The sequence below is a fragment of the Ruegeria sp. HKCCA4008 genome, assembly GCF_013033125.1.
Lineage (GTDB): Bacteria > Pseudomonadota > Alphaproteobacteria > Rhodobacterales > Rhodobacteraceae > Ruegeria.
On record NZ_WQDM01000008.1, the window covers coordinates 56,533 to 171,213 of the forward strand.

Below are 114,681 nucleotides of genomic sequence, written 5' to 3' on the forward strand. Positions count from 1 at the left end.
CTTATAGCGCACACCCGCTTCGACGGTGGCAAAACGCACACCGTCAATCGCAGGCAGTTCAGGGAAAGACGCCGGCGCCAGCGGCGAAACCTTCGGGATCGTGGCCACTGGTCTTTACTCCTGAATCAGGTCCAGCTGGCGCATGATCTCGGGGCCTGCGCCTTCCAGCGCGGGGCGTTCGATCTGTGCCTGCTGCGTCAACTCGTCGATCCGCGTCTGAATTGCATCTTGCTGGATCGTTTGGGCCAGCTCATCGCGCACCGCGTCCAGTTCGGGGGCTTCGGTTTTGCGCTTGTCGTTCAGCTTAACCAGATGCCAGCCAAACTGAGTTTGCACCGGATCCGACACCTGCCCTTTTTCCAGCGCGATCACTGCTGCCTCAAATTCAGGAACCATCTGGCCTTTTCCGAACCATCCCAGCGCGCCACCATTCGGGCCGGACGGACCGGTCGAGTTCTCGCGGGCAAGTTCCGCAAAGTCGGCGCCATCATCAAGCTGTGCCTTGAGCGCTTTGGCTTCTTCTTCCGATTCCACCAGAATATGGCTGGCGTCGAATTCGTCTTCACCTGCAAAATCGTTGAAACGCGCATCGTAAGCGGCCTGAATGGCTTCCTCTGTGACGAGATCGTTGGTCAGAGCCGCGACCGTCTGAACCGCCTGAAGCGACCGCTTTTCATTGTCGAGTGTCAGCGCGTTTTGCTTGTTCAGGCCATCCTGTTGCTGTCCCAGCAATTGCTGCTGGATCAGCTGTTCCAGAACGAAATCGAACAGCACGTCGTCTTCCGCCTGCTGATATTGCGGTGGCAAAGAAGCGACGGTGGCGATCACGTGACCCAATGTGATCTCATCCCCGTTTACCCGAGCGACAACGGTCGATGCATCCGGCTGGGTTTCGGCGGCCAGCGGCAGGGCCATCACGGCGGCCAGGGCCAGCGATGGCAGAAAAGTGAGACCTTTGGGCATTGAATCATCCTATTTTCTTGCCGCGACAGGGCGCGGCGTTGACACTCTGGAACCTGCCGCTTACATCGCTTTGAAGCCTTGGACAGGGCCGCCTTTCACCCCCCGTATCTATGGGTTGCGCGCAAGGTGGGCAAGCCTGTCGCAACCACGAAAAGAACAGATCCTCTGGAGTGAACATGCTGGGACTCGGAACGCTCGCCAAAAAGGTGTTCGGAACACCGAACGACCGCAAGATCAAGGCGACCCGCCCTCTGGTCGAAAAGATCAATGCGCTGGAGCCAGAGTTTGAAAAACTTTCAGATCAAGGTCTGATCGACAAGACCGAAGACCTGCGCAAGCGGGCACTGGATGGCGAAAGCCTGGACGACCTGCTGCCCGAGGCCTTTGCCAACGTACGCGAGGGCGCCAAGCGCGCACTTGGCCTGCGGGCCTTTGACGTGCAGCTGATGGGCGGCATTTTTCTGCATCAGGGCAACATCTCGGAAATGAAGACGGGCGAAGGCAAGACTCTGGTCGCCACCTTCCCGGCCTATTTGAACGCGCTGACCGGCAAGGGCGTGCATGTCGTCACGGTGAACGAATACCTAGCCAAACGTGACGCGGAATGGATGGGCAAGGTGTTTGCGGCCGTAGGCATGACCACTGGTGTGATCTGGTCCGGCCAGCCCGACGCGGAAAAACTGGCCGCGTATTCCTGTGACATCACGTATGCCACCAACAATGAGCTGGGCTTTGACTATCTGCGCGACAACATGAAGGCGGATCTGGAGCAGGTTTACCAGAAACATCACAACTTTGCGATTGTGGACGAGGTCGACTCGATCCTGATCGATGAAGCGCGGACGCCGCTGATCATCTCGGGTCCCGCGCAGGATCGGTCGGATCTGTACACCGCCATTGATGCCCTGATCCCGACGCTGAGCGATGATCATTACACCCTGGACGAAAAATCGCGCAATGTGACCTTTACCGATGAAGGCAACGAATTCCTTGAGGCACAGTTGCTTCAGGCCGGCCTGATTCCCGAAGGCCATTCCCTGTATGACCCGGAAAGCACCACCGTCGTGCATCACGTCAACCAGGCGCTGCGTGCACACAAGCTGTTCCAGCGCGACAAGGATTACATCGTGCGCGACGGCAATGTCGTTCTGATCGATGAATTCACCGGCCGCATGATGCCGGGCCGTCGCCTGTCCGAAGGTCTGCATCAGGCGATCGAAGCCAAGGAAAAGGTTCAGATCCAGCCGGAAAACGTCACATTGGCCAGCGTGACTTTCCAGAACTATTTCCGCCTGTACGACAAACTGAGCGGCATGACCGGCACCGCGTTGACCGAGGCCGAAGAATTTGCCGAGATCTACGGTCTGGGCGTGGTCGAAGTTCCGACCAACCTGCCGATTGCCCGTATCGACGAAGATGATCAGGTCTATCGTACGGCCGCCGAAAAATACAATGCGATGATCGCCGAGACGAAAAAGGCGCAGGAAAAGGGCCAGCCGGTTCTGCTGGGGACCACGTCGATCGAAAAATCCGAACTGCTCAGCCAGATGCTGACCAAGGAAGGTATCAAGCACAACGTTCTGAACGCCCGCCAGCACGAACAAGAGGCGCAGATCGTTGCTGATGCCGGTCGTCTGGGTGCGGTGACCATCGCCACCAACATGGCCGGTCGCGGCACCGACATTCAGCTTGGCGGCAATGTCGAGATGAAGGTGCTGAAAGCGATTGCCGAGAATCCAGACGCGGATCCGTCCGAGCTGCGGGCCGCCGAAGAAGCACGCCACGCCGAAGAAAAAGAAAAGGTTCTGGCTGCTGGCGGCCTTTACGTCATGGCGTCGGAACGCCACGAAAGCCGCCGCATCGACAACCAGCTGCGCGGCCGTTCCGGCCGTCAGGGCGACCCGGGCCGAACGGTATTTTACCTGAGCCTCGAGGATGACCTGATGCGCATCTTCGGCTCGGAGCGGCTGGACAAAGTATTGACCACGCTGGGCATGAAAGAAGGCGAGGCGATCATTCACCCCTGGGTGAACAAGTCGCTGGAACGCGCGCAGTCCAAGGTAGAAGGCCGCAACTTTGACATGCGCAAGAACGTTCTGAAGTTCGACGACGTGATGAACGACCAGCGGAAGGTGATCTTCAGCCAGCGCCGCGAAATCATGTCTGCGAACGACCTGTCCGAGATCGTCTCGGATATGCGCGAACAGGTGATTGACGACCTGATTGACGAATACATGCCGCCGAAATCCTATGCTGATCAGTGGGATACTGAGGGTCTGCACGAGGCGATAAAGGACAAGCTGAATATGGACGTCCCGGTTCAGGACTGGGCCGCCGAAGAAGGCGTGGATGACGAGCAGGTGCGCGAACGTCTGATCAAGGCCGCGGATGAGATGATGGCCCAGAAGGCCGTCGCCTTTGGCCCTGAAAACATGCGCAACATCGAAAAACAGGTTCTGCTTCAGACCATCGACAGCAAATGGCGCGAGCACCTGCTGACCCTGGAACATCTGCGCTCGGTCGTGGGTTTCCGCGGTTATGCCCAGCGCGATCCTCTGAACGAATACAAGACCGAAAGCTTTCAGCTGTTCGAAACTATGCTGGATTCCCTGCGCGAGACCGTGACACAGCAATTGTCGCGCGTACGCCCGCTGACCGAAGAAGAACAGAAAGAAATGCTGGCTCAGATGGCCGGGCAGCAGGCTCAGGCGCAGGAGGCCGTGGACAAGGCCGCGAAACAGGCCGAAGCCAAGGCCGAGGCTGCGGCCTCGGGTGATGCGCTTCCGGGGTTCAACGAAAGCGACCCATCGACCTGGGGCAACCCGTCGCGAAATGATCCGTGCCCGTGTGGCTCGGGCAAGAAGTTCAAACACTGCCATGGCCGACTGACCTAACGTCACCCGCCGAATCCACAATGTGTTCGTCTCGCGGCCACAAATTGGCCGCGATTCGTGGCGAATGTGCGATTTGCTCCTTCAACTGGGGAGGGTGTCTTGTTTGTAGTTCGAAACTACGTGACCATGTGCGGCACGGTCGCTTGTGCTTTGGGCATAGGCTACCTGATGCAGAACGGACCAACCGCGCAGCCGGCGAACGCGGGGGATAGTGTTGATGTTGCCTCGGCATCTCAACAATCCTCGGTTCTGTCGGGGTTGGATGCTATCGTACTGACTTCGGCTTCGGCGTCTGACGCAGATTCCGGGGCGGCAGCGCCCGAACCTCGCGTAGTTCCGTCAGCCCCGAAAACGACGGATTGCAACATCAGCGCGCGCGCCGTCGCCGTCCCCGGCGCCATGGCACAGCTGTCGCTGCGGGCACCCTGCCACCGAAACGAACGCGTTGAAATTCATCACAGCGGCCTGACGGTCAGCCAGAACACCGACGATTCCGGCGCCTTGGACATGACCATCCCGGCACTGTCGGAATACGCGATTTTCCTGATTTCGTTCGAAGATGAAACGGGTACGGTCGCCACCACTCACGTGACCGACATTGCCGAATATGACCGCGTCGTCCTGCAATGGCAGGGTGAAACCGAGTTGCAGATTCACGCGCTGGAATTCGGGGCAAGCTATGGCAGCAGCGGCCACGTGTGGGATGATTCCTCGGCAAATGGCGCAGGAGAGGTTCTGCACCTGGGCCAGACGGGTCTGGGCCGTGCCAAGAATATCGAAGTATATTCCTTTCCGACGGGCGCGTCGGATCGGTCCGGCAGCATCGACCTGACGGTCGAAGCCGAAGTGACCGAATCCAACTGCGGGCAAACGCTGAATGTGCAGGCGCTGGAACTTGTGTCAGATAGCCGCCTGCGGTCGCGCGACATGTCCCTGACCCTGCCGGATTGTTCACAGGCCGGTGAGTTTCTGGTGTTGAATAATCTGCTCTCAGACCTGACAATTGCGGCAAAGTAATCCGCAGGCAGGCTCGACTCTCTTATGACTTTCTTTCGTGCGGCTGTGACCGCGCTGTTAACCGTTGCAGGTGCGACCTGTGCAGTGGCGCAGGACATCACGCTGACGTCTCATGACGGCAAGGTCGAAGTAACAGGCAACCTGCTGGGCTTTGACGGCGAATTCTACCGCGTCGATACGCAGTTCGGTGAGTTGACCGTTGATGGCTCGGGCGTCACCTGCGACGGACCTGCATGCCCCAGCCTGACGGATTTCGTAGCCGAGTTGCGGTTTTCCGGATCGTCTGTCATGGCCGAAACGGTCCTGCCCGCCCTGATCATCGGGTTTGCGCGGCAGGAAGGCCTGACTGCAACGCCTGCCCGCTTGGATGCGGACACCTTCGTCTATGAGCTTTTTCAGTCAGGCCGTGACGCCTCGTTGGCGCGGTTCTACTTTGACGTAGGGACCACGGATCGCGGCTTCGCCAAGTTGATCGGGGATCAGACAGATATCGTGATGGCCCTGCGCGAAGTACGCGAGGCAGAGCGGGATGCAGCCGATGCCGCGGGGCTGGGTGATTTGAAACGGGCCCGGCGATCCAGGGTTGTTGCATTGGACGCCATGGTTCCGGTGGTGGCACCCGATAGTGTGATGCGTCAGATTTCGCTGGCCGATTTGGCGCGCATTCTGTCAGGTGAAGTGAAGAACTGGGTGGACCTGGGCGGGCCGGATGCTCCGATCGCGTTGCATGTGCCGGATCCGGGATCGGGGCTGGCGCAGGCTGTCGAGGATCAGGTATTGAAGACCGCTGGTGTGGAACTGACCGATACCGCAATCCGTCACATTCGAACGAGCGATCTGACCAAGGCCGTGGCCAAGGACCCGTTTTCCATCGGAATCGCCAGCAAAGCGACAGCTGGCGATGCCCGAGCCCTGCCATTGACCGGAGGGTGTGGGCATCCGCTGGCCGCCACCCGTCAATCGATCAAGACCGAAGATTATCCACTGAATCTGCCGATGTTCCTGTATCTGCCCGAACGCCGCCTGCCGCTGATCGCACGACAGTTTCTGGCCTTTAGCCTAAGCCCCGAAGCCCAGATGGCCATTCGTGGCGCAGGTTACGTGGATCAATCGCCCGAAACCTTGCCGGTTGGCGTACAGGGCGACCGGCTTGCCAACGCCATCGCGACCGGAGGGCCCGAGGTTGGGCTGGACGAGCTTCAGCGCATGATCGACACCCTGCGCCCGCTGTCGCGCCTGTCCCTGTCGGTTCGGTTCGAGCCCGGATCATCCCGTCCGGATGCGCAGTCACGTTCCAATATTCAGCAACTGGCGCATATGCTTGACGCCGGCACATTGAAGGCGCGCAAGCTGGTGTTCGCCGGTTTCAGCGACGGGGATGGCGGGGCCGCTGCCAACGCCCGCATTGCCCTGCGACGTGCACAGACTGTACGAAACGCGGTTCTGGCCGCGGCCGAGACATCGATATCAGACAGTATCGAGGTGGTCGCGGAAGGGTTCGGCGAAGCAATGCCGATGGCCTGTGACGACACCGAATGGGGCCGCAAGGTCAACCGCCGGGTTGAAATCTGGGTGCAGTGAAGCTCACAGATACCCTTCGGACCGAAAGCTCAACTCGGTCGATTTTCCAATGATCAGGTGGTCGTGCAGGGTCAGGCCCAGGGCCGAACAGGCATCCTGAATACGGTTGGTCATGTCGATATCCGACTGCGAAGGCGTCGGATCGCCCGACGGGTGGTTGTGCACCAGAATCAGGGCCGAGGCGTTCAGTTCCAGCGCTCGTTTGGCGACCTCGCGCGGGTAAACCGGCACGTGATCCACGGTGCCTTTGGCCTGTTCCTCATCCGCGATCATTACGTTCTTGCGATCCAGATAGAACACGCGAAACTGTTCGATCTCACGATGCGCCATGGTGGTGTGGCAATAATCCAGCAGCGCATCCCAGCCCGAGATCACATGCCGCTGCATCACCCGGGCGCGGGCCATCCTGTGGGCGCAGGCCTCAAGAATTTTCAGGTCGGTAACCACGGTATCGCCAACGCCCTTGATCTGGCGCAGCCGTTCCTCGGGCGCGGTCAGGACACGATTGAAATCACCAAAAGTATCCATCAGCGCCCGCGCCAGTGGCTTCACATCCTGCCGGGGAATGGACCGGAACAGGACCAGTTCAAGCAGTTCATAATCCGGCATCGCCGCCGATCCGCCGGTCATGAACCGTTCGCGCAGCCGCTTGCGGTGGTCTTTTATGTAGGAGGGTAGCCGACCAGAGGGCAGCGGCTGCGCCGGGGCTTCGTCCGTATCAAACAGCATCGGGGCTTCGGCAAAGGCGTCCTGTGTCATGAGCGCACCCTGACTCAGAATCGGTTTCTGATTGGTTAACGCACCTCACCCGCCATGCGTGCCGTGGCCCGGCGGACAATCATGTGCAGAAGGATCGAGAATAAGCCCAGGGTCAGCATCGCGGCAAACATGAGATCGGTCTTGGCACGTCCATTGGCCAGCAGCATCAGATAACCCAGCCCCTGCGACGAGCCGACCCATTCGCCGATCACCGCTCCGATCGGGGCATAGACCGCCGCCAGCCGCATCCCCGACGCCAGCGACGGCAGAGCGGCCGGAATTCGGATATGCCACAGCACGGCACGCTTGCTGGCCTGCATCGTTCGGGCCAGATCCAGATACCCCGACGGGGTGCGCATAAGCCCGTCAAAAAAGGATGAGGTGATCGGGAAATAGATGATCAAAACCGCCATGGCGACCTTGGACCACAGCCCATAGCCCAGCCATAGCGTCAGCAACGGCGCCAATGCGAATACCGGCAGAGCTTGCGTGAACACGAGCATCGGCTGCACCAGCACCCGCGCCGCCCGCGAATTCGCCAGTTGCAACGCAGTAACGACACCCAGCAGCGTTCCGCATGCCAGACCGATCACCACTTCTACCGCGGTGATCCAGGTATGCTCAGCGATCACCCAGCGGTTCTGCCACCAGGTTTCGGCCACGACGGCGGGTCCAGGCAGGATGAACTTCGGCAACCCGGTCAGGGTCACGATGCCCTGCCAGATCAGCAAGGCAAACAAAGTTGCGGCCAATGCAGAAAAATACTTCATGCCGCGCCCTCGCGGAGAAGACGCAGCAAGGCACCCTGGGTTTCCAATGTCTTCAGATCATCCACGCGGCGCGGGGCCGGGGCCCGGGGCGGTTCGCACGGCGTCAATCCGTGTTCCGTCATCACCACGATGGATTGCCCCAGACGCGCGGCCTCTGCGGGATCATGGGTCACAAGAAGGACGGTTCGACCGTGCAATGCTTCGGCAGCCAAATCCTGCATGTCAGCGCGTGTGCGGGCATCAAGGGCCGAAAAGGGCTCGTCCAGCAAAACAACGGGGCGATCTTCCATCAGTGTCCGGGCCAGGGCGACACGCTGACGTTGCCCGCCGGACAACGCGCTGGGCTTCTTGTTCATGTGATCCTGCAACCGCATACGCTTGATCAGGCGGTCGCGTCGATCAAGATCCACGGTTTCCCCGCGCAGACGCGCGCCCAGCGAGACATTCTGCGCGACGGTTGCCCAAGGCAAAAGAAGATCGTCCTGCGCCATGTATGCGACACGCTCAGCCACAGGCAAGCCATCACTGGCCGTGATCCGCCCAGCGAAGACAGCCCCGGTCTCGAGCCCCGCAATCAACCTCAGAACCGTGGTTTTTCCCACGCCCGAACCACCCAGCAGGCATGTCCACGCCCCGGCCCCTAGGGTCAGGGACAACGGCGCAAACAGGGTCGCGCCGTCGATCGTGGCAGTGCCGTTGATGGTCAGTTCGGGCGCAGGTGTCATGGCGTCAAACCCATCTGCCAGAAGTCGACTTCAAGCTCTGTCGCCTTGCGGAAGGTCTTGCACAGTCGATCCCAGCGTGGTGACCCCTGAAAATCAGCCCCAATACGTCTTGTTAGAGCCTGATCCAGCAACTCGCCAACCGCCACACATGCGCCTTGGTAATCTTCGCCGGCATAAGTGTCGATCCAGCCGCGATATGTCTCGGACGTTGCCTCGGCGGACAGGCGCGTACCGATCTCACCATACCCCATGACGCAAGGAACGAGGGCCGCCAGCAGGTCCAGAAAATCGCCGCTGTAGCCTGCTTCCAGGACAAACCGGGTATAGGCCAGATTCTCGTGCCGCTCTGGCGTGGCAAACAACTCTGCCTGCGAGATACCTTCTGCCGCGCAGATACCGATATGCAGTTTCATCTCTTCGCTGATCAAACCGTTCACGGTTCGCGATGCGGCAAGCATTTCTTCATGCGTTTCTGATTTCACCACGGCCAGCGCCCAGGCACGTGAGAAGTGGATCAGAAACACATAATCCTGCCGCAGATAGTGCAGAAACGCCTCGCGTGGCAGCGTTCCGTCTTTCATGCCCTCTACGAACGCGTGGCGGGTATAATCCCGCCACGGCCCCGCCGCGGCATCGCGCATCAGCGCAAAGGCTTTGCCATAGTTGCTCATTGCGCGGTCACGTCGATGGTGATGTCACTGACCGGAAGGACGCTGTCGATCATCCCGCTTTCGTTTAGGAAGGTTTCGAACCTGGCATAACGACCGGCATCAAAACCTGCCGGACGCAGCGCAAAGCGCGGCAGTGTATCGACCCAGGCGCGGGCATTCAGCTCGTCCTGAAGTTCGGGCGAGGTCGCCGCGAAGATTTCCCAGCTTTTTTCCGGGTTGTTGACGATATATTGGGTCGCTTTTTCAGTCGCGGCGAGGAACCGGGCGATCTTGTCCTTGTCCATCGTTTCCGGATTGGCGACATAGATCAGTTCATCATAAGACGGAACGCCCTCTTCCTCGATATAGAAGCAGGTGCCGGGACGGCCTTCGATATCCATCTGATTCAGTTCGAAGTTGCGATATGCGCCAATCACCGCGTCCACCTGACCGGTCATCAGCGACGGCGAGAGGGAAAAGTTGACATTGATCAGCTCAACATCGCCCAGCGCAACATCGTATTTGCCCAGAACGGTGCCAAGGATGGCTTCTTCGACCCCAGCGACCGAGAAGCCGATTTTTTTATCCTTGAGGTCAGCAGGCGACTTGATCGGCCCGTCTTCCAGCACCAGAAGACAGTTTAGCGGCGTCGCAACCAATGTGCCGACACGCTTCAGCGGCAGGCCCTCGTGAATTTGCAAGTGCAGTTGCGGCTGGTAAGACACCGCCAGATCGGCTTGGCCAGCAGCCACCAAACGGGGCGGGGCGGACGGGTCGGCGGGTGGAACGATCTCGACCTCAAGCCCTTGTTCGGCAAAATAGCCGTTTTCCTGCGCCACGATGATGGGACCATGGTCAGGGTTGATGAACCAGTCCAGCAGGACGGTCATTTTGTCTTCGGCCCATGCCGGCGCGGCGGCCAGAAGGGCGATGGCTGTCATCAGCTTTTTCATGTCTCGCGTTTCCCTTTTCTTCACGAGGTTGAGGCCGCGACGAGGACAATCTCACCCGGCCAATCTGGTTGAATCTGTTCGGCGGCACGCCATGCCCGCAAACCGGTGGCACAGCAAAGAGCCAGCCTTTTTCCTTTGTTAGGGTCTATCCTGCGTAAATTATCCGGTGAAATGCGCGTCGCGTTAGAATGGATGGGAACAGGGGCTTCCTGCGAACTGCGCAGCTCGATGATCTGATCCGTGTCCATCAGCTGGCTTGCGGACAGAAAGCGAAAGCAGTTGCCGGGCTCGGGTGCGTCATCAAAGCGAAACCCGGTGCTGCGCAGGGTTCTTGCATCATATTGAACCAACTGCCCAAGGGGCGAGGGATCAAGTCCAAGGATCAAGCTGAGCGCCATCTGCGCCTGCATCGCCCCGATCACGCCAACCACGGGCCCCAAAACCCCCGCAGTGGCGCAGCTGGCGCCACTGTCCGGTGCATCGGGAAATACAGCGCGCAGCGATGGGCCCCCGCCGCAGAACCCGCCCACATAACCCGAAAGCCCCAGCACCGAGGCGCTGATCAAAGGCTTGCCCTGCGCCAGACACGTGTCCGACAGGATGTAGCTGGCTGCGTAGCTGTCGGCACAATCCAGAATGATATCGGCTTGCGACACCGAGCCAGGCGCATTTTCGCTGGTCAGAGCCTGATTCAGACCGATGACATCGGTTTCATCATTCAGCGCGCGGCAACGGGCGGCGGCGGTTTCCGCCTTGGGTTGCCCGCAATCGGCCTCGGAGAAAAACGTTTGACGGTGCAGGTTCGACAGATCGACGGTATCCCCGTCCATGACCGTGATCCGCCCCACCCCGGCCCCTGTCAAAAGCGGCAGAACCGGTGCAGCCAGACCGCCCGCACCGACGACCAGAACATGGGCCGCTGACAGGCGTGCCTGCCCCTGTGCCCCGACTTCGGGCAAAAGCGTCTGGCGGGCATATCGGCTCATCGTGTGACCTCGATCCACGCGCGCACCCGTGCTTCGGGGTCGGGGTTCAGTGTGATATCCGTGACCGCCGAGACGATGTCCGCCCCGGCCTTCAGCACACCGGCCGCGCGCTCGACACTCATGCCGCCAATACCGACCAAGGGAATATCACCAACCCGCGCCTTCCATTCTGTTACGCGAGGCAGGCCCTGCTGATACCATTTCATCTTTTTCAGAATGGTGGGGTAGACCGGGCCCAATGCCACGTAATCGGGATCCATGGCCAGCACACGCTCAAGCTCATCATCGTCATGGGTGGAAACGCCCAGTTTCAGACCCGCTTTTCGGATGGCTTTCAGGTCGGCGTCGTCCAGATCTTCCTGCCCCAGATGGATCCAGTCGCAGCCCAGATCGATCGCGTGTTGCCAATAGTCATTGATCACAAGAACCGCCCCATGGTCGCGGCACAATTCGCGTGAAACGGCAATCTGGTCGCGCACCGCATCGTCTGGCTGATCCTTGATGCGCAGCTGCACCAGTTCGACACCCAGCGGCAACATCCGCCGCAGCCAGTCCGAGTGATCAATGATCGGATAGAAACGGTCCAGCGTCATGACAGGAAGGCCTTTCCAACAACAGGGGTAGAGGGTTCCGCCATGTCGCGCGGCTCGATCGGGTCGGCCTGATGGGCCAATTGCCCGGCAAGAGTTGCCTGCGCCATCGCCTTGGCCATCAGAACCGGATCTCCGGCACGGGCCACAGCTGTGTTGAGCAGAACCGCGTCAAAGCCCAGCTCCATCGCGCGGGCCGCGTGGCTGGGCAAGCCGATACCGGCGTCCACCACCAGGGGAATGTCAGGAAATTCGGCCCGCATCGCACGCAGAGCGTATTCGTTGTTCAGCCCGCGCCCTGACCCGATCGGTGCGCCCCAGGGCATGAGCACCTCGCATCCCGCTTCCAACAGGCGTTCTCCCACGATCAGGTCATCGGTGGTGTAGGGAAACACCTCGAACCCATCCTCGGTCAGAATGCGGGCGGCTTCGACCAGTTGGAAAACGTCCGGTTGCAGACTGTCCGTGTGTCCGATGAGTTCCAGCTTGATCCATCGGGTCTCGAACACTTCGCGGGCCATATGGGCGGTCGTCACGGCCTCTTTCACCGTATGGCAACCAGCCGTATTGGGCAGGATCAGAACTCCCAGGTCGCGGATCATGTTCCAAAAGGTCTGGCCCGCACCCGCTTCACGCCGCAAGGATACGGTGGCAACGCCTGCACCGCTTTCGCGAAACGCCTGTTCCAGAATGGCCGGGCTTGGATATTGCGCCGTGCCCAGCATCAGCGGGTTGGGCAGTTCAGTGCCGTAAAACGTCTTCATCTTCAGCCCCCCTGCATCGGCGCGACGACCTCGACCCGGTCGCCTTCGGCCAGCTTGTGAGCGATGCGCAGGCTTGAGGGCACGAAATCTTCGTTCACGGCGGTGGCCACACGGCCCGAGAAACCGCATTCGTCCAACAATTCCGACAGGGTTTCGGCGCGCACCTCACGCGTCTCGCCGTTAAGCACGATCTTCATCGACCATCTCCGAATGTGTGTTGTTCAGCGCCAGATCCGCAACACCCCGTGCCAGCGCCGGTGCCAGCAGATATCCGTGGCGATAAAGCCCGTTGGCATAGATCGTCCGGCCCAAACGCCGGATGCGCGGCAAGTTGTCGGGAAAGGCGGGGCGCAGATCGACACCTATCTCCAAAACTTCGGCTTCGCCAAAAGCCGGGTTCACGGCATAGGCCGCGCTGAGCAATTCCAGCATCGAACGGGCGGTAATGCGGCTGCTGTCCTCGGATTCGATCATGGTCGCACCCAACATATAGACGCCGCCGCCGCGCGGAACGATATAAAGCGGCATCCGCGGGTGCAGCAAACGAACCGGGCGCGTCAGTTCCACGTCAGGGCATCGTATGACCAGCATCTCACCCTTCACGCCGCGCAGATCATGCAGGTATTCGCGGGCGTGAAGTCCACGGCAGTCAATTGCATTCTTCAACTGGGCGGGCGCCAGCTTCCGGTGAAACGCGACGCCTTGGCTTTGCAGTTGACGATACAGATCTTGCAGCGCCTGACGCGGATCGACATGGGCTTCGCGTTCGAAGAACAGGCCCTGGCCAAACCCCATCAGATCAGGCTCTAATTCGGATATTTCTGCCCGTTCGACTTTGGTGAACTCTTTTGTTCGACGCGCAAATCGGCGCAGGTCCGGCACATCACGGGCACTTGCGACAACAAGCGTTCCCCGACGGGTCACGTTGGTGCGTTGAGCCCACCATTCGATCGCCGCCTGACCCAGGCGCAGCACCGGTTCTTCTGCGTTTTCATATTCGCACCACGGCGCCAGCATTCCCCCGGCCCACCATGAACACCCATGCGGGCCCGGTGGCCCGCCGGGGTCGTATATCTGCACCTTCGCACCGCGCGACACCAGTTCGCTGGCAACGGCAAGACCGGCAACCCCTGCCCCTATGACAGACCAAAGCGTCACGAGGGCCAAACCCGGTGGAAATGATGCACCGGGCCGTGCCCAGCGCCGACATTCAGCTCATCCGCGCGCGCGATGGCCCCTTGCAGATAGTCATGCGCCTGCGCAACCGCGTCAATCAGGGTCAGCCCATTGGCCAAACCGGCGGTGATGGATGACGACAGGGTGCATCCTGTTCCATGGGTGTTTTTCGTATCCTGACGCGGGGCCTGAAACTCGGCCATGACACCCGACGGATCGATCAGCAAATCGTGGCAGATGTCACCTGACCCGTGTCCGCCCTTCATCACGACTGCTCCCGCACCCAAAGCGCACAATGCCCGGCCCTGTTCAGCCATCTGCTCACGCGTTTCTGCCGCTGGCATGTTCAGCAGGCACGCCGCCTCAGGCAGATTCGGCGTAAGAACCGTCGCCGTTGGCAACAACACATCGTGCAGCGTCCGGACCGCCTCTTGCGCCAACAAAGCGTCGCCGGATTTGGCGATCATGACCGGATCAAGAACCACGGGACCCTCGAAAGCCGCCAGCCCCTTGGCGACCGTATGAATGATCTCAGGTGTGCCAAGCATGCCGATTTTGACGGCCCTGACGTCAAGATCGTTCAGAACCGCGTCGATTTGGGCGGAAATCACATCCAGCGGAATCCCATGCACCGCGGTGACAGCTTGCGTGTTCTGCGCAGTAACGGCGGTGATGACACTTGCGCCAAAAACACCCAGCGCCGACATTGCCTTCAGGTCAGCCTGAATGCCCGCGCCGCCGCCACTGTCGGATCCTGCTATCGTCAGGGCAATTGCCGCCATGTCGTTGCTCCATCTTCTATGGGCAACGGAGTAGAGAAAACGTCTGTGTTCAAGAGACCGTTCCCTACGCCGGAATTGCCCGGATCAGGTTCGATGGGTTAACGCGGTTGCGTCTCTCAGCCCTGTCAAAGGGCACCCCAACGGTTGAGGCGGACAATCTCAGGGTCGAGGGCCGGAATCAAGACTCAATTTTCCAGATATATTGCCACTTTCAGCTTTCTGCTAAGGCCAAAACAGCATGTAAATGACAGAGGCATGCGAGGCTCTGCCTCGCGCTCCGGGATATTATGGGCCCGATGAAGAAAGGGTCCCATACTTCATCTGGCTGCAAATATCCCGGGGGAGTCGCCCGAAGGACGGCGGGGGCAGAGCCCCCGTTCCTAGTCGTTCAGCCTTTCATACCGTCCCAGAAAGACTTGACGGATGAGAAAAAGCTTTTTGATTCCGGATGATTGTCTTCACCCAGATCATCAAACTCACGCAGCAGTTCTTTCTGGCGGCTGGTCAGGTTGACCGGGGTTTCCACAGCCAGTTCAATGAACATGTCACCCACACCACCGCCGCGCAACGCAGGCATGCCTTTGCCGCGCAGGCGCATTTGCCGACCCGACTGACTTCCGGCCGGAATCTGAACGCGGCCGCGACCGCCATCAATGGTCGGAACCTCGATCGATCCGCCCAGCGCCGCCTTGGCCATGCTGACCGGCACGCGGCAGAAGAGGTTCACGCTGTCGCGTTCGAACAGTTTGTGCTCGGCCACTTCGACGAAAATATACAGATCGCCCGGAGGTCCGCCGCGCATTCCCGCCTCACCTTCGCCTGCCAGGCGAATTCGCGTACCGGTTTCGACACCGGCAGGAATGTTCACCGACAAAGCGCGGTCCTTTTCGACCCTGCCGGCCCCCTGACAGGATTTACAGGGGTTCTTGATGATCTGCCCCAATCCCGAACAGGTCGGGCAAGTCCGTTCCACCGTAAAGAAGCCCTGTTGTGCCCGCACTTTCCCCATGCCCGAACAGGTGGGGCAGGATGTGGGTTCAACGCCACCTTCAGCCCCGGTACCTTCGCAGGACGAACACGCCACGGCCGTTGGCACGTTGATGGTTTTTTGCAGGCCCGAGTAGGCTTCTTCCAGCGTCACACGCAGGTTGTAGCGCAGGTCCGAGCCGCGCGCGGCGCGACGCCCGCCGCCGCCCCTTTGACCACCCATGAAATCGCCGAACAGGTCGTCGAATACATCCGAAAATGCGCTGGAGAAGTCGCCTTGACCGCCAAAGCCGCTACCGGGGCGGCCACCGCCGCCCATGCCGTTTTCAAATGCGGCATGGCCAAAGCGATCGTAAGCTGCCTTCTTTTCGGCATCGCGCAGCACGTCGTAAGCCTCATTGGCTTCCTTGAACTGCGCCTCGGCATCCGGGTTGTCCTTGTTGCGGTCAGGGTGCAGCTCTTTGGCTTTCCTGCGAAAGCCCTTCTTGATCTCATCCGCCGAAGCGCCCTTGGACACGCCGAGCACTTCGTAATAGTCGCGCTTTGACATTTGTTATTCCTTCGTGCCGCCGGACGCGGTGCTTTCATTGAGCCTGTACACGCCGTTGGTGTTGTTTGCAAAACTGGCCACGTAACCTGCCTTATTCAAGACCTCGTCCAGCCCGTCGTCCGAATGCTTGATTTCTATCAGCAGCACTTCGGGCCAAATCTCTCGCGGTGCGTCTTCGAAAAAAGCGCGCAATACGCGGGTTTCCTGACCTTCGATATCTATTTTTCATTGCATCAACCTTGGTCAGCCCGGCATCGCGTATCGCGTCCAACAACGGAATCGCCTGAACGCACAGATCGCCCGACTCGGCAACTTTGGCATGACCCCGATCGCCAAGGTTCGCGGATTCGAACCACACCTCACCCGGTTTGTCAGACAAGGCCTTGTCGCAATGGATGACTTCACTGGCTTGATTGGCAACCAGATTGGTACCAAGGCGAGCCTTGTTGACCGGATCCGGTTCAACAACCAGGGCTTTGAGGTTGCGCCCCAACTTCTGCGCAACTGATCTGACCCACAGGGTGTACAGCCCGACATTTGCACCGGCGTCGACAAAGGCATAATCGCCAGAGCCCTGCGACATATGGTTGGCCAGCGATTGACGCTCATCCAGATCAAAGAACTGCGAGCCGGTTATGACGCGACGTTCGGCCCAGTTGTCAGATGGGTACAATCGGCATTTCTGGCCGCCAAACACCTCAACATCGTAAGGCTCTCGCTGAGAGGCCATTACTATCCTGCGAATTCCGGACGACATCCATTGACGCGGCATGCCCTCAGACCACCGGCGCAATATTTCCATCCGATGTGAGAGAGCGTAGGTGCCAAATGAAGGTTTCGGAGACGCGTGCTGCATGGTCAAGACCGTTCCGGCAGGCCCGAACCAGGCCTGCCGGAACCGAGTAACACGTTAGGCGCGCTTGTCGTCGTCGAGGTCTTCGAACTCGGCGTCAACGATGTCATCGTCGCCTGGTGCAGCGTCTGCGGCAGCAGGTTCCTCTTCGCCTTCTTCGGCTTGCGCCTTATAGATGGCTTCGCCCAACTTCATCGCGGCTTCGGTGACGTTCTGGATGCCCGACTTGATCTTGTCGGCATTCTCGGTTTCCAGCTCGTCCTTCAGCGCGGCAATGGCCAGCTCGATGGCTTCGATGGTGGTCGGGTCGACCTTGTCGGAATGCTCTTCCATCGACTTCTCGGTCGAGTGGATGAGGCTCTCCGCCTGGTTCTTGGCGTCGACCAGCTCGCGGCGTTCCTTGTCGGCTTCCGCGTTCTCTTCGGCGTCCTTGACCATCTTTTCGATATCCTCGTCGGACAGTCCGCCCGATGCCTGGATGGTGATCTTCTGTTCTTTGCCAGTGCCTTTGTCTTTGGCCGAAACCGAGACGATGCCGTTGGCGTCGATGTCAAAAGTCACCTCGATCTGAGGCATGCCGCGCGGTGCCGGCGGGATGTCTTCAAGGTTGAACTGACCCAGGATCTTGTTGTCCGCCGCCATTTCACGCTCACCCTGGAACACGCGGATGGTCACGGCGTTCTGGTTGTCCTCGGCGGTCGAGAAGACCTGGGACTTCTTGGTCGGGATCGTGGTGTTGCGGTCGATCAGGCGGGTGAACACGCCACCCAGCGTTTCGATACCCAGCGACAGCGGGGTCACGTCCAGCAGAACCACGTCTTTGACGTCGCCTTGAAGAACACCGGCCTGGATGGCGGCGCCCATGGCAACCACTTCGTCCGGGTTCACGCCCTTGTGCGGCTCTTTGCCGAAGAACTTGGTGACCTCTTCGATCACTTTCGGCATCCGGGTCATACCACCGACCAGAACAACCTCGTCCACGTCAGCAGCCGACAGACCCGCGTCTTTCAGAGCGGCTTGGCAGGGCTTCAGCGACTTCTTGATCAGGTCCGACACCAGCGATTCCAGCTTGGCACGGGTCAGTTTCATGACCATGTGCAGCGGCTGACCGTTGGCGCCCATCGAGATGAAGGGTTGGTTGATCTCGGTCTGCGAGGTCGAAGACAGTTCGATCTTGGCTTTTTCCGCGGCTTCTTTCAGACGCTGCAGGGCCATCTTGTCCTGAGACAGATCGACACCGTGTTCCTTTTTGAACTCATCCGCCAGGTAGTTGACGATGCGCATGTCAAAGTCTTCACCACCCAGGAAGGTGTCACCATTGGTCGATTTGACCTCGAACAGGCCATCGTCGATTTCCAGGATGGTCACGTCGAAGGTACCACCACCAAGGTCATAGACCGCGATGGTTTGGGTTTCTTCCTTGTCCAGACCATAGGCCAGCGCAGCAGCCGTCGGTTCGTTGATGATCCGCAGCACTTCCAGACCGGCGATTTTGCCGGCGTCTTTGGTGGCCTGACGCTGGGCGTCGTTGAAATATGCCGGAACGGTGATGACCGCCTGGGTGACGTCTTCGCCCAGATAGCTCTCGGCGGTTTCCTTCATCTTGCCCAGAATGAAAGCGGAAATCTGGCTGGGGGAGTATTTTTCACCGCGGGCTTCAACCCACGCGTCACCATTGCCGCCATTCACGATGGAATACGGCACCATTTTCTTGTCTTTTTCTACTTCGGCATCATCCACGCGACGACCGATCAGACGTTTGACGCCAAAGATCGTGTTGTCGGGGTTGGTGACCGCCTGACGTTTTGCAGGCTGACCGACCAGTCGCTCATCTTCGGTGAAGGCGACGATCGAAGGCGTGGTCCGCGCCCCTTCGGCGTTTTCGATGACCTTCGGCTGCGAGCCTTCCATGATGGCTACGCAGGAGTTCGTGGTTCCGAGGTCAATCCCGATTACTTTTCCCATTTTTGCAATCCCTTTCTCTTCAAGGCGATGTCCCGAGGGTCGGACCCTTTATGGCATCCCACCCCCGATCTGATGTGCGCGACAGCACTACCATCGCGCGTCCCGGCGTATATAAGGGCGAGGCAAGAGGCCTGCAAGCACCGTAGAGTGCAGGTTTTCGGGAATTTGAGGTCTTTTTTGGCAAGAAATTGGAAAGGTTTGGGGTTTCCGGAATGACGCGGGTGGTCTTGCGAGGGTTCGAAATCAGAAAAGGCTATGTTGACCCTGCTGCCCAGGCACGGCTGATCGCGGCCCTTCGACCGATTCTGAAAGCGGCACCCTTGTTTCGACCCGTCACGCCTTCGGGCAAAGAGATGTCGGTAAGAATGACCTCGGCCGGGGATCTGGGATGGGTGACCGACAAGGCAGGCTATCGCTATCAGGATAAGCACCCGAAAGGCGGGGTCTGGCCTGAAATCCCCCCGGTCATTCTTGATATCTGGAATGATCTGGTCAGCACCGAGCGCGCGCCGGATTGCTGTTTGATCAACTACTACGGGGAAGGCGCCAAAATGGGCCTGCACCAGGACAAGGACGAGGCAGATTTTTCCTGGCCCGTTCTGTCGGTTTCCCTGGGCGATGACGCCCTGTTCCGAATTGGCAACACGACCCGTGGCGGCAAGACCGAGTCGATCTGGCTGGGCTCGGGCGACGTGGTGATCATGGGCGGCCCGGCCCGGCTGGCCTATCACGGGATCGACCGGATCAGATATGGATCATCCCGGCTGTTGCCAAAAGGCGGACGGATCAACTTGACGCTGCGGGTCGCATGTTAGCGGCGCGCGTTCCAGCTTTGCGAAACATGCTGGCGCGTGAAAAACTCAGCCATCAAACCGATCATCAACAAGGCTATCCCGACCCATAGCGCGTATTCCCAACTTGTGTTTCGCGGAAAGTAGTTTCGGAAGATGAAGCCCCGGCACTGGTCGATAATATGAAACAGCGGGTTCCAGGCGAACATCATCAGCAACCCGCCGCCCAGTGTGTTTGCAACGAACATCTTTCCCGAAAACACCATGTTCAGGCGACGGTAGATATTGGTGAGCATTCCCACAGTCGTCGGAAACCATGGTTTCATCGCCATGAACACCAAACCCACCGCGCATCCGGTAAACCAGGCCATTATCAGCATCGCGAAAGCACCGCCGGGATCCTGCACCTCGATCGGGGCGACCGCGACACTGTAGATGAACAGGATCACGAACATGGCCAGCAGTTGCTTGTAAAGAATACCGAGCGCCGCAGACAGGATCGTCACCATCACATTCATCGGCGAATGGAGCATCATCGGATTGTTCGCGGACCCAACCCCTGAAATCGCGCCTATCGACTGGATGTGCAGCATGAAGGGGAACACGCCAGACAGAACATACAACAGAAACTCGCCCCTGATTTTCGGTATTCCACCCCGGCCCATCAGTGACATGAGCAGGTAGAAAGTGGTTCCCATCACCACAAGCTGCAAAACATTTATCAGGATGGCGACTATTGCATTGGGATGTTGCGAGCGCACCTTTCGCACGGTGGCATGGAATACCAGCTCAGCCGTCGTGAAAGCGCCGCCCAGCAGCGTTTGGTTGCGCTTGAAATAGAACATTCAAAGGGTCTTTTCTGCTTCGTCGCCTCTAAACTGGCATGAATATCTTGCCGTTCCGTAACCGCCGCATCATAAGTCGATCGCGAATTTGGATCAACAAACCACAGGAACGGAGCTTTTTTGTGACCTACGATGCGCTTATTCCCGTCATCCGGCGACTGGCTCTGGAGGCGGGCGAAAAGATCATGGAAATCTACGAGGCGGATGATTTCGATGTCAAAGTCAAATCCGACTCCAGCCCTGTGACCGAAGCAGACGAAGCCGCTGATGCATTGATTTCGGCAGGCTTGCGTGCGGCATTCCCGGATATCCTTCTGGTCACCGAAGAACAGGCCGCTTCGCACTCTGAAAAAGGCGATACTTTCCTCATTGTTGATCCGCTGGACGGCACCAAGGAATTCATCAACCGTCGCGGCGACTTTACCGTCAACATCGCGCTTGTCGAAAACGGAGTGCCAACCCGGGGAGTGGTCTATGCCCCGGCGCGGGGTCGTATGTTCTTCACGCTGGCTGATGGCCGCGCGGTCGAGGAAACAGGCGCTTTCGACAAAAACGAGACCGGTCCTTTGACACCCATATCAGTCTCTGAACCGGATAATTCCGGGCTTTTTGTCGTGGCGTCGAAGTCCCACAGGGATCAGGCCACCGAGGACTACATCAACAAATATCATGTGAAGGACAGCAAAAGCGCGGGGTCGTCGCTCAAGTTCTGTCTGGTTGCCACGGGCGAAGCGGATATCTATCCGCGCGTCGGGCGCACGATGGAATGGGATACGGCGGCAGGCCATGCTGTACTGGCCGGGGCCGGTGGTCGGGTTGTGCGTTTTGACGACCATACTCCGTTGGTTTATGGCAAGGATGGCTATGCAAATCCGTTCTTTATTGCTTACGCTCCGGGTGTTGAGTTGAAGGAAGCCTGATGTCTGTTCTGATTGCCATTCCCGCCCGTTACGCTTCGACCCGCTATCCCGGCAAGCCGCTGGTTCCCCTGACCGGCGCAAAAGGCGCATCCATGACACTGATCGAACGGTCCTGGCGTGCAGCCAGGTCAGTCTCGGGTGTCGACCGTGTTGTTGTTGCGACGGATGATGAGCGCATTCGCGACGTGTCCGAGGGCTTTGGGGCCGAGGTCGTGATGACCTCGGAAACCTGTCAGAACGGCACCGAACGATGCGCTGAGGCGCATGAGGTTCTGGGTGGCGGGTATGACATCATCGTCAACCTGCAAGGCGACGCTCCGCTGACCCCGCATTGGTTTGTCGAAGATCTGGTTTCCGGCCTGCGCGCGGCCCCGGATGCCGGTGTTGCGACCCCTGTTTTGCGCTGTGACGGCAGTGCGTTGAACAGTCTTCTGAACGACCGCAAGCATGGCCGTGTTGGGGGCACGACGGCAGTGTTCGGACGCGATCACAGTGCGATGTACTTCTCGAAAGAGGTCGTCCCCTTCACGTCCCAGACATACGCCGGCAATGAAGCGACACCCGTGTTTCATCATGTCGGCGTTTACGCCTATCGGCCCGACGCCCTTGCGGCGTATCCGGGCTGGCCAGCCGGGCCTCTGGAACAGCTGGAAGGCCTGGAACAGCTCCGGTTCATGGAAAACGGGCGCAAGGTTCTGTGCGTCGAGGTCGAGGCAAGGGGCCGTCAGTTCTGGGAACTGAACAACCCGCAGGACGTGCCCAAGATTGAAGAGATGATGGTAGCCATGGGGCTGGAGTGACGTCTTTTCCCCATGACTCTGACGGCGCCTTTGGCGAAACTGTTCCTCAACCAGCCCCAATGGATATGCCATGAAGACAATTCTTGTCACCGGTGGTGCCGGGTATATCGGCTCACATGCCTGCAAGGCGCTTGCGCAGGCAGGTTACCTTCCCGTGACCTACGACAACCTGATCACGGGTTGGCAAGATGCAGTGCAATTTGGCCCTTTTGAACAGGGCGACCTTTTGGACCGGGACCGCCTGGATGAGGTGTTCGCGAAACACAAACCAGATGCGGTTATGCATTTCGCGGCGCTCAGCCAGGTTGGCGATGCCATGCGTCAGCCCGGCGTGTATTGGTCGAACAATGTCACAGGCTCGCTGACTCTGATTGAAGCAGCCGTTGCGGCCGGCTGTCTGGATTTCGTGTTTTCGTCCACATGCGCCACATATGGCGAGCACGACAATGTGGTTCTTGATGAATCCACGGCGCAGCATCCCCTGAACGCCTACGGGGCATCAAAACGCGCGATCGAAGATATCCTCAAGGATTTCGAGGCGGCTCATGGGCTGCGCCATGTCATCTTCCGGTATTTCAACGTTGCAGGTGCAGACCCCGAAGGCGAGGTGGGCGAGTTTCATCGCCCTGAAACCCATCTGATCCCGCTGATGTTGGACGCGATTGACGGCAAGCGGGACGGTCTGACCGTCTTTGGCACGGATTATGATACGCCCGACGGCACCTGTATCCGCGATTATGTACATGTTTGCGATCTGGTTGATGCGCATATTCTGGGGCTGGGCTGGCTGGAACAGGGCAAAGGCAGCCGTGTCTTCAATCTGGGCACCGGGTCCGGGTTTTCCGTTCTTGAGGTGATCGAGCAATCCAGATCCGTCACCAACCGTCCCGTGCCGTATACAGTGGGCCCTCGTCGGGCAGGAGATTGCACCAAGCTGGTATCTGGTTCTGTGCGGGCTGAAAACGAGCTGGGATGGAAGCCAAAAAGATCTACGTTAGAGACGATGATCGCAGATGCCTGGCGCTGGCACCAGAACGGTCACTACGAAAAATGAGGACCCGGTGACATCCAGCACTGCTTTGACACTTCCCCGGATCGGATGGGCACGGAAGTACAGGTTGCGCTGGAAACGTCGGCGGCTGCTCTGGAGGTCGCTGCGCAGTCGACATCAGTTGACCTGCCAGAAGGATCAGACATCCCGAATCCAGCGGGGTGACATATTGGCCTTTGTCACCTTGCGCAATGAAATCATCCGCCTGCCCTGGTTCTTTCGTCACTATCGCGCCTTGGGCGTCGATCATTTTCTGATCGTCGACAACGGCAGCGACGATGGATCATCCGAGTATCTGCAAGATCAACCGGATGTCTCGGTGTGGAGAACCCATTCCAGCTATCGTGGATCGCGGTTTGGCCTGGACTGGTTGACCTGGTTGCAGATGCGCTTTGGCCACCGCCACTGGTGCCTGATGGTGGATGCGGATGAACTGCTGGTCTATACCCACTGCGACACCCGGTCCCTGCATGACCTGACAACCTGGCTGGACCGGCGCGGGAAGATCGGGTTCGGGACGCTGATGCTGGACCTCTATCCCAAGGGCCCCTTGGGTGATGCGGCTTATGACCCGAACACCGACCCCACAAATCTGCTGTGCTGGTTTGATGCAAGACCGTATCGCGCGCAGCGGCAAAGCCCGATGGGCAATCTTTGGGTGCAGGGTGGCGCGCGGGAACGGATGTTCTTTACGCAAACGCGGCAAAGATCACCCACGCTGAACAAGACACCGCTGATGCGCTGGTCGCGGCGCTATGCCTACGTGAACTCATGCCATTCCGCACTGCCGCGCCGTCTGAACGAAACCTATGATGGACCGGGCGGCGATACCCCGTCGGGCGTGTTGCTGCACACGAAGTTCCTGCCGGACGTTATCGAGAAATCCAACACCGAAAAGCAGCGACGCCAACATTTTCATGATCCGGACCAATTCGGGCCATACTACGATGGGATAATCAACCAGCCGGACATGTGGACCCCACAATCGGTGCGCTACACCGGGTGGAGCCAGCTGGAACAGTTGGGTCTGATGAACGGCGGAGGCTGGGATTGAAAACGAAAACAAGGGCATCAACCGCACGTTTACAGTTTGCGGGTTTTAAAGACGTTGCTTCAGAAGATGCAAAGATGGCATAAACCGGTAATGCCATGTCGTGCCAACGGTCACGGCTGGTTCGGGGAAAGCTCGCGTTATAAAAAGGTTGGGCAGTCACGTGAGCCTGTTTGAATCCTACAAAATGAGATTGCGGCGCAAGCGCCGTATTCTGCGCTGCCTCAGACGACGCCGCGAGCTCAAGCCAGTCAGCAACAACACACAGGCCATACGGCGTGATGATATCCTGCTGATGAGCGTTGTGCGGAACGAGAAAATTCGCCTGCCCTTCTTTCTTGAATATTATCGCAAACTGGGCATCAACCATTTTCTGTTTGTCGACAACAACAGCGATGATGGCAGTTTTGAATTCTTGAAAGAACAGGCTGACGTTTCGGTCTGGCGGACGACGACCAGCTACAAACGGGCAAGTTATGGTCTGGACTGGTCGAACTATCTGTTGCGCAAATACGCGCACGATCACTGGGTGCTGAGCGTCGATCCGGACGAATTCTTCATCTATCCGTTCTGCGACACCCGTCCAATCCGAGCCTTGACGGATTGGCTGGATGGCAGTGCCGTGCGCAGTTTTGGCACGATGCTGATCGACATGTACCCTGAAGGTCCGGTGGACGCCGAACCCTATGCCGAAGGTCAGAACCCGTTCGAAATCGCGCGCTGGTTCGATCCCGGGAATTACATGATCACCAAGAATCCCGAGTACAAGAACCTTTGGATTCAAGGGGGTCCACGGGCGCGCGTGTTCTTTCAGGACAACCCCTCCAAAGCACCGGCGCTGAACAAGATTCCGCTGGTAAAATGGAACCGGCGCTATGTCTATGTCAGCTCGACCCATTCGCTTTTGCCACGCGGGCTCAACCAGGTTTACGACGAATGGGGCGGCGAAAAGGCCAGCGGGTCACTGCTTCATGCCAAGTTGATCAATACTCTTGGGGAAAAAGCCCGCGAGGAATTGCTGCGTGGCCAGCATTACCGGGGCTCGGGCGAATACAAGGCCTATGCCACTCAGCTTGAGGACAAGCCTGTTTTCTGGTGCGAGTGGTCCGAGGCCTATATCAACTGGCGACAGCTTGAAATCCTGGGCCTCATGTCGAAAGGAAACTGGGCATGAGCGGTCTAGGTATTGTCATGTTGGTTCATACCTCACTGGACCGTGCCGAGCAGGTCGCGCGCCACTGGACAGCAGCGGGATGCCCGGTGGTCATCCATGTGGATCGCAAGGTGCCAGACACTGTTTATTCCCGGTTTGTTGCGTCCTGTTCGAACAATCCATCGATCGTGTTTTCTGACCGACATCGGTGCGATTGGGGTGGTTGGGGTATCGTTGCTGCCTCGCAAAGCGCGTCCGAGTTGATGCTGGAGCGTTTCCCCGAAGTTCGGCATGTGTTTCTTGCATCGGGGGCCTGCCTGCCATTGCGACCGGTTCAGGAACTGATCGATTACCTGTCAGACCGGCCGCGTGTCGATTTCATCGAAAGCGCAACGACATCCGATGTCAGCTGGACCATCGGCGGGCTGGATCATGAACGGTTCACCCTGCGGTTTCCGTTTTCGTGGCGCAAGCATCGCAAACTATTCGACACATATGTAAAACTTCAACGTCTGATGGGGTTTCGCAGGAAAATCCCCGACGGACTGGTTCCGCATATGGGAAGCCAGTGGTGGTGCCTGACCCGCCAAACGCTGTCGGCAATCCTTCAAGACCCCAGGCGCAAGCTGTATGACAAGTATTTCCGTCATGTCTGGATTCCGGATGAAAGCTATTTCCAGACCCTGGCACGCTTGTATTCCACGCATATTGAAAGCAGGTCCCTGACCCTGTCCAAATTCGATTACCAGGGCCGCCCGCACATCTTCTATGACGATCATCTGCAATTGCTGCGCCGATCGGATTGTTTTGTCGCCCGAAAAATCTGGCCCCGCGCAGAGCGATTGTACCAGGCATTCCTGACAGATCAGGCCGGGGCGATGAAACCGGCAGAACCCAATCCGGGCAAGATCGATCGCGTATTTTCCAAAGCGGTGGAACGGCGAACCCGCGGGCGCGACGGGCTGTATATGCAAAGCCGGTTTCCCCGCCATGGCAGTGAAAACGGTCTGACATCATCACAATATTCCGTATTCCAAGGCTTTTCGGAACTGTTCGAGGATTTCGAACCTTGGTTGGCCGCAACCACCGGAGCCAGAGTCCACGGGCATCTATTCGGGCCGGAACGCGCCGAGTTTTCGCAAGGAGAAGCCATAACAAATGGCGCCCTCAGCGACAGTGCGGCGCTGCGGGACTATAACCCGACCGCCTTTCTGTCGAACCTGATCTGGAATACGCGCGGTGAACGCCAGTGTTTCCAGTTCAGCCCGCGGGACACTCAGGAAATCAACTGGTTTCTGGCGCGGGACAAGAACGCTCAGATTTCGGTCATCACCGGCGCTTGGGCGATCCCATTGTTCCGATCCAATATGAACTTCTCGGAAATCCGGAGTGAAGCGGCGCGCCTGCAACAGATTGAAACCAAGCAGCTGGAGGTGCTGACATCGGTCTGGACCAAGGCGCGGATGCGCAGTTGGACGCTGGCCGACTTCATTGAATCTCCGATGGATGCCTTGCAGGGCATTCTAGAAGAAATCGGAATGCAGCAGACCAGCCATCTGACCGAAGTGCCAACCATGGTCGATCTGTCTGGGTTCGGGAAGTTCCTGCAAAACCTCAAGAATCAGGGAATGCACCCATATCTGATGGGTGATTTCCCGGCGGACGATGTGTTCGGTCGCCAGGAAAAGCCATACCGAAAACCGTATCTGGTGCAGTGATTGCCCATGTCAGCCCATTTTGATTACTTCGTGATTCTGGCCGCCATGCGCACAGGTTCGAACCTGCTTGAGGCCAACCTGAACGCGCTGGAAGGGGTCACCTGTCACGGAGAGGCGTTCAATCCGCATTTTGCGGGCAGCCTGAAATCCGATCATCTGCTTGGCCTGTCGCTGGAAGACCGGGATGCGGACCCCATGCGAATGCTCAAGGCCATCAAATCAGCACCGGGTGACATCAATGGCTTTCGATTTTTCGAAGACCATGACCCACGTATCCTGAAACCTATGCTGAACGACCCGCGTTGTGCCAAGATCATTCTGACCCGCAACCCATTGGACAGTTACCTGTCGCTGAAAATAGCACAGAAAACGCAGCAGTGGCTGCTGAAGAATGTGAAACGCCGCGTCGACGCGCAGGTTGACTTCGACGCCGACGAATTTTCGGATTACCTGAACCAGCTGCAAGACCATCAGCTTATGGTGCAACGGCACCTGCAAAAGACAGGCCAAACCGGGTTCTTCATTCACTATGACGACCTGACCGAGCTGGAGGTCATAAACGGGCTGGCTGCATGGTTGGGGGTTGAGGGTCGGCTGACCCGACTGGATGATACCCTGAAACCGCAAAACCCGGCGCCGGCTTTGTCGAAGGTCACCAATCCTGATGAAATGAAACAAGCCCTGTGCGATCAGGATCGGTTCGGATTGCATCGGTCAACAAGCTTTGAGCCCCAGCGCGGCGCGGCTGTACCGCTTTACGTTGCCGCTGCAAGGTCTCCTTTGATGTATTTGCCCATTCGGGGCGGAATAGAGCCTGTTATCGTGCAATGGCTGGCTGATCTGGACGGATGTCAGACCGACAAGCTGATCACGGATCGAAACCGCAAACAGGTCCGCTCATGGAAACAGGGCCATCCCGGACATCGGCAATTCACTGTTCTGCGTCACCCTCTGGCCCGGGCACATACGGCATTTTGCAGTCATATTCTGAATACGGGGCCGGGCAGCTATAAGATGGTGCGGAATTACCTTCGCAACCGGCTTAAGCTGCCGATCCCGGGGCAAGTGCGGAACAACAATTATTCTGTCGAACAACACCGCGAAGCTTTTTCGGGCTTTCTGGACTTTCTGCGCCTCAACCTCAACGGGCAGACACCGGTCCGTGTGGACGGAACGTGGTGCAGCCAGTCCAGGACGTTGGAGGGAATCGCATCCTTCACGATGCCAGATCTGATTCTGAGAGAAGAGGATGTGATGACGGCCTTGCCGGATCTGGCGCGTAGCATGGGGCATCCAAACCCGCCTCAGCCTGGCTCCTGCGCACCAGATGAACCATACGCTTTGGACCAGATCTACGACAAAAACCTCGAAGCGCTGGCGGTTGAAGCCTATCAGCGCGACTATGAAGCATTCGGATTCAGTGACTGGGCGCCAGGATCGGCCTAAGGGCGCAGGGTTATCAGCGTACCTTTGTTGACCATCGCATAAATCTCTTCGATTTCGTCATTCTTGACCGCGATGCATCCAGCTGTCCAATCCCGCTTCTTTTTTGCGCGTCTCCGCTCTGAGCGCAGATTGGGTTCACCGTGGATGAAGATATCCCCACCCGGATCAACGCCCGCAGCCTTGGCTTTGGCGACATCCTGCGAGTTGGGATAAGAAATGCCCAGAGACAGATGATACCGGCTTCTGGGGTTGCGACGGTCAATCAGATAGGTGCCCTCGGGCGTTCTGCCGTCACCGCGCTGGTTCTTTGTTCCATTCGGCGCAAACCCCAAATCGACGTCATATTCCTTGAGGATCTTTTCGTTGTGCAACAAGTAAAGTTTGCGCGTGCCCTTGTTGACCACCAAAGAGGTCACCTCGGGTCCGTTATAAGTCAGAAATCTTGGGCCGCTAGAGGCACAAGCCGAAAGGCTCAGCGTTGCCAACGCGCCTAAACCGAATACTCGACGATCCATGTTTCACTGCCTGCTCTGCTTTTTTTCGATCATTATGCCAAAAATGGGAAAAACTGAAATCACTTTTTGATGTTCGACTGCTCGGCCAGTCGACGTTCGATGCTTTCCAGCCGTTCCAGAACCTCATCGCGATAGGCATCGGTTTTAACCTCATCCTCGGCATGATGGGCATCCTGCATCGAATTGACAATCAGACCCACCAACAGGTTCACCACCGCAAAGGTCGTGACCATGATGAAGGGAACAAAAAAGACCCAGGCATAGGGATAGACCTCCATCACCGGGCGCACGATGCCCATCGACCAGCTTTCCAACGTCATGATCTGGAACAGCGTATAAGCAGACAGGCCCAGATCGCCGAACCAATCCGGGAACGATGCCGAAAACAGCTTGGTCGAGATAACCGCCCCGATATAGAACAGAATTGCCATCAGCAGAAACACGCTGGCCATGCCCGGAAGGGCCGAGATGAACCCTTCGACCACGCGACGCAGACGAGGCGCCACGGAAATCACGCGCAGCACCCGCAGAATTCGCAGGGCGCGCAGCACCGACAGACCTCCGGCGCTGGGAACCAGGGCAATTCCGACGATCAGGAAATCGAATATGTTCCAGCCATTTGTGAAGAACCTGCGCCCGGTGGCAATCAACTTCATGGAAATTTCAGCCACAAAGATCGCCAGGCAAAGCCTGTCGAGCACCACGATCAAGGGGCCGGCCAGTTCCATCAGGGTCGGCGATGTCTCCATCCCTAAAAGAATGGCATTGAAGATGATCACGGCCGTAATGAACCGCCCGAAAACGGGCGCTTCGATAATATTCAGCAAACGCTGTTTGGACCCCATGTGTCAGTTTCCCCGGTAAGATCAAGATGCTGCGTTCAGAACAAACCGCGCAGCAAGTTCCGTGTGTGTTGACCATCGAAATTGGTCAACGACCTGTACCCATTCAAGGGTGTAACCCGCGTTAACCAGCGTTTTCGCATCACGCGCAAAGGTGACGGGATTGCACGAGACATAGGCGATCACCGGGCGTTGCGCCTGTGCAATCTCATCTACCTGAGCTTCGGCACCGGCACGAGGCGGATCCAGAACAATGGCGTCGAAAGATTTCAGCTCGTCCGGCATCAGCGGGCGGCGGAACAGGTCACGGGCCTCGGTCGTTACGCGTTTCAGCCCTTGTGCCCTGCGCCAGCCCTGATCCAGCGCCTCGATCATGGCGGCTTCGCCTTCAACCGCGTGAACTTCGGCGCTTTCCGCCAACGGCAGAGAGAACGTTCCGCTGCCTGCAAACAGGTCTACGATACGTTTCGCACCCCGTGTAGCCTCGGAAACTGCCTTTGACAGAGCCATTTCTCCGTCCTTTGTTGCTTGCAAGAAAGCCCCGGGGGGTGGAGTGACTCCGGCTGCCCCAAAGCGCTGAACCGGCGCATGCCGCATGGCAATAACCTCATCATCCCAGCTGAGCCGGGCCAGCCCATGTTTCTCGGTCGCCTGCGCCAACGCCAGTTCCAAGGGGCCGTCCAGCGGTTTGCCACCTGTTACGGCCACATCCAGACCAGCTTCGGACAGTGTGAGCGTGACAGCCAGAACGCCCTTGCGGCTTGCGCCCAGGTTGGCCAGCGCCTCGGCCACCGGAATGGCCGCGATCAAGGCCGGATCAAGCAACCGGCAATCGGGTATCTCGGTGATCGTGCCGGATGCACGACCGTGAAACCCCGCCAACGTGCCATTTTTTGTACGTCTTACGGCAATCGTAGCCCGCCGACGTGACTGTTCGGGCGATGTGTGTATCGGGCGCAGGGGTGCTTCGAGATCCTGCGCCATCAGCGCCTTGCGGACGACTTGCAATTTCCAGTCGGTCACAAATGCATCGGATGCGTGCTGCAATTGGCAGCCACCGCACGCTTTGTAGTGTCGGCAAGGCGCTTTGACACGGTGTTCGGACGGTGTCTCGACCCGGATATCGGTCAATTGCTGACCGACAAGGGTGCCGCTGACGATTTCGCCGGGAAGGGTACGAAGGGCGTAAACAGGGCCATCGGCAATACCGTCGCCCTGATGTCCAAGCCTTGTGATTGTGAATTGCTGCGTCATGAGAGGCCTGATAGCCGGGCTTTCGCAGCAAAAAAACCCTTATTCCGCAGCTTCTGCCTGAATGAACCCGCCCGACTGGCGGTGCCAGAACCGCGCATACAGGCCGCCCAGGTCCAGCAGCGCCTCATGCGTTCCGGTTTCGGCGATCCTGCCCTCGTCCAAAACAACAATCCGGTCCATTTCGCTGAGTGTCGACAGCCGGTGCGCAATGGCCAGCACCGTTTTGCCCTGCATCACCCGATGCAGCGCGGTCTGAATCGAAGCTTCAACCTCGGAATCCAGCGCCGATGTCGCTTCGTCGAGAACCAGAATTGGAGCATCTTTCAAAATGGCGCGCGCCAGAGCGATCCTTTGTCGCTGCCCGCCGCTGAGTTTCACGCCCCGTTCACCCAGATGAGCATCATAGCCTTTTCGACCATGAGCATCTTCAAGACTCAGGATGAAATCATGCGCTTCGGCCTTTTTTGCGGCCTCGATCATCTCGGCCTCTGAGGCGTCCGGCCGGCCATACAGAATGTTCTCACGAGCAGACCGGTTGAACATCGCCGTTTCCTGCGTGACCATACCTATCTGTCGGCGCAGGCTGTCCTGCGTTACCTGAGACACGTCCTGGCCATCGATACAAATGGCGCCACTTTCCCTGTCATAGAGCCTAAGCAACAGTGAGACGAGCGTGGATTTCCCCGCCCCTGATGCACCGACAATGCCCAGTTTTTCGCTCGGGTTGACGGTTAGGCTCAAATCCGTGACGCCACCGATATCGCGACCGTAAGCAAAGCTGACGCCTTCGAAAGAAATCGACCCTTCGGTCACATCAAGGTCCTTCGCCCCGCGCGTATCTTCGACCCGGTCACGCTTGGTCAGCGTTTTCATCCCGTTTTCGATTTCACCGACATTGGCATACAGCCCCATCAAGGTGAAACTGACCCAACCGGTCATCTGAGCAATACGGATCGAAACCGCCCCGGCAGCCACGATATCCCCGGCGGTCGCCATGCCGCCCTGCCACAGCCACAAGGTCGCGCCCAGCAGCAAGACAGGCAGGACACCGGCCAGCGTCATGAGGATGAACCGGAAACTTGCCGACAACTTGCCGAAATCCAGCGATTTTTCACGCAGATCCACCATCGATTCACGCGCCGCCTGATCTTCGAATTCCGAGTGGGCGAACAGCTTCACGGTTTTGATGTTGGTGATCGTATCGACCACCTGCCCGGAAACCATCGCCCGCGCCCCGGCCCGCGCGGCGGAACGTTTGCGGATGCGCGGCAGATACCAGCGCACCAGCATGAAATACACCGCCAGCCACGCTGCGAAGGGCAGCATCACCAAAGGATGAATAGACCCTAACAAAAGCAAAGACCCCACCAGAGACGCCAGGGCAAACACAATCGCGCTGATCGTTTCCGACACGACCGAAGCCATGGCGTTCGATGTCTGCATCTGCTTTTGCGCGATCCGACCGGCAAAATCATCGTCGAAATAGGTCACCGACTGACCCAGGGTCCAACGGTTCAGCTTGGCCAGAACCAAAGGTGTGATGTTTGGCATGACAATGTAGTTGTTCGACAAGGATGACAGGCCAAACAGGATCGGGCGAAGCAACATGAAGAAGGCGACCGCACCGAGGATCATCCACATATTGGCAGCGGTCAGAAAATTCTCGGGCCCGCTGGCGGTCGCTACATCAATCACGCGGCCCAGTATCCAAGCCGTGACCGCCTCCATCGCGCCAGCAATGGCCGAGAAGAACGCCGCAACAAACAGCATTGGCCACGCCCCGGACAGGCTCCAGCGGATGAACGCCCCCAACGTCTGCGGAGGGGGCGTTTCGATGTTCCTGAACGGATAGATGAGGTCGGCAATCCTCATTCAGCAGCCTCCGGGTTCATGAAACCACCAGATTGCCGCGCCCAGAATTGGGCGTAAAGGCCACCTTGCGCCAGAAGATCGGAATGCGTGCCTTCCTCGACGATACGGCCTGCATCCATCACCAGAATGCGATCCATCTGCGCAATGGTACTGAGCCTGTGGGCAATGGCGATCACGGTTTTTCCTTGCATCATGCCGTAGAGGGTTTCCTGAATTGACGCTTCGACCTCGGAATCTAGGGCGGAAGTCGCCTCATCCAACAACAAGATCGGCGCATCCTTCAGGATCACCCGCGCCAGCGTCACACGCTGCCGCTGGCCACCTGACAGCTTCACCCCCCGTTCACCGACATGCGCGTCGTACCCGGTCCGACCCTGCGGATCCTGCAAATCGAGGATGAACTCATGTGCTTCGGCCTGTTTGGCGGCGGCGATCATCTGTGCCTCGGACGCATCTGGCCGGCCATAAAGGATGTTGTCGCGGACCGAGCGATGCAGCAAGGCGCTGTCTTGTTGAACCATACCGATATGGCTGCGCAGACTGTCTTGGGTGACATGCGCAATGTTCTGACCGTCAATGTAAATCGCACCGCGTTCGACGTCGTAGAACCGCAAAAGCAGCTTTACCAGTGTCGATTTTCCAGCACCGGAACGACCGATCAAACCAATCTTTTCGCCGGGCCGGACGGTCAGGTCGATATGGTCCAAACCGCCCGCCTCGCGACCATAGTGATGCGAGAGGTCGCGGATCTGGATCTCACCCTTGGCAAGCCGCAAGGGTTTCGCGTCAGGCGCATCAAGCAAATCGATGGGCTGGGCAATGGTCTCCATCCCCTCGGACACGATACCAAGTTGGCGGAAAAAGCTGGTCAGGGCCCACATGATCCATCCGGTCATGGCATTCAGGCGCAGGGTCAAGGCCGTAGCCGCCGCAACAACACCTACCGAAGCGCTGCCTTGCATCCACAAGGCAATCGCCCAGCCCACAACACCCACGATCAGCATACCGTTCAAAGTGACCAGAACGGCATCCATAATAGTGAAAATCCGCATTTCGATCTGAAATGTCCGACGGGTTTCCTCGATCGCCTCGCGGGCATAGTCCAGCTCCTGCGGGCCATGGGCAAACATTTTGACCGAATGGATGTTGGTATAGCTGTCCACCACCCGCCCCGTGACCGTCGAACGCGCATCCGAGGCCGCTTTTGACGCCGGACCAACACGCTGAACGGTCCAGCGCACCAGCATGGCATAAAATCCGAACCAGATCAGCAGCGGGATCAACAAACGCGGATCCGCCGCATACAGCAGGATCGCCGCACCGATCAAATAGGCCAACGAAAAGGAAATCGCGTCAAAAACCTGAAAGACCACTTCACCCGCCGCAGGAGGTGTCTGCATGATCCGGTTTGCAATCCGCCCGGCAAAGTCGTTTTCGAACCAGCCAACCGACTGACGCAACACGTGTTTGTGCGCACGCCAACGGATCAGCGAACCAAAATTCGGCAAAATCGTATTGTTCAGCAGAAGTACGTCGACCAAATGCAGAAGCGGACGCAACAGCAACACAAAGGCTGCCATCAACAACAATTCCGTTCCGTGATTTTGCCAGACCTCTGCCGGCGTGCCGCCCAACAGATCCACTACGCGACCCATGTAGTAGATCAGCCCGATTTCAACACCCGCGACGATTATGGAAACCAGCGCCGCCCAGAAAAATACCCGAAAAAAGGGCCGCGAATAATCCAGCATGAAGGGCCACAACCGCGTCGGCGGTGCGTCAGCCTCACGGTAGGCAACAAAAGGGTCAACAAGGTTTTCGAAATAGCGAAACATGGAAAGTGCTCCGATTGAGCAGGAAAATAGACGTGCGAAGAAAGATGGCGCCGGAACACCACCCTTTACGGGGCAGGTGTCCCGGCTTTAGCCGAACCAGATCCCGTAATACATTCGCATTCCTCCATCCATGTGACAGGCGCACCTAAGCACAAAGGATCCGAGATGTCATCCCCTTTTGAGACTTCGCGCTAATGTGCCAGCAACTCTTCGCGTGACAGCGCAAAACCGGATGCGATCCAGCGTTTTTCCAGCTCGGCCAGCTTCTTGCCCAGCGCCGGGCCGGTGAAGTTGGGGATCAGATCTCTGGCCTGGACAGGGAAACGCGCTGCTGCGCCTGCATGCAGATCGCGCCGCAAATCTTCGGACCAGGGTTGTTCCAGAAAGGCGCAGCGCAAAAGCGTCTCGTGCAATCCCCCTTCATCGCCATAGCGGTATCCCAGTTCAGCAATACTGGTTGTGGACTGTGCTTCTTCACGCATCCTGATCAGGCGTTGCAACTGCGAACGGCTCAACCGCAATGTCGCGGCATCATCGGGCGAGGCAATGGCTGCCAGACGACGCACCGGATCGGGATCGGCGCCAGCCGCCTGTTCCAGCGCGATCAAAGGGGCCAATGACCGATCGTCCGCCCGCGGCAGCACCCGGGCCAAGACACCGGTACTGCGCATGGTCGCAACGGCGGGGGCCGGATCAGGTGACGCCAGCAATTTCAGCAGCTCTGCCCCGATCCGCTCGCGCGACAACGACTCCAGCCCGTCAAGATTGGCGCCGATGGCGGCCAGGGCATCGGGGTCGAAACCGCCATCCGGATCCCCGTACCAGGCGTGAAAACGGAAGTAGCGAAGCGAGCGGAGATAGTCTTCGCGAATGCGGTTCTCGGCGGTTCCGATGAACCGCACCAACCGAGCCTCGAGGTCGGGAAGACCACCCAGAGGGTCCAGCACGGTGCCATCGGGTTGGGCATAAAGCGCGTTCATGGTGAAATCCCGTCGCGCCGCGTCTTCTTCGACATGATCGGAAAATGCCACGACCGCGCGGCGGCCATCGGTTTCCACGTCACGGCGGAAGGTGGTGACCTCGTGCGGGATGCCCGCGCTGACCACTGTGATCGTACCATGCTCGACGCCGGTCGGAATGGCCCTGAGCCCGGCAGCCTGCGCCAGCTCGACGATCTGCCCGGGCCTTGCATCCGTGGCAATGTCGATATCTGAAACCGGTGCGCCAAGCAGCGCGTTGCGCACGCATCCACCCACGAAAAGCGCCTGAGCCCCGGATGAGGTCAGGGCCGAACAGACCTTTTGCGTCGCTGGTTCACTGATCCAGGCTTCGTCAATCCGCATCATTCATTCACCCGTGCAGCAAGCCCGCGCAATATGCGGGCGGTCGCGCCCCAAATGTAATAGGGGCCGTACGGAACTGCGTAGTATCTGCGTCTCTGGCCGCGCCATCGGCGTGACTCGACCAGATAATTCTCAGGATTCAAAAGATGGGCAAGGGGGGTCGAGAAAACTTCGTCCACTTCGCCGGGTTCAGGCACGGGTTGGAACCCGTCCCGCAAAACTGCGACAACCGGTGTTACTGTGAACGAGGTCACCGTCTCATGCGTCGGCAGAAATCCCAGGATCTCGGGCATTTCCGGGGGCAGGCCGATCTCTTCCTCAGCTTCCCGCAGCGCCGCAGCCGTAACGTCAGCATCGGTTTCGTCCTGTTTGCCACCGGGAAAGGCGATCTGGCCCGGGTGATGCTTCAGCGCGGATGAGCGTTTGGTCAGGATGACCTGCGGTGTGTCATCAGCCAGTGAAATGGCCACCAGAACACCGGCGGGTCGCAACCGTCGTCCGGGCGGCAGAACGGTATCCGGGTTCAGGTCAAAGTCGCTGGACCCGCGACCGGGGCGGCGCAGGGCCGCCCGGATCTTTTCAACCGGGTCATGCACCTTTGGGGTCTTCGGCATCGAACCCGACAGTTGCCGGGTCCAACACATAATGAGCCCCGCAGAACTGACAATCCGCGGTGACTTCGCCCTCGGGCGTGGTCATCTTTTCGATATCCTTGGCCGAATAGATCGACAGGCTCTGTCGCACACGATCCTCGGAACAGGTGCAGCCAAATTGAACGGACTGCGCATCATAGACACGCGGCTGTTCCTCGTGAAACAGGCGAACCAGAAGGTCGGTCGGCGCAACAGAGGGGCCGATCATCTCCAAATCCTCGACGGTATCCAGCAGGATATTGACGCGACCCCAGTTTTCACCTTCTTCGCCATCGACCAGATCGGCAGCGGTCAGGATGTCACCGGTTCCTTCACCCGACGCGGCAAAGGGCGACGCTTTGGGCATGTGTTGCAGCATGATGCCGCCTGCACGCCAATGCTCGCCCACGCCCGGCTCGGTCGATTTGCCGAAGCTCAGCGAAAACCGCGTCGGCAGCTGTTCGGATTGCGCGAAATATGCCTCGGCGCAGGCGCTCAGCGATCCACCGGCCAGCGGAGTGATGCCCTGATACGGCTGCGTGCCCTCTCCCTGATCGATCATGATGGCAAAATACCCTTCGCCCACCTGATCGAAAGGCGCGGAATTGGAAAGCCGGTCCCGGTCAAAGCTGGCATAAGCCCGAATCTGGGCGGGCTGGCCCTCTTCCTGCGGCGCATAATAGTCGGTTGCGATCATGCGAACCGCCCCTTTGGACTGCACCTGCAACGACAGTTTCCAGCGCAACGCAACCGTTTGGCCGATCAACGCGGTCAGCAAGGCCATCTCGGCCACAAGCGCCTCGACCTGCTCGGGATAGTCATGCTGTTTCAGGATACCATCCAGCACGCCATCCAGACGGGCCACGCGGCCGCGCATGTCGGATGCATCAAGTTGAAAGGGCAGGACGGTATCGTCCCACGCGATTTTTGTTCCAAGAGACATGGGGTTTCCTTACACGCCACGGGTTGGCATACCGGCACCATATAGGTCGTACAGATCGGGTTGAAAGGGGCCATACATGATCAGGCGGTTCGGTGAAACCCCCGAGACGGGGCGGAAATACACCCGAAGGGTTGGCGTATATGCCCTTTTGCCACGTGGCGGCCAATTGCTGTTGACCTGTCAGACCGAACCGGGCCCGGATCTGCAATTGCCGGGTGGAGGCATCGATCCGGGCGAATCACCAATTTCGGCCTTGCATCGCGAAGTCTATGAAGAAACCGGGTGGCATGTTGCCAACCCGCGTCGCATCGGCGCTTTTCGCCGGTTCACCTATATGCCCGAATACGATCTGTGGGCCGAAAAGGTCTGCCTGATCTACCGCGCCCGTCCCGTACGCCGCAAAGGCCCGCCGAGCGAGGCATTCCACGAAGCACTGTGGATGGAAGCCGCCGATGCCGTTGAATTGCTGGGCAATGACGGTGACCGGCACTTTGCGGAAATGCATCTCAGTTTGCTTTAAGACCCGTTATATTCAAAGAAAACGGCGGATACGTCATCCCCAATGCCATCTTTGGGCGAAATCTCCTGGGTCAATCGCCAGAACATGTCGTCCAGAAACTCCGACCCACCCTTTTCAGAAATGCACTGCTGGGCCATCTGTCGCAAACCGTCTTCCTCCAGCAAACCGCCTTCGGCAAGCTGACATTCGGTAAATCCGTCCGAATACACCAACAGTTTGTCGCCGGGTTTCATGTGAATCTCGATTTGCTGAAAACTCGCATCTTCGATCAGCCCGATCGGCAACCCGCCATCACCCAGAAATTCAGTGCTGCCATCCTGCCGCAGCAGAAGCGGATGCGGATGCCCGGCCTGCACCATCTTGAGATGCCCGTTTCGAAGATCCACAATGGCGTAGACCATCGTGAAATATTCCTCGATACCTTCATCCGCCATCAATCGGGAATTTAGCATGCTTGCGACGTCTTCCGGAGGCAGCAGTGCGTAGAATTTGTTGAACCTCTTTTCCATTGCGACGTTTTGATCGAAATGCTTGCTGGAAAGATAACCGCCCAGACGCGCCGTCATCATGGCCGAGGTGATGCCATGCCCGGATACATCTATGCTGTAGAACCCCAGCCGATTGACCCCGGGCGAGAACATGCCAACAAGGTCCCCACCGATATGGCCGCAGGGTTTCAACAACAGGCTGACCCGGGATTTCCCAAAGCTCCGCGTAAACTCCGGAACCAGCGATTCCTGGATTTTTCGGGCCTGTATGAGGTCCTTGTCGATCGCGTCATGCGCCAGCCTGAGTTCTTCCAGCGCGGATTCAATCAGGCGGTTTTTCTGCGAAAGCTCGCGCTGCATGTCCAGAATGCGCGCACCTGCGGATATGCGCGCCCGCAATTCATCCGCCTCAAGGGGTTTGATCAGAAAATCGTCTGCCCCGGCATCCAGTCCGCGCGCAACCTCCTGCTTTTCACTTTTGGAAGTCAGAAGGATGAAATAACAATATTGATCGGTATCCAGGGCGCGAAACGCATTGCAGAACTCAAGCCCGCTCATCCCCGGCATGACCCAATCGCTGAGAACAAGATCGGGCGGATCGTCCAGACAATGCGCCAAGGCGGCATCGCCCGTATCGGCCTCGACCACCTCAAAGCCCCATTTTCTGAGCGATGCGACCAGGATGCGCCGCTGCAGACGGCTGTCATCAACCACCAGCACCTTTCGGATCGCGCCGAAATCCAGATCTGATCTGGTTTCCTCAAGACTCGCCCTTTGCACCATTTACCCTCTGACCTGATGCGCTCATTCACACAGGGCGATCCTAGTGGCGACGGTTTTAACATCCGGTGAAGACCGAAGGCAGCAATCCCGCTTGGCCGTTAACCCGGTTTTTACTGGTGTTGCCTATTCCTGAAAACGCATGTTCAACGGCAGGTGACGCAGTATGATCCACTGGGGCAGAGTCCGACAATTGCGGGACGAGGTTGGCCCGGATGAGTTTGATGAGGTGGTCGACATCTTTCTGGAAGAAGTGCAGGAGGTCATCGCCCGCCTGCATCAGGATACAAGCCGGTCCGAACTGGAACAGAACCTGCATTTCCTGAAGGGCAGCGCGCTCAGTCTTGGATTTGACCAGTTCTCGAAACTCTGTCAGGACGGCGAACGGCAGGCGGCCGCGGGTCAGGGCGAGGATGTCGATCTGCCCGCCATTCTGGCCGTATTTGACAGCTCGAAACAGAAATTCGAGGCTGAGCTGCGCCAGAATCTGGATTAAATCACGAACTGCGCCAGCGTTTCGTCTTCGGTTATATCGGTGTAGGTGAACCCTGCCTCATCCAGATGCGCAAACAGACGCATGAAGTTTTCAGGCTTGCGGGTTTCAATCCCGATCAGGACCGAACCGAAATTGCGCGCCGATTTCTTCATGTATTCAAAGCGGGCGATATCGTCCTCGGGGCCGAGAATACCCAGAAACTCCTTCAGCGCGCCGGGGCGCTGCGGCAGGCGCAGGATGAAATACTTCTTCACCCCGGAATAGCGTTGGGCGCGTTCTTTGACCTCGGGCAGGCGTTCGAAATCGAAATTGCCACCGGATGTCACGCAGACCACGGTCTTGCCCCGCACAAAGCTTTGAATATCGCCCACCGCTTCGATCGCCAGCGCGCCGGCGGGCTCCAGAACGATGCCTTCGACATTCAGCATCTCGATCATGGTGGTGCAGATTCGGTCCTCGGACAGAACCAGAACATCCGACAGGTGGCGTGATTTCAATAGTTCAAACGGTTTCTCGCCAATGCGGCCGACCGCAGCGCCATCGACGAAGGTATCCACATGATCCAGCGATACAGGATGCCCCGCAGCCAGTGCAGCGCGCAAACAGGCACCTCCGGCCGGTTCGACAAACAGACAATGGCTGCGATCCCCGAACCATGTGGCCACGCCCGAGGACATGCCGCCGCCGCCAACCGGCAAAACGACGTGATCCGGTACACCGCCCATTTGCTCTTCGATCTCGACCGCCAATGAGGCCTGGCCTTCAATGACATCAGCGTCATCGAAGGGTGACAGGAAATACCCGCCCTGCTGCGCGCACCATGCTTGCGCGGCGGCCAGAGTATCATCGAAATAGTCGCCAGTCAGGTGGATCTCGATATTGTCGCCGCCGAAAATGCGGGTCTTTTGGATTTTCTGCTGCGGCGTCGTCACCGGCATGAAGATCACGCCGCGCACGTCCAAATGCTTACACATGAACGCCACACCCTGCGCATGGTTGCCAGCACTTGCACAGACAAACAGGTCCTGCCCCTGCTGCTTGCGCATGGCATTGAACGCACCACGGATCTTGTAAGACCGCACTGGGCTGAGGTCTTCGCGCTTGAGCCAGATATCGGCCCCATAACGGTCAGACAGATGCGCATTCCGCTGCAACGGGGTTGCCGGAAACACGGTGCGCATCGCCTGTTCGGCAGCGCGGGCGCGGGTCATGAAATCAGTCATGTCGATTTCCCTGCCCCATCATCGCGATAAGGGCAAGGAATACATATGTGTACGCCGCTCAGGACAGTTCGCGTTTTTCGATGAAGATTCCGTACATCGTGGTCAGGATACTGACGTTGATCATCGGCAGAATGAGCGTGCCAAAGAACACGGTCAGCAATACGCCAAGCACCGGTATTATTGCCAGAAGGGTGAAAGCCAGCTGCACCAGAATCTGGAAAAGGAGGGCGACGAGTAGCAGCAACAAGATTGCACCGCTGACCCCGGATGTGTTGTTCCATGCCTCACCGATCGATATGGGATTTCCTATCGCCGCCGAGGGCAGAATAATTGACAGGCGATAGAAGCACACGACCAGAAAAACGGTGTAAACAATCATCAGAATGATCGAAAGCCCCGCAAGACTTTCGCCTAGTGCAGCAGCGACCAGACCCATGGGGATATACGCGATCACCATCAAAATCCCCAACATCAGAAAGCGACCGAAATAGGCAAGAATCCTGTCGAAGCGGAATGTCGGGAATATTCCCGTGGGATACTCTTCCAACAGGATGAAGCGGTGCCATGATACCGCGATCCAGAACATGGTGACGGACATTACCGCCAGCAAAACGACCACAAAAACAAAGGCTGAACCTGCGGTTGCTCCTGGCGGCAACCCGCCTGCGTTGTCTTCAAGCGCCTCAAGCGGAATACCAAGCGCCAAGAACACGCCCACGATTATGATTGTCGCAATTAGAGCGGGGCCAACCGTAATCTGCAGCACCTGCTTGATGTTTCCAAATACCATCCGCACAGAATGCAAGAAAATCTGCCATCCCAACATTTGAAACCGCCCCTTCAACCAATGCTTGTTATTCTCTGCACCCGTTTCACCCCAATTCAGGTACTGCGTCAATCCTCACAACTTGCCCCCGCGCTCAAAACCCGCTAGGGGCCAATCGTTCTACGCATAAAGGGAAGTCAGATGTCCGCGCCCAAGAAAGTTGTTCTGGCCTATTCCGGTGGCCTTGATACCTCGATCATACTGAAATGGTTGCAGACCGAATATGGCTGTGAGGTCGTTACCTTCACCGCCGATCTGGGTCAGGGTGAAGAGCTGGAGCCCGCTCGCCAAAAAGCTGAACTGCTGGGGATCAAGCCCGAGAACATCTATATCGAGGATATCCGCGAAGAATTCGTGCGCGACTTTGTCTTCCCGATGTTCCGCGCCAATGCTCAGTACGAGGGTCTGTACCTTTTGGGCACGTCCATCGCGCGCCCCCTGATTTCGAAACGTCTGGTCGAAATCGCCGAAGCCACCGGCGCTGACGCCGTGGCACATGGTGCGACCGGCAAGGGCAACGATCAGGTGCGGTTCGAACTGGCGGCCTATGCGCTGAACCCCGACATCAAAGTGATCGCACCCTGGCGCGAGTGGGATCTGACCAGCCGCACCAAGCTGCTGGAATTCGCCGAACAGAACCAGATCCCGATCGCCAAGGACAAGCGCGGCGAGGCCCCCTTCTCGGTCGATGCCAACCTGCTGCACACCTCGTCAGAGGGCAAGGTTCTGGAAGACCCCGCCGATATGGCGCCCGACTATGTCTATCAGCGCACCGTCCACCCCGAGGACGCGCCCGATCAGCCTGAATTCATCGAGATCGGCTTTGAAAAAGGCGACGCGGTCAGCATCAATGGCGAGGCGATGAGCCCCGCGACCATCCTGACCAAGCTGAACGAATATGGCGGCAAGCACGGCATCGGTCGTCTGGACCTTGTTGAAGGTCGCTTTGTCGGTATGAAGTCGCGCGGCATCTACGAAACTCCCGGCGGCACCATCCTGCTTGAGGCGCATCGTGGCATCGAATCCATCACCATGGACCGCGGCGCGATGCATCTGAAGGACCAGTTGATGCCGCAATATGCGGAACTGATCTATAACGGCTTCTGGTACTCGCCTGAACGTGAAATGCTGCAAGCCGCCATCGACAAGAGCCAGGAACACGTCACCGGCACCGTCCGCGTGAAGCTGTACAAGGGTCTGGCCTCGACCGTGGGCCGCTGGTCGGATCACTCGCTGTATTCCGAAGCGCATGTGACCTTCGAAGAAGACGCGGGCGCCTATGATCAGAAAGACGCCGCGGGCTTCATCCAACTGAACGCGCTGCGGCTGAAACTGCTGGCCGCGCGCGACAAGCGGTTGTCCAAGTGACCGAAGATGACGGTCTGAACGACGAACTGGAAATGTTCATCGAAGCGCAGGACACGGTCTGGGCCGATGTCCTGCGCGAACTGGAACAGGGGCAGAAGACCAGCCACTGGATGTGGTTCGTGTTTCCGCAACTGGCCGAGCTGGGCCAGTCCCATATGGCGCAGCTTTACGGCATCGAAGATCTGGACGAAGCCACGCGCTATCTGAACCACCCGGTACTGCGCCATCGTCTGACGCAAGCGGCCTCGTTGATGTTGCTGCATCAGGGGCGCGATGCCAGCGACATTCTGGGTGGGGTTGACGCGAAAAAGCTTCGCTCTTCGATGACATTGTTTTCCTCGGTGGCAGATGCTCCGGCAGAGTTTCAGGCCGTTCTTGATGCTTTCTACGACGGCGAGCCTTGCGCACGAACCGTTCAGAGCCTTGGCGCATCGTGATCGGAAGTTCCAGTCGGGTCAGCCTTGCCTGTTCGATACCTGACGCTTTACGCATTCGGAAACTGCGAAAGGAACCCGGATGCTTCAGCATATCGCCGACGAAATTCAAAAAGGCCTGAACGGCAAAACCTTTGATGGCTCATTGAAATTCGATTGTGGCGAGGACGGCGTTATTGTTCTGGCCGACAGTCAGGCATCGACACAGGACCAGGAAACGGATTGCACGATCCGCATCTCGCAGTACAACCTGACCAAGCTTCTGACCGGAAAACTGAACCCGATGACAGGTGTCGCTTTGGGCAAGCTCAAAATCTCGGGCAATATGGGCGTCGCGATGAAACTGGGGCAGCTGCTGGGTTAAGCCGAAGGCAGGTTGACCGCGGAATTAAACCTCGCCGGGGCGCCCTGTCCCACCGCCAAGACGGCCCGCGCAAAGTGTTCCACTGACATCCGCCGCCGATAAACTTGCCTCACCAGCCCGTGACATCAGATGTCAGGCAATTGAATGTCATTCGGGTTCGGGTCACCTTGATGCCGAAAGGAGACCCGACATGTCACGGACCGTTTATCTGGATGCCTTCAAACCGGCCATTCTGTTCACCCTGATCACTTTGGCTGCGATGTTGCGCGCCCTGCCCGCCCCTGCGGCAGGGACCGAAACGCTGACAGTTGCGGGGGGCTGTTTCTGGTGTGTCGAGTCCGATTTTGAATCGGTACCGGGCGTTGTCGGGGCCGTGTCGGGATATACCGGCGGCAAATCGGCCAACCCCACCTATGATCAGGTCTCCAAAGGTGGAACCGGCCATTATGAAGCGGTTCAGATCACTTTCGATCCGGCCCGGGTGTCACGTGAAACGCTTCTGAACATGTTCTTCCGCTCGGTTGACCCCACGGATGCCGGTGGTCAGTTCTGCGACCGGGGCGACAGCTATCGAACCGCAATTTTCGTCTCTAACACGGGCGAAAAGGCACTGGCGGAACAGGCAAAGAAAGACGCAGAACGGGCATTGGGCCAAAAGGTGGTCACCCCGATCCTGAACGCGGGCACGTTTTACCCTGCCGAGGCCTATCATCAGGATTACTACAAAGGGAACAAGCTGATCTTTACCCGCTTTGGCCCGAAACGTCAGCAAAACGCCTATAAAGCATATCGCAAGGCCTGTGGCCGTGACGCGCGTGTCAAACAGCTTTGGGGTTCAGATGCGCCTTTTGCCGATTCTTAATCGAAGGTCGCGTCGCGCACTTCTCTCAGATCGGGAATGACATCCGCAGTCCCGTGCCGCGTGACCATCAAGGCAGCGGCGCGGTTCGCTTGCAGAATGGCCTGTTCCATCGGCATTCCCCGATCCATTCCAGCCAGCACGTAACCGGTAAAAGTATCACCTGCCCCGGTGGTATCCACGGCCTGCACCTTGTGAGCCGAAAATTCTACCGGGTCATTGCCCTGCTGCAAATACCGTGCCCCTTTTGAGCCCAGCGTGACAATGACATGCCGCACGGGCAGATCAGCCGCACCCATCCCGGTTTCCTGCCGCAATTGTTCGGCCTCGATCTCGTTCAGGATCAGGAAATCCAGATAGGGCAGAACCGCCTGAACCGCCTGTGCCTGAAACGGCGCGGCGGCATAACACACGGTCAATCCAAGTTTGCGCCCGAATTGCGCGGCTTCGACCTGTGCGTTGGTTTCATTCTGCAAGATCAGCAGATCACCGGTGCTTGCCGATGACAGAGCCCGCCCCAGATGGCTGACATCCAAGGCATGGTTGGCCCCCGGATAGAGGATGATCAGGTTCTCACCCTCGGCGTCCACCGCAATGATCGCATGCCCCGTCGGCGGATCCACCTCAGAGATATAGCGTGTGTCCACGCCATATTCCGTCAGTCGATCCTTCGCCCAGCGCCCATCATGCCCAACGGCGCCGATATGGCTGACGCGTGATCCGGCCCGCGCAGCCGCCACTGACATATTGGCACCTTTTCCGCCAAGGAACCGGTCCAGCCCGTGGGCGGCCAGAGTTTCCCCTGGCGCAGGCAGATGCGGCAGGTCATAAACCATATCCGCGTTGATTGAGCCGAGGTTCCAGATTGTCATGGCTTATCCGATGTCGCACGAGGCCAGAATGGCCATGTTCAGAATATCGTTCGCGGTTGAGACGGTCGAGCAAATCTGAATCGGCTTGTCGACGCCCGACAGGATCGGCCCGATCACGGTGGCACCGCCCATTTCCTGCATCAGCTTGGTCGAAATCGACGCTGAGTGTCGTGCGGGGACGATCAGGATGTTCGCAGGCCCAGTCAGGCGTGAAAACGGATAAGCCGCTTGCTGATCCACGTTCAGGGCAACATCCACTGTCATTTCGCCCTCATACTCGAAATCGACACCGCGCTGGTCCAGAACCGCCGGCGCTCGGTGCATCTTCTCGGCACGTTCCGAAACCGGGTATCCAAATGTCGAGAAGCTGACAAAAGCAACCCGGGGCTCCAGACCCATATGTCGGGCCACTGCTGCGGAACGCTCGGCAATGTTGGCCAAATCGTTTTCATCCGGCCATTCATGCACCAGTGTATCACCGATCAGAACGATCCGGCCTTTATGCAGAAGTGCCGTCACACCGGCAGCACCATGGGCGGCATCGGCATCGAACACATGATTGATACGATCAATTACGTGTGCCGATTTTCGTGTTGCACCTGTGACCAACCCGTCTCCGTGGCCATGGGCCAGCATCAGGGATGAGAACACATGGCGGTCCCGCGCGGCCAGTCGGTGAATATCCTTGCGGTCAAAGCCTTTACGCTGCAAACGCTCATAGAGGAAATTCGAATAGGTCTCGAGATGCGCGGTGTTGGCAGCGTTCACAACCTCGATTTCCCGCACAGCATCACCAAGACCGGTGGCTTCCAGTTTGTCTTTAACATCATCTGCCCGACCGACCACGAGCGCCTTACCAAAGCCTGAACGTTGGTACATGACGGCGGCACGCAGCACGCGGGGATCATCGCCCTCGGCAAAAATCATGCGGCTTTGCGCCTGTCGCGCCCGGGCGTTCAGCCCGCGCAGGATGCTTGCGGTCGGGTCCATCCGGGATTTCAGGCTCAGCTCATAGGCATCCATGTCGATGATCGGACGGCGGGCTGCGCCGGTATCCATTCCTGCCTTGGCAACAGCGGGCGGGATACGGTGGATCAGGCGCGGATCAAACGGCGTGGGAATGATGTAGTCGCGCCCGAAGGTCAGCGATTTGCCATAAGCCATCGCGACCTCATCCGGCACGTCTTCGCGCGCCAGATTGGCCAGTGCATGGGCACAGGCGATCTTCATCTCGTCATTGATGGCGCGGGCGTGAATGTCCAGCGCGCCGCGGAACAAATAGGGAAAGCCCAGAACGTTGTTGACCTGGTTCGGATAGTCGCTGCGCCCGGTCGCCACGATGGCGTCCACGCGGACCTCATGCGCCTCTTCCGGGGTGATTTCCGGATCGGGGTTGGCCATGGCGAAGATCACCGGATTGTCGGCCATGCTTGCGACCATCTCCTGCGTGACCGCGCCCTTGACCGACACGCCCAGGAACACGTCCGCGCCCTTCATGGCCTCTTCCAGAGTCCGCAGATCCGTGGTGATCGCATGCGCCGATTTCCACTGGTTCATGCCCTCGGTCCGGCCCTGATAGATCACACCCTTTGTGTCGCAAACGATGCAGTTTTCGTGCCGCGCGCCCATCGCCTTGAGCAATTCGATACAGGCGATCCCCGCCGCCCCGGCCCCGTTCAGAACGATCTTCACATCCTCGATTTTCTTGCCCGAGATATGCAGTGCGTTGATCAGCCCGGCCGCACAGATCACCGCCGTGCCGTGCTGGTCGTCGTGAAAGACGGGGATATCCATCTCTTCTTTCAGGCGCTGTTCGATGATGAAACATTCGGGCGCCTTGATGTCTTCCAGATTGATGCCGCCGAAGGTCGGCCCCATCAGTCGCACCGCGCGGCAGAATTCATCCGGGTCTTCGGTGTCCAGCTCGATATCGATCGAGTTCACGTCGGCGAACCGCTTGAACAGAACGGATTTCCCCTCCATCACCGGTTTCGAGCCCAGCGCGCCAAGGTTGCCAAGACCCAGAACCGCCGTCCCGTTCGAGATCACAGCGACCAGATTGCCCTTGTTGGTATAGTCATACGCGGTTTCCGGCGCCTCGGCGATGGCTTCACATGGGACAGCCACACCCGGGCTGTAGGCCAATGACAGATCCCGCTGCGTGGTCATCGGGACGGTGGCCTGCACCTCCCACTTGCCGGGGGTCGGGTCGAGGTGAAAGGCCAGCGCCTCTTCTTTGGTGATCTTCGCTTTGGGCATCGGATATGTCGTTTCTTTACATCTGTTGGGCTTTTGCCTCATAGCGCAGGCAAAGGCGCGTCTCAACGACAATACGTTTTCACCTTTCGTCGCAGGGGCCGGGTTTGTAAGGTCGCGCCGGAATACGCCAGAGGGGAGCAGCCTTGTCCAACGTCACGCCGATGATGGCGCAATATCTGGAAATCAAAGAGGCCTACGCGGATGCCCTGCTGTTCTATCGCATGGGCGATTTCTACGAGATGTTCTTTGAAGACGCCGTGAACGCCGCCGAGGCACTGGACATCGCCCTGACCAAACGCGGCAAACACAATGGCGAAGATATTCCGATGTGCGGCGTGCCGGTGCATTCGGCCGAAGGCTATCTGCTGACGTTGATCCGCAAGGGCTTTCGCGTCGCCGTCTGCGAACAGATGGAAAGCCCGGCCGAGGCCAAGAAAAGAGGCTCTAAATCAGTGGTAAAGCGCGATGTGGTGCGCCTTGTCACCCCCGGCACCCTGACCGAGGACGCGCTGTTGGAGGCCCGCCGCCACAACTTTCTGGCCGCCTATGCCGAGGTGCGCGACGAGGCCGCGCTGGCCTGGGCGGACATATCGACCGGAGCGTTTCATGTGATGCCGCTGACCTCGGTCCGGCTGAGCCCCGAGCTGGCCCGGCTGGCCCCGTCGGAACTGATCGTGGCAGACAGCGTGCAGGAAAAACTGAATGAGCCGGTCCGCGATTTGGGTATTTCTCTCACCCCTGTCGGACGGGCGAGTTTTGACAGCACGGCGGCTGAAAAACGCATCTGCGGGTTGTTTCACGTGGGCGCGCTGGACGCGTTCGGAAGCTTTGGACGCGCCGAAGTGTCCGCGATGGGCGCGCTGATCGATTATCTGGAGATCACGCAGAAGGGCAAATTGCCCCTGTTGCAAACGCCGCTGAAAGAATCCGAAGATCGCGTCGTGCAGATCGACGCGGCCACCCGCCGCAACCTGGAACTGACACGGTCTTTGTCCGGCGGGCGGGCCGGATCGCTGCTGTCGGTGGTGGACCGAACCGTAACCCCGGGCGGTGCGCGCCTGCTGGAACAACGCCTGTCCAGCCCCTCGCGCAATCTGGATGTCATCCACGCGCGGCTGGACGCGGTCGATTTTGCCGCCCAGGACAGCCTGATCACCGCCGATCTGCGCGAGGCGCTCCGCAAGACGCCCGATCTGGACCGCGCCTTGTCGCGCCTGTCGCTGGACCGAGGCGGCCCGCGCGACTTGGCCGCCATCCGCAACGGGCTGACCCAAGCCGCAGCGATCGCCGGGATTTGCGAAGGTCAAGACCTGCCGGTGCTGCTGGCAACTGCGGTGCAGAACCTTGTGGGATTCGACGATCTGCTCGACCTGCTGGATCAGGCGCTGGTCGCCGACCCGCCGCTGCTGGCGCGCGATGGCGGCTTCATCGCGCCGGGCTTTGACGCCGAACTGGACGAGGCCCGCACCCTGCGGGACGAAGGCCGCTCGGTCATTGCCGGGTTTCAGCAGAAATACGCCGAACACACCGGCATCGCCTCGCTGAAAATTAAGCACAACAACGTGCTGGGCTATTTCATCGAAACCACGGCCACCCATGCCGAAAAGATGCTGAACCCGCCCTTCAGCGAGACCTATATCCACCGCCAGACCACCGCCAACCAGGTGCGGTTCACCACGGTTGAGCTCAGCGAGATCGAAACCCGCATCCTGAACGCCGGCAACCTGGCGCTCGAGATCGAAAAGCGGCTCTATCAAAGGCTTTCTGACGAGATTTTGGCGCAGGCTGCCCGCATCAATCAGGCCGCGCGCGGGCTGGCCGAGCTGGACCTCACCACCGCGCTGGCCGATCTGGCGCGGGGCGAGAACTGGTGCCGCCCACAGGTCGACGGCTCGCGCGCCTTCGACATCGTCGCAGGCCGCCACCCGGTGGTCGAGCACGCGTTGCGCCAGCAGTCGGGCGATGCCTTCATCGCCAATGACTGCGACCTCAGCGCCGAGGACGGAGCGGCCATCTGGTTGCTGACCGGCCCGAACATGGCGGGTAAATCGACCTTCCTGCGCCAGAACGCGCTGATCGCGCTGCTGGCGCAGATGGGCAGTTTCGTCCCGGCCGAGCGCGCACATATCGGGCTGGTCAGCCAGCTGTTCAGCCGCGTGGGCGCCTCCGACGATCTGGCAAGGGGCCGGTCGACCTTCATGGTCGAGATGGTGGAAACCGCGGCCATCCTCAACCAGGCCGATGACCGGGCGCTGGTGATCCTCGACGAAATCGGGCGTGGCACCGCCACCTATGACGGCCTGTCCATCGCCTGGGCCACGCTGGAACATCTGAACGCCGCCAACCGATGCCGCGCGCTGTTTGCCACGCATTACCACGAACTGACCGCGCTGGCCGGCAAGCTGGAGGGCGTCGAAAACGCCACCGTCGCGGTCAAGGAATGGGACGGCGAGGTGATCTTCCTGCACGAGGTCCACAAGGGCGCCGCCGACCGCTCCTATGGCGTGCAGGTCGCGCAATTGGCCGGGCTGCCCGCATCCGTGGTCGAACGCGCCCGCGTGGTTCTGGACCAGTTGGAGAAAACGGAACGCGAGGGAGGCAAGCAGAAGGCGCTGATCGACGATCTGCCGCTGTTTTCCGCCGCACCGCCCCCGCCGCCGGTCCCGAAGGCATCACCCGTCACCGATATGCTGGACCAGATCCTGCCGGACGACCTGACCCCGCGCGAAGCCCTCGATCTGATCTACAAACTGAAAGAGGCGGCCAGATCCTGACCGCCCCTTCATCTTTTCCCAAGTACTCTCGCCGAAGGCACGCGCCCTTGGGCGCGTTTCAGCTTGCCGGCGTGGACGACACGCCCACCTGCGCCGGGCGCAGCAGACGATCGTGCAACATAAACCCTTCGGCGGACACCTGAATGATGTCTCCTGCCTTGGTTCCGGGAACAGGCGCCTCGAACATGGCCTCGTGCACGTTCGGATCAAACCGATCGCCCACTTCGGGTGTGATCACTTCGATTCCGTGCTTCTGGAACACGTCCTTCAAAGCGCGCATGGTCAATTCGACGCCTTCCAGCAAACCAGCAGCCACTTCTTTCTGCTCATCCGTCGCAGCTTCAAGGGCGCGCTTCATGTTGTCATAGACGGGCAGCATATCGCGGGCCAGCTTGGACCCGCCATACTGTTCCGCATCGCGGCGCGCCTTGTCGCTGCGCTTGCGCATGTTTTCGGCATCCGCCAGCGCGCGCATGAACTTGTCTTTATAGTCATCCCGTTCGGCCCGCAGCGCGTCCAGTTCCAGTTCTTCTTCGCTGATATCCATCAGCTCTTCGGCCAGCTCTTCGGCCTCGGCGGTTGCGATATCGTCCAGAAAATCTTCGTTCTTCGGCTCTGCCATCTTTTACCCTCTAGCTCCGGTCGGATATCAGCTTGCCGACCAGTTGCGCCGTATAATCCACGATCGGTACGATCCGCCCATAATTCAGACGTGTGGGTCCGATAACCCCCACCGCACCGATTATCTTTCGATCAGCGTTCATATAAGGAGACACCACCAAAGAGGAACCCGAAAGTGAGAAAAGTTTGTTCTCAGACCCGATAAAAATGCGCACACCCTCGCCTTCTTCGGTCAATTCAAGGAATTCGGCGATGTCTCGCTTGCGCTCAAGGTCATCGAACAGGGTGCGGATGCGGTCAAGTTCCTCGGCCTGACCGGGTTCGTTCAACAGATTCGCGCGCCCGCGCACGATCAAACGGGCCGAGTCGCTTCCGTCTCCGTCCCAAACGGCCATTCCGCTTTCGACCATCTCACGGGCCAGAGTGTCGATTTCCTGCTTGCGCGCATCGATCTGCGTCTGCATTTGCCGCCGCACTTCGCTGAGTGTCCGCCCCTCGATAAGTGCGTTCAGGAAATTCGCGGCCTCGCGCATGGAACTTGGCGTTTGCCCAGGTGGCGGCGTGAACAGCCGGTTTTCCACATGTCCGTCCGAGAAAACCAAAACCACCAAAGCCCGATCATGGCCCAGAGAAACAAATTCGATATGTTTGATTTCCGATTCATGCTTGGGCGTCAGAACCAGCGAGGCCCCTTGTGTCACGTTTGACAAGGCGGAGCCGACACGGTCCAGCATTCCACCAACATCACCCGTGTTAGAGCCTAATGTCTGCTCCAGTTTCTGCCGGTCATCGGCACCCAGGTCGCCGACCTCAAGCAATCCGTCCACAAACATTCGCAGGCCTTGCTGCGTCGGGATTCGGCCGGCGCTTACATGGGGGCTATCCAGAAGGCCCAGAAATTCCAGATCCTGCATCACATTGCGGACAGTTGCAGCGCTGACTTTTTCTGACAACGTACGCGTCAAAGTACGGCTGCCGACGGGCTCTCCGCTTTCCAGATAGCTCTCGACAATCAGCCGGAACACTTCGCGTGACCGGTCGTTCATCTCGTCCAGAATCTTGCTCGCTTCGCTCATCCGTGTTCCCCTGCTCGTTTGTCATTAAATAGCAGGCAAATGAAAGGTCAATCGGGGTTGCATCGTAACGCTGCGGGGCGTTATCCCCAACCCAGCAAACAAAGGAATTCCGATGCGACCCTCTGGAAGAGATTTAAGTGAAATGCGCGCCGTTTCAATCGAGACGGGAGTCACGAAACATGCCGAAGGTTCCTGCCTGATCAAAATGGGCGACACGCATGTTCTGTGCACCGCTACGATCGAAGATCGCGTGCCGCCGTTTATCAAGGGCTCGGGCCTGGGATGGGTCACAGCCGAATACGGCATGCTGCCCCGTGCCACCAATACGCGGATGCGGCGGGAGGCGGCCGCGGGCAAACAAGGGGGCCGCACGGTCGAAATCCAGCGCCTGATCGGCCGCGCCCTGCGCGCCGGCGTCGATCGGGTTGCTCTGGGCGAGCGTCAGATCACCGTGGACTGTGATGTGATCCAGGCCGATGGCGGCACCCGCTGCGCGTCAATCACCGGCGGCTGGGTCGCGCTGCGGCTGGCGGTGAACAAGCTGATGAAGACCGGCGACGTGATCTCGGACCCGCTGGTTGATCCGGTCGCGGCCGTGTCCTGTGGCGTATATGCAGGTCAGCCAGTACTGGACCTTGATTATCCCGAAGACAGCGAAGCGGGCGTAGATGGAAACTTCATCATGACCGGATCCGGCAAACTGATCGAAGTGCAGATGAGTGCTGAAGGCTCGGTCTTTAGCCGCGCTCAGATGGATCAACTGATGGATCTGGCCGAAAAAGGCGTCGGTGAACTGGCCGCAGCGCAAAAGGCCGCCACCGCATGACCCGCAAGTTCGACGGCGACAGGTTGCTGGTCGCCACCCACAACAAAGGCAAGCTTGAGGAGATGGCCCATCTGCTCGAGCCCTTTGGCGTGACGGTCGTGGGCGCGGCCGAGATGGACCTGCCCGAGCCGGAAGAGACTGAAGACACATTTGTCGGCAACGCCCGGATAAAGGCTCACGCCGCCGCACAGGCCACCGGACTGCCCGCCCTGTCCGACGATTCCGGGATCACCATCGACGCGCTGGATGGCGCGCCGGGCGTGTACACGGCTGATTGGGCCGAAACCGGAAATGGCCGCGATTTTCTGATGGCCATGACCCGCGCCCATGATGAGCTCGAAGCAAAAAGCGCACCGCATCCCCGCACGGCCCAATTCCGCTGCACTCTGGTTCTGGCCTGGCCCGACGGGCACGACGAGGTGTTCGAAGGCGTCGCGCCCGGTCATCTGGTCTGGCCGATCCGCGGCAAGGATGGGTTCGGCTATGACCCGATGTTTGTCCCCGACGGCTACGACATTACCTTTGCCGAGATGGATCGCTGGGAAAAGAACAAGATCAGCCATCGCGGTCGCGCGGTGGAAATGTTCGTGAAAGGCTGCTTTGGCGGATGATTGGCGCAACGGGGGCTTTGGCCTGTACGTGCATTGGCCCTTTTGCGAGGCCAAATGCCCCTATTGCGACTTCAACAGCCATGTTTCCAAAAATATTGATCAGAAACAATGGCTTGACACCTATTTGTCCGAGCTTCACCGATCCGCTGCCGAAACGCCCGATCGGGTTCTGAACACGATCTTCTTTGGCGGCGGCACCCCGTCGCTGATGGCGCCCGAAACCGTGGCCGCCGTGATCGACACCGCCCGCGCCCTGTGGCGGCCCGCCAATGACATGGAAATCACCCTCGAGGCCAATCCCGGTTCGGTCGAGGCCGGGCGGTTCGCCGCCTATCGCGATGCGGGCGTGAACCGGGTTTCGATGGGCATTCAGGCAATGAATGACGAAGACCTGAGGCGGCTGGGCCGCATCCACACCGCGGCAGAGGCCCGCGCCGCCTTTGACATCGCCCGCAACTGTTTCAACCGGGTCAGCTTTGACCTGATCTATGCGCGCCAACACCAGACACTGGACGCCTGGCAAGAGGAACTGACCCAAGCGCTATCGATGGCCATCGACCACCTGTCGCTCTATCAATTGACGATCGAAGACGGGACGGCCTTTGGGGATCGATACGCCGTCGGTAAGTTACGCGGCTTGCCCGAAGATGACAGTGCGGCCGACATGTATCTGGCCACGCAGGAAATCTGCGAAGCGCATGGCTTGCCGGCCTATGAAGTTTCGAACCATGCCCGACCTGGCGCAGAATCGCAGCACAACCTGATTTACTGGCGATACGGCGATTATGTCGGTATCGGCCCCGGCGCCCATGGGAGGATTACCCTGAATGGTCAGAAATACGCGACCGAAACCTATCTGAACCCCCAGCGTTGGCTTGATGCCGCCAATCAAGGCAGTGGTGAAAAGAATCGCAGCGCGTTGCCCCTTGAAGATCAGGCAAATGAATACCTTATGATGGGTATGAGAATTACTGAGGGACTAGATATGGACAGGTGGCAAAGTTTGTCTGGCCGCTCTCTTCCCTCTGAAACCATAGATCATCTGACCGACATCAACATGGTTCGGCGCAGCAACGGGCGCCTCATCGCCACATCAGATGGGCGCGCCGTATTGAACGCAGTCATCCGGGAGCTGTTGGACTGAGCATGCAGTATCTTTGGGCCGGACTGGGATTGCTTTGTGTTGCCATGGCGGCTGTTGGGGTTGTCCTGCCCCTTCTTCCTACGGTGCCTTTTCTTCTGCTTGCCGCGTTTTTCTTCGCCCGCTCATCCTCGCGGCTGCACAATTGGCTTGTGACCCATAACCTTTTTGGGCCACTGATTCTTGATTGGCAAAGCTCCGGCGCCATTCGACCAGCCGCAAAAAAGGCGGCAACCGTCTCGATCGCCGCCGTTTTCGGACTCTCTGTTTTGTTGTCAGCACCGCTTTTCGTGTTGATCATTCAGGCGGTTGTGCTGGGCGGTGTCATGATCTTTATCTGGTCACGTCCTAACGGCTGAGCTTGGCGCACAAGTCGTCCAGCTGATCCAGGTTTTCGTAGGTCAGAACAACTTGTCCCGTTTCCGTTCCGGCCTTGTGATTGATTGACACTTTCATCGCCAGGATCGCGGACAGGTCTTTTTCCAAGGCACGTGTGTCTGCATCCTTTCCGGCATCCAGATTTCTGGAGCGGGGTGCAGAACGTTCGGCACTGCCTTGCTGCTGTTTTTTGACCAAAGCCTCGGTTGCGCGCACCGACAAGCCATCCTTGACGATCTGTTTCGCAAGTTCCGACGGATTTTCCGCCGTAATCAGTGCCCTGGCGTGCCCCGCAGACAATTTACCTTCAATAACAAGGGTTTGTACATCCAACGGCAAGGACAGAAGTCGCAAAAGATTTGCGATGTGGCTGCGGCTTTTGCCTAGGGCCTCGGCAAGCTTTTCCTGCGTGTGACCAAACCGGTCCATCAACTGCTTGTAGCCGGCGGCCTCTTCCACCGCGTTCAGATCCGCGCGTTGGATGTTTTCGATAATCGCAACTTCCAACACTTCCGTATCATCGAAATCACGTACAATCACCGGGATATCATGCAGCTGCGCCATCTGCGCTGCGCGCCAACGGCGTTCCCCCGCGACGATTTCGTATTCATCGGACCCCGTCGCGCGAACGATCAACGGCTGAATGATACCTTTTTCCTTGACCGACGCAGCCAGCTCGTCCAACTGCTCGGGCATGAATGTCCGGCGCGGCTGGTTGGGGTTGGCTTTCAGCTTTTCAATCGGGACTTTCAGATCCGGTCTGCGCGCATCCGTTGAAATCCGGCCTTCTGAATCAGGATTCACATCCGCCATAAGGGCAGATAACCCCCGCCCCAAACCTCTGGACTTTGCTTTCTTGGCGCTCATGTCGCCCTCCTCGTTCCCGCTCAGGCAGCGGTCTTATTGTTCTTGTGCAAGATCTCACGAGCAAGATGCCGGTAGGCCATGGCCCCAAGCGATCCCGAGTCATATTGCAAAACAGGCAGCGCATATGATGGCGCTTCGCTGACCCGCACATTTCTGGGTATCTTCGTTTTAAAAACCATCTCACCCAGATTGTCACGCGCGTCCTTTTCAACCTGACGGGACAAGTTGTTGCGGTTGTCATACATGGTCAACACAATACCTTCGATTCTCAGATCCGGGTTGGCCGTTTGGCGGACCTCTCGAATCGTCAGCATCAGTTGTGAAAGCCCTTCAAGGGCAAAGAACTCGCTCTGCAGCGGCACCAGCACCGAATGCGAAGCAACCATAGCATTCACGGTCAGCAAGTTTAAGGACGGCGGGCAGTCGATAAGCACAAAATCCAGTTCAAACGCATCTATGGCTGGCTGCCTCAAAGCATCATGCAAAAGATAGCTGCGTTTTTCGTTGGAGATCAGTTCAATATCGGCGGAACTCAGATCAACGGTCGCCGGAACAACGAAAAGACCTTCGATTTCCGTCTCCTGAACGACGGCCTCCAATGGTGCGTCGTCAAGGATCAGATCATAAGTTGTCCAGTCTCGATCTTCGACACCCAAACCCGTAGAAGCGTTCCCCTGCGGGTCAAGGTCAACCACCAGGACCCGACACCCGGATTCGGCCAATCCTGCTGCAAGGTTGATTGCTGTGGTTGTTTTTCCGACCCCGCCCTTCTGATTGGCAACAGCAATTATCCGAGGCCCTGAAGGTCGAGACAAATCAACCACGTGATACTCCATTTATCTTAAGGATAACGGCTTGAGGTTCAGTTAAACTTGTAATCGCCTCAGCCTCGAAATTCCATTCCTCACGTGCGTCTTCCAGCTCTTTTTTCCAATTTGCGCCTTTGGGCAACAACGCTGTCCCGTTGATGTGTAAATGCCTGTCACAAAAGGACAACAGGGTGCGCAAGTCAGCCAGCGCTCGGGCGGAAACTATGTTTGCAGCCAAAGGATCAACCGATTCAATCCTTTTTGAAATCACCGTGCATTTTATGCCGCATTCCCGCGCAACGCTGCGCAAGAAAGCTGATTTCCGCTGGTCGCTCTCGATCATATTGAATGCTGCGCCTGGATTTTCTTCCGCAGCGATGATGGCGCAGACCATACCAGGGAATCCGCCTCCGCTTCCCAGGTCTGCCCAGGTGTCAAACCTGTCAGCGCACCGATAGACTTGCACGGAATCAAGAATATGCCGGTCCCAGATACGCTCCAGGCTGTTCCGCGACACGAGGTTGATCTTGGGATTCCAACGCTTCACCAGATCAACATAGGTCACGAGGCGATCGAATGTTTCACGTGAAACATTTAGGTCTTCAAACTTCGAATAATCAACCATCATGCCTGACGAGCTCTTTGATCCCGGCGCAGTTTTGCCAGAACAAGCGTCAGCGCTGCCGGCGTGACGCCCTCGACACGGCTTGCCTGAGCGATATTTGCAGGCTTCGCCTGCGACAGCTTCTGTTTCATCTCCGACGACAGGCCGTCCAAGGCAAAATAATCGAATTCATGCGGGATGACATAGGATTCATCCCGCTTCATTGCTTCGACATCCCGCTTTTGTCTGGCAATGTAGTTGGCATACAAGGCGTCCCGCTCGATCTGAAGCCTGATTTTTGGATCAACGTCCTGCAAATCAGGAACGAGAGGCAACAAATCTTCAAACGAGGTGTCGGGGAATGCCAGAATTGCCATCCCATCCCTTCGGTTTCCATCCTGATTAACATTTATGCCGGCAGCGAGAACTTCTTTGGGCGTATAAGTCCGTTCCGTCAGCTTTGACTTCACGCTCTCAAGTTGGTGCATTTTATCTTCGAACTGAATCTTGCGCTCTTCTCCGACGCACCCCAGCTCTAAACCAAGCGGTGTCAGCCGTTGATCAGCATTGTCGGCGCGCAGAGATAGCCGGAATTCCGCGCGTGACGTGAACATGCGGTAAGGTTCGGCAACTCCTCGAGTTGTCAAATCATCGATCATTACGCCAATATAACTGTCGGATCGTGTAAAATGGATAGGCTCCCGCCCTTGGATCTCCAACGCCGCGTTGAGGCCGGCCACCATGCCCTGAGCCGCGGCTTCCTCATATCCTGTGGTCCCATTTATCTGTCCCGCTAGATATAGTCCGGGAACAGACGGCAAGGATAAAGAAGCGCTCAGGACACGTGGATCAACATAGTCGTATTCGATCGCATATCCCGGTTGCAGAATCTCTGCATTTTCCAAGCCTTTGATTGACCGCACATAGTCCAGCTGAACATCCTGGGGCAGAGATGTCGATATACCGTTCGGATAGATCGTGTGATCGTTGACCCCTTCGGGTTCAAGGAAGATTTGATGCGAATCCTTGTCGGCGAAGCGTACGATCTTGTCTTCGATCGAAGGGCAATAACGCGGGCCTACCCCATCGATGTGACCGCCATACATGGCAGATTTCGAAAGATTTGCCGCAATGATCTCATGTGTTCGCGCATTTGTATGCGTAATTCCGCAAGAAATCTGGGGCGCGACAACGGAATTCGACATGAAAGAAAACAGGGTTGGCTCATCGTCGCCGTCCTGCCTTTCAAGATCGGACCAATCAATGCTCCGCCCGTCCAGACGCGGCGGTGTGCCGGTTTTCAATCGCCCCATGGGAAGATCGTATCCATCCAACCGCTCAGCCAGTTTGATGGATGGCCGATTCCCCATTCTCCCGCCTGGGCGAGACACGTCACCGATATGGATGACGCCCCTTAGAAACGTACCGGACGTCAGAATAACGGCGCGGGCCGTAAGCTCTGATCCATCGGAAAGAACAACACCTGCAACCTTTTCGCCGTTCATCAGGAAATCGACAACCTCGCCGACAACGACAGACAGGTTATCCTGTTTCTCTGTTACCTGTTGCATGGCAAGACGGTAAAGGGCGCGATCCGCCTGCGCTCTCGGCCCCTGAACGGCGGGCCCTTTTCGACGATTCAATAATCGAAACTGAATGCCGGCCTGATCCGCCACGCGACCCATGACGCCATCCAAGGCGTCAATCTCTCGCACAAGATGGCCTTTCCCCAAACCGCCAATCGCTGGATTGCAGGACATGACGCCTATGTCCGTTGCAGACAGCGTCACCAGCGCAGTTGTTGCGCCCATTCTGGCTGATGCATGGGCGGCCTCGGTTCCGGCGTGACCCGCGCCGATGACGATGACATCAAACTTCGAATGTTTCACGTGAAACACTCCTTATTTTCCCAAACAGAAGCTGGAGAAGATTTCATCCAACAGTGTTTCCACGTCTATTCTGCCCACCAGGGATTCAAGGGCGCGAATGGCGGTTCTCAGCTCCTCTGCTGCGATATCATACAGGTCTGGGCCTGATTCCAGAACCGCGATTGCAGATGTGAGTGAGTCCAATGCTCTGGTGATTGCAATGCGGTGACGTTCCCGAGTTGCAATACCATGGGTAGTGGTTCGTTGACGCAAAACACACGATATCTGGTCTACTAACGCATCGATTCCCTGGCCTGTTTTCCCTGACACACCCTTTCCCCCGATCCCCCGAAGGTCTGCTTTGGGCAAAACATGTATATCGTCTTCCCGCATCTCCACCCCCAGGTCCTTCGGTGTTTCAGACAGGAAAACGCGAAGATCGGCGGCCTCCGCTCTGCTGCGCGCAAGCTCGATACCCAGGTTTTCGACATGATCTTCGGTCTCTCGCAGCCCTGCCGTGTCCAGCAAGGTCACCGGTAAACCAGCCAGATCCATGCGAACTTCGATCACATCGCGCGTGGTCCCGGCATATTCCGAAGTAATGGCCGCCTCACGGCCTGCCAAAGCATTCAAAAGAGTGGATTTTCCCGCATTCGGAAGGCCGACGATCGCAACCTCGAACCCTGAACGAATTCGCTCAGCAATCTTGACTCCATCTGCCTCGCGATGAAGGTCCAACATGACGCCCTGGATCAGCTCGCGCACTTCCGGCGTGACATCGGTTGGAACTTCTTCATCAGCAAAATCGATGACAGCCTCCAACAGGGACGCAGCCCGTATCAAATCCCGACGCCACCGTTCAGCCAATGTGCCCAGCTCACCCGCCAGAATGGTCTGAGCCTGCTTCCGTTGTGCTTCCGTTTCTGCATCGATTAGATCGGCCAGGCCTTCAACCTGAGTCAGGTCCATCTTGCCGTTTTCCAGCGCTCGGCGTGTGAACTCACCCGGTTCAGCGATGCGCAACCCTTCTGTATCCGACAGGCAGCGCAGAACGGCGTTGACAGAGGCGGTGCTTCCATGAATCTGAAGCTCGGCCACGTCCTCACCGGTAAAACTGGCCGGAGCCTGGAAGGTCAAGACCAATCCGTCGTCCAAACGTGATCCACCATGATCGGTCAGAGTGCGCAGGACCATGCCACGCTTTGGCAGCGCACCACCCGTCAGACGCGCCGCTGCTGAATGGGAGTCCGGACCCGAGAGGCGGATGACCGCCACCCCGGCTTTGCCCTGCGCGCTGGCCAAGGCGAATATCGTATCCATTCGAAGGCCTCGCTAGAGTTAAAGACCAATGTCAGGTGTTCATGGAATCGAAGAATTCGCTGTTTGTCTTTGTCTGCTTCAACTTGGACAACAAGAACTCGATTGCGTCGGTCGTGCCCATCGGGTTGAGGATACGCCGCAGAACGAAGGTCTTGGCCAGATCGCCTTTGTCGACCAGAAGATCCTCTTTCCGCGTGCCGGATTTGAGGATGTCGATGGCCGGGAACACACGCTTGTCCGCGATCTTGCGATCCAGAACGATTTCCGAGTTGCCTGTACCTTTGAATTCTTCAAAGATGACCTCGTCCATCCGGCTTCCGGTATCGATCAGTGCGGTGGCGATGATGGTCAGCGAACCACCCTCTTCAATGTTCCGCGCCGCGCCAAAGAAACGCTTGGGCCGTTGCAGGGCGTTTGCGTCCACACCACCGGTCAGAACTTTACCCGAGGATGGGACCACTGTGTTAAATGCCCTACCAAGTCTTGTGATCGAATCAAGAAGAATAACAACATCTCGTTTATGTTCGACCAGACGCTTGGCTTTTTCGATCACCATTTCCGACACGGCAACGTGGCGCGTCGCGGGTTCATCAAAGGTCGAGGATACCACCTCGCCCTTCACTGAACGCTGCATGTCAGTGACTTCTTCCGGGCGTTCGTCGATCAGCAGGACGATCAGGTAGCATTCCGGGTGGTTGCGCTCGATCGAATGCGCGATGTTTTGCAGGATCACCGTCTTACCGGTGCGCGGCGGCGCCACGATCAACGACCGCTGGCCCTTGCCGATCGGCGCGACCAGGTCGATCACACGTGCGGACTTGTCCTTGATGGTCGGATCCTCGATCTCCATCTTCAGCCGCTCATCCGGATAAAGCGGCGTCAGGTTGTCGAACAGGATCTTGTGCTTGGCCTTTTCCGGGTCTTCGAAGTTGATCTTGGTCACCTTCGTCAGCGCGAAATAGCGCTCATTCTCATCCGGGGCTTTGATCTCGCCTTCCACGGTATCCCCTGTCCGCAATGAGTGCTGGCGGATCATCTCGGGTGAGACATAGATGTCATCCGGGCCGGGCAGATAGTTCGCCTCGGGCGAGCGCAGGAAGCCGAAACCGTCCTGAAGCACTTCAAGCACGCCATCGCCACCAACGGTCCAGCCTTCATCCGCGCGTTCACGCAGGATCTGGAACATCATCTCGCCCTTGCGCATGGTCGAGGCGTTTTCGATCTCCAGCTCTTCAGCCATCGCCAGAAGGTCTTTGGGGCTTTTGGCTTTCAGATCAGCAAGATTCAGGGATTCGGTTGTCATGATATATACCTTCACCGCTGACAGTGCGGCACGAAGTGGAATTTCAGTATGGAAGATACGCCGCCCGGACGGGCGTGTTGATCCCTACATAAGCGCAGTGAGGGGCGGAGTCAAACAGGCCCTCAGAACTTCAGAACAACCGCCAGAACGATGGCAACCATCAAAACGGTCGGGACCTCGTTCATCATGCGAAACTGCCGCCCACTGAGCATGTTTCGCCCTTCCAGAAAATCCTTGCGTCGCGCCATCAGCCAGTGATGAAACCAGGTCATGCCGATTACGGCAGCGCCCTTGACCCAAGGCCAGCTCCAATCCCACCCCACGATGCCCGGCGTGAACACCATGATCAAACCACAAACCCACGCAACGATCATCGCCGGTCTCATGATCACACGCAGCAGCTTTTCTTCCATTTCAAAGAAAATGTCCTGTGCGCCTTCGACGGCCTGTGCCTTTTCGACGTGATAGACAAACAACCTGGGCAGATAGAACAGGCCCGCCATCCAAGAAATCACCGCCATGATATGGAGCGATTTCACCCATGGGTACAAAGTGAACAGAAGATCGGTCATTTCGGCTCCGGGCGTTGTTCGGAACCCTCCCTAATAAAAAAATAAGAAAAGAAAAAGGATGATGGTTTTGTAGGGTGAGTAAAATCCGTGGATTACTTTTTTACACAAGTGTTTTCCCCAGGTGGACAGAACACGGAATTTTTCATGTGATTCTGTTGGTGGATATTTTTATCATTTAAAATCAATTATTTATTATCAGTATTCCTTGTTCCACTTGGGGATAACTGGTAGGAGAATTTGGGATATCGGGCTTTTCCAGAGAAACTGACTTATCCTTGTCCGGACGGGATGGGATTTGAGCGACTCGGGGATCTCTGGCGCGAAATCCCCGGGGTTGCGTGTCAACTGGAAAACCATACAAAGCACCCCTGAACTCTCAATGATTTGCACACGGGGTTTTCCACATGTCTGTCCCCATTCTTCTTGCTTCCGGGTCTGCTATTCGCGCGCAGCTGCTTGAAAATGCAGGCGTACCGTTTTTGGTTCAAGCCGCGCGCGTGGATGAAGAGACGGCCAAACGCGCCCTGCTGGCTGAAAACGCATCTCCACGGGACATTGCCGATACACTCGCAGAAATGAAGGCACGGAAGGTCAGCGACAAAAACCCCGGTGCCATGGTGCTGGGATGCGATCAGGTTCTGGATTTTGACGGTCAGCTGATGTCAAAGCCGGAAACCCCCGAACAGGCGTTGGCTCAGCTGAAAGCCATGCGTGGCAAGCGGCATATGCTTTTGTCCGCAGCGGTGATCTATCAGAATGCTCAGCCGGTCTGGCGGCATGTGGGGCAGGTACGATTGCGGATGCGGGCCAGTTCCGACGCCTATCTGAAAGATTACGTCGCGCGAAACTGGGACAGTATCCGCCACGCCGTCGGAGCTTACAAGCTGGAGGAAGAAGGTGTCCGCCTGTTCGCCACCATTGACGGCGACTATTTTAACGTTTTGGGTATGCCCCTGTTGGAACTGCTCAACTTTCTGGCTGTCAAAGGGGTAATCGATCAATGACGGACTATCGGGTTCCTTTGGCCGGTGTGATTGGACATCCCATTGCTCACTCACGATCCCCCAAACTGCATGGTCATTGGTTGAAGACATACGGTCTTGCCGGTCATTACATCCCGATGGATGTGGCACCCGCCGACCTGGAAACTGTGCTGCGCACCCTGCCCAAGGCGGGTTTTGTCGGCGCCAATGTGACCGTTCCCCACAAGGAAGCCGCTCTGAAGATCGCGGATCATGCGTCTGACCGCGCAACGGTGATAGGTGCGGCGAACACTCTGGTGTTTCGTGAAGATGGCTCGATCCACGCGGATAACACTGACGGGTACGGGTTCATGGAGAATCTTCGCACCGGTGCGCCAGACTGGAATGCAAAGGACGGACCGGCTGTTGTCTTCGGGGCCGGAGGGGCCGCGCGCGCCGTGTTGCAGGCATTGTCTGACGCGGGTGTTCCAGAAATCCTGCTGACCAACCGAACCCGCGCCCGAGCGGATCATCTGAAAGAGGAATTCGGTCAACGTATCCGCGTGGTGGATTGGGTTCAGGCCGGAAATGTCATCGAAAACGCAGAACTCGTGGTGAACACCACCTCGTTGGGCATGCAGGGCCAACCGGAATTGCGGGTTCCGCTTGATGGGTTGCAGCCCGGTGCCGTGGTGACGGATCTGGTTTATGCGCCATTGAAAACCCGCCTGTTGCAAACCGCTGAACAGGCTGGATGCACCGCAGTCGATGGGCTGGGCATGTTGTTGCATCAGGCAGTGCCCGGTTTTGAACGCTGGTTCGGCGTGCGCCCCGAAGTTGATGCTGATGCACGTGCGGCGGCCATGGCATGAATTTTGCGCTTGGCCTGACCGGTTCCATCGGCATGGGGAAAAGCACAACGGCGCAGATGTTCGTCGAAGAAGGTTGTGCCTTGTGGGATGCGGATGCGGCGGTGCATCGCCTGTATTCCAGGGGGGGCGCGGCCGTTGGCCCCATGGAACGATTGTTTCCGTCGGCCATTCAGGACGGTGCGGTCAACCGGGAGGCGCTGAAACAGATAATTGCCGCCGATCCTGCTGCGCTGAAGGCCATCGAAGCCATCGTCCACCCTCTGGTCGCTGCTGACCGCGCAGCATTTCGTGAAGCCGCGACAAACGACATCCTGGTGTTCGACATTCCGCTTTTGTTTGAAACGGGCGGTGACGTGGCGATGGACGCGGTGGCTTGTGTTTCGATCCCGGCCAACGAGCAAAAGCGGCGTGTCATGGAACGGGGCACAATGACCGAGGCGCAGTTCGAGCAAATCCGAGCCAAGCAGATGCCGAATGAAGAAAAATGCGCGCGGTCGGATTACGTCATCGTGACCGACACTCTGGACCACGCCCGCGCGCAGGTGCAGGATGTGGTCAGGCAGATACGGGCGGGGATGGCAGATGCGTGAAATTGTACTCGACACCGAAACCACGGGTTTCGATCCCGAAAGCGGTGATCGGATCGTGGAAATCGGCGCCGTTGAACTGTGGAACCACGTCGCAACGGGTGAGACGTATCACGTCTACATCAACCCCGAACGTTCGATGCCGGAAGAGGCATTTGGCGTGCATGGCATCGGCCCGGACCTGTTGGAAAACCCACGTCCGCCGGAAAAGGGTGAAGTGACGCTGAAAGACAAACCGGTTTTTGCCAAGATCGGTCACGCTTTTCGCGAATTCGTCAGCGATGCGCGGCTGGTGATCCACAATGCATCTTTCGACATGAAGTTCCTGAATGCCGAACTGAAATGGATGGGTGCCCCGCTCATCCCGATGGAACAGGCGCTGGATACGTTGGCGATTGCACGCAAACGGTTTCCCGGTTCGCCGGCCTCACTGGATGCGCTTTGCCGTCGCTTCAATATCGACAACTCGAATCGTGTGCTGCACGGCGCATTGCTCGACTCTGAAATCCTGGCCGAGGTTTATCTTGAGCTGATCGGAGGACGACAGCCCGATTTTGGACTGTCAACATCTGCATCATCCGTGGCAGGCGGCGGCGATGATTGGCGACCGGCACCACGAGCAACGCCACTGCCGTCTCGTATTACTGAGGATGAACGCGCGGCACATGATGCATTCATAGAAAAACTGGGCGACAATGCCCTATGGACCCGCACCTGACCCTGTCAGGCACGGGCCAAACCCTCAGGCGTCTGTCTTCTGGGACTGTTCGGCCTGACGACGCATCAATTCGTTGCGGTACAGGGCGACGAAATCGATATTGTCCAGATTCACCGGTGGGAAACCGCCGTCGCGGGTGATGTCGCTGACGATGCGGCGCAGGAACGGGAACAGCATCCGCGGGCATTCGATCATCAGGAACGGGTGCAGCTGGTCTTCCGGCACACCTTCCACGTGGAACAGGCCGCAATAGTCCAGCTCACACAGGAACAGAACGTCTTCCAGGCCTTTGGCTTTGGATGTCAGGTTCAGCTTGATCGACACTTCGAACTGGTGGTCTGTCGGGCGCTTCTTGGCGTCCAGATTCACCTGAACCGCGATTTCGGGCTGTACGTCACCGGAAACACCCTTCTGGGCCATCACGTTCTCAAAGGACATGTCGCGGATGAACTGCCCCAGAACACGCATCTGAACTTGCGGGGCGGCTTTGGCCGCAGTGTTTTCTGCAGCTTTTTCTTCGGCCATGGATCTACTCCAAAAATGAAATTCGCCACTGCTTATCAAGTTGGGCGCGGCACCTCAATGCCGGTGGGGGTCTTCCACCCATTTAGACGGCTTTGACGGATCATTTTTTGGGCGGACCTCGGTAAAGTCGCCATCTATGATGTCACCCTGATCGAACGGATTTCCCCGTGACTGAAAACCGGGGCCTTGACCCATCTGAAACTGGGTAACGGTGACTTTCGATCTGAGATACCTGAAAACCGCAACCCGCACGCCGGGAACAAGCAACGCAAATCCAATGGCATCAGTAAAGAATCCCGGTGTAAGCAACAAAGCGCCCGACAACAGGATCATCGCACCATGGGCCAGCGGCTCGGTCGGATCGTCCAGTTCGGCAAACGACCGTTGCAGGTTTCCCAACGCCATGCGACCTTGTGTCCGCACCAAAACAGTGCCCAAAACCGCCGTCAGTACTACGATGGCAAGGGTTGGCCACAAGCCGATCAACCCGCCAACCTGAATAAACAGCGCGATCTCGATGATAGGCACCAACAAAAATGCCAAGAACAGATACATTTGCGTTATCCTTTCCCCTAGGCCGGGCTGTGGACTTGCCACCTACGGTCACCTACATAATGGCATGAGGCCGCGTATACAAAGCCGCGGTTCTGAAAAGAGGATGAAATGAACGAACCCATGATCCAGTTGCTGGTCCTGGCCGGAATTGCCGTTTTCCTGATCCTGCGCCTCAAGAGCGTATTGGGCACGCGTGAAGGTTTTGAGAAACCGCCTGTGCAGCAGCAGCCCGAAGCGCATAAGTCGCGCCGCGATTTCGAAGTGATCGAAGGCGGCCCGGATCATGACATCACAGACCATGTCCCGGAAGACAGCGAGCTGGCACAGACGCTGGCGGCGATGAAACGCGTTGAACCCGGTTTTTCCGTCACCGAGTTTGTTCAGGGTGCGCGCGGTGCCTATGAAATGATCGTGATGGGGTTTGAGAAGGGAAACCTGGACGAGATCCAGCCATTCCTGTCGGAAGAAGTTTTTGAATCCTTCGTTGCGGGCGTCGCCGCACGAGAAGATCAGGGCCTGACGATCGAGGCCGAGTTCATCGGTGTCCGAGAGACGACCCTGACGGATGTGAAATTCGACAAGGATACCAATCAGGCCGAGATCACCATGAAATTCGTGGGTGAACTGACATCGGTCGTGCGGGATCGCGGTGGCGATATCGTCGAAGGCAGCCCCAACACCGTGAAACGCCAAAAGGACAGCTGGACCTTTGCCCGTGTGATGGGCAAGGACGATCCAAACTGGCTGCTTGTTGCCACGGACGCATGATTGCCACGCTCCGGTCGCTTTTACTGGTGGGTGCAATGACCACTGCCAGCGCTGCCGGGGCCGAGGCAACGCGATCCATTCTGTCGTTCGATGATCTGCGTGGCTGGGCCGAGGATGACCACGGTGCAGCCCTGTCCGTTTTTCTGAACACCTGCGGGGATCTGAAGGATCCCGATTGGCGGGCCCTGTGCGGTGTGGCAAGAACCTATGATGCCGAAGCGGCACGGTCGTTCTTTGAGCTCTTTTTTCGCCCTGTTCTGGTCGAGGATGGTGAGGATGCCCTGTTCACGGGGTATTTCGAACCCGAACTTGATGGTGCGCGCACCCGGACGGATCGTTTCAAGTATCCCATCTACAAAATGCCGCCCGAGGCCCGCGCTGAGGGGCCCTGGCTGAGCCGGCGAGAAATCCTGACCAGTGATGTCATGCAGGGCCGCGGGCTTGAGATTGCCTGGGTCGATGACCCTGTAGAGTTGTTTTTTCTGCAAATCCAGGGTTCGGGCCGCGTTCGATTGCCGGATGGCGGCGCTTTGCGCGTCGGGTATGGCGGTGCGAACGGGCATCCCTATAGGTCAATTGGCGTGGAACTGGTGCGGCGCGGCATTCTTGGCGCGCATGAGGTCAGCGCGCAGATGATCCGCGCCTGGGTGCGCAAGAACCCCGAGGCCGGCGCGGAATTGCTGCTCCACAACCCATCATACGTGTTTTTCCGCGAAGTTTCACGTGTCGCGCCCGAGCTTGGGCCGCTGGGCGCCATGAACCGATCTGTCACGACCATGCGCAGCATCGCGGCTGATCCGGCCTATACCCCGCTGGGCGCACCGGTTTGGGTGGAAAAGGACGGCAAGGAACCGATCCACCGCCTGATGATCGCGCAGGATACGGGTGCGGCCATCAAAGGCGCGCAGCGGGCCGATATCTTTTTCGGAACGGGGGACGAAGCCGGTCAGGCCGCGGGCAAGCTGAAGGATCCGGGCCGGATGGTGCTGTTGCTGCCCATCCAGCGTGCCTATGCCCTGCTGCCGGATGAATTCTGATGACCCGGCGCAAACTGACAAGCGAAGAGATCGAGCTGTGGCGCAAGGTCGCCAAACAGGCCGAGAGGCTGCACCCCGAGATCCCGCAGACGATCCATCCGACCTCCTTGCCGAAACCCAAGCCCAAGAAAACCCCGAAACCGCGTTTTCAGGCATTCGAACTTGGACAAGCCCATCAGTCGAAACCGAAACCGAACGACCTGAAGCCGACGGTGACGGATGCGTTGCGCAATGCACCGGTTCAGATGGACAACAAGGCCTTTGGCCGGATGAAGCGCGGCAAGCTGAAACCCGAAGGCAAGCTGGATCTGCACGGTATGCGGGTGGCTTCGGCCCATCCCGCGCTGATCCGATTCATCCTGAGCGCGCAAGCACAGGGTAAGCGTCTGGTTTTGGTCGTGACCGGCAAAGGCAAGGATCGGGACGAGCCCGGTCCGATTCCGACGCCGCGAGGTGTTCTGCGAAATCAGGTTCCTCACTGGTTGTCGATCCCACCGCTGGCCCAGGCGGTGTTGCAGGTCACGCCGGCTCATATAAGCCACGGCGGAGACGGGGCGTATTACGTGTATCTCAGGCGGGTGCGTTAAAGGTCGCGACGTGCGCGGGAAATACCGACCCAAACAAGGCTGCATACCAGCACGAAGAACAGGCCAATCCAAAAAAACTGAATGCTCAGCGGGATACCAAGGTCAATCAGAACACCGGTCAGACCGGGGCCGATGGCTGACCCCAGTACCATGACAGCCGCAGCCATCGCCTTGATGGCCCCGATATGCCGGGTCCCATAGAATTCTGCCCAGAACGCGCTGGGCAACGTGCTGTTCGCTCCGACCGTCAGGCCAAGAAACACCAACCCAATCGTCGCGCCGCTGATTGATTCAGTCATGCCCAGAACCACAAACCCAACCGCCATCGGAAGCTGATAGAATGGCATGATGCGTGCAGTGCCCCATTTGTCCAATGCCCAGCCCGCAGCAAACATCGACAGCAGTGATACTCCGGTAAAGATCGGGAACAGAGCGACCAGTTGGATATGCTGCCAGCCTTTGACCTCGGCGAAATAGACCTGATGGAAGAAAAACGCGGTGATGAATGCCGATGGCGCAAGCACGGCGGGCACCATGAACCAGAACAAGGGGTCAAACAGCGCGTCGCGACGGCTCCAGTGGCGACCCTGCATCCCAATGGCAGAGGATTCGCTGGCAAGGCTTTGCGGTGTTCGTTCCTCGCGCAACAGCCGCATCAACACGGGTATTCCCAAGGCAGTCATCCCTGCCGCGACCACCCACAGCCAACGCCAGTCCAGGTAAACCATGGCTGCAACAAAGATCAGGGGCAGCAGGGCCTCACCGATGGCATAGCCGATGGATGCAATGGAAAGCGCCTTGCCCCGCGTGACCGTAAACCACCGCGCCATGGCGACCGCGGCCAGATGTGTGCTCATCCCCTGACCCAGCAGGCGCAACAGAAAAATCACCACCGGCAACAGCAGAAGCCAGGTATTCAGCGCCATGGCAAGGGCGGCCAGGGCCAACCCAGCCAGAACCGCCGGACCCAGCACCCGGACGCGAAAGATGTCCGTCAGCCCTCCGGCCCAGATCATCACGATGGCCGACAGGGTTGTGCCCAATGTATATAGCCCACCCCACGCACCGTGGCCGAGGCTGAATTCCGCGCGGATTTCACCGGCAAAGATCGAAATGAAGAATGTCTGCCCGAAGCTGGATAAAAACGTCAGAAGAACGCCGGCGCCAAGCCAGGTGGCATTGTCTAGAAGATACCGACGCAGCTTGAACCGCGTCACGGAGTGGTAACCTGTGCCTGCCCAGTTTCCGTCAGAACAATTTCAGTGGCCCCGTCTGGATTGCGCTCGCTGGGTGGCACCAGAATATCAATGGTCGGTCGATCTTCCCGCCCGAAGGTATTGTTGACACGCCGCAACGAGTTGAGGATCGACAATAAAGCCGGAGAGGTCGCGGCAACGAAATGCGAGGATGCCGCGTCACTGTTGAAAGCAGTCGTGTCGATCACGCTGATCGGGAATTCCTCGAGCGAGTCAACCGAACTGATGTTCCCCAACCGCTGGCCCTCATCCGTGCCACGCAAGCGGCCCGAGATGTTCAGGATCTTGTCCTTTTGCGACACCATTACGATGAACGGATCGGGGGGGTTGTCGATACGTTTCATCTGCGAGCGAAACAGATCAAGATCAAGATCAGGCGAGATCAGAACGACCCCTTCGATGTTTCGCTTGGCCCAGCCGGGTTCCTGCAATTCGGTTTGCCGCATCATCTCCATCGTCAACGCACCGCCCATGGAATGCGCGACCAGAATAACGCGTTTGACACCCATGGCTTTCAGTTCGCGGATGGTCTGTTCCAACCCGTCGCGGGCGAACAGCATACTGTCCAGATCATAAGCGTATCCATAGCCCGTCGCGCGGCTGGGCCAGGAATACACCAGCGTTGATCCGGGGAGGCCGATGTCATGTGTTAGCTGCGCCGCGCGGAAGATCGTTTCGGTCTGGGTCGAATTGTAGCCGTGCACAAAGATAGTGACGTCATCCTGTCCTCGCAGGTGCATGCGCAGCCCCTGCGGTCCATCCAACTCGGTCACGTCTGCCAGAACGAATTCTTTCCGCGGATTCGGGTTCGCGTAGGAGAAGCGGAGCGTACCCGGAGTATGCGTGGGTGGAATAGAAACCGTCGTTTCCAGGAACCTGAGCGTTTCACCGCGTCGGAATCCATAGGATCCATCGGCCTCACGCGCGCGGGTCGTGCTTGCGAAGATGGTTTCAGGTGTTCCGATGTTCACGGCACCGGGCACGACCTCGGACACCGTCCGGTCGACACAGGCGCCGAGCGAAAGGGATATGAACAGAATGACGAAGTATCGCAGCACGGGCCAGACCTCGGGGTGACTCGTGCACACGCTATCCTATTCCTGCCCGACGTCCAGCATGACAAGACCAAAACAACGGCAAAAACCGGCTGGCCATGTTACAAAACGTAACGGCTCAGATCAGAGGACTTGGTCAATTCACCAAGATTGTCGCTGACGAACTGTGCATCAACGGTGATCTCCGAACCGGCTTTGTCCGGTGCAGCGAAGGACAGTTCTTCGAAAACCCGCTCCATGACGGTATAGAGCCGCCGCGCGCCGATGTTTTCGATGCTCTGGTTCACGTCAGCCGCAATCTTCGCCAATGCCGCGATGCCGTCCTCGGTAAAGCTGACGGTCACGTCTTCGGTGCCCATCAACGCCGTGTATTGCAAGGTCAGGGCATTGTCGGTTTCGGTCAGGATGCGCACGAAGTCTTCTTCGGTCAGGGCGCGCAGTTCGACTCGGATCGGCAGGCGCCCTTGCAATTCCGGCAACAGATCCGACGGTTTGGTGATATGAAACGCACCTGAGGCGATGAACAGGATATGGTCCGTTTTGACCGGACCGTGCTTGGTGCTGACTGTGGTTCCCTCGATCAAGGGCAGAAGGTCGCGTTGCACCCCTTCCCGGCTGACATCGCCGCCGCGTGCGTCGGAACGGGCGCAGACCTTGTCGATCTCATCCAGAAATACGATGCCGTTCTGTTCGACGGAGTCCAGCGCGGTGCGGGTGACGGTTTCGTCATCCAGCAGCTTGTCGGCCTCTTCCCCGATCAGCGCATCATAGCTTTCGGCGACGGTCATGCGTTTCTTGACGGTCCGTCCGCCAAAGGCCTTGCCGAAGATGTCGCCCAGATTCATCATGCCCATCTGACCGCCCGGCTGCCCCGGAATGTCGAACATCGGCATCGGGTTCGAGGTGTCGGACAGTTCCAGCTCGATCACCGTGTCGTCCAGTTCGCCGGCTTTCAGCTTTTTGCGGAACATCTCGCGCGTGCCTTCGCGCGCATCCGCGCCAGCAATGGCTTCGATCACCCGGTCTTCGGCGGCCTGATGGGCTTTGGCCTTGACGTCTTCGCGCATGAACTCGCGGGTTTGCAGGATGGCCGCATCAGCCAGATCGCGCACGATCTGTTCCACATCACGACCGACATATCCGACTTCGGTGAATTTGGTGGCCTCGACCTTGATAAACGGCGCGCGGGCCAGTTTGGCCAGACGGCGGCTGATTTCGGTCTTGCCGACGCCGGTGGGGCCGATCATCAGGATGTTCTTGGGATAGACTTCCTCGCGGATGTCGTCCGGCAATTGCTTGCGACGCCAGCGATTGCGCAGGGCGACGGCCACGGCGCGCTTGGCGTCCTTCTGCCCGATGATGAAGCGATCCAGTTCCGAGACAATCTCGCGCGGGGTCAGGTCGGTCAAAGGGCAGTCCTTTCGGTCGGCATTTGTGTCATGCGGCTTAGGTAATCACCGCACGGGCGAAAACAACCAAGCCTGTATTCATGGCCGCGTTGGTTAGCAATGCCGGCTCAGGTTTGCAAATGCTTTGCTTGGGGAATGCGCGAACCCTCTGCTACAGTGATTTCAAGGGTTTGAGGGTCAGGAGCGTATGACATGACAAATATTGCCAAGATTACCCTTCTGTTTGTGGTGTTTGTGGATCTGATCGGACAGGGGCTGGTCTTTCCCATCATCAACTCGCTGATCATGGAAACGAAATCCGGGTTTCTGCCCGAAAACACGCCCCAGGGGCGCAGGCATTTCTATTACGGCCTCGTGATCGGGTGCTTTTTCCTGTCGTGGTTTCTGGGCGTTGTCTATGTCTCGAAAGTATCGGATTCGATCGGGCGCAAGAACGCTTTGCTGGTGTGCCTGAGCGGTGCTCTGGCCGGCTATGCCCTGACCATTGCCGCGCTTTATCTCAACAGCCTTTTTCTGCTGATCGTCGGGCGTTCGATCACCGGATTTACTGCGGGCAACCAACCCATTGCGCAAGCGGCGATGATCGACGGCAGCACCGACGCGACAGACCGGGACCGGAACATGGGCTATATCGTGACGGGCGTCAGCTTTGGCCTTGTGGGCGGGCCGATCATCGGCGCGGTCTTGTCTGACGCCGCCCTGCTGGGCGGTTTCGCCACGCTGAGAACGCCTTTTTACGGCGCATTTGTCCTTGTGCTGATTGCAATCTTTCTGGTCCTGTTTTTCTTCCAGGATACCCGAACGGATCGCGCGCCTTTTGTCTTCCGTCCCCGTGACATAACAGACAGCCTGATGGCGGTGCGTGGTCATCCGATGGTGTTGAAGATCCTGCCGGTCTATTCGTTCTTCATGATCGCCAATGTCACCTTCTACGTCTTTGTCGACAACTTCCTGACCAGCGCCTTCGGATACGGAGTTATCGGTGGCAGCATGGCGATGGTCGTCATCGGTGTGGCGCTGGCCTTCTCCAGCACGTTCCTGGTGAAACCCGCGCAGGAGAAGTTCAGCAAACATGCGATAATCCACACGTCACTCATCGTCATGGTGATTTGCGGCTTCGCGTTCGCCTTCAGCCCAAGCGGCGTGTTCAGTTATGTGCCGGTCTTTTTCTTCTATTTCCTGTTCGGAATCGCCTACCCCACCATGCTTGGGCTGTTCTCTTCCAGCGTCAGCGAAGCGGATCAGGGCTGGGTCATGGGTGTGACCACTGCCGTGTTCTGCCTTGCGGGCGGGATCATGTCGCTGATCGGGGGCGGATTGATGAGCATCGATATCCGCGTGCCCTACTACATCGTGGTCATCGCAGCGATCATTGGCCTGATCGGCATGCATCGCCGCTGGAAAGGCAAGGAGATCGTGGCGCTGTTAGCCTGAGATCGTCTCAACCGTCAGATTGCCATTGGTATAGACACAGATATCGGCCGCGATGGACATTGCCTGACGCGCGACCTCCTCCGCCGACTTGTCACTGTCCATCATCGCGCGGGCAGCGGCCAGGGCAAAATTGCCCCCGGATCCGATGGCAGCCACGTTGTGTTCAGGTTCCAGCACGTCACCCGCCCCGGTGATCACGAACATGTCCTTGCCGTCCGTGACGATCAGCATCGCTTCGAGCTTTTGCAGGTATTTGTCGGTACGCCAGTCTTTGGCCAATTCCACAGAAGCACGGGCAAGTTGGCCCGGTGTCGCCTCGAGCTTGGCCTCCAGCCGTTCCAGCAAGGTGAAGGCGTCTGCCGTCGACCCGGCAAAGCCGGCGACAACTTCGGACCCTCCGGGGGACAGGCGACGCACCTTGCGGGCCGTGCCCTTGATCACGGTTTGACCCAGGCTGACCTGCCCATCACCGGCTATGACGATCTGACCGTCCTTCTTGACGCCAATGATCGTCGTGCCGTGCCAACCGGGAAAGTCGTTGTCTGCCATGATCGTCTCCGTTTTCGCTGGCGGTATATATGGGCTGGGTCGCAGGTTGGCGCAACCCGTTCTTCAATTGCCTAAAAGATATGCAAAAAACGCATTCCGGGGTTACCAGACCAGCAATTGTGAGTCCGGGCATGCAGGACTACATGAGGCTTACAACCGACAACGGGTCGGCTGTTTCTTCACAAAGGACCGCGCACATGGCAACCACAGCTAACATTCATGCGCCGCTCGGAGCAGCTACCATCCTGCACGTAGTGGACGCGTTCACCAATGTCGTCAACACCGTTGTCGAATGGAAAGAATCCCGCAAAACCCGCAAACTCCTGTCGGAACTCAGCGACGCCCAGCTTGACGATATCGGCCTGAGCCGCGCAGACATCGCCGATCTCTGATGTTCCCGCAGATCAGCAACTCGAGACAGCCGCACGGATTTCCGAGCGGCTTTTTCTTTTTTCAGCCCTGAACGTATTTTTCAGAAAGATCAGGCAGAAACGCCTCGATCGCCGCAGTTGCAACCACGTGCCGCGTTCCCGCTTCTTCGTCGACAACGTCAAGCCCACCTTTGACTGCGCGAACCTCGGCCCTGCCCCGCGGCAGATCCGAGGCAACCAGATCGCAATCCACCTGTTCAGGATCCTGCACGCCGATCGTGACGCTGACGCGCATTTCGGAATGGTCGATCCCCAGCTTTGAAAACAACGTGATGGATGAATGGTGCAAAGCATCCTGCACCGCGCGGCGGGCTGCCTTGGTATAGTCTTGGCCGTACAGATCGTTACCTGTTCCCATCTCCAGAATGATGCGTTTTTCGCTCATTGCGCGGCCTCCATGTCGAAGGAAACGATCAGGGCGGCGTTGGCAATGACCGTGTGCCCGTCACTGTGGGGCTTTGCGATGTCCAGCCCGCCTTTGGTGACAGTAATGTTGGGATGACCATAGGGAAAGACAGCCTTCAACGCTTCGGTGTCCACCTGATCCGGCTGCTGAACCCCTATTTCGGCATCAATGATCATCGCCTCTTTCGGAAACCCGAACAGTTCCGCCATGTTGACCGAGTTGTGCCAAAGCGCATCCTTGATCGCCCGCAGTGACGCCTGGGTATAATCCATCCGGCGCAGGGATGTGCCCATCCCGAATTCCACAAGGACCCGCGTTTTTGCCATTGGTGTCTCCGATGTCTTCAATAGAAAAGGCGCCCCGATCTGAGGCGCCTTCGAGATAATCTGTTAGGACCAGATCAGATGGATTCGTCGATCCAGCTTTGCAGGGCGGCTTTGGGCGCCGCGCCCGCGCGGTTGGAAACGACCTGACCGTCCTTGAAGATGAACAGCGCGGGGATGCCACGTACACCCATGGCGGCGGCTGAGTTCGGGTTGCTGTCCACATCGACCTTGGCGATTTTGACTTTGTCGCCATACTCGGCCGCCAGCTCTTCCAGCGCAGGGCCGATTTGCTTGCAGGGGCCGCACCATTCGGCCCAGAAATCCACGACCACGGGAACGGTCGAATTCTTGACTTCGGCGTCAAAGGTGTCGTCGGTAACGGCTACGGTCGACATATTCTGTCTCCTGAATGGGGTAAACTTGGGAACAGAACGTATGTGCCACTTCGGGTAAGGTCAAGATATCCGGGTGCGGGCCAAAGCATCTGTCACAAGATCGTGTGGCAACCACATCAGCCGCGCCGTGCGGGTCCACAGAATGGCGGTACGAATGCTGCGATCCGGATAGATCTGCGCCAGCGCCTGCGCGTATGCCCCCATCTGTCGCAGCAGGCCTTCGGGGCAGTCTTCCGCGCGGTTTGGAACAGTGGCATTTGATTTGAAATCAATCACATGCACTTCCGTTGCCGACAGGATCAGACGATCGACAACCCCATGCATCCGCTGCCCGTTCAGAGCGGCAGTAATGGGCACCTCGGCCAGCGTGTCAGGTGCAAAGACCGGCTGCAATCCTTCCGCTGTCAGCACAGTTATGGCTTCGCTCAAAATCTCGTGCCGGTCCGTTTCGTGCATATCGGGCAGCAACCGGGCGCAAAGCTCTGGCCAAAGGTCTTTCTTGGCCGCGGGAAGGTGTTCCAGCAACAGGTGCAGGCGGGTTCCGCGCAGTTTGGCCGCATCTTCATCCAGGCCGGAATCGCCGGGCAACGCCTTAGGGCCACCCAGATCCGAAGGGCTGAGCGTGCTTGCAGGCGCAACCGGATCCGGTGCCGGATTTTGGAACATATCCGGCAATTCGACCTGCTGAACGACAGTGTTCGGTTGATCGATCAAGGGCAGCGCGCCCCAATCCCCGTGGGACAGGCGGCGGATATCGGTACCCGGCACCTGCGCGGCCCCGACACGATCCATCGCCGCCTCGACCATCTGATACCAGCTGTTGCCGTCTTTCCCCAAATCACCTGCCGCCGCCACGATTAACCACTTTTCCGCCCGTGTCAGAGCCACATACAGCAACCGAAGCCGTTCGTTTTCCTCACGGTTGCGCGCCTCTTCCCGCGCCTGCGAGATCAGGTTTGGTGACGCGTCCGCCGACACTTTCCACAAGGGTGTTCCGCCGGCCAGCATGATCTCGGCGTCACGCGGGGGCTGGCGTTTGCCGGTATCCGGCAGGATGACGATCGGCGCCTCCAACCCTTTTGAGCCATGAACGGTCATCACCCGGATCCTGTTGCCGACGCCGCTCATCTGTCGTTTGATTTCAAGATCGTCCGTCTGCATCCAGACCAAAAATCCCGTCAGGCTGGGGATATCCGTTCGCTCATAGGCCAGGGCCTGGGACAACAGCGCGTTGATGCCGTCTTCGGCTTCCGCCCCCAACCGCCCCAACAGCTTGCGCCGTCCGTCATGGCGGGTCAGGATACGTTCGATCAGATCATAGGGGCGCAGAAAGTCGATCTGGCTGCGCAGATCGTTCAGTACCGACAGGGTTTCCGGAAACTCTTCCGCGCGGTTGCGCAGTGCGGCCCAAAGGAACTGTTCCTTCCGACGGTGCGCCAGATCGAAAAGCTGCTGTTCGGACCAACCGAACAAGGGGGATTTGAGAACCGTCGCCAGGGACAGGCTGTCTTCGGGCGTGGCCAGAAAGCCGAGCAAGGCCGCAAGATCCTTGACCGCCAGTTCAGCGCCCACTTTCAGCCGATCTGCTCCGGCGATGGGCAGGTGCAGCGCCTTGCAGGCACGGATGATCTCGGCAAACAGGTCCGAGCGGCGTTGCACGAGGATCAGAAAATCCCCCGGCTGCACTTTTCGACGAACGGATTGGCCGGATTTGCCATCTTCCGGGATCGTCTCGCCCCGTTCGATCATGTCTTTGATCGACTGTGCGACTTTCTCGGCCAGAATGACGGTGTGATGCCGTGCGCCGGGACGATCGACCGGGTCGGTCCAATCCCCGTCTTCGGCATCTGCCACTTTTTCGACGACGGGCCAAAGGTCAACACGACCCGGCAGATCGGCCTTGAAAGCACGGTGCTGACTGTCCTTGTGAAACCCCGCACCAGAGCGGTTTTCAAACAGGATATCGACCAGAGTCAGGATCGCGCTGGAGGATCGGAACGAGTATTCCAACGTCGAATCCCACAGTTTAGAGTCTGATTGAGCCAATTTTCGGCCAAACTCTTCCTGCATTCTGTCAAAGGCTTGTGGATCGGCGCCCTGAAAGGAATAGATCGATTGTTTCTTGTCGCCGACGACGAAGATCGTGCGCTCGACCCCGGATCGGGCCCCTTCCCCGCTGGTGAATTCCTGTGCCAGTTTCTCGATCACGTCCCATTGATCAGGGCTGGTGTCCTGCGCTTCGTCCACAAGAATGTGATCGATGCCCCCGTCCAGTCGGTACAGCACCCATTCAGCCACTGCCGGATCGTTCAACACCTGCCGTGCGCGCAGGATCAGGTCGTCGAAATCCAGCCAGCCGCGCAACTGCTTGCGCCGTTCATATTCCGGCAGGAAGGCTGCGGCAAAGCGGTGCAGAACCGCGGTTTTCTGCGCCGCGACCAGCGCCAGACGTTGTTCACGCGCGGTTTCGATCCGCTGCATGAAGGCCTCGATCTGCGGCATCCGGTCGGCCAGCGCACCTTCGCGCAGGGGTTTGGTGGGAAAAGCGTTGAGTTTGGCCGTGAAGGGTTCCTTTGCGCCCTTCCCGGTCAGAAACACGCTTTCCAACATGGGTAGATGTTTCAATCTGGCTTCGTTGAACGCGGCCAGTTTTGCGGCAGCCTTGGCATTGTTGCCTCCGCTTTCGGTCAAAGCGGGCACTATGGACTGGATGAGTTCGACTTCGCCACCAAGAAAAACCCGCGCAAGCAGCGCTGTTTCGTCAAAGCCGGCGGGCAGATCGAAGCGTTTCAGCAGATCGGACCATTCGAGCGGCTGCGCAAAAAGACTGCGTTTTTGCGTGATCGCAGCGGTCAGTTTCTCAAACCCCGTATCGGTCACGAACCGTGCTACATCTTCAATCAACCCGGCCTGCGGGCCTGCGGCGAAATCTTCGACAATTTCCTCTCGCAACAAGGCTGCTGCGCGGTCTTCCATTTCGGTGAACTGCGGGCTGACGCCAGCCTCCAGCGGAAAGCGTCGCAACAATGACGCGCAGAACGAGTGGATGGTCTGGATTTTCAGACCGCCCGGCGTTTCGATGGCGCGGGCAAACAGGGTGCGTGCTTGCGCCAACCGGTCCAAGCCGATTTCGCCGGGTACACCCAGGTCGGTCAGCTCCTGCAACAAGGGGGTATCATCCAGCATGGCCCATTCGCCAAGGCGCTTGAACAGCCTGTTCTGCATCTCGCTGGCGGCGGCCTTGGTGTAGGTCAGGCACAGAATGTGCTGAGGCTGGACCCCGCCCAGCAGCAGGCGCGCCACACGGTCGGTCAGAACCCGGGTTTTGCCGGACCCGGCATTGGCCGCCAGCCAGGTCGAGGCATCGGGGCGCGCGGCCTGTACCTGCCGTTCGGTTGCGTCGTTGCGCGGGCTCATGTCAGATCCTCGGGGTAGGTTTCCGCTGTCCGGTCCCATTCGCCGAACCGCGCCAGGTGATCATAATCACCCATATCCGTATCCTTGTGCAGCATGCGACGGGACGAAAACCCCTGATCAGGCTCTAAATATGCGGATATCAACTCTTTCAGCTCGGCAAGAACCTTGTCGGTCGGTTCTTTGTCCAAAGGCGCCGCAACCTCCTTATAGCTGCCACCCATACCGATGAAGATGGCTTCGGCCACGCTTGTCGGGTCAAGACCCTCAATCCCGCCCTGCTCGGCCATGGCCGCCTCGATCAGCAACTGTTTGTCAAATTTGGATTGCTGGCTTTCCGTCGGTGGTGCGCCGGTTTTATAGTCGATGATGCGCAACGCGCCCCGGCTGTTGCAATCGATTCTGTCCGCGCGCCCGACAATGGTGAAATCCAGGGGGCGCAGCGCCAGTTTCATCGCCGCCTCAAATGCCACGGGGCCACCATCCTTCCGGCGCGCGAGCTCTGCCCCAAGGAAATCATCCGCGATCCGCTCAAGCCGGGCCAGCCACAGTTTGCGGGCCGTCGGCCAGGCGACGTGTTGATCCAACAGAGCATGCGCCCGTTTCAGGAAATTGCCCCGCGCCAGCAAAGCGCTGTCGAGGACGCTGTCCTTGATGAAATGCTCGAGGATTTCGTGAATCACAATTCCTCTCAGCAAGGCATCGGGGGCCTGTACAAGCGGATCTAGCGGTTTCAGCCGAAGCACATGTTTGGCGTAAATCGCGTATGGATCGCGGATCAGCCTCTTTATCTCGGTCACAGACAGACGGCGCGGACGCGCGGCGGCCGGTGGGCGCGGAGAAGGACGCGGTGCGGGGTCGATCCGCGGCGCATCTTCCAGTGCCTCGGACCAGTTCAACCATTTTTCGCCCTGAGCGCGCATTTTGGCCAGAGCTTCGGGGCCACCCTGACCCGGCAAACCCTGCAACAGGTTGGTCAGTCGGTTCAGCCAGCGCGACGGTACCGTCTCGGCATCATCCGAGCGGGTCGCGCGGGTCAACCACACTTCGGGTGCGCCGATGGCCTGCTGGAAGTCATGCGCAGACAGGCCGATTCGGCGTTCGGGCAGCAACAAGCCGGCTTTGTCACGCATCTGCCGGTTCAACCAGGGATCGGGCGTTGGCGCCTCTGGCCAACTTCCTTCATTCAACCCGCCAAGGATCAGCAGGTCGGCGCCCTGCACCCGTGCCTCGAGCGTGCCCCAGATCATGATATGCGGATGCGGCGCATCCCGGTCACGAACCTCTTCGCCCGCAAGCAGAGCGCCCAGCAGATCGGCAAAGTCATGGGCCGTCATCAGGCCGCCATGCTGCGCCTCTGCGCTGAGAGAATTAAGCACCTCCAGCGCCTTTTGGCCTGCATTTTTGTCCCACAGAGTACCCGTTTCACCCGTGCTACCGGCCGAGATCGCCTCGGCCAGTGTCATCAAACGCTCCACCCAGTCTGCGAGGTGCAGTTCACTGGTGATCTGCTGATCGCAGAAATGCTGCACGACCCATTTCACCCAGCTTTCCTGGGCCTCTTTGCGCACCGCAAAAGCCGTGAGGCTGGCGTTGTCAGGAAAGGGCGGGCCGTGACGGCGCAGGTCAAGTTCCAGGTCACGCGTGTGCAGCAAATGAATTCCGCGGTCACCGCCATCATGACATAGCGGGTGCTTCAAAAGGGTCAGCAGCGCCTCGCCTTCCAGACGGCGTGTGAACAGGTTGGCCACATGGCGCAGAAAACGTCCCGGCGGGGAAAGTTGCAGCGGCAGGCCCGCACTGTCGTCCGGCACGATGTTCCACCGATCCAGCGCGGCGCTGACCTGGCGGGTCAACATGCGATCCGGCGTGATCAGAGCGGCGGTCTGTCCTGTTTCCGCCGCCTGCCGCAGGCGCAGGGCGATGGCCAATGCCTCGGCGCGAGGCGATTGAGCCTCGACCAGCGTCAGACCGTCGGTTGCGCCTTTTATATCGGACAGTCTGGGGCCTTCGGTCATCCAGGCGTCAGTGACGGGCGCTGGACGTAATGTCAGGGATATCAAGCGGTTACGCGAGGGTGAGGGGGCCGATAAATCCGTCCATGGGGTGATCTGATCCGGCGCAAGTTCCAGCGCGCGCATCAACTTGCGGAAACGGTATTGTGGGTGATCTTCAGACGTCAACGCATCATCCAACCCCTGCCAAACGTGGTCCGGCTGGTCGAAATCAAACCCGGGCAGCACCAATGCCCCTTGCGGCAGGCGCGCGATGGCTTCCATCAACATCAGGGTGGTGCCACGGGACCCGGTAGAGCCCGCCAGAATGACCGGGTGTTGCGGGGGGGCAATCTGCCATCGCGCGATCAGGTTTTCGACCACGCGGCGCTGGCGGGCCTGTGCATCCATCGTCTGCCCGCCGGTGTCGATGAATTGATCCGCGATGCCGATAAAAGCTTGTGCCCGCGACCAGTGTCCGGACATGTCGCTGACGTCCAGCTGCCGGATCGCTTCGGGTGACACGCCTTCGCCCTGCATTTCGTCAATCAGCGCGGCCAGACTGTCGGACAGGTCAAAGATCGATGACCGGGCGGCAAGGTCCGGCTGTTGTTCCAGCAGTTTGGACACAAGCTGAGTCAACTCAAGACGCCGCCGCAGAGGCGGGATAGCAGGCGGGATCCGCGCCAGATCAACCCTTTCACCCAAGTCCGTCACCAACGAGAGACGGGGCAGAAGGCAAGGTGGCCCCTGATTGAACAGATCGCGGACGCGCCGTTCCATGCGTCGTGTGTTCAGGATCAACTCTACCCGCGCCAAAGCTTCGGGTGGGCCCGAACACCGCTGCCGCAGGCCATCGACCAATGCCTTGGGGAAATCCGTACCGGGAGGCACGGCAAATACACGGGGCAGGGTGCCGGATTCAAACATCAGCCAGCAAACCCTCGGCCAGCGCGATGCCTTCCGGACGACCCACATCGCACCAGCGTCCCGGGTATTCGACCGCAAAAAGCCGACCCTGATCAAGCATCTGATTCCAGAGCAGGTTGAGTGAAAACGCTGTTTGCGAGAACGAATGCAAACCCTGGGCCTTGAGGATCTGGGCCCCGCCGTAAACCAGACCAGGACCGCGCGTGATCCGTCCATCTTTTCCAGCGGTGAAATCACCCGATCCAATATGACCAACGGTTCGCGCAACTGGAACACACATCAGCAACGCATCCATACGACCGGGGTCCCAGGCTTGCTGCAACAGGGTCAAAGGGTTTGGCCCGGACCAGATCGCGTCCGTGTTCAACGTGAATACGGGGTCGGTGCCCAGCATTGGCAAAGCTGCCCGCAATCCGCCACCTGTTTCCAGGATATCAGGGTCTTCCCGAGACAGCAGAACGCCTTTGGGGCCGAGATGCGCCGCGAGCTGATCAGCGTGATAATGCAGGTTGGCAACGGTACGGACGGGATCAAGATCTTCGACAAGGTCCAGCGCATGATCAATCAGTGGTCGCCCCGCCACTTCGATCAATGGCTTGGGCCGGTTTTTGGTCAGCGCGCCCATGCGGGTGCCGAACCCGGCTGCGAACAGCATTGCGGCAAATGGCGATCCGGTCATTGCGTTCTCAACTTGGCCAGGTTTTCCGGTGTGGGTCTGGGCAAAGCTTCGTGCAGCAGGGACGCCACCGAAACCAGGGCAGGGTGATCCAGATCGCGCATCAGATGTGCCCAGACGGCCGGGATCATGTCCACATAGTGAGGCTTGCCATATTCCGTCGCCAGACGTGCGAAGACGCCAAGGATACGCAGGTTTCTCTGGGCCCCCAAAACACTGTAGGCCGTGCGGAAATCATGGTCGTCCATACCTGACGCAGAGATGTAGTGGTTGATCATCTGCATTTCGATCCCGGCCGAGACATCTCGGCGTACATCCTGTAGCAGAGACACCAGATCGTAGGCCGGGTGCCCCAGCATGGCCAACTGAAAGTCCAGCAACCCGACGCGCTTCACGCCTTCGCGCTGCGGCAGCCACAACAGGTTTTCCGCGTGATAATCCCTGAGAATGACGACTTTCGAACCGGATGTTTCACGATGCAGGATATCCGCGAACCGGTGTTCGAACCGGGACATAGCGTCTTCATCACATGTTCCCAGGATACCGGCCGCATACTTTGTGAAAGCCAATGAAGCCAGTTCCGTCATCAGGGACGGATCATAAGACGGCAAGGCAAGAGAAGGCGCCTGATGCAGGTGGAGCAGCACGTCGGTGGCGGCCCGGTACAATTCACGCTCTTTGCCCGGGTCTTTTTTCAGGACGCGCGCAAAAAGATCATCACCCAGATCTTCCAGCAACAGAAAACCGTACTGGGTATCTTCGGCATAGATTTCCGGCGCGCTCAGACCAACCGATCGGAGGTATTCGGCAACCCGCACGAAGGGTTCAACATCGTCGCTTTTTTCAGGTGGCGCGTCCATCAAAACCGCAGTGCGCCCGTTGATGGGATCAATCAGCCGTTCGTATCGCCGGTTCGAGGCATCGCCTGCCAGTGGCGTACGTGTTGCCCCGGCCCAGGGTGTTTGCGCAATCAGGGCCTCGGCCAGGACCGTCCTGTTGGTCATGCGGTTCTCTCCAGTTTTTCCGCCCATTTCGGAGCAGTCCAAGACAGGGTCACACGGCGGAAATCGATATTGTTAGGGTCTGTTTCAAAGGTCAATGTCAACGCGCCTTGGGGCGCCAACGGGCCCAGCTTGTCCGGCCATTCCACAAGGCAGATTGCCGTGTCGAAAGCGTCCGTCAGGCCCAGTTCGTCAACTTCTTCGGCCGCGCTCAGACGATACAGGTCGCAATGCCATATTTCCCCTGATGGTGTGTCGTAAGCCTGGACCAAAGTGAAAGTTGGCGAGGGCACATCTTCGGGCTCAGCCATCAATGACTGAATGAGGTTGCGCGCGAAATGCGTCTTGCCGCTGCCGATCGGGCCCTCCAGCAGAACGACATCGCCCGGGCGCAGAGATGTTCCCAATTGCCGTGCGAAAACTGCGGTGTCTTCGGGCGATTTGAAAGTCAGAGATCGGGCGGTCTGTGTCATGCCGCCACAATGGCCTTGCGCCTGACCGGCTGCAACCCGGTTCAGGCGCTGATCTGTTCCATCGCGGTGGATTTCGAGGGAAATTCGGATTGCGTAAACCGCACGATTGTCGCACCGTTATGAACCGGTGTGACGGTGCAATCCACGGTAATGCCGGTTCTCATCTGGATTTCGGCTGTCCATTCGGCGCGGTTTTCCCGCATTTCGACAAAATCCCGCACTTCACCCAAAACCGGCGTCGCAATACAGAGATCTTGCCAGCGTCGCGTGACATCGGTGACCGTTTCGCTTTGGAACCCGACCTCGTGCGCGTCTCCCCACAGCTTCTGATATGCATAGTTGGTGAAGGCCAGCGTACCGTCATCCGCAAAGACGGCAATCGCATCCGCCAGTTTGTCCAGGATGGACTGCATCAGATCCATTTCTGATCGAAAGCGCCGCGTCAGGGTGATTTCGGCGGTGATATCCTCGAATAGAAACGCCACTGCGCCGTCCGGGTGAGGGCGGCCGCTGACGGAATAAACCGACCCGGATGGAAGCGACCACGTCTCGTGATAGTTTCCATCTTCAGCCGCTTCGAGAAGGTCGTTCATCTGACGCCGCCAGCTGCGGTAATTCTTCGGTTCGGGCATCATGTGTTGATCCCGCAAGTGGTCGAAGAAACTGCTCAGGCTGGGGCGGCAACTGAGGAAATCGGGCGGCAAGGTGGTCAGGTCGATCAAGGCCGGGTTGAACAGGGCCAATTGCCGATTGCGGTCAAAAATGGCGAGACCAATGGACAATTGGGCAAAGGTCTTGGTCATGGTCTGCACGAATTTGCGCTGGGCGGTTTCCGCCTCGACAATCGCGTTGACGTCAACGGCATAGCATAGATGACCGTTCTCGTGTTCGATCCGAGTCAAATCGAACCAAAGCTTGCGATCAGTATCTGCCACATCCACCGACACGCGGGTTTTTCCGGTCGGTCTTGTGGCACCCTCCGGGCTTTCAAAAAGCGGCGCAGTCAGATCGGCGTCCTGATCACGTGCCTTTTGAACAAGTGCGACATAGGCTGCATTGCACCATTGCACCCGATTGTCGTTATCCGCCAACCATACCGGGTAAGGGGCCAGATCCATTGCCAGACGAGTCGGTTCGCCTGGGGTAACCGACCCGGCCGAGGTGGTCCTGGCGCATTCGCAAAGTCGAACGCGGACGATACCGTCGATCCACTCACACACGACTTCTCGTTCAACCGTGCAGTCAATGGCCGATACCAGGATTTTGCCCTGATCGCGCACTTTGTCGGGAGTTTCGGGAAAGGTTGGGAAATCCCTTTGCAACAAGCGCCGCAGGTCCAGCCAGTTTTCAATATGCTCAAACCCGGCGAGTGCGAAATCAGAATGGCTGATCAGTTGGTCGCCATCGAACAGGAATACGGCATCAAACAGCGAGGTGTTCGAAAACAGACCAAAAGCCTTGTCGCGCTGAGCCCGGCGTGGCAACAGCCACAGAACGGCGAAACAGCACGAAACAGGACTGATCGCGGCCAGAATAATCCAATCGGCCATCAAATTCCCCAAGCCTGAACGATACAAGCACAGACTATGCGTGGGATTGGTTAACGGTCTCTTAATTCACACCTGGATGCGCGTGTTGGATCCCGACGGGACCGGGGTGTCACCCTTCTGTGCATCAATCAGTTTGCGTGGCCAGGTCACCTTGACGATTGCCCCGCGCCGTTCAGGATTGTCGGTCAGATGCTGGTAGGGGTCCGAACCATTGGCGAATTCCAGTTCGGCGCCGCTGCGTTCCAGCAGGGTTTTGGCGATGAACAATCCCAGGCCCATCCCTTCGTATTCCGGGCGCGATCTCTGATCGGATTCTGCCCGTCTTCGGCGCATAAAGGGATCGCCGATGCGTCCGATCATGTGGGGCGGATATCCCCGCCCGTCATCCATGATGCTGACGGTGATCCTGCCATCGGTCCATTCGGCCTCGACCCAGACATTTGCGCGGGCGAAATCCACGGCATTCTGAATCAGGTTGCGCAAACCGTGAATGATCTCGGGTTTGCGCAGGATCGAGGGCTGCTGAACATCCCCGTCCTGCGCGGGGCCTTCAGAGAAATGAACCTCTTTGCCGCGACCGACATGTGGTTCGGCCGCTTCGTTCACCACTGTCGAAAGCGGTGCCTGCCGCAGATGCAGATCATCTTTGCCCGCCCGCCCCATGTCGCGCAGAATGTCACGGCAACGGTCTGCCTGCTCGCGGATCAAAGCAGCGTCTTCTTTCAGGTCCGGGCGGTCGTCCAGTTCTTCGATCAGTTCCGCGCTGGTCAGTTTTATCGTCGCCAGAGGCGTGCCCAGTTCATGCGCGGCAGCGGCAACGACGCCCCCCAGATCGGTCAGCTTCTGTTCGCGCGCCAGCGCCATATGCGTGGCGGCCAGCGCCTCGGACATGGATTGGACCTCGGAACTGACGCGGTGGGAATAGGCGCCGATGAAGACGATGGCGATGATGATCGCGGCCCAGTTTCCAAACAGAAGGATATCGGGGATATCCAGAACAAGCCCCAGACTTGTCCGCAACGGAAGGTGAAATTCCGCCAGCACAGTTGTCAGAACGATTGCGACGGCGCCGACAATCAGGGTTGATCGAGTGCTCATGACATTGGCTGAAATCGTGACCGGGCCCAGCAGAAGCAGCGCAAACGGGTTGTTCAGCCCGCCGGTCAAATAGAGCAGAATTGACAATTGCAGCAGGTCGAACAGAACCATCAGGAAGTTTTCGAACTCGGTCAGGCGCTTGTTCTGCGGAAACAGCAATATGGCGGTCAGGTTGCCCATGACCGAGATTCCGATGGCCAGGTAACACAGGCCCAGTTCCAGCTGCACGTCATAATATCGCTGGGCCACCGTGATTGCGGTGAGCTGGCCGATGATCGCCACCCATCGCAAAAGGATCAGGGTCCGAAGCCGAATCCAGCTGCTGCGTTCCTGGCCGCGCCAAAAAGTCTGATTGGATTCTGCCATCGGTCGCTTATGTCCTGTTGCATCGGCTGGTCATCTTGATAGGTGTCCCGGCCGGAACGATCAACAATCCCTTGCGACCGGATAATCGAAATGGCCCGCCTACTGTACGCAATTCTCGCAACCTTTGCTCTGGTTTTCGGACTTGGGGCCATGTGGATTCTGACGCGGGGCGGCGGGTCCGATGACAAGTTCGCACAATGCCGGTCCAGCCAGATCGCCGGGGGTGCCGCCGCAATCGGTGGACCATTTGAACTGGTGAACGGCAAAGGCGAGACGGTTACGGACAAAGATGTGATTACCGAACCGACGCTGGTTTACTTCGGATACACGTTCTGCCCGGACGTTTGCCCCTTCGACATGTCCCGCAACGCCGACGCTGTCGATATTCTGGCCGAACGCGGGCTGTCGGTGACGCCTCTGTTCATCTCGATTGACCCGGATCGCGATACGCCCGAAGTCATGGCTGACTATGCTTTCAATCTCGGGGGCAAGACGATCGCCCTGACCGGCTCGCCCGAACAGGTCAAGGCGGCCAGCAAGGCCTACAAGACCTATTACAAGGCGCATGACAAAGGCGACGAATTCTATCTGGTTGACCATTCCACCTTTACCTATCTGGTTACACCCGAAGATGGATTTCTGGAATTCTTCAAGCGCGAAGACACGGCCGAACAGATGGCGGACAAGGTTGAATGCTTCCTGGAACAGGCCGCGTCGTAACAAGGTTGTTTGACCTTTGTTCCCGCGCTGCTATTACTCATGTTCGAGCCAAAGGCATGAAATAGCGAAAGACCTAACATATGGCAGATACTTCTCAGCTTGACATCGGCCCTGACAAATCCCTGCTTTTGGTTGATGATGACGAGCCGTTTCTGAGACGTTTGGCCAAGGCCATGGAAAAGCGTGGCTTCGAGGTTGAGACCGCAGGATCCGTCGCGGCAGGGTGCGCGATATCCACCGCCCGGCCCCCGGCTTATGCCGTCGTCGATCTGCGGCTTGAGGATGGCAACGGATTGGACGTTGTCGAGGTATTGCGGGAAAAACGCCCTGACAGCCGTGTTGTTGTTCTGACCGGATATGGTGCGATCGCGACCGCCGTCGCGGCTGTCAAGATCGGCGCGACCGACTATCTGTCAAAGCCAGCCGATGCCACCGACATCACGAACGCATTGCTTGCAAAGGGTGACGAGATGCCCCCGCCGCCGGAAAACCCCATGAGCGCGGACCGTGTGCGCTGGGAACATATCCAGCGCGTCTATGAGCTGTGTGACCGGAATGTTTCCGAAACCGCGCGACGGTTGAATATGCATCGGCGGACGTTGCAGCGGATACTGGCGAAACGCAGCCCGCGTTAGGCCGGCCGGCCGCTCGATGACGGTTTAGTGACTTGTAACCTTGGACCCTGTCGAGGACTGTTCGCCACATCTGGAATCTTTTGTCAGAACAGGACCACTTTATGATCGGATATGTAACCGTTGGCGTTTCGGACATGGCGCGCGCCAAGGACTTCTATACCAAACTTTTCGCGGACAAGGGCGCGAAAGTGGTTATAGACGCAGGCCGGATCGCGTTCATCGGCAACAAACCCGACGCGCCGATGCTGGCAGTGTGTGAGCCTTACGACGGTGATGCCTGCGCCGCCGGAAATGGCAACATGGTCGCCTTTGCAGCCGACTCCAAGGATGAGGTCAAGGAACTTTATGACAAGGCAATCAGCCTGGGTGCGGTGGACGAAGGCGAACCTGGTCAACGCGTCCCCGACAGGTTCTATGGTGCCTATGTGCGTGACCCGGATGGCAACAAACTGTGCTTCTACGTCTTTGGCTGAAACAGGGTGAACACAAACCCGGCCCAAGTTTCAGACTGGTCTGCAAGCAGCGGTGCTGACCGTGCCCATTCAGCACCTTCAGGGTGAGCAGGAGATTTCTGCGCAGAGCTGCCGCGCCAGCTGACGATATCCGATTGCGTTGGGATGCAGCCCGTCCGATGTCCAGTCGGCGGTGTTCTCGGCGAACCCGTCCGGCGGGGTCAGAAACGTGCAGTTCGCCATATCCTGACAGGCCTGTTGTGCAGCCGAATTGAAGGCCGTTCGAAACGCCTCTTGTTCCGCGGTCCAGTTTGCACCGGTGACGGGCAACACAGCACGCCAGATCAACCTGTCGGCGGGCATGAACAGGGCCTTCAACTGTGCGACATACTCTGCAATCTTCTCTGGCGGTGTGGCGGTCAGAGCGTCATTGACCCCGATTCCCAGATACCATGTCGGAACATGGACAATCAGTTCCGGTTTTGCCCGTGCGATCAGGCCCGGGGTGGTGTCGCGGCTGATCCCAAGATTCAGCGAGTTGGGCAGGATGTTGCTGGTCAACCACCCTTCGATAATGGAATCGCCGATGAAAGCGATCTGAATATCCGGTGAGGCGAGCGCCTGAGAAGTCGGCCGCTCGTGCAGCCAGACCATGAGCTTGTAGTGATCGGTTTCCGTGACCGGGACATGTGTGCCCGAGATTTTTCTGAGCGCCTTCGAGACATACCCGGTTTCGACCAACGCTGCCGCAAGACCAACAGTCAGCAGGACGTTGACGACAAGCAAAACTCGGGTTCCGGTCTTTGTTTTCATCTTTCTTCCCCCCGTCCCACTCACGCATTTGGACAGCGTCTCTCAGATCTGAGCGATCAATTCTGCGTGCCGCGCTGAAAAAGCGTGCCGCACCTCGACCGGGGGGCGCAGCCTGATTTGTAAACCCGCCACGATCCCCCTGTCCGGGCGGCCAAAGAATTTTGTGGCTTCGGCCTCGGAAAACCCGGCAATCTGTGTCGCCTCCATCCAGGCGCTGATCTTGTCGGCCTTCTTGATCTGGCGCTTCACCGTTTTTGGGACCTCAGCCGGTAGTCCAAACCGTATGTGGATTGCTGCCGCCAGCCGGTCGTCCAACGCGCCATAGTCTGGGCCGACGGCGGATTTCACGGGCGAGATCATATCGCCGATCACATATTCGGGCGCGTCATGTAACAGGGCCGCCAAACGCCATTTCATGGGTGCTTTGGGGGCAATACGGCCAAAAATCTCTTCAACCAGCAGGGAATGTTCGGCCACGGAATAAGCGAAATCGCCGTTTGTCTGACCGTTCCAACGAGCGACAAAGGCAAGGCCGTGTGCGATGTCTTCAATCTCGATATCCACCGGTGTCGGGTCCAGCAGGTCCAGCCTGCGGCCCGACAGCATCCTTTGCCACGCTCTGGGTTGTGTTGCCATTCTGCCATGCCTTGTGAAGTTGGACACGTTCAATTCGCGTTTTTATGGTATGATGTACCTGTCTGGATCACACGCTGCCAACATTTTCTTGAGCGTTCGTGCTTTGAAACGGCGCGGTAAGATCCCGACATTGAAGACTGAGGGGGGTGCATTCTCCTCCCAGTGTGCCCCTCTCGAACTGAAACACGTATCGAAAGGAGCACCCTATGTTCAAACGTTTATTCGCAATCGCACTGACCTTCGGAATGGCCGCTACCGCGCCACCTGTCTTTGCCCAGAATTGTGCGGCACGGGATCACATCATATCCAAATTGCAGGAGAACTATGCCGAAGAATTGGCCTTTGGCGGCCTGCAAAAAACACGCGGCGCGCAAGCGGTGATGGAGGTTTGGACCTCGAAAGAAACGGGAAGTTATACCGTTTTGGTAACCAATGCGAACGGTATCAGTTGTATTGTTGCCGTTGGCACCGATTTTTTTGAAGCGATACCAAAGATCGAAATTGAAGGCACACCAAGCTGATATTGGCCATATCGTTTCCGATCACAGTCTTCAAAGTTGCCACCTGCCCCAAGGAATGCTAGGGGCAGCCAGGACTGTGAATTACCGGAAAATGGAGCACCTGATGGCCGGGGACTATATCGTTAAAGACATTTCATTGGCTGGCTTTGGCCGCAAAGAGCTGGACATAGCCGAAACCGAGATGCCGGGCCTGATGTCCCTGCGCGCGGAATACGGCGACAGCAAGCCGTTGAAAGGGGCGCGCATCGTCGGGTCGTTGCACATGACCATCCAGACGGGCGTTCTGATCGAAACGCTGGTGGCGCTGGGCGCGGATGTGCGCTGGGCGTCTTGCAACATCTTCTCGACCCAAGACCACGCCGCCGCCGCGATTGCCGAAGCGGGTATTCCCGTCTTCGCCGTCAAGGGCCAGACACTGGAAGAGCACTGGGATTATCTGGACAAATCCTTCCTGTTCGAAGATGGCCCGAACATGATCCTGGATGATGGCGGCGACGCAACGCTGTACATCCTGCTGGGTGCCCGTGCCGAAGCGGGCGAGGACATCATCCCTGTTCCGGGTTCGGAAGAGGAAGAGGTGATCAAGAAGCAGATCGCCAAGCGCATGGCGGCAAGCCCGGGCTGGTTCACAAAGATGCGTGACCAGATCAAGGGCGTTTCCGAGGAAACCACCACCGGAGTGAACCGCCTGTATCAGCTGGTGAAAGACGGCCACCTGCCGTTCCCTGCGATCAACGTGAACGACTCTGTCACCAAGTCGAAATTCGACAACAAATACGGCTGTAAGGAATCGCTGGTCGACGGCATCCGCCGCGCCACTGATACCATGATGGCCGGTAAGGTTGCCGTGGTTTGTGGTTATGGTGACGTGGGCAAAGGCTCGGCCGCGTCGCTGCGCGGTGCCGGTGCCCGTGTGAAAGTGACCGAAGTTGACCCGATCTGTGCCCTGCAGGCCGCGATGGACGGGTTCGAGGTCACCCTGCTGGAAGACGAAGTCGCCAGCGCCGATATCTTCATCACAACCACCGGCAACAAGGACGTGATCCGCATCGAGCATATGCGCGAGATGAAGGACATGGCCATCGTCGGCAACATCGGCCACTTCGACAACGAAATTCAGGTGGCCAGCCTGAAGAACCACAAATGGACCAACATCAAGGAACAGGTGGACATGATCGAGATGCCTTCGGGCAACCGCATCATCCTGCTGTCCGAAGGCCGTCTGCTGAACTTGGGCAACGCCACCGGGCACCCGTCCTTCGTGATGTCGGCCTCGTTCACCAACCAGGTTCTGGCCCAGATTGAGCTGTTCACCAAGGGTGACCAGTACGAGAACAAGGTCTACATCCTGCCCAAGCATCTGGATGAGAAAGTGGCTCGCCTGCATCTGGATCGCATCGGCGTGAAGCTGACCCAGATGGATGCGGATCAGGCCGCTTACATCGGTGTCAAACCGGAAGGTCCGTACAAGCCGGAACACTACCGCTACTGATCGCCGTCTGGGTATGACGCAGAAATCTGGGCGCCGCCGGTATTTGTACCTGGCGGCGTCTTTCTTTTTCAGGCTGGCGGTTGTTGTGATCCTTTTGGGCGGTGGTGTCTGGTGGGTGTTGGCGCATCCCGAAACGCCGATACCGTCACACTGGAACCCGTTGCGTGATCTGAAGGTAACCGCCCCGATTACACCCGTCACCAAGCTCCAACTGAACCGCGCACTGGCCAGCGAAGCACAGTGTCGGGCCGCTCTGGAAGACGCGGGTGTTCGGTTTGAGGCGATGGCGGACCTGGTTGTCGATCAGAACTGCGGCATCGCCGGTCGGGGTCGTCTGACCAAATTGGTGACATCAGGGATCGAGGATGTTGAAACCAGTTGCGCCACCGCGCTGCGCCTGACCATGTGGGAACATCACGTCGTGCAGCCCGCCGCACGCGATCTGCTTGGGACCGACGTTTCCCGATTGCGCCACATCGGCAGTTACAATTGCCGCCCCATGCGCACCGCGCAGGGTGAAAACGGTGGGTGGAGCAGCCATGCCCGCGCGGATTCGATAGATATCGTCGGTGTGGATACCGTTGACGGTCGGACGCTGACCTTGTTGTCATACTGGCAGGGCTCGGGACCGGAAGGCGCCTTTTTTCGACGGATCTGGCACGAGGCCTGCGGTTGGTTTCGCGTGGTTCTTGGGCCCGATTTCAATCGTTTGCACGCGGATCATTTCCACTTGCAAGGCCCGGGGTGGGGCTATTGCCGCTAGGCTTTTCAGCAAGAAACGTGCAGGCTGCGACCAAGGGGGAGAAATCGTAAATTTTTTTCCTTTTGGAAAAGCCTGCGACGCGGCTAGTCTTTCGATCATCGGTAAAAGGTGCCGGGTAAACGGATCAAGGAGACTAGGATATGGGCAAGCGCGACGAGCTGATCGCCAAATACGCAGAAGACCTGAAAACCAAATGCGGGATGGACCCCGATATGGACCTGCTGACCAAGGTCACCATCGGTTGTGGTCCGGCGATCTATGACGCAGATGCGGCAACTGTCGCGGCCAGCCAGGATTCGGAACTGGAAACCGTCAAGAACAACTTCCTGATCAAAAAGCTGGGTCTGGCAGATGGCCCCGAACTGATGGAAGGGATCAACAAAGCCATGGAAACCTATGGCATGTCCGAGCGCAACAAGTACCGTGCCGTAGTCTATTATATTTTGACCAAGCATTTCGGAAAAGAATCCGTTTACAGCTGACCCGGTCGAAACCTACCAAGCGCCCGCCGAGATTTTGGCGGGCGTATTTTATTTGAGTTTCAATTTAACGACTTGGCGTTTGAAACCAAGGCTGTGGTTGCGCTAAGTTCAACCTGTGACCAGGACGGTCAGAACCAGATATTTCCATACGCGTGTGGTGAGTAGGGAGCACGCGGGGGTAGGGAAGGTTCTGTATCGTCAGAGCCTTCCCTCGTTTCTTATCTGAGTTCGCCAAGAATACGCGCAATGAAATTGTCGAATTCCGTGGGCCTTGGGTCCGAATTCCTGGATGACGCGCCACCGCTGCCTGCCAGGTAGACTTCTATCCGCCCCGGACGGGTCTTGCTGCCCGAATTCGTGAAATCCCTCAATATTCCGTCAAGAGCATCAGCCGCCAGCGCCGCGTTTTCAGCGTCGCTTGGATGATAGAAACGAACCTGTGTTTCTCTGACACGAAAACCCACGCGGTCTGTTGATACAACAGTCGCGCGGCCCTGTGTAAGCAGTTCCAAAGCCCGGCTGCTGGCGTCTTGTGACACTCTCAAGGGAACAAAAAGCGAGACTTCCAGATCAATGGGGGATTGTGCGGGCGAAAGCGGTTTTACCTCTGCATAAGACGGGGCCGCAGATAAAGTGATCTCTTGCAGAACAGGGTCCAAAACCATCAAGGATGTCTGCGAAAAGCTGTCTTTGTTCGACCGGTTGGTGTGGCGCCACGGCGGTTCAGCAGAAGCTGGATACAAGGTTTGAACATCCGCAGAAGAAGCGGTGGCCAAGATGGGTTCGAGCTGTGGCGGAATGAATATGGCTGGCGGAGACACAGACACGGCCGGTTCCGCTTCTGGGGTTGGGGGTCTTGGTTCCACCCTGTTTTGGTCATCCGCAACCGAAATGTCTTCGGCAGGAACGGGTGAGGTCACGACCGCCTCAATCGCGACGCTCTGGTCGAGAGGTGCGCCTGTGATCGCATCCTCGACCTCTTCGATGATTGCCGGGTTGGAAACGGGTGCGACCTGCGAAGATGCTGGATCGGCGGGGTCCTCGGCTGCTTGTGTGTCTCGTGGGGCCGGTGACTCAGCGATTCCGACGGTGGGGGCTCTGTCTGAAAGCAGCTCCTCGATTTCAGGAAGAGTTTCCGTCGCCGCATCCAGGCTGGCTGGGGGCGTTCCACCGGTAGAGCGCCAAGTTCCGGCAATATGTGTGACCGCCCATTGCAGGAACGCGCCGCAAACCAAGGCGGCCAGAATAATTCCTGCTCTAACCAAGGGTTTTTTCCTGGTTTTTGGGTCTTCCAAATGCAGGGAACGGACCCGGTCTGATACGATCTCTTCGATTTTGGTTTCGTCTGGCCGGGGCAGGTGCTCTGTCTCGGAAGGTTTCAGGGCGGGTTTTTCCTGCGCTTCACCATGCGCTCCGCTGAGCACTCTGGCACGCTTTTCACGCGCCTCTTTCAGGCGCGCTTCCCAGTTTTTTGAGTTCTTCGCAGCAACGGCGTCTTCGAATATCCCATTGCCGCCTTCGTCGTCAGACATGGGTTTTTGCTTTCAAGAAAGACCGATCTTTACTCGAACACCACCAAGCAATTTCAATCGCGGAAAAACGCGACCGACATGTTCTCACCCGGCAAAGCCCAAGGAAAGATAGCATCTTGCCGGGGGTTTGAGAAGTTCTGCGCCCGGTGCCACTTTCCTGTTCAATCAGGCTGGGTTTCACCCAGCATGCAAATCACCCGCCATTCATCCTCGGTCACGGGTTGCACCGACAAGCGAGAGTTCTTCACCAGCACCATGTTGGCCAGACGCTCGTCCGCCTTGATCTGGTCCAGCGTTACGGGTTTGGAAAAGGGCCGCACGGCCTTGATGTCCACACACTCCCACCGTTCGTCATCGGTGGTGCTGTCGGGATGGGCCTCGGCACAGACCTCGACAATGCCAACAACGGACTTGTCCTTTTGCGAATGGTAGAAGAACCCCCGGTCCCCAACCTTCATCTGACGCATGAAATTGCGCGCCTGATAATTGCGCACACCGTCCCATTCCTCGCACGCGTCGCCCTTTGCGACTTGCTGATCCCAACTCCAGGTCGACGGCTCTGATTTAAATAACCAATAGGCCATCAACCGATCACCTTTTTCCACGGGATCAGCTCAACCGATTGGAACAATCCTGCCTTTGCGTAAGGGTCGCCATCGGCCCACGATTGTGCGGCGGCCAGGTCCTCCACATCGAGAATTATCAATGAGCCGATCATGGCGTCACCGTTCAGCAACGGTCCGGCCTGTGACACGACGCCGGTTTCTTCGATATAGGCCAGGTGGGCCGAGCGGTTGTCCAATCGGGTTTGCAACGCGTCGGGTTTGTCACGAGCGATGAGGGCGATCAGCATGTTATTCCTCCTTGAGGGGTCGATTTAGCAGGTTTTGAATGGCCTCGGTGACACTGTAGGCGCCATGGCTCAGGTCCGCCACCGTGGCGCTGATGGGCATATCCAGCCCTTCCTTGGCGGCAATGTCCGACATGGCACGGGCAGTGGCGACGCCTTCGACCGTTGTTTGGCTGTCAAAGGGCTGATTCAGACCCAAACTAAGGCCAAAACGATAGTTTCGGGACAGCTCGGAAGAGCAGGTCAGCATAAGATCCCCCAACCCGGACAAGCCCATCAGGGTGTTGGCGCGCGCGCCGCGCATCGCGGCAAAGCGTTGCATCTCGGCAAATCCGCGGGTCATCAAGGCGGCCCGGGCGCTGTCACCCAGACCTGCGCCGATGGCCGCGCCGCAGCCAATGGCCATGACATTCTTCAGCGCACCGCCAAGTTCGGCGCCGATCGTGTCTGTGGTGCGGTAAAGGCGCAGGTTCGCCGTCGTCAGTTCGGCCTGAAGCGCCTTGCCAAGTTCCGTATCCTCGCAAGCCAGCGTCAGAGCGGTGGGCAGGCCATGGGCAATGTCATCTGCAAAACTGGGCCCGGTCAGCAGCGCGATGCGGGCGTCCGGGACGCCTTCTTTGATGACCGCGACAGGTCCAAGCCCCGAGGTCAGTTCAATTCCCTTGCAGCAGGCCACCAGAGTCTTGCCATTCAGGGTCGGGGCGTGATCCTGCAAAGCGCTGCGCAATTTCTGCATTGGCACAGCCAACAGAAGCGTGTCAGCCCTGAGCGCCTCCGCGATGTCCGCAGTCACGGTGATGTCCCCGGGCAAGGTTATGTTGGGCAGCCGGGTTGCATTTTCGCGCGTCTCGCGCATCTGCTGCGCCTGATCGGCGTTTCTTGACCACAGTGTCACTGGCCCATTGCCTGCCAGCGAGATTGCCAGAGCCGTGCCAAACGCACCGGAGCCCAGGACGGATACGCTCATGCCTTGGCCCCTTTCTTGCCGCCGCCCAGCATGGCCGGGCTGTGTTGATCCAGAGGCCAGCGAGGGCGGGCGGTCAGGTCCAGCCCATCCCGCGCGCCGGTACGAAAGCGTTCCAGGCCAGCATAGGCAATCATCGCCGCATTGTCCGTGCACAACGCCAACGGGGGCGCGGTGAAACTGGTGTTTTTTTCAGCACAAACAGACTCTAATGCGGACCGAATGGCCGAGTTTGCGGCAACCCCTCCGGCAACGGCAATCACGGGTTCAGACGGAGAGGTTTCCAGATACAGATCAATCGCGCGCCGGGTTTTTTCGGCCAACGTGTCCACAATCGCCTGCTGGAATCCAGCGCACAGATCTGCGCGGTCCTGGCGCGTCAAGCCACCCTTTTCGGCCACGATCTGGTCGCGCATCCGCATCAAGGCCGTTTTCAATCCCGAAAAGGACAGATCGCAACCGGGCCGGTCCAGAAGCGGCCTGGGAAACTGAAAGCGTTTGGGATCACCGGCGCGCGCCTCGGCTTCGACGGAAGGGCCACCTGGTTGCGGCAGACCCAGAAGGCGGGCGGTTTTGTCGAAGGCCTCGCCCGGCGCATCGTCGATGGTGCCGCCTAGGCGGGTAAAATGTTCGGGCCCGTGGGCGATCAGGAACTGGCAGTGGCCGCCGGACACCAGAAGCATCAGGTAGGGGAAGGCAATGTTGTCCGTCAGTCGGGGTGTCAACGCGTGACCGGCAAGGTGATTGACACCCACCAGCGGCAGACCGGTTGCCGCACTGATCCCCTTGGCGCACATGACGCCCGACATGACCCCTCCGATCAGACCGGGCCCGGCGGTGACGGCAACGGCGTCCACGTCTTTCAGGGAAAGACCAGCCGTGTCCAGCGCTTGCAGAACGCAGACATCCAGCTTTTCCGCATGCGCCCGGGCTGCGATCTCGGGTACGACGCCACCAAAAGGACTGTGCAGTTCGGTTTGGCCATGTACCACGGATGACAGGATTTCGGCTTTGGCGCCCGTCGTTTTACGCACGATGGCCGCGGCGGTATCGTCGCAGCTGCTTTCCAATCCCAGTACGGTAAGTGTTTGCACCATCACCCTGATCCGTTGCATCATGATCTAACGGCGGGGTATCACCCTGCGCGGATGCAAACAATCCTGAAGGGCCAAGGGGCCGCACGTTGTATTTGTTGATGACCCGCCCGCGCGCCGCCTCTGAACGGTTCGTCGCGCAGCTGCCGACCCGCACCAAATCCCGGGTTCAGGTCATCTATTCTCCGATCATGGAAATCCGGCCTCTGCCGGTCGAGGTTGAGACCGAGGGTGTGCAGGGATTGATTTTCACGTCGGCCAATGCGGTGAACGCGGCGGCCCTGAAAGGTGTGGACCGCAACCTGCCCGCTTTCTGCGTCGGGCCGACAACGACCAGCACAGCGAAGGGTTGCGGCTGGCAGGCCGAAATGGTCGGGGCCACGGCGGAAGAACTGGTGGGACATCTGCTCAAGCGGAGGCCCAAAAGCCCGCTGTTGCATTTGAGGGGTGAGAACACGCGCGGCAATGTTGCCGGTCGACTGACCGAATCCGGCCTGACCGTGGGGGAACTGCCAGTCTACCAGCAACTGCTGTTGCCGCTAACATCCGAAGCGACCCGGGTGGCGGATCTGGATTCGCCGGTGATCACACCGCTTTTTTCGCCAAGAACGGCGCGACATTTTGCCGATATTTGGACCGGATCCGCGCCTTTGTGGTTGGCCGCAATCAGTCAGGCTACGGCGGATCCCCTTTATTCATTGGACTATGCGCGCCTGAAGATCGCAAAGAAGCCGACACCAAAGAAAATGCGTAAGGCTGTCAAAAAGCTTGTGAAACATGCGTTGCGGGTTGAGGGTGGCGCGGTCCCCGATTAACTTGACTAGGGCTGTTATTCATCTGAATTTGGATTCGATAAGGGGAATATTGCGGTGGCTGGTAAGAAAAAGTCCGAAGAAAAGCCGGTGGAAACCCCCAAGGCAGATGACGTCGTCGAACCCGAACTGCAACAGGACGATACACCTGTTGACCCGACTGAGACCGTAGAAGAAGAACTTTCCGAAGCCGAAGCCGAAGCCGAAGCCGAAGCCGAAGCCGAAGCCGAAGCCGAAGCCGAAGCATCGATTGAAGATGTTGCACCGGCCGAAGAAAAAGTGGTCGAGCGTGTCGTTGAAAAGCGTGGCGGATTTGTTCCCGCATTGCTGGGCGGTGCCATCGCTGCCGCCGTCGGGTTTGCGCTGGGCAATGGCGGGCTGTTGTCAACTGGCTCGGACAGCTCGGATACCTTGGCGGCGTTGGAATCCAAACTGGCAGACCAGTCCGACCAGATTGCCAAGCTGTCTCAAGCGCTTGCAAACAGTCCGGATGTTGCTGGTCTGACGGATCAGGTCAAAGCGCTGTCCGACAAATTGACGCCCGTGGAAAGTGACCTGAGTGCGATCAAATCCACTGTGGATACGCTGTCAGGCCAGATCGGACCATTGTCAGACCGCATCGCGACGCTTGAGAAAACCCCGATCGAATCCAGCGTATCGCCCGAATCCATGGCCGCCTTCGAAGCTGAGCTGAAGAAGCTTCAGGACTCGCTGGCCTCGCAACGGGCCGAGGTTGAAAAAATGGTTTCCGACGCGCAGGCGCTGGAGGCGAAAGCATCAGCCGATGCGCAAGCCGCGGCCAATGCCGCCGTTCTGTCGCGTTTACATGGGCAATTGGATGCGGGTCAGCCCTATTCCGATCTGGTTGCAGAACTGAAGGCAGGCGGTGTGGATGTACCGGATGACCTGTCCGAGGCGGCTGAGAAGGGTGTTGAAACACTCTCTTCTCTGCGCGACAGTTTCGCGCCTGCGGCCCGAACCGCGCTGGCCGCAGCCCGTGAAGCCGACAAGGGCACCGGCCTGATCGCATTCCTGCAACGTCAAACGGGCGCGCGCTCGGTCACGCCCCAGGAAGGTGATGGGCCAGATGCCATCCTGTCACGGGCACAGGCTGCGCTTGCGGACGGAGACCTGGCCAAAGCCTTGAGCGAATTGAAATCACTTCCCGAAGCGGCACAGGCTGCAATGGCCGATTGGGAACAGGCGGCCCAAACACGGGTCGCCGCCGTCGATGCGGCGAATACACTGGCTTCCAGCCTGAACTCGAACTGAAGGACCTGCCATGCTGTGGTCACTGTTTAAGATCCTCGTTTTTGTTGCGATTATCGGCCTGTTGGCGTTGGGCGGTCACTTCCTGATGCAAACCAGTGGCGGGGTTCAGATCACCGTCGCGGGCACGGAATTCACGCTGGGGCCGCTTCAGTCAGTGATCGCGCTGGCTGTGTTGGTTTTTGCGGTCTGGCTGTTTTTCAAGTTGCTCAGCCTGCTGATCGCAACGCTGAAATTCCTGAACGGTGACGAAACGGCCCTGTCTCGGTATTTTGACCGCAATCGCCAGCAAAAGGGATACCAGGCGCTGGCTGATGGTCTGTTGGCGCTGGCCTCGGGCGAAGGGCGCGTGGCAATGACCAAAGCCAGCAAGGCCGAGAAACTGCTGAACAAGCCCGAGCTTACCGACCTGCTGGTGGCACAGGCCGCCGAGATGACCGGGGATACGAAAAAGGCATCGGATACTTATAAAAAACTGGTGACCAACAGCGCCACCCGTTTCGTCGGCGTGCGCGGGATCATGAAGCAGAAGCTGGCCGAAGGTGATGATGAAACGGCCCGCAAACTGGCCGAGAAGGCCTTGGCGATCAAACCACGTCATGAAGAAACGCAAGACGTGCTGCTGAACCTGCAAACCAAGGCGCAGGATTGGGCCGGTGCCCGTTCGACCCTGACGGCCAAGCTGAAAGCCGGGTATTTGCCGCGCGATGTCTTCAAACGGCGTGACGCGGTTCTGGCCTTGTCCGAAGCCAAGGGAATTCTGGACGAAGGTGCGACGGTCGAACAGCAGGAACGCGCGATTGAAGCCAATCGCCTGTCGCCTGATCTGGTGCCAGCCGCTGCCATGGCGGCCCGCGCGTATATCGCCAAAGGCAAACCCCGGGCCGCAACCAAGATTCTGAAAAAAGCATGGGAGGCGCAGCCGCATCCGGATCTGGCCCATGCCTTTGCCGACATCATGCCGGATGAAACCCCCGACCAACGGATCAAGCGGTTCACCGCGCTGACCCGGATTCACCCCGAGAACATGGAAACGCGTCTGATACTGGCCGAATTGAACATCGTGGCCGAGGACTTCCCCGAAGCCCGCCGTGCGCTGGGCGATGTGGTCGAAACGCAGGGTGATGCGCGCGCCTATACGTTGATGGCCGCTATCGAGCGGGGCGAGGGGGCCTCGGACGCCATTGTGCAAGGCTGGTTGGCCAAGGCGCTGAATGCGCCGCGTGGTCCGCAATGGGTGTGCACCAATTGCCATGATATCCAACCTGAATGGGGACCGGTCTGCCAGAACTGCGGCAGCTTCGACACGCTCAGCTGGCAGACACCACAAACACCCGAAATCGCAAGCGCGACCGGCGTACATATGTTGCCTTTGATCGTCGGTGCGCTCGAAGATCAATCCGAAGAGCCTGAAGTCATGGAGCCCGCGGACGAAGATGAAGTGGTCGAAATGACACCAGAGGTGGCAGAGGTGGCAGAGGACGCCGAGGTTCAAAAGCAGGCCTGAGCCCTGCAACGCCCGTTTTTGCCTGCTTACACTCATTGAGATTGATGCGACGCCGCGCTTTTTGGTGAAGCCAAACCTGACGCCAGTGGTCCGAAGGGTCGTGCTTTTTCGTCTCTCTCAGCGGCTTGTCGACGCGTTGGCGGCCTGTTGCATTTACAGGCTGTGTCGGCCGCTTTCTCCGCAAAGCAGCCGTTCAAAAAAAGGCGCAGTTAACGTCCGAGATGCGGTCAAAACGGCCGTTCGCGTTCTTCGTCGCGAAGTACACAGTCAATGCAAAGCGGACGTTTAACTGGTGTCTATTTTCCAGCAGTTTTGGGATGAAGTCGGCATCTGAATTCTGTCTCAGTTTTTTGGTAAGTACCGATCCAACAGAGCGTCGACCAAACCTTCCTGAAGTTGGTAACCGGTTGCTTCGTCCACTCGCAAAATGTCTTCCAGAATAATAAGTTGTTCCATGCCCGTCGTCATGGACAATCGCTTTGCCAGGTCGTCAATTTCCTTCGGCTTCATCAATGGCTGAACTGGTGCAAGTGCTTCCGAAAAAGCCGCCACTCTTCTGGCGCCACGCATTTTGACAGTTCCATCTTCAAGTGATGCCTTGAGTGATTCAGCAAGAAACTGCCGGAAGTGCGCCTCATGAACCCGAGAAAAATCCAGATAGTAGCGCGCAACGGCGTGTACGCGGCTCCTGACGTTATTCAGCCCCTCGAGAAGTTCTGAAGTTGGAGTAACTTCAAGATCGAGCGTCGCATCCAAAGCCAAGACACTTGGGTCAGAAAAGTAACGATAGACCGTCGCACGGCTGGTTTTGGCACGCTCAGCGACTTTTGCCAGCGTGACTTCTTTGCCTTCCGACATCAAGTCACGTGCAGCTGAAAGAAGTGCTTCTCGTGTTCGGTTAATTTGATTTGTACGCGACGCCAATACCAAGCCTTTTATGATACACTTGTCTCATTAGTAGATATATGTATCATAAGGGCAGTGTGTTTCAAGTAAAGGGAGTTGAAGTAATGGCTGAACCTCGTCCGCGAATTTATCATCTTCTAGGAAACCTTCTGACTTTTCACGCCTTTCCCAGTGAGACCGGAGATCGTTGCACAATCGTTGAGATAAAGACGGCGCCGGGTGCCGGTGCGCCACCCAATCATCATGCTGGCGAAGACGAGAGCTTCTATGTGCTCGACGGTGAATTCGAGTTCTTTGTGAATGGTGAGACAATCAGCGCAAAAAGTGGCGACTTCGTCAAAGTTCCAGACGGCGCAGTGCACGCCTTTACATGTACTGGGGAACAGCCTGGCCGGCTACTTTGCATAAACGCCCCTGGCGCGATGCATGACACTTTCTTTACTGAAGCTGGCGAAGCAATGCCTGATGGTACGACAGACATTCCGGCGCCAGATGGACCGCCAGACATTCCGGCAATCATGGCCGTAGCAGACCGAGCAGGAATGACGATCTTGGTGCCTGCAGAAGTTCCCAGTTAACGAACGCGCCTGCATAATTCCGGGTTGAGAGACGGAAGTATTGGACTGAAAACTTTGCTATAGACCCTATCTGGTAGCACTAGCTCAATCCCAAGCCAGCATTCACGATGAGACCTTGCGATTGTGGATAGCGGACATTCGCTGCGCTGTCCAAAAATGTCTTCTATGTGAACCAGAGCAATCGTTTACGCATAGGCGTGATAGCGGCTTAGATTGTCTGCTATCTGTGCTTGGTCAAGTTCGTTTTGGCGTGAGAACGCTCAACTCAGCATTCTTTCCGAAACGTCCTCAAGAAGGGTATGAAGATCGAAATCTTCGCCTTTCTCAGCAAGCCCTTTGTCATGCAGAATGAAGGACAGACCGTGCACGAAACTCCACAACAAAAAACCACGGCGGCGAACTTCGTCTGTGATTCCCGGTTCACCGAGACATTTTGCTACCTCAGTCAAAAGAATCCCGAAACTTTGCTGGCCACCTTCCTCCAACCGGGGATCCGCGATGCGATCTGTGAAGCCGCCAAATTTCAGTCTGAATATCCCAGGCTCATTTAACGCGAAGGCAACATACTCCATCCCGATGGCAGTAATGCGCTCGGGAGATCCTTCGGGAACGCCTTCCAGTGCGGCAAGCATTTTGTCTCGGTGCCGATCCATTCCTTCCAGAACAGTGGCGACCAACATTTCTGTCTTGTCTTTGAAGTGTTTGTAAGGTGCCGCGGTTGAAACGCCCGCGCGTCTGCACGCCTCGGATACAGAAAAACTGTCGGGTCCTTTTTCTTCAACCAACTGTCGGGTTGCTTCGATCAGTGCAGCGCGGAGATCGCCGTGATGATAGGCTTTCTTGCCCACCGATTGACCGGTCGCCCGGCTGATTGTTGAGTGACTTTTTTCTATGCTGGTCATGATCCAACATGTGCCAGATCACGTAGCCCTTGTCAAAGTGAGAACTTCTAACATATGTTAGAGATGCTAACTTGATGAGGTCCGCAAATGCCAAGTCCCGCGAAATACTTTACTGAAAAGACCAAGCCGAGCCTCTTTTTGCGAGTTTTACGCGGTACCGTGCGTGTCGGGGTGACCGTTAGCTTCATAGGTGTTGCAGCGGCCGCAGTTTACTTCGGTGCATCGGAGCTGACGCGCAGAGCAGATGCTGTACCGGCGCCAGATGCCGCTGCTGTAACCCCGGTCTCCGCCACACCAATCACGTCCGAAAGCGCCTACACAGTCGACCGTGTATTCATCGGTCAGGTCGAGCCTCAGCGTTCGGCAGATATCTCTTTCGAGTTGAATGGGACGCTTGATCAAATTCTGGTGGATGAGGGTGACGAGGTTGCTAAGGGCCAACTTCTCGCAACGTTGGACGTAGCTCTGTTGGAGGTTGAACGCGACCGACTGACGGCATCTCGTGATGCCATTGCAGCCCAGCTTTCATTTGCCGAGAAAACGGTCGAGCGAAACGCGAAACTCATCGAACAAGGCTTTACCAGTCAAGCTCGCTTAGATGAGGCAGTTTCCCGACAAGATGAATTGTTGTCTAGAATTGGGGAACTGGATGCAGCGATGCGGGACGTAACCGTTCGGATCGAGAAATCCAGCATTGAGGCTCCGTTTTCTGGTCAAATAACCGCGCGACACGTGGACGGCGGTGAAACCCTGCGATCGGGTGAACTGGTTCTGGGTATGGTCGAGGTCGTGTCGCCGCAGGTTCGAATTGGTATCCCACTCGACGTTGACCCGGCGCTTCTGACAGATGTTGAAATCGAGATCGCTGGTCAAAGCTATCGGGCTAACCTTGCAACCTTGCGGCCCGACATTGATCCGGTAACCCGCACCAGAACCGCACTTTTCGATCTGAGGAACGCGCCGGACGTTGCCTTCGGGCAGACCGCTCGTGTGCATGTAATTGATCCCGTACAGAGTGCGGGAACCTGGGTGCCCACGACATCCTTGAAAGAAGGTACGCGTGGGCAATGGACACTTCTGGTTGCTGACGCGCAGAAGATTGTGCGCCTGGCGACGGTCGAAGTTCTGCATGCTGAAGATGACCGTGTCTTTGTGCGTGGCACGTTTCCAGAGGGAACCGTCCTGATCGACCAAGGGCCGCAGCGTGTAACCGTTGGTCAGCGTGTCGCCTTCAACACTGGCGAGTAACGGAGCGATCTGATGGAAACCCTTACCTTTCGCCACCCCCGGCTGGTTGCCCTCATCATTTTGGTACTTGTATCTGCAGGTCTGTCTTCGTTCCTGTCGCTGGGACGGCAGGAAGACCCAACGATTACCAACCTCTTCGCAACTGTGACGACGCAGTTCCCTGGTGCAGACCCTGAACGGGTCGAAGCGTTGGTTACCGCAGAAATCGAAGAAGAGCTTCGGAAAATTGCCGAGGTGGATGAAATCAGCTCTGTATCCCGGTCGGGCGTATCGGTCGTTTCGGTAGAGTTGCTGGAGACGCTGGATGAAGCAACCATTGAGCAGGTTTGGGCCGAAGCTCGGGATGCCGTTGAAGATGCTCGACAGAACTTTCCGAGTGGAGTGTTGCCGCCGGAATTCGATGCCGAGGGTATTTCTGCCTATTCTGCTGTCATTGCCGTTGCGGCCGAGGATCCGGACTTCCCGTTAACTTTGCTGTCGCGGCATGCCGAAGCTCTGGGTGACAGGCTGCGCGCGATACCCTCTACGCGAGCCGTGGACTATTTCGGTCAGCCGGAAGAAGAAGTGCTCGTAAATGTCGATATGGACAAGGCCGCTGCGCTTGGGCTCAGCACTGCCGAGATCTCCCAGCGGATTGCAGAAGCAGATGGGAAGGTTCAATCCGGGCGGTTGCAGTCCGATGTCGACCTGACAATAGGCATAAGCGGAGAAATTGAGACTTTGGACCGCATTCGAAGCATCGTCCTGCGAGAAAATGCAGACGGTGCCGTGGTGCAGCTCGGAGATATTGCCAGCGTAGACCGGGGTGCGCGCAAACCACAGCCCTCAATCGCGTTTGCCAACGGAAAGCCCTCGGTTTTGATAGGAGTTCTGGCGCAGGACGGGGTACAGATCGACCGTTGGACAGGCTTTCTTCGGGATGAGCTTGAGGCCGGCGCCGCATCGGTACCTTTGGGCATGCAGGAAATACTGCTGTTTGATCAAAGCCAGTACACGACGGATCGTTTGTCAGAGGTTGGGATCAACATGGCCATTGGCGTGGCTCTGGTCGTGGCAGTTTTGTTTGTTACGTTGGGGGTTCGGGCAGCTGCGATTGTGGCTTTGGTATTGCCGGCTGTTTCATTGGCAACTCTGGCGACTATGAACATGATTGGATTGCCAATTCATCAGATGTCCGTGACGGGCCTGATTGTTGCCCTCGGTCTGCTCGTTGACGCAGCCATCGTTATGACCGATGAAATTCGGCGTCGTCTGCAGGATGGGATGGATCGGCTTTCAGCCGTACGAGATGCTGTTCGCCGGTTGGTCGCACCTTTGCTGGCATCGACTGTCACAACGGCGCTTGCTTTCACACCGATGATCTTGCTGCCGGGACCCGCCGGCGACTTTGTGGGTGCCATCGCGATCGCTGTGGTGCTTATGCTTGTCTGGTCCCTGGTTGTGGCGTTGACGGTGACTCCGGCGATTGCTGGTTGGTTGCTGTCCGATCGCCCAGACGCAGGAATGCTGAGTCGCGGCATCAGCATCCCGCCGCTTGCCCGCTTGTTCGAGGCCTCAATCCGATTGTCCGTTGCCAATCCGGTGCGATCCATCGCCTTGGCACTGGTCTTGCCCGTGCTTGGCTTCGCGGCCTTTCCAACGCTGACCGCGCAATTCTTCCCGGGCGTCGACCGAAACCAGTTCTATATCGAGGTCGACATGCCGGGTGGAACATCAATTTCCACCACCGAAGCGACCGCGCGCCAGATTGACGAAATGCTACTGGCAGATGACGGTGTCAAGAGTGTCTACTGGACAGTTGGAGAGTCCGGCCCGGCATTCTACTACAACATCGTTGGCAACCGTTCGCGCGAGCCCGGTTTTGCACAGGCCATGATCACGACCGACACGGCCGACGATGCGGCCCGCCTTGTCGGATCGTTGCAGAGCCGTCTGGACACCGACTTTCCTGACGCGCAGATCATCGTACGCAATCTTGTTCAGGGTCCTCCGGTCGCCGCACCGGTTGAAATCAAAATTCAAGGGCAGGACATCTCGGTATTACGTAATCTGGGCGACGAGGTGCGTTCAGTCATGGCCAATCTCGATCTGGTGACGCAGGCGCGTGCCAGTGTGAACGGCGGCAACCCTCAAATCCGGTTCGAGATTGATGAGGTCAAAGCCCGTTTGCTGGGGCTGGACGTGGCGGATATAGCGGGTCAGCTGGACACGGCGCTTGTTGGCATCACCGGTGGGTCACTGATCGAAGGGACCGAGCAGTTGCCGGTGCGCGTACGTTTGGGTGACGAGGTGCGATCAGATCTAAGTGCGATTGTCAGTATGCCCATTCTACTGCCGAACGCTGCCGAAATATCCGCGACCGGAGTTTTCCCTGCTGTGCCGTTGTCAGAACTAGCCAGACCCATAATCGAACCAGCGGAAAGCGTCATAACCCGAACGGATGGCGTGCGAGAAAACACCATACAGGCGTTTATCGTACCCGGTGTTTTACCCGAAGAGGCTTTGCAGGACATATTGGAAGCGCTTGATGCGTCCGGGTTTGTGTTGCCGCAAGGCTATTCGATGTCCCTAGGCGGCGACAGTGATGCGCGATCCAATACCGTGGGAAATCTGCTCGCCTCTGTCGGGTTGATCGTCACACTCTCCATCGCGACTATCGTTCTGACCTTCAACTCGTTCCGGCTGACCCTTGTGACCTTGGTCGTGTGCGTGTTGTCTGCAGGCCTTTCACTGCTGTCGCTGGCCGTCATGCAGTTCCCGTTCGGAATAACGGCAATCATCGGGGTCATCGGCTCAATAGGAGTTTCGATCAACGCGGCGATCATTATTTTGACCGGGTTACAACAAGACCGAGAGGCCAGCCAGGGAGATCGCGCAGCCATGGCGCGCGTAGTTACTGGTTCCAGCCGTCACATTATTTCGACAACGGTCACGACCTTTGGCGGCTTCCTACCTCTGATCTTGGGTGGAGGTGCATTTTGGCCACCATTCGCCGTAGCAATCGCAGGCGGCGTTTTGTTGTCAACCGTTGTATCTTTCTACTTCACCCCTCCCGTGTTCGCTTTGGTGTATCGTAGAACATTCAACAAACAACGTCCGGCCAATAACCGCCATTCCGAACCACGTGAAGCCGTCGTCGCGCTTGTGGCAGAATGAGAATTGAGCCCAATTCACCTTGTGAGTTGGTGTGGTTCAAAGCCGTCGTTGTTCGAAGTAAGAATCAAGTTCTGCTGTGGATCGCACGCCGGGTTTTGCAATGTCTGGCTTCTGCGCGTTGCCGTCGTTAGCGCGGACTGCAGTACCCGGTAACTTTGGGGCCGGATCGGACATTTGCTCGACTGAGATGCACGGCTGCTTTGCAGTAATTCGTCAATGACCCGCTTGCGCCGGTTGTGCGGAGGATACGACTCATAATCGATTTGGGCTATCCGTCTCGTTGTAGATTGCGCAGCCTTGGCTTTGATCATTAGGACCATTGGAACGGGCGGAACAACCATAACTAAACCTAACAACTCAGCTGCAGTCAGCAGTCGATTCTGTCGAAGCTTGGAAGCTGCGCGATACCAACCAATACCTACAGATCTATCTGCGAAATGTCGGGAGATAAATCAGGGGGGTATTTTGATGCCCGCAAAGAAAATTTTTGTATTTCAACATCTTGCGGGGAGATATGGTGCCCATGAGAGGCATCCAAACTATATATCTTGGAGTACAAAGGAATACTCAGCTTTACCTAACCATATATAAAATATACGTTTATTTGTTTCATGCTATACCATTCTGTACCACCATACCCCATATCTAGGGGTGGATAGAAAGGTGGATGTAGAATGGCACGGCCAAAACACAAACTTTCCAGCGCTGAACTCAAGGCTAAAGCCCCAGGCAAGTATTCGGACGGGGGCGGTCTATGGTTTCACAAGCGGCCCGATGGCGGCGCGCAATGGTTTCTGCGCTACACCCTGTTCGGGCGGCGGCATGAAATGGGGCTTGGCAGCTTCCCGGCGGTTTCGTTGAAAGCAGCGCGGCAAGAAGCCGAGAAATGGCAGGCCGTGGTACGTGACGGTAAAGACGCCATCAAGGAGCGGGAACGCCAGAGCCGTGAAGCTCAACGCAATCTGAACATTCTGACCGATATCGCCAAGGACGCCTTTGACAGCCGCAAAGCCGAACTGAAAGGCGACGGAAAGGCCGGGCGGTGGTTCAGCCCCTTGGAACTGCACGTACTGCCAAAGCTGGGCAAAATGCCAGTATCGCAGATCGATCAGCGTGATATCCGAGACACCCTTGCCCCCATCTGGCACACCAAGGCCGATACGGCGCGCAAAGCCATGAACCGTCTGTCTATCTGTATGCGCCATGCGGCGGCGCTGGGCTTGGATGTGGATCTGCAAGCGACGGATAAGGCCAAGGCCCTACTGGGTAAGCAGCGGCACACGGCAACTCATATCCCGGCCCTACCGTGGCAAGAGGTGCCAGCATTCTATCAATCCTTGGATGGCGGCACGACCGCTGAACTGGCGCTGCGCCTTCTGATACTGACAGCGGTGCGCAGCTATCCCTTGCGTCACCTGCACTTGGACCAGATCGACGGCGATATCTGGACAATCCCCGCAGAGGCCATGAAGGGCCGCAAGGGCGCGACAAGTGATTTCCGAGTGCCGTTGTCGAAAGAAGCCCAAAGAGTAATTGCTGAGGCAACTCCGTTTGCGAGAGATGGCTTCCTATTCCCCGGTATCCGCAAGGGCGTGATATCGGACATGACCATGAGCAAGCTTATGGAGCGGCGCGGCATGGTGGAGCGTCCGCACGGGTTTCGATCCAGCTTCCGCGTTTGGGTTGCTGAGGCGACCAATACCCCGCACGATATTGCAGAGACGGCGCTGGGCCATGTTGTCGGCGGGGCTGTGGAGCGGAGTTATCGACGGACGGATTATCTTGAGCATCGAGCCAGTCTAATGGAACGATGGGCAAGGCTATTAAAGAAGTGAACTGATTAGTGTTGCAAAAATTCTCAGATATCCGCTTTGAGAAAAGCGATGACGGAACCTGGAAGATCAAAGGCACAGAAAAACTGACCAACTTCGAACTGGCCGTATTTCTTGTTAGCTTGCCTCTCTTCGTGATCAGCAAATCTCCAAGGAAATACAGTCACGAAGTAAATACGATTTTATTGAACATGCAGGCGGATGGGGTGCCGAGGCTGACCCCTAGACCCGGGGATATATCGCGGTTGGTAAACCTCGCTTTTGCAGGGGATCAAAGCGCCAGAACTTACTTGAAAAAAGTTGCAGCGGATCTTCTCTTGAAAAGCCAAAAACTACCTTCGGAACTTTCCAAGTTCGCTGCCGCTGAATTGAATGGACAACTACCGAAAAAGGGGCGTGGCCGAGGCAGGAACGCGAACATAGAGAGAGACTTTATTATTGCTAGAGCGGTGGAAGGCTTAGTTAGGCGTGGGCTTCCGCACAATGGAGGGCCAAATTCGGCATGCGCCTTGGTTGCGGAGGCATTGTTAGGGTTTGACGTTCTTTTGACTGAAGATGGTGTGAGAAAGGCAGTGGAACGAACTAAGGTGCCCAACAACGCCGCATTGTCAAAAGAAATTACAAATGCGCTGAAACGAATTGGCAAGAGTAGACAAAGTTAAAAAGCACCGGAATTTAACCGTTGTTTTCTTTCCGGTGAACCTCTGTTTGCCAGACAGTACCTTGGTACCCATCAAGCCAATGATGGAGCACCAAAATGCGTTATCTCACCTTCCGCGACCTGCAAGAAAAACTCGGTGGCCGAGGCCGCACCACTATCTACCGCGACGTGGAAATGGGCCGATTGCCCAAGCCCGTGAAAATCGGTTCGCGCCTGTATTGGGCCGAAGCTGATATCGACGCTGCAATCGCGGCACATAGGCAATAAGACCCACCCCACCCAGACCTGGCGCCTGGGCATGGGGCGGGAATGTTCTATGCGGGAACGTCTGCACCATACGCCCAGCGCCTTGTTTGCTCAACAACGAAGGGCACACGGTTATGAGCAGCAATCAATGGTATTCAAACCAGAGACGGGTTCTCTGGACGTGCAAGGCGCTATTGGACGAGCGCATAATTTCACACAAGACCGAAATCCGCGAAGTGAGCGTTTGGCTGGCCCTGATGACCCAGAAAGGGTGCAAGTAATGGCAAGGCCGTACAAACGTCAGAAAAAGGGGACTGGGCGTCATGTCCAGCTTCCTGAGTGGTTGCAAGCGTCTGAAGCCTGGGCAACCCTGCCACCGGGTCCAAGGGCGCTCTACGTCGAACTGAAACGCCGCTACAACGGATCAAACAACGGCGATATCATTCTAAGCCATCGCGACGCGGCAATGGCGTTGAACGTTCACCGCAACACGGTTGGCCCTTGGTTTCGTGAACTTCAGGAACGTGGGTTCATTACCATGACAAAAGCCCCGCACCTTGGTCCGTCTGGTATCGGCAAGGCATCAGTCTGGGCGCTGGGCGAAGTGCCGACACGCGACGGTAAACCAGCAGCGAAGCGTTTCATGTCTTGGCGGCAAAAACAGAAGCCCCGCACAAAAAACAGGACACTCCGTCCCAATGGTTGTGACGGTTGGGTGGTGGTTGAGCCAGTTTGAATTGAGGCCGTCCTAAATACTGTGACGCCAAACCGGAAATTGATCCGAAAGGTGTCACAAGAAACAGGACACATATACATATAGCCATGGGGCTCAGCACGGGGGCAACGTCTGCTTTGACGTCCCTCTGACCGCTTATGTGGGGAACCGGACTTTGGTTTGAACAGGACCATGGTCCGAGTAGCGGGACTTATCAGTCATTAGTCGCAATCGCTGTATGCAGCTAGCAAGTGGCTCAAGCCAGATTGTTCTTATGAACTTTGCCGTTCTTCATAATCACATCGAAATTGTCCGCAGAAGCCATGACCGTAAGGTCCGCAATCGGGTCTCCGTCCACGAGCAGAATATCGGCGTAGGCTCCGGGTTGGATGACACCGACTGGACCAGCCTGATAGGGATTTCGCGGGCCGGTCAGAGCCCAAAGCTGACCATTCAAACCTGTCGCCTGCCGCAGAATCTCGGCGTTTCTGAACCATGGCGTCCTGAGCTGCAATTCATCCAATTGCGTTGCTTTCGTTTGCCTCGATCCGACGAAGTCTGTTCCGAGTGCAATCTTGGCGCCAAACTCTCGCGCTAGTCGAAGCATAGCGTCGAGACCATCAAACGCCATCTGTTGGCGCTCTGCTTGGGCGGGCGTGAACCCTGCCGGAATGTCTGCCGCGAAAAAGCCAACCTGGGTTGAAAGCCAAACCCCTTTTTCCACGGCCAACTCCATCGACTCAGGCGTCATGAGGTTGCAATGTTCGATGCATTGATAACCTGCCTCAATGGCAGCCCGAACTGATGTGTCCATGTATGCGTGAGAGGTCGCGTAAGTGTTCCAACGTTTGGCCTCGTCTACTGCCGCTTCGAGTTCTGCCGGCGAATACTCGTTGATATCCAATGGGTCGTAGAGGCCGGTCACTGCGCCACCTGAAAAGACCTTGATGAAGTGCGCACCCTGCCGAAATTGCTCGCGTGCAGCCGCCAGAACTTCAGGAACTCCGTCTGCAAAAAGTGTGATCCCAAGTCGCTCGGCTTCCGTGAACGGCGGCCCGCCGAAAGCTCTCGGACGCACAGAACGCGGTCGAAGGTCGCCATGACCGGCGGTCATTGAGATCGCAGCGTTTGACGCCTGAATACGCGGGCCGGGGTGGAGGCCCTCGTCTATGGCGCGAGCCAAACCGAGAATGCCACCACCAGTATCGCGGACACTGGTAAAGCCACGCATCAGGGTGGCTTCACTTTCGCTCAATGCCAATGCAGCAATGTAATCTGGACGTGCT

Annotated in this window: 113 protein-coding genes and 1 riboswitch (2 of these 114 cut by a window edge); of the genes, 48 read left to right on the forward strand and 65 right to left on the reverse strand. The window is 57.9% G+C overall.

The window, feature by feature from the left end; translation table 11 throughout:
• Together argJ and GOW60_RS16380 are read right to left on the reverse strand one after the other, a co-directional pair.
• Positions 1-108, reverse strand: partial view of a bifunctional glutamate N-acetyltransferase/amino-acid acetyltransferase ArgJ gene (argJ, locus tag GOW60_RS16375; RefSeq protein ID WP_171230098.1) — the 5' end (the start) only. Its footprint begins 1,119 nt before the window's first position; 108 of the gene's 1,227 nt are visible here — the first part of the coding sequence; the start codon lies at positions 106-108; its stop codon lies beyond the left edge, outside the window.
• A 6-nt stretch (positions 109-114) separates the two neighbouring features.
• Entirely contained in the window at positions 115-963 is an 849-nt protein-coding gene (locus tag GOW60_RS16380; RefSeq protein ID WP_171230099.1) for a peptidylprolyl isomerase, read from the reverse strand.
• A 176-nt stretch (positions 964-1,139) separates the two neighbouring features.
• Between GOW60_RS16380 and secA the strand changes: the two genes are divergently transcribed.
• From secA to GOW60_RS16395, 3 genes are all read left to right on the forward strand, one after another.
• On the forward strand, positions 1,140-3,857 hold the full coding sequence (gene secA, locus GOW60_RS16385) for a preprotein translocase subunit SecA (protein ID WP_171230100.1): 2,718 nt from the start codon (positions 1,140-1,142) through the stop codon (positions 3,855-3,857).
• A 99-nt stretch (positions 3,858-3,956) separates the two neighbouring features.
• Positions 3,957-4,874: a hypothetical protein gene (locus tag GOW60_RS16390; protein ID WP_171230101.1), complete on the forward strand. Its 918-nt coding sequence runs from the start codon at positions 3,957-3,959 to the stop codon at positions 4,872-4,874.
• 24 nt (positions 4,875-4,898) lie between these two features.
• Positions 4,899-6,455, forward strand: a complete 1,557-nt coding sequence (locus GOW60_RS16395) for a phosphate ABC transporter substrate-binding/OmpA family protein (protein WP_171230102.1) — start codon at positions 4,899-4,901, stop codon at positions 6,453-6,455.
• 3 nt (positions 6,456-6,458) lie between these two features.
• Here GOW60_RS16395 and radC read toward each other — a convergent pair whose 3' ends face one another.
• The 14 genes from radC to dnaK all read right to left on the reverse strand — a co-directional run bounded on the left by radC (position 6,459) and on the right by dnaK (position 18,965).
• Entirely contained in the window at positions 6,459-7,214 is a 756-nt protein-coding gene (radC, locus tag GOW60_RS16400; protein WP_152459563.1) for a DNA repair protein RadC, read from the reverse strand.
• Positions 7,215-7,249: 35 nt separating this feature from the next.
• On the reverse strand, positions 7,250-7,984 hold the full coding sequence (locus tag GOW60_RS16405; RefSeq protein WP_171230103.1) for an ABC transporter permease: 735 nt from the start codon (positions 7,982-7,984) through the stop codon (positions 7,250-7,252).
• Complete coding sequence (locus tag GOW60_RS16410; RefSeq protein ID WP_171230104.1) at positions 7,981-8,709, reverse strand: ABC transporter ATP-binding protein; 729 nt, start codon at positions 8,707-8,709, stop codon at positions 7,981-7,983. Before GOW60_RS16410 ends, GOW60_RS16405 begins: the two co-directional genes overlap by 4 nt.
• Entirely contained in the window at positions 8,706-9,380 is a 675-nt protein-coding gene (gene tenA, locus GOW60_RS16415; protein ID WP_171230105.1) for a thiaminase II, read from the reverse strand. Before tenA ends, GOW60_RS16410 begins: the two co-directional genes overlap by 4 nt.
• Entirely contained in the window at positions 9,377-10,312 is a 936-nt protein-coding gene (locus tag GOW60_RS16420; RefSeq protein ID WP_171230106.1) for an ABC transporter substrate-binding protein, read from the reverse strand. Before GOW60_RS16420 ends, tenA begins: the two co-directional genes overlap by 4 nt.
• A 20-nt stretch (positions 10,313-10,332) precedes the next feature.
• The gene (locus tag GOW60_RS16425; protein WP_171230107.1) at positions 10,333-11,298 is read right to left on the reverse strand and encodes a HesA/MoeB/ThiF family protein; all 966 of its coding nucleotides are present in this window, start codon (positions 11,296-11,298) and stop codon (positions 10,333-10,335) included.
• Complete coding sequence (locus GOW60_RS16430) at positions 11,295-11,891, reverse strand: thiamine phosphate synthase (protein ID WP_171230108.1); 597 nt, start codon at positions 11,889-11,891, stop codon at positions 11,295-11,297. The genes GOW60_RS16425 and GOW60_RS16430 overlap by 4 nt, the downstream gene beginning before the upstream one ends.
• Positions 11,888-12,652 (reverse strand): thiazole synthase, encoded by a 765-nt coding sequence (locus tag GOW60_RS16435; RefSeq protein WP_152459570.1) that lies wholly within the window; start codon positions 12,650-12,652, stop codon positions 11,888-11,890. The genes GOW60_RS16430 and GOW60_RS16435 overlap by 4 nt, the downstream gene beginning before the upstream one ends.
• Positions 12,653-12,654: 2 nt before the next feature.
• Positions 12,655-12,849: a sulfur carrier protein ThiS gene (gene thiS, locus GOW60_RS16440; RefSeq protein WP_171230109.1), complete on the reverse strand. Its 195-nt coding sequence runs from the start codon at positions 12,847-12,849 to the stop codon at positions 12,655-12,657.
• Entirely contained in the window at positions 12,833-13,810 is a 978-nt protein-coding gene (locus GOW60_RS16445; RefSeq protein ID WP_171230110.1) for an FAD-dependent oxidoreductase, read from the reverse strand. Before GOW60_RS16445 ends, thiS begins: the two co-directional genes overlap by 17 nt.
• Positions 13,807-14,610: a bifunctional hydroxymethylpyrimidine kinase/phosphomethylpyrimidine kinase gene (thiD, locus tag GOW60_RS16450; RefSeq protein WP_171230111.1), complete on the reverse strand. Its 804-nt coding sequence runs from the start codon at positions 14,608-14,610 to the stop codon at positions 13,807-13,809. The genes GOW60_RS16445 and thiD overlap by 4 nt, the downstream gene beginning before the upstream one ends.
• A 44-nt stretch (positions 14,611-14,654) precedes the next feature.
• Positions 14,655-14,760: riboswitch (TPP riboswitch) on the reverse strand.
• Between the two features lie 238 nt (positions 14,761-14,998).
• Positions 14,999-16,147, reverse strand: coding sequence for a molecular chaperone DnaJ (dnaJ, locus tag GOW60_RS16455; protein ID WP_171230113.1), 1,149 nt, complete (start codon positions 16,145-16,147; stop codon positions 14,999-15,001).
• Positions 16,148-16,238: 91 nt separating this feature from the next.
• Complete coding sequence (locus GOW60_RS16460; RefSeq protein ID WP_171230114.1) at positions 16,239-16,877, reverse strand: FkbM family methyltransferase; 639 nt, start codon at positions 16,875-16,877, stop codon at positions 16,239-16,241.
• 180 nt (positions 16,878-17,057) lie between these two features.
• Positions 17,058-18,965: a molecular chaperone DnaK gene (dnaK, locus tag GOW60_RS16465; protein WP_171230115.1), complete on the reverse strand. Its 1,908-nt coding sequence runs from the start codon at positions 18,963-18,965 to the stop codon at positions 17,058-17,060.
• A gap of 212 nt (positions 18,966-19,177) precedes the next feature.
• Between dnaK and GOW60_RS16470 the strand changes: the two genes are divergently transcribed.
• Positions 19,178-19,780 carry an alpha-ketoglutarate-dependent dioxygenase AlkB gene (locus GOW60_RS16470; protein ID WP_171230116.1) on the forward strand — a complete coding sequence of 201 codons (603 nt, stop codon included), beginning with the start codon at positions 19,178-19,180 and terminating at the stop codon, positions 19,778-19,780.
• Here the strand turns inward: GOW60_RS16470 and GOW60_RS16475 are convergent.
• Complete coding sequence (locus GOW60_RS16475) at positions 19,777-20,601, reverse strand: ABC transporter permease (protein WP_152459578.1); 825 nt, start codon at positions 20,599-20,601, stop codon at positions 19,777-19,779. The two genes, GOW60_RS16470 and GOW60_RS16475, sit on opposite strands and share 4 nt — an antisense overlap.
• A 122-nt stretch (positions 20,602-20,723) precedes the next feature.
• On the opposite strand from GOW60_RS16475, the gene cysQ reads away from it, so the two are divergent.
• From cysQ to GOW60_RS16510, 7 genes are all read left to right on the forward strand, one after another.
• Complete coding sequence (gene cysQ / locus GOW60_RS16480) at positions 20,724-21,521, forward strand: 3'(2'),5'-bisphosphate nucleotidase CysQ (RefSeq protein WP_171230117.1); 798 nt, start codon at positions 20,724-20,726, stop codon at positions 21,519-21,521.
• Positions 21,521-22,321, forward strand: coding sequence for a 3-deoxy-manno-octulosonate cytidylyltransferase (locus tag GOW60_RS16485; protein WP_171230118.1), 801 nt, complete (start codon positions 21,521-21,523; stop codon positions 22,319-22,321). The genes cysQ and GOW60_RS16485 overlap by 1 nt, the downstream gene beginning before the upstream one ends.
• 70 nt (positions 22,322-22,391) lie before the next feature.
• Positions 22,392-23,375, forward strand: a complete 984-nt coding sequence (gene galE, locus GOW60_RS16490; protein WP_171230119.1) for a UDP-glucose 4-epimerase GalE — start codon at positions 22,392-22,394, stop codon at positions 23,373-23,375.
• Between the two features lie 7 nt (positions 23,376-23,382).
• Entirely contained in the window at positions 23,383-24,426 is a 1,044-nt protein-coding gene (locus GOW60_RS16495) for a glycosyltransferase family 2 protein (protein ID WP_371813371.1), read from the forward strand.
• A gap of 184 nt (positions 24,427-24,610) precedes the next feature.
• The gene (locus tag GOW60_RS16500) at positions 24,611-25,597 is read left to right on the forward strand and encodes a glycosyltransferase family 2 protein (protein WP_171230121.1); all 987 of its coding nucleotides are present in this window, start codon (positions 24,611-24,613) and stop codon (positions 25,595-25,597) included.
• Positions 25,594-27,294, forward strand: a complete 1,701-nt coding sequence (locus tag GOW60_RS16505; protein ID WP_171230123.1) for a beta-1,6-N-acetylglucosaminyltransferase — start codon at positions 25,594-25,596, stop codon at positions 27,292-27,294. Before GOW60_RS16500 ends, GOW60_RS16505 begins: the two co-directional genes overlap by 4 nt.
• Positions 27,295-27,300: 6 nt before the next feature.
• Complete coding sequence (locus tag GOW60_RS16510) at positions 27,301-28,740, forward strand: nodulation protein NodH (RefSeq protein WP_171230124.1); 1,440 nt, start codon at positions 27,301-27,303, stop codon at positions 28,738-28,740.
• Here the strand turns inward: GOW60_RS16510 and GOW60_RS16515 are convergent.
• The 8 genes from GOW60_RS16515 to GOW60_RS16550 all read right to left on the reverse strand — a co-directional run bounded on the left by GOW60_RS16515 (position 28,737) and on the right by GOW60_RS16550 (position 37,976).
• Complete coding sequence (locus GOW60_RS16515) at positions 28,737-29,255, reverse strand: murein L,D-transpeptidase family protein (protein ID WP_171230125.1); 519 nt, start codon at positions 29,253-29,255, stop codon at positions 28,737-28,739. The genes GOW60_RS16510 and GOW60_RS16515 overlap by 4 nt on opposite strands.
• A gap of 59 nt (positions 29,256-29,314) precedes the next feature.
• On the reverse strand, positions 29,315-30,100 hold the full coding sequence (locus tag GOW60_RS16520; RefSeq protein ID WP_171230126.1) for an ion transporter: 786 nt from the start codon (positions 30,098-30,100) through the stop codon (positions 29,315-29,317).
• Positions 30,101-30,121: 21 nt separating this feature from the next.
• Positions 30,122-31,351 carry a class I SAM-dependent RNA methyltransferase gene (locus GOW60_RS16525; RefSeq protein ID WP_171230127.1) on the reverse strand — a complete coding sequence of 410 codons (1,230 nt, stop codon included), beginning with the start codon at positions 31,349-31,351 and terminating at the stop codon, positions 30,122-30,124.
• A 39-nt stretch (positions 31,352-31,390) separates the two neighbouring features.
• Complete coding sequence (locus GOW60_RS16530; protein ID WP_171230128.1) at positions 31,391-33,223, reverse strand: ABC transporter ATP-binding protein; 1,833 nt, start codon at positions 33,221-33,223, stop codon at positions 31,391-31,393.
• Positions 33,220-35,058, reverse strand: coding sequence for an ABC transporter ATP-binding protein (locus GOW60_RS16535; protein WP_171230129.1), 1,839 nt, complete (start codon positions 35,056-35,058; stop codon positions 33,220-33,222). Before GOW60_RS16535 ends, GOW60_RS16530 begins: the two co-directional genes overlap by 4 nt.
• A 191-nt stretch (positions 35,059-35,249) precedes the next feature.
• Positions 35,250-36,404, reverse strand: coding sequence for a CCA tRNA nucleotidyltransferase (locus GOW60_RS16540; RefSeq protein ID WP_171230130.1), 1,155 nt, complete (start codon positions 36,402-36,404; stop codon positions 35,250-35,252).
• Positions 36,401-37,015, reverse strand: a complete 615-nt coding sequence (locus GOW60_RS16545) for a CoA pyrophosphatase (RefSeq protein ID WP_171230131.1) — start codon at positions 37,013-37,015, stop codon at positions 36,401-36,403. The genes GOW60_RS16540 and GOW60_RS16545 overlap by 4 nt, the downstream gene beginning before the upstream one ends.
• A complete protein-coding gene (locus GOW60_RS16550) occupies positions 36,990-37,976 on the reverse strand; it encodes an Hsp33 family molecular chaperone HslO (RefSeq protein ID WP_171230132.1) in 987 nt (328 codons plus the stop codon). Before GOW60_RS16550 ends, GOW60_RS16545 begins: the two co-directional genes overlap by 26 nt.
• A 76-nt stretch (positions 37,977-38,052) precedes the next feature.
• Between GOW60_RS16550 and GOW60_RS16555 the strand changes: the two genes are divergently transcribed.
• Positions 38,053-38,496 (forward strand): NUDIX hydrolase, encoded by a 444-nt coding sequence (locus GOW60_RS16555; protein WP_171230133.1) that lies wholly within the window; start codon positions 38,053-38,055, stop codon positions 38,494-38,496.
• Here the strand turns inward: GOW60_RS16555 and GOW60_RS16560 are convergent.
• On the reverse strand, positions 38,493-39,767 hold the full coding sequence (locus tag GOW60_RS16560) for a PP2C family protein-serine/threonine phosphatase (RefSeq protein WP_171230134.1): 1,275 nt from the start codon (positions 39,765-39,767) through the stop codon (positions 38,493-38,495). The two genes, GOW60_RS16555 and GOW60_RS16560, sit on opposite strands and share 4 nt — an antisense overlap.
• A gap of 163 nt (positions 39,768-39,930) precedes the next feature.
• Between GOW60_RS16560 and GOW60_RS16565 the strand changes: the two genes are divergently transcribed.
• A complete protein-coding gene (locus GOW60_RS16565) occupies positions 39,931-40,260 on the forward strand; it encodes an Hpt domain-containing protein (protein WP_170345824.1) in 330 nt (109 codons plus the stop codon).
• On the opposite strand, the gene ilvA is transcribed toward GOW60_RS16565, so the two are convergent.
• Both ilvA and GOW60_RS16575 read right to left on the reverse strand, forming a co-directional pair.
• Positions 40,257-41,483 carry a threonine ammonia-lyase IlvA gene (gene ilvA, locus GOW60_RS16570; protein ID WP_171230135.1) on the reverse strand — a complete coding sequence of 409 codons (1,227 nt, stop codon included), beginning with the start codon at positions 41,481-41,483 and terminating at the stop codon, positions 40,257-40,259. The two genes, GOW60_RS16565 and ilvA, sit on opposite strands and share 4 nt — an antisense overlap.
• A 58-nt stretch (positions 41,484-41,541) precedes the next feature.
• Complete coding sequence (locus tag GOW60_RS16575) at positions 41,542-42,249, reverse strand: hypothetical protein (RefSeq protein ID WP_371813372.1); 708 nt, start codon at positions 42,247-42,249, stop codon at positions 41,542-41,544.
• Positions 42,250-42,450: 201 nt separating this feature from the next.
• Between GOW60_RS16575 and GOW60_RS16580 the strand changes: the two genes are divergently transcribed.
• The 4 genes from GOW60_RS16580 to msrA all read left to right on the forward strand — a co-directional run bounded on the left by GOW60_RS16580 (position 42,451) and on the right by msrA (position 45,337).
• On the forward strand, positions 42,451-43,677 hold the full coding sequence (locus tag GOW60_RS16580; protein WP_171230137.1) for an argininosuccinate synthase: 1,227 nt from the start codon (positions 42,451-42,453) through the stop codon (positions 43,675-43,677).
• A 32-nt stretch (positions 43,678-43,709) separates the two neighbouring features.
• Positions 43,710-44,114 carry a DUF1810 domain-containing protein gene (locus GOW60_RS16585; protein WP_171230228.1) on the forward strand — a complete coding sequence of 135 codons (405 nt, stop codon included), beginning with the start codon at positions 43,710-43,712 and terminating at the stop codon, positions 44,112-44,114.
• A 79-nt stretch (positions 44,115-44,193) separates the two neighbouring features.
• Positions 44,194-44,475 (forward strand): SCP2 sterol-binding domain-containing protein, encoded by a 282-nt coding sequence (locus GOW60_RS16590; protein ID WP_171230138.1) that lies wholly within the window; start codon positions 44,194-44,196, stop codon positions 44,473-44,475.
• 190 nt (positions 44,476-44,665) lie between these two features.
• Positions 44,666-45,337 carry a peptide-methionine (S)-S-oxide reductase MsrA gene (gene msrA / locus GOW60_RS16595; RefSeq protein ID WP_171230139.1) on the forward strand — a complete coding sequence of 224 codons (672 nt, stop codon included), beginning with the start codon at positions 44,666-44,668 and terminating at the stop codon, positions 45,335-45,337.
• Here the strand turns inward: msrA and GOW60_RS16600 are convergent.
• Entirely contained in the window at positions 45,334-46,206 is an 873-nt protein-coding gene (locus tag GOW60_RS16600) for a ribokinase (protein WP_171230140.1), read from the reverse strand. The genes msrA and GOW60_RS16600 overlap by 4 nt on opposite strands.
• Positions 46,207-46,209: 3 nt before the next feature.
• Positions 46,210-48,465 carry an NADP-dependent malic enzyme gene (locus GOW60_RS16605; protein WP_171230141.1) on the reverse strand — a complete coding sequence of 752 codons (2,256 nt, stop codon included), beginning with the start codon at positions 48,463-48,465 and terminating at the stop codon, positions 46,210-46,212.
• 161 nt (positions 48,466-48,626) lie between these two features.
• Between GOW60_RS16605 and mutS the strand changes: the two genes are divergently transcribed.
• On the forward strand, positions 48,627-51,239 hold the full coding sequence (gene mutS / locus GOW60_RS16610) for a DNA mismatch repair protein MutS (RefSeq protein ID WP_171230229.1): 2,613 nt from the start codon (positions 48,627-48,629) through the stop codon (positions 51,237-51,239).
• A 58-nt stretch (positions 51,240-51,297) separates the two neighbouring features.
• Here the strand turns inward: mutS and GOW60_RS16615 are convergent, their stop codons facing one another.
• Positions 51,298-51,861 (reverse strand): nucleotide exchange factor GrpE, encoded by a 564-nt coding sequence (locus GOW60_RS16615; protein ID WP_171116719.1) that lies wholly within the window; start codon positions 51,859-51,861, stop codon positions 51,298-51,300.
• A gap of 10 nt (positions 51,862-51,871) precedes the next feature.
• Positions 51,872-52,936, reverse strand: a complete 1,065-nt coding sequence (gene hrcA / locus GOW60_RS16620) for a heat-inducible transcriptional repressor HrcA (protein WP_152459604.1) — start codon at positions 52,934-52,936, stop codon at positions 51,872-51,874.
• A gap of 112 nt (positions 52,937-53,048) precedes the next feature.
• On the opposite strand from hrcA, the gene rph reads away from it, so the two are divergent.
• Genes rph through GOW60_RS16640 form a run of 4 tightly spaced genes read left to right on the forward strand, consistent with a single transcriptional unit; the run spans position 53,049 to position 55,873 of the window.
• Positions 53,049-53,762: a ribonuclease PH gene (gene rph / locus GOW60_RS16625; RefSeq protein WP_171230142.1), complete on the forward strand. Its 714-nt coding sequence runs from the start codon at positions 53,049-53,051 to the stop codon at positions 53,760-53,762.
• The gene (rdgB, locus tag GOW60_RS16630; RefSeq protein ID WP_171230143.1) at positions 53,759-54,373 is read left to right on the forward strand and encodes an RdgB/HAM1 family non-canonical purine NTP pyrophosphatase; all 615 of its coding nucleotides are present in this window, start codon (positions 53,759-53,761) and stop codon (positions 54,371-54,373) included. The genes rph and rdgB overlap by 4 nt, the downstream gene beginning before the upstream one ends.
• Entirely contained in the window at positions 54,363-55,517 is a 1,155-nt protein-coding gene (hemW, locus tag GOW60_RS16635) for a radical SAM family heme chaperone HemW (protein WP_171230144.1), read from the forward strand. The genes rdgB and hemW overlap by 11 nt, the downstream gene beginning before the upstream one ends.
• Positions 55,518-55,519: 2 nt before the next feature.
• Positions 55,520-55,873 carry a YbaN family protein gene (locus GOW60_RS16640; protein WP_152459608.1) on the forward strand — a complete coding sequence of 118 codons (354 nt, stop codon included), beginning with the start codon at positions 55,520-55,522 and terminating at the stop codon, positions 55,871-55,873.
• On the opposite strand, the gene GOW60_RS16645 is transcribed toward GOW60_RS16640, so the two are convergent.
• The 7 genes from GOW60_RS16645 to GOW60_RS16675 form a co-directional block, all read right to left on the reverse strand.
• Positions 55,863-56,759 carry a ParB/RepB/Spo0J family partition protein gene (locus GOW60_RS16645; RefSeq protein ID WP_171230145.1) on the reverse strand — a complete coding sequence of 299 codons (897 nt, stop codon included), beginning with the start codon at positions 56,757-56,759 and terminating at the stop codon, positions 55,863-55,865. The two genes, GOW60_RS16640 and GOW60_RS16645, sit on opposite strands and share 11 nt — an antisense overlap.
• A 20-nt stretch (positions 56,760-56,779) precedes the next feature.
• Positions 56,780-57,583 carry a ParA family protein gene (locus tag GOW60_RS16650; RefSeq protein WP_152459610.1) on the reverse strand — a complete coding sequence of 268 codons (804 nt, stop codon included), beginning with the start codon at positions 57,581-57,583 and terminating at the stop codon, positions 56,780-56,782.
• Positions 57,576-58,193, reverse strand: a complete 618-nt coding sequence (rsmG, locus tag GOW60_RS16655; protein ID WP_371813375.1) for a 16S rRNA (guanine(527)-N(7))-methyltransferase RsmG — start codon at positions 58,191-58,193, stop codon at positions 57,576-57,578. The genes GOW60_RS16650 and rsmG overlap by 8 nt, the downstream gene beginning before the upstream one ends.
• Positions 58,193-60,061: a tRNA uridine-5-carboxymethylaminomethyl(34) synthesis enzyme MnmG gene (mnmG, locus tag GOW60_RS16660; RefSeq protein WP_171230147.1), complete on the reverse strand. Its 1,869-nt coding sequence runs from the start codon at positions 60,059-60,061 to the stop codon at positions 58,193-58,195. The genes rsmG and mnmG overlap by 1 nt, the downstream gene beginning before the upstream one ends.
• Positions 60,062-60,073: 12 nt before the next feature.
• Positions 60,074-61,360 (reverse strand): tRNA uridine-5-carboxymethylaminomethyl(34) synthesis GTPase MnmE, encoded by a 1,287-nt coding sequence (gene mnmE / locus GOW60_RS16665; protein WP_171230148.1) that lies wholly within the window; start codon positions 61,358-61,360, stop codon positions 60,074-60,076.
• 31 nt (positions 61,361-61,391) lie between these two features.
• Positions 61,392-62,663, reverse strand: coding sequence for a transcription termination factor Rho (rho, locus tag GOW60_RS16670; RefSeq protein WP_152459614.1), 1,272 nt, complete (start codon positions 62,661-62,663; stop codon positions 61,392-61,394).
• Positions 62,664-62,785: 122 nt separating this feature from the next.
• Positions 62,786-63,235: a CopD family protein gene (locus GOW60_RS16675; protein ID WP_152459615.1), complete on the reverse strand. Its 450-nt coding sequence runs from the start codon at positions 63,233-63,235 to the stop codon at positions 62,786-62,788.
• Positions 63,236-63,639: 404 nt separating this feature from the next.
• Between GOW60_RS16675 and GOW60_RS16680 the strand changes: the two genes are divergently transcribed.
• From GOW60_RS16680 to dnaQ, 4 genes are read left to right on the forward strand one after another with little or no spacing between them, the layout of a single operon-like run.
• Positions 63,640-64,239, forward strand: coding sequence for a nucleoside triphosphate pyrophosphatase (locus GOW60_RS16680; protein WP_171230149.1), 600 nt, complete (start codon positions 63,640-63,642; stop codon positions 64,237-64,239).
• Complete coding sequence (locus GOW60_RS16685; protein ID WP_171230150.1) at positions 64,236-65,069, forward strand: shikimate dehydrogenase; 834 nt, start codon at positions 64,236-64,238, stop codon at positions 65,067-65,069. The genes GOW60_RS16680 and GOW60_RS16685 overlap by 4 nt, the downstream gene beginning before the upstream one ends.
• Positions 65,066-65,659, forward strand: a complete 594-nt coding sequence (coaE, locus tag GOW60_RS16690; RefSeq protein ID WP_171230151.1) for a dephospho-CoA kinase — start codon at positions 65,066-65,068, stop codon at positions 65,657-65,659. The genes GOW60_RS16685 and coaE overlap by 4 nt, the downstream gene beginning before the upstream one ends.
• The gene (dnaQ, locus tag GOW60_RS16695; protein WP_171230152.1) at positions 65,652-66,374 is read left to right on the forward strand and encodes a DNA polymerase III subunit epsilon; all 723 of its coding nucleotides are present in this window, start codon (positions 65,652-65,654) and stop codon (positions 66,372-66,374) included. The genes coaE and dnaQ overlap by 8 nt, the downstream gene beginning before the upstream one ends.
• A gap of 24 nt (positions 66,375-66,398) precedes the next feature.
• On the opposite strand, the gene secB is transcribed toward dnaQ, so the two are convergent.
• The gene (gene secB, locus GOW60_RS16700; RefSeq protein ID WP_171230153.1) at positions 66,399-66,899 is read right to left on the reverse strand and encodes a protein-export chaperone SecB; all 501 of its coding nucleotides are present in this window, start codon (positions 66,897-66,899) and stop codon (positions 66,399-66,401) included.
• Positions 66,900-66,953: 54 nt separating this feature from the next.
• Positions 66,954-67,454 carry an FxsA family protein gene (locus tag GOW60_RS16705; protein ID WP_171230154.1) on the reverse strand — a complete coding sequence of 167 codons (501 nt, stop codon included), beginning with the start codon at positions 67,452-67,454 and terminating at the stop codon, positions 66,954-66,956.
• A gap of 108 nt (positions 67,455-67,562) precedes the next feature.
• Here GOW60_RS16705 and GOW60_RS16710 point away from each other — a divergent pair, with 108 nt between their 5' ends.
• From GOW60_RS16710 to GOW60_RS16720, 3 genes are read left to right on the forward strand one after another with little or no spacing between them, the layout of a single operon-like run.
• On the forward strand, positions 67,563-68,222 hold the full coding sequence (locus GOW60_RS16710) for a Tim44/TimA family putative adaptor protein (RefSeq protein ID WP_152459622.1): 660 nt from the start codon (positions 67,563-67,565) through the stop codon (positions 68,220-68,222).
• Entirely contained in the window at positions 68,219-69,259 is a 1,041-nt protein-coding gene (locus GOW60_RS16715; RefSeq protein ID WP_171230155.1) for a murein transglycosylase A, read from the forward strand. The genes GOW60_RS16710 and GOW60_RS16715 overlap by 4 nt, the downstream gene beginning before the upstream one ends.
• The gene (locus GOW60_RS16720; protein WP_171230156.1) at positions 69,259-69,846 is read left to right on the forward strand and encodes a Smr/MutS family protein; all 588 of its coding nucleotides are present in this window, start codon (positions 69,259-69,261) and stop codon (positions 69,844-69,846) included. Before GOW60_RS16715 ends, GOW60_RS16720 begins: the two co-directional genes overlap by 1 nt.
• Here GOW60_RS16720 and GOW60_RS16725 read toward each other — a convergent pair.
• From GOW60_RS16725 to hslU, 3 genes are all read right to left on the reverse strand, one after another.
• Entirely contained in the window at positions 69,843-71,063 is a 1,221-nt protein-coding gene (locus tag GOW60_RS16725; RefSeq protein ID WP_171230157.1) for an MFS transporter, read from the reverse strand. The genes GOW60_RS16720 and GOW60_RS16725 overlap by 4 nt on opposite strands.
• Positions 71,060-72,160 (reverse strand): alpha/beta fold hydrolase, encoded by a 1,101-nt coding sequence (locus GOW60_RS16730; RefSeq protein WP_171230158.1) that lies wholly within the window; start codon positions 72,158-72,160, stop codon positions 71,060-71,062. The genes GOW60_RS16725 and GOW60_RS16730 overlap by 4 nt, the downstream gene beginning before the upstream one ends.
• Positions 72,161-72,258: 98 nt before the next feature.
• Positions 72,259-73,566: an ATP-dependent protease ATPase subunit HslU gene (gene hslU / locus GOW60_RS16735; protein WP_171230159.1), complete on the reverse strand. Its 1,308-nt coding sequence runs from the start codon at positions 73,564-73,566 to the stop codon at positions 72,259-72,261.
• Positions 73,567-73,758: 192 nt separating this feature from the next.
• Between hslU and GOW60_RS16740 the strand changes: the two genes are divergently transcribed.
• Positions 73,759-75,000: an MFS transporter gene (locus tag GOW60_RS16740; RefSeq protein ID WP_171230160.1), complete on the forward strand. Its 1,242-nt coding sequence runs from the start codon at positions 73,759-73,761 to the stop codon at positions 74,998-75,000.
• Here the strand turns inward: GOW60_RS16740 and hslV are convergent.
• Entirely contained in the window at positions 74,992-75,549 is a 558-nt protein-coding gene (gene hslV, locus GOW60_RS16745) for an ATP-dependent protease subunit HslV (protein ID WP_171230161.1), read from the reverse strand. The genes GOW60_RS16740 and hslV overlap by 9 nt on opposite strands.
• Positions 75,550-75,746: 197 nt before the next feature.
• On the opposite strand from hslV, the gene GOW60_RS16750 reads away from it, so the two are divergent.
• The gene (locus GOW60_RS16750; protein ID WP_152459629.1) at positions 75,747-75,941 is read left to right on the forward strand and encodes a DUF1127 domain-containing protein; all 195 of its coding nucleotides are present in this window, start codon (positions 75,747-75,749) and stop codon (positions 75,939-75,941) included.
• Positions 75,942-76,002: 61 nt separating this feature from the next.
• Here GOW60_RS16750 and GOW60_RS16755 read toward each other — a convergent pair whose 3' ends face one another.
• The 10 genes from GOW60_RS16755 to regB form a co-directional block, all read right to left on the reverse strand.
• Positions 76,003-76,365: a Lin0512 family protein gene (locus GOW60_RS16755; protein ID WP_171230162.1), complete on the reverse strand. Its 363-nt coding sequence runs from the start codon at positions 76,363-76,365 to the stop codon at positions 76,003-76,005.
• Complete coding sequence (locus GOW60_RS16760; RefSeq protein ID WP_171230163.1) at positions 76,362-76,712, reverse strand: Lin0512 family protein; 351 nt, start codon at positions 76,710-76,712, stop codon at positions 76,362-76,364. The genes GOW60_RS16755 and GOW60_RS16760 overlap by 4 nt, the downstream gene beginning before the upstream one ends.
• 74 nt (positions 76,713-76,786) lie before the next feature.
• Positions 76,787-77,149 carry a thioredoxin gene (gene trxA, locus GOW60_RS16765; protein WP_367396964.1) on the reverse strand — a complete coding sequence of 121 codons (363 nt, stop codon included), beginning with the start codon at positions 77,147-77,149 and terminating at the stop codon, positions 76,787-76,789.
• 18 nt (positions 77,150-77,167) lie between these two features.
• The gene (addA, locus tag GOW60_RS16770; RefSeq protein WP_171230164.1) at positions 77,168-80,524 is read right to left on the reverse strand and encodes a double-strand break repair helicase AddA; all 3,357 of its coding nucleotides are present in this window, start codon (positions 80,522-80,524) and stop codon (positions 77,168-77,170) included.
• A complete protein-coding gene (gene addB / locus GOW60_RS16775) occupies positions 80,521-83,445 on the reverse strand; it encodes a double-strand break repair protein AddB (protein ID WP_171230165.1) in 2,925 nt (974 codons plus the stop codon). The genes addA and addB overlap by 4 nt, the downstream gene beginning before the upstream one ends.
• Positions 83,438-84,124, reverse strand: a complete 687-nt coding sequence (locus GOW60_RS16780) for a nucleotidyltransferase family protein (RefSeq protein ID WP_171230166.1) — start codon at positions 84,122-84,124, stop codon at positions 83,438-83,440. Before GOW60_RS16780 ends, addB begins: the two co-directional genes overlap by 8 nt.
• On the reverse strand, positions 84,121-85,125 hold the full coding sequence (locus tag GOW60_RS16785) for an aminoglycoside phosphotransferase family protein (RefSeq protein WP_171230167.1): 1,005 nt from the start codon (positions 85,123-85,125) through the stop codon (positions 84,121-84,123). The genes GOW60_RS16780 and GOW60_RS16785 overlap by 4 nt, the downstream gene beginning before the upstream one ends.
• Entirely contained in the window at positions 85,122-85,595 is a 474-nt protein-coding gene (tsaE, locus tag GOW60_RS16790) for a tRNA (adenosine(37)-N6)-threonylcarbamoyltransferase complex ATPase subunit type 1 TsaE (protein WP_171230168.1), read from the reverse strand. Before tsaE ends, GOW60_RS16785 begins: the two co-directional genes overlap by 4 nt.
• Before the next feature lie 41 nt (positions 85,596-85,636).
• Positions 85,637-87,145: a PAS-domain containing protein gene (locus tag GOW60_RS16795; protein ID WP_171230169.1), complete on the reverse strand. Its 1,509-nt coding sequence runs from the start codon at positions 87,143-87,145 to the stop codon at positions 85,637-85,639.
• 66 nt (positions 87,146-87,211) lie between these two features.
• Positions 87,212-88,609 carry a sensor histidine kinase RegB gene (gene regB / locus GOW60_RS16800; RefSeq protein ID WP_171230170.1) on the reverse strand — a complete coding sequence of 466 codons (1,398 nt, stop codon included), beginning with the start codon at positions 88,607-88,609 and terminating at the stop codon, positions 87,212-87,214.
• 90 nt (positions 88,610-88,699) lie between these two features.
• On the opposite strand from regB, the gene GOW60_RS16805 reads away from it, so the two are divergent.
• From GOW60_RS16805 to GOW60_RS16815, 3 genes are all read left to right on the forward strand, one after another.
• Positions 88,700-89,329, forward strand: a complete 630-nt coding sequence (locus GOW60_RS16805; protein ID WP_171230171.1) for an SCO family protein — start codon at positions 88,700-88,702, stop codon at positions 89,327-89,329.
• 80 nt (positions 89,330-89,409) lie between these two features.
• Positions 89,410-89,964, forward strand: a complete 555-nt coding sequence (locus GOW60_RS16810) for an ActR/PrrA/RegA family redox response regulator transcription factor (RefSeq protein ID WP_171230172.1) — start codon at positions 89,410-89,412, stop codon at positions 89,962-89,964.
• Between the two features lie 101 nt (positions 89,965-90,065).
• Positions 90,066-90,437, forward strand: coding sequence for a VOC family protein (locus GOW60_RS16815; RefSeq protein WP_171230173.1), 372 nt, complete (start codon positions 90,066-90,068; stop codon positions 90,435-90,437).
• Between the two features lie 78 nt (positions 90,438-90,515).
• Here GOW60_RS16815 and GOW60_RS16820 read toward each other — a convergent pair whose 3' ends face one another.
• Complete coding sequence (locus GOW60_RS16820) at positions 90,516-91,229, reverse strand: GDSL-type esterase/lipase family protein (protein ID WP_171230174.1); 714 nt, start codon at positions 91,227-91,229, stop codon at positions 90,516-90,518.
• Positions 91,230-91,271: 42 nt separating this feature from the next.
• Positions 91,272-91,865 carry an HD domain-containing protein gene (locus GOW60_RS16825; protein ID WP_171230175.1) on the reverse strand — a complete coding sequence of 198 codons (594 nt, stop codon included), beginning with the start codon at positions 91,863-91,865 and terminating at the stop codon, positions 91,272-91,274.
• A gap of 206 nt (positions 91,866-92,071) precedes the next feature.
• Here GOW60_RS16825 and GOW60_RS16830 point away from each other — a divergent pair, with 206 nt between their 5' ends.
• From GOW60_RS16830 to GOW60_RS16845, 4 genes are all read left to right on the forward strand, one after another.
• Complete coding sequence (locus GOW60_RS16830) at positions 92,072-92,386, forward strand: hypothetical protein (RefSeq protein WP_171230176.1); 315 nt, start codon at positions 92,072-92,074, stop codon at positions 92,384-92,386.
• A gap of 103 nt (positions 92,387-92,489) precedes the next feature.
• Positions 92,490-93,878, forward strand: a complete 1,389-nt coding sequence (ahcY, locus tag GOW60_RS16835; RefSeq protein ID WP_171230177.1) for an adenosylhomocysteinase — start codon at positions 92,490-92,492, stop codon at positions 93,876-93,878.
• A 13-nt stretch (positions 93,879-93,891) separates the two neighbouring features.
• On the forward strand, positions 93,892-94,641 hold the full coding sequence (locus GOW60_RS16840; RefSeq protein WP_171230178.1) for an extensin family protein: 750 nt from the start codon (positions 93,892-93,894) through the stop codon (positions 94,639-94,641).
• Between the two features lie 140 nt (positions 94,642-94,781).
• Positions 94,782-95,123, forward strand: a complete 342-nt coding sequence (locus tag GOW60_RS16845) for a DUF2853 family protein (protein ID WP_171171577.1) — start codon at positions 94,782-94,784, stop codon at positions 95,121-95,123.
• Positions 95,124-95,341: 218 nt separating this feature from the next.
• Here GOW60_RS16845 and GOW60_RS16850 read toward each other — a convergent pair whose 3' ends face one another.
• The 5 genes from GOW60_RS16850 to tsaD form a co-directional block, all read right to left on the reverse strand.
• On the reverse strand, positions 95,342-96,655 hold the full coding sequence (locus GOW60_RS16850; protein ID WP_171230179.1) for a hypothetical protein: 1,314 nt from the start codon (positions 96,653-96,655) through the stop codon (positions 95,342-95,344).
• A 161-nt stretch (positions 96,656-96,816) separates the two neighbouring features.
• Positions 96,817-97,239 carry an EVE domain-containing protein gene (locus GOW60_RS16855; RefSeq protein WP_171230180.1) on the reverse strand — a complete coding sequence of 141 codons (423 nt, stop codon included), beginning with the start codon at positions 97,237-97,239 and terminating at the stop codon, positions 96,817-96,819.
• Positions 97,239-97,508, reverse strand: coding sequence for a YciI family protein (locus GOW60_RS16860; protein ID WP_171116638.1), 270 nt, complete (start codon positions 97,506-97,508; stop codon positions 97,239-97,241). The genes GOW60_RS16855 and GOW60_RS16860 overlap by 1 nt, the downstream gene beginning before the upstream one ends.
• A 1-nt stretch (position 97,509) precedes the next feature.
• The gene (locus tag GOW60_RS16865) at positions 97,510-98,472 is read right to left on the reverse strand and encodes an NAD(P)H-dependent glycerol-3-phosphate dehydrogenase (protein WP_171230181.1); all 963 of its coding nucleotides are present in this window, start codon (positions 98,470-98,472) and stop codon (positions 97,510-97,512) included.
• Positions 98,469-99,566 (reverse strand): tRNA (adenosine(37)-N6)-threonylcarbamoyltransferase complex transferase subunit TsaD, encoded by a 1,098-nt coding sequence (tsaD, locus tag GOW60_RS16870; protein ID WP_171230230.1) that lies wholly within the window; start codon positions 99,564-99,566, stop codon positions 98,469-98,471. The genes GOW60_RS16865 and tsaD overlap by 4 nt, the downstream gene beginning before the upstream one ends.
• Positions 99,567-99,664: 98 nt before the next feature.
• Here tsaD and GOW60_RS16875 point away from each other — a divergent pair, with 98 nt between their 5' ends.
• The 3 genes from GOW60_RS16875 to GOW60_RS16885 are packed head-to-tail and all read left to right on the forward strand — an operon-like array spanning position 99,665 to position 103,151.
• Positions 99,665-100,378 carry a uroporphyrinogen-III synthase gene (locus tag GOW60_RS16875; protein WP_171230182.1) on the forward strand — a complete coding sequence of 238 codons (714 nt, stop codon included), beginning with the start codon at positions 99,665-99,667 and terminating at the stop codon, positions 100,376-100,378.
• 54 nt (positions 100,379-100,432) lie between these two features.
• Positions 100,433-101,647, forward strand: coding sequence for a COG4223 family protein (locus GOW60_RS16880; RefSeq protein ID WP_171230183.1), 1,215 nt, complete (start codon positions 100,433-100,435; stop codon positions 101,645-101,647).
• Between the two features lie 10 nt (positions 101,648-101,657).
• Positions 101,658-103,151: a heme biosynthesis protein HemY gene (locus tag GOW60_RS16885; RefSeq protein WP_171230184.1), complete on the forward strand. Its 1,494-nt coding sequence runs from the start codon at positions 101,658-101,660 to the stop codon at positions 103,149-103,151.
• Between the two features lie 342 nt (positions 103,152-103,493).
• Here the strand turns inward: GOW60_RS16885 and GOW60_RS16890 are convergent, their stop codons facing one another.
• A complete protein-coding gene (locus GOW60_RS16890; protein ID WP_367396963.1) occupies positions 103,494-104,081 on the reverse strand; it encodes a TetR/AcrR family transcriptional regulator in 588 nt (195 codons plus the stop codon).
• Between the two features lie 80 nt (positions 104,082-104,161).
• On the opposite strand from GOW60_RS16890, the gene GOW60_RS16895 reads away from it, so the two are divergent.
• Positions 104,162-104,635, forward strand: coding sequence for a cupin domain-containing protein (locus GOW60_RS16895; protein WP_254443997.1), 474 nt, complete (start codon positions 104,162-104,164; stop codon positions 104,633-104,635).
• Between the two features lie 260 nt (positions 104,636-104,895).
• Here the strand turns inward: GOW60_RS16895 and GOW60_RS16900 are convergent, their stop codons facing one another.
• A complete protein-coding gene (locus GOW60_RS16900) occupies positions 104,896-105,537 on the reverse strand; it encodes a TetR/AcrR family transcriptional regulator (protein WP_171230186.1) in 642 nt (213 codons plus the stop codon).
• 138 nt (positions 105,538-105,675) lie between these two features.
• Between GOW60_RS16900 and GOW60_RS16905 the strand changes: the two genes are divergently transcribed.
• The 6 genes from GOW60_RS16905 to GOW60_RS16930 all read left to right on the forward strand — a co-directional run bounded on the left by GOW60_RS16905 (position 105,676) and on the right by GOW60_RS16930 (position 113,416).
• The gene (locus GOW60_RS16905) at positions 105,676-106,785 is read left to right on the forward strand and encodes an efflux RND transporter periplasmic adaptor subunit (protein WP_171230187.1); all 1,110 of its coding nucleotides are present in this window, start codon (positions 105,676-105,678) and stop codon (positions 106,783-106,785) included.
• Between the two features lie 12 nt (positions 106,786-106,797).
• Positions 106,798-109,941 carry an efflux RND transporter permease subunit gene (locus tag GOW60_RS16910; RefSeq protein WP_171230188.1) on the forward strand — a complete coding sequence of 1,048 codons (3,144 nt, stop codon included), beginning with the start codon at positions 106,798-106,800 and terminating at the stop codon, positions 109,939-109,941.
• A gap of 674 nt (positions 109,942-110,615) precedes the next feature.
• Entirely contained in the window at positions 110,616-111,776 is a 1,161-nt protein-coding gene (locus GOW60_RS16915) for a site-specific integrase (protein ID WP_171230189.1), read from the forward strand.
• Between the two features lie 8 nt (positions 111,777-111,784).
• Positions 111,785-112,435: a hypothetical protein gene (locus GOW60_RS16920; RefSeq protein WP_217355602.1), complete on the forward strand. Its 651-nt coding sequence runs from the start codon at positions 111,785-111,787 to the stop codon at positions 112,433-112,435.
• A gap of 95 nt (positions 112,436-112,530) precedes the next feature.
• Positions 112,531-112,701, forward strand: a complete 171-nt coding sequence (locus GOW60_RS16925) for an AlpA family transcriptional regulator (RefSeq protein WP_171230191.1) — start codon at positions 112,531-112,533, stop codon at positions 112,699-112,701.
• Between the two features lie 49 nt (positions 112,702-112,750).
• The gene (locus GOW60_RS16930; RefSeq protein WP_254443999.1) at positions 112,751-113,416 is read left to right on the forward strand and encodes a hypothetical protein; all 666 of its coding nucleotides are present in this window, start codon (positions 112,751-112,753) and stop codon (positions 113,414-113,416) included.
• 235 nt (positions 113,417-113,651) lie between these two features.
• Here the strand turns inward: GOW60_RS16930 and GOW60_RS16935 are convergent, their stop codons facing one another.
• On the reverse strand, positions 113,652-114,681 hold the 3' portion of the coding sequence (locus tag GOW60_RS16935) for an amidohydrolase family protein (protein WP_171230192.1). It continues 314 nt past the right edge of the window; the window shows 1,030 of its 1,344 coding nt (coding positions 315-1,344); its start codon lies off the right edge, out of view; it ends in the stop codon at positions 113,652-113,654.

Coding starts and splice junctions, on each gene's coding strand:
- GOW60_RS16380 (WP_171230099.1), bottom strand. CDS start 963: ATGCCCAAAGGTCTCACTTTTCTGCCATCGCTGGCCCTGGCCGCCGTG.
- secA (WP_171230100.1), top strand. CDS start 1,140: ATGCTGGGACTCGGAACGCTCGCCAAAAAGGTGTTCGGAACACCGAAC.
- GOW60_RS16395 (WP_171230102.1), top strand. CDS start 4,899: ATGACTTTCTTTCGTGCGGCTGTGACCGCGCTGTTAACCGTTGCAGGT.
- radC (WP_152459563.1), bottom strand. CDS start 7,214: ATGACACAGGACGCCTTTGCCGAAGCCCCGATGCTGTTTGATACGGAC.
- GOW60_RS16405 (WP_171230103.1), bottom strand. CDS start 7,984: ATGAAGTATTTTTCTGCATTGGCCGCAACTTTGTTTGCCTTGCTGATC.
- GOW60_RS16410 (WP_171230104.1), bottom strand. CDS start 8,709: ATGACACCTGCGCCCGAACTGACCATCAACGGCACTGCCACGATCGAC.
- tenA (WP_171230105.1), bottom strand. CDS start 9,380: ATGAGCAACTATGGCAAAGCCTTTGCGCTGATGCGCGATGCCGCGGCG.
- GOW60_RS16420 (WP_171230106.1), bottom strand. CDS start 10,312: ATGAAAAAGCTGATGACAGCCATCGCCCTTCTGGCCGCCGCGCCGGCA.
- GOW60_RS16425 (WP_171230107.1), bottom strand. CDS start 11,298: ATGAGCCGATATGCCCGCCAGACGCTTTTGCCCGAAGTCGGGGCACAG.
- GOW60_RS16430 (WP_171230108.1), bottom strand. CDS start 11,891: ATGACGCTGGACCGTTTCTATCCGATCATTGATCACTCGGACTGGCTG.
- GOW60_RS16435 (WP_152459570.1), bottom strand. CDS start 12,652: ATGAAGACGTTTTACGGCACTGAACTGCCCAACCCGCTGATGCTGGGC.
- thiS (WP_171230109.1), bottom strand. CDS start 12,849: ATGAAGATCGTGCTTAACGGCGAGACGCGTGAGGTGCGCGCCGAAACC.
- thiD (WP_171230111.1), bottom strand. CDS start 14,610: ATGGCGGCAATTGCCCTGACGATAGCAGGATCCGACAGTGGCGGCGGC.
- dnaJ (WP_171230113.1), bottom strand. CDS start 16,147: ATGTCAAAGCGCGACTATTACGAAGTGCTCGGCGTGTCCAAGGGCGCT.
- GOW60_RS16460 (WP_171230114.1), bottom strand. CDS start 16,877: ATGGCCTCTCAGCGAGAGCCTTACGATGTTGAGGTGTTTGGCGGCCAG.
- dnaK (WP_171230115.1), bottom strand. CDS start 18,965: ATGGGAAAAGTAATCGGGATTGACCTCGGAACCACGAACTCCTGCGTA.
- GOW60_RS16470 (WP_171230116.1), top strand. CDS start 19,178: ATGACGCGGGTGGTCTTGCGAGGGTTCGAAATCAGAAAAGGCTATGTT.
- GOW60_RS16475 (WP_152459578.1), bottom strand. CDS start 20,601: ATGTTCTATTTCAAGCGCAACCAAACGCTGCTGGGCGGCGCTTTCACG.
- GOW60_RS16485 (WP_171230118.1), top strand. CDS start 21,521: ATGTCTGTTCTGATTGCCATTCCCGCCCGTTACGCTTCGACCCGCTAT.
- galE (WP_171230119.1), top strand. CDS start 22,392: ATGAAGACAATTCTTGTCACCGGTGGTGCCGGGTATATCGGCTCACAT.
- GOW60_RS16500 (WP_171230121.1), top strand. CDS start 24,611: ATGAGATTGCGGCGCAAGCGCCGTATTCTGCGCTGCCTCAGACGACGC.
- GOW60_RS16505 (WP_171230123.1), top strand. CDS start 25,594: ATGAGCGGTCTAGGTATTGTCATGTTGGTTCATACCTCACTGGACCGT.
- GOW60_RS16510 (WP_171230124.1), top strand. CDS start 27,301: ATGTCAGCCCATTTTGATTACTTCGTGATTCTGGCCGCCATGCGCACA.
- GOW60_RS16515 (WP_171230125.1), bottom strand. CDS start 29,255: ATGGATCGTCGAGTATTCGGTTTAGGCGCGTTGGCAACGCTGAGCCTT.
- GOW60_RS16520 (WP_171230126.1), bottom strand. CDS start 30,100: ATGGGGTCCAAACAGCGTTTGCTGAATATTATCGAAGCGCCCGTTTTC.
- GOW60_RS16525 (WP_171230127.1), bottom strand. CDS start 31,351: ATGACGCAGCAATTCACAATCACAAGGCTTGGACATCAGGGCGACGGT.
- GOW60_RS16530 (WP_171230128.1), bottom strand. CDS start 33,223: ATGAGGATTGCCGACCTCATCTATCCGTTCAGGAACATCGAAACGCCC.
- GOW60_RS16535 (WP_171230129.1), bottom strand. CDS start 35,058: ATGTTTCGCTATTTCGAAAACCTTGTTGACCCTTTTGTTGCCTACCGT.
- GOW60_RS16540 (WP_171230130.1), bottom strand. CDS start 36,404: ATGATGCGGATTGACGAAGCCTGGATCAGTGAACCAGCGACGCAAAAG.
- GOW60_RS16545 (WP_171230131.1), bottom strand. CDS start 37,015: ATGCCGAAGACCCCAAAGGTGCATGACCCGGTTGAAAAGATCCGGGCG.
- GOW60_RS16550 (WP_171230132.1), bottom strand. CDS start 37,976: ATGTCTCTTGGAACAAAAATCGCGTGGGACGATACCGTCCTGCCCTTT.
- GOW60_RS16555 (WP_171230133.1), top strand. CDS start 38,053: ATGATCAGGCGGTTCGGTGAAACCCCCGAGACGGGGCGGAAATACACC.
- GOW60_RS16560 (WP_171230134.1), bottom strand. CDS start 39,767: ATGGTGCAAAGGGCGAGTCTTGAGGAAACCAGATCAGATCTGGATTTC.
- GOW60_RS16565 (WP_170345824.1), top strand. CDS start 39,931: ATGATCCACTGGGGCAGAGTCCGACAATTGCGGGACGAGGTTGGCCCG.
- ilvA (WP_171230135.1), bottom strand. CDS start 41,483: ATGACTGATTTCATGACCCGCGCCCGCGCTGCCGAACAGGCGATGCGC.
- GOW60_RS16580 (WP_171230137.1), top strand. CDS start 42,451: ATGTCCGCGCCCAAGAAAGTTGTTCTGGCCTATTCCGGTGGCCTTGAT.
- GOW60_RS16585 (WP_171230228.1), top strand. CDS start 43,710: ATGTTCATCGAAGCGCAGGACACGGTCTGGGCCGATGTCCTGCGCGAA.
- GOW60_RS16590 (WP_171230138.1), top strand. CDS start 44,194: ATGCTTCAGCATATCGCCGACGAAATTCAAAAAGGCCTGAACGGCAAA.
- msrA (WP_171230139.1), top strand. CDS start 44,666: ATGTCACGGACCGTTTATCTGGATGCCTTCAAACCGGCCATTCTGTTC.
- GOW60_RS16600 (WP_171230140.1), bottom strand. CDS start 46,206: ATGACAATCTGGAACCTCGGCTCAATCAACGCGGATATGGTTTATGAC.
- GOW60_RS16605 (WP_171230141.1), bottom strand. CDS start 48,465: ATGCCCAAAGCGAAGATCACCAAAGAAGAGGCGCTGGCCTTTCACCTC.
- mutS (WP_171230229.1), top strand. CDS start 48,627: ATGATGGCGCAATATCTGGAAATCAAAGAGGCCTACGCGGATGCCCTG.
- GOW60_RS16615 (WP_171116719.1), bottom strand. CDS start 51,861: ATGGCAGAGCCGAAGAACGAAGATTTTCTGGACGATATCGCAACCGCC.
- hrcA (WP_152459604.1), bottom strand. CDS start 52,936: ATGAGCGAAGCGAGCAAGATTCTGGACGAGATGAACGACCGGTCACGC.
- rph (WP_171230142.1), top strand. CDS start 53,049: ATGCGACCCTCTGGAAGAGATTTAAGTGAAATGCGCGCCGTTTCAATC.
- rdgB (WP_171230143.1), top strand. CDS start 53,759: ATGACCCGCAAGTTCGACGGCGACAGGTTGCTGGTCGCCACCCACAAC.
- GOW60_RS16640 (WP_152459608.1), top strand. CDS start 55,520: ATGCAGTATCTTTGGGCCGGACTGGGATTGCTTTGTGTTGCCATGGCG.
- GOW60_RS16645 (WP_171230145.1), bottom strand. CDS start 56,759: ATGAGCGCCAAGAAAGCAAAGTCCAGAGGTTTGGGGCGGGGGTTATCT.
- rsmG (WP_371813375.1), bottom strand. CDS start 58,193: ATGGTTGATTATTCGAAGTTTGAAGACCTAAATGTTTCACGTGAAACA.
- mnmE (WP_171230148.1), bottom strand. CDS start 61,360: ATGGATACGATATTCGCCTTGGCCAGCGCGCAGGGCAAAGCCGGGGTG.
- rho (WP_152459614.1), bottom strand. CDS start 62,663: ATGACAACCGAATCCCTGAATCTTGCTGATCTGAAAGCCAAAAGCCCC.
- GOW60_RS16675 (WP_152459615.1), bottom strand. CDS start 63,235: ATGACCGATCTTCTGTTCACTTTGTACCCATGGGTGAAATCGCTCCAT.
- GOW60_RS16680 (WP_171230149.1), top strand. CDS start 63,640: ATGTCTGTCCCCATTCTTCTTGCTTCCGGGTCTGCTATTCGCGCGCAG.
- GOW60_RS16685 (WP_171230150.1), top strand. CDS start 64,236: ATGACGGACTATCGGGTTCCTTTGGCCGGTGTGATTGGACATCCCATT.
- coaE (WP_171230151.1), top strand. CDS start 65,066: ATGAATTTTGCGCTTGGCCTGACCGGTTCCATCGGCATGGGGAAAAGC.
- dnaQ (WP_171230152.1), top strand. CDS start 65,652: ATGCGTGAAATTGTACTCGACACCGAAACCACGGGTTTCGATCCCGAA.
- secB (WP_171230153.1), bottom strand. CDS start 66,899: ATGGCCGAAGAAAAAGCTGCAGAAAACACTGCGGCCAAAGCCGCCCCG.
- GOW60_RS16705 (WP_171230154.1), bottom strand. CDS start 67,454: ATGTATCTGTTCTTGGCATTTTTGTTGGTGCCTATCATCGAGATCGCG.
- GOW60_RS16710 (WP_152459622.1), top strand. CDS start 67,563: ATGAACGAACCCATGATCCAGTTGCTGGTCCTGGCCGGAATTGCCGTT.
- GOW60_RS16715 (WP_171230155.1), top strand. CDS start 68,219: ATGATTGCCACGCTCCGGTCGCTTTTACTGGTGGGTGCAATGACCACT.
- GOW60_RS16720 (WP_171230156.1), top strand. CDS start 69,259: ATGACCCGGCGCAAACTGACAAGCGAAGAGATCGAGCTGTGGCGCAAG.
- GOW60_RS16740 (WP_171230160.1), top strand. CDS start 73,759: ATGACAAATATTGCCAAGATTACCCTTCTGTTTGTGGTGTTTGTGGAT.
- hslV (WP_171230161.1), bottom strand. CDS start 75,549: ATGGCAGACAACGACTTTCCCGGTTGGCACGGCACGACGATCATTGGC.
- GOW60_RS16750 (WP_152459629.1), top strand. CDS start 75,747: ATGGCAACCACAGCTAACATTCATGCGCCGCTCGGAGCAGCTACCATC.
- GOW60_RS16755 (WP_171230162.1), bottom strand. CDS start 76,365: ATGAGCGAAAAACGCATCATTCTGGAGATGGGAACAGGTAACGATCTG.
- GOW60_RS16760 (WP_171230163.1), bottom strand. CDS start 76,712: ATGGCAAAAACGCGGGTCCTTGTGGAATTCGGGATGGGCACATCCCTG.
- addA (WP_171230164.1), bottom strand. CDS start 80,524: ATGAGCCCGCGCAACGACGCAACCGAACGGCAGGTACAGGCCGCGCGC.
- addB (WP_171230165.1), bottom strand. CDS start 83,445: ATGTTTGAATCCGGCACCCTGCCCCGTGTATTTGCCGTGCCTCCCGGT.
- GOW60_RS16780 (WP_171230166.1), bottom strand. CDS start 84,124: ATGACCGGATCGCCATTTGCCGCAATGCTGTTCGCAGCCGGGTTCGGC.
- GOW60_RS16785 (WP_171230167.1), bottom strand. CDS start 85,125: ATGACCAACAGGACGGTCCTGGCCGAGGCCCTGATTGCGCAAACACCC.
- tsaE (WP_171230168.1), bottom strand. CDS start 85,595: ATGACACAGACCGCCCGATCTCTGACTTTCAAATCGCCCGAAGACACC.
- GOW60_RS16795 (WP_171230169.1), bottom strand. CDS start 87,145: ATGGCCGATTGGATTATTCTGGCCGCGATCAGTCCTGTTTCGTGCTGT.
- regB (WP_171230170.1), bottom strand. CDS start 88,609: ATGGCAGAATCCAATCAGACTTTTTGGCGCGGCCAGGAACGCAGCAGC.
- GOW60_RS16805 (WP_171230171.1), top strand. CDS start 88,700: ATGGCCCGCCTACTGTACGCAATTCTCGCAACCTTTGCTCTGGTTTTC.
- GOW60_RS16810 (WP_171230172.1), top strand. CDS start 89,410: ATGGCAGATACTTCTCAGCTTGACATCGGCCCTGACAAATCCCTGCTT.
- GOW60_RS16815 (WP_171230173.1), top strand. CDS start 90,066: ATGATCGGATATGTAACCGTTGGCGTTTCGGACATGGCGCGCGCCAAG.
- GOW60_RS16820 (WP_171230174.1), bottom strand. CDS start 91,229: ATGAAAACAAAGACCGGAACCCGAGTTTTGCTTGTCGTCAACGTCCTG.
- GOW60_RS16825 (WP_171230175.1), bottom strand. CDS start 91,865: ATGGCAACACAACCCAGAGCGTGGCAAAGGATGCTGTCGGGCCGCAGG.
- GOW60_RS16830 (WP_171230176.1), top strand. CDS start 92,072: ATGTTCAAACGTTTATTCGCAATCGCACTGACCTTCGGAATGGCCGCT.
- ahcY (WP_171230177.1), top strand. CDS start 92,490: ATGGCCGGGGACTATATCGTTAAAGACATTTCATTGGCTGGCTTTGGC.
- GOW60_RS16840 (WP_171230178.1), top strand. CDS start 93,892: ATGACGCAGAAATCTGGGCGCCGCCGGTATTTGTACCTGGCGGCGTCT.
- GOW60_RS16845 (WP_171171577.1), top strand. CDS start 94,782: ATGGGCAAGCGCGACGAGCTGATCGCCAAATACGCAGAAGACCTGAAA.
- GOW60_RS16850 (WP_171230179.1), bottom strand. CDS start 96,655: ATGTCTGACGACGAAGGCGGCAATGGGATATTCGAAGACGCCGTTGCT.
- GOW60_RS16855 (WP_171230180.1), bottom strand. CDS start 97,239: ATGGCCTATTGGTTATTTAAATCAGAGCCGTCGACCTGGAGTTGGGAT.
- GOW60_RS16860 (WP_171116638.1), bottom strand. CDS start 97,508: ATGCTGATCGCCCTCATCGCTCGTGACAAACCCGACGCGTTGCAAACC.
- GOW60_RS16865 (WP_171230181.1), bottom strand. CDS start 98,472: ATGAGCGTATCCGTCCTGGGCTCCGGTGCGTTTGGCACGGCTCTGGCA.
- tsaD (WP_171230230.1), bottom strand. CDS start 99,566: ATGGTGCAAACACTTACCGTACTGGGATTGGAAAGCAGCTGCGACGAT.
- GOW60_RS16875 (WP_171230182.1), top strand. CDS start 99,665: ATGACCCGCCCGCGCGCCGCCTCTGAACGGTTCGTCGCGCAGCTGCCG.
- GOW60_RS16885 (WP_171230184.1), top strand. CDS start 101,658: ATGCTGTGGTCACTGTTTAAGATCCTCGTTTTTGTTGCGATTATCGGC.
- GOW60_RS16895 (WP_254443997.1), top strand. CDS start 104,162: ATGGCTGAACCTCGTCCGCGAATTTATCATCTTCTAGGAAACCTTCTG.
- GOW60_RS16900 (WP_171230186.1), bottom strand. CDS start 105,537: ATGACCAGCATAGAAAAAAGTCACTCAACAATCAGCCGGGCGACCGGT.
- GOW60_RS16910 (WP_171230188.1), top strand. CDS start 106,798: ATGGAAACCCTTACCTTTCGCCACCCCCGGCTGGTTGCCCTCATCATT.
- GOW60_RS16915 (WP_171230189.1), top strand. CDS start 110,616: ATGGCACGGCCAAAACACAAACTTTCCAGCGCTGAACTCAAGGCTAAA.
- GOW60_RS16925 (WP_171230191.1), top strand. CDS start 112,531: ATGCGTTATCTCACCTTCCGCGACCTGCAAGAAAAACTCGGTGGCCGA.
- GOW60_RS16930 (WP_254443999.1), top strand. CDS start 112,751: ATGCGGGAACGTCTGCACCATACGCCCAGCGCCTTGTTTGCTCAACAA.